The sequence below is a fragment of the Enterococcus sp. 2201sp1_2201st1_C11_2201SCRN_220225 genome (assembly GCF_040925905.1).
Taxonomy (GTDB): Bacteria; Bacillota; Bacilli; order Lactobacillales; family Enterococcaceae; genus Enterococcus_C; species Enterococcus_C asini_A.
In genome coordinates this window covers 15,881-99,265 of record NZ_JBCOJC010000005.1, presented here as the reverse complement: position 1 = coordinate 99,265, position 83,385 = coordinate 15,881, and the positions used below count along the sequence as shown (strand labels likewise).

The following is an 83,385-nucleotide window of genomic DNA, read 5'->3' as shown; positions in this document are numbered from 1 at the left end:
TCTTGGGCGTTGCTGATCTGAGCGAGAATTTCATCATTAATGGCTGAGCCAATGGTTTCAATGGTGTCCACCGGTAGAACTTCTTGGAGGCGGCGCGTATCATCTTTGCCTTCTACCACAATGATTTCTTCAACGGTAAAAGTTTCTCTGTTCTCTTTTAATAAGCTTGAGGTCATCTTATTATGAAAAGGTTTGTTTTCTTGTTGATGGTTGTGAGCTTTGGTAGTCCGTTTTTCTTTCATCTTATGCCTCCTCTTTTAAGTGAAAGAGTTTAAAGGCATTGCTGCGGGTAATGCGAGCCACATCTTGCGGGTCCATGTCCCGCAACTCAGCGATTTTTTCCACCACATAGCGGGTGTAGCCCGGCTCATTGCGCTTGCCGCGATAAGGCACTGGTGCCAAATAAGGAGCGTCGGTTTCCACTAACAAGCGCTCCAAAGGTACTCCCGTGGCAGCTTCTTGCACATCCAGCGCCTTTTTAAAAGTCACCACTCCAGAAAAGGACACGTGCATCCCTAAATCCAAGAAACGTTTCGCCCATTCCAAATCCCCGCTAAAACTGTGCATAATGCCTCCTTGCACCGGCGCTTTTTCCTCTTTTAAAATCCGGTAGGTGTCTTCTGTGGCATCTCGCATGTGAATGCTAATGGGCAAATGATGTTCTTTGGCAATGGCAATTTGGCGGCGAAAGACTTTTTCTTGCACGTCTTTTGGGTCTTCCATCCAGTAATAATCCAGCCCAATCTCCCCTAAAGCCACCACTTTAGCTGTGGTCAATTGCTCTTCTAGACGACTTTCAATTTCTTTGGTATAACTGCCGGCTTCTGTAGGGTGCCAGCCAATAATGCTGTACACTTCCGGAAATAGTTGATTCAATTCCAAACTTTTCGCAATCGTCGGCGTATCAAAGCCTACCACCGCCATTTCCGTTACCCCGAGTTCTTTGGCATTGGCTACAATCGTGGCTTCTTCTCCCGTAAATTGTTCCGCATTTAAATGGGTATGGGAATCAAAAATCTTCATTACAATACACTCCGTTCCATCTGGCCTGCGCGTTTCAGCAGGCGTCTTGTCCTTACTTTAGCACAAAAGGCGCATTTGGGACACAGAGGCGTACGAAAAGAACTGTTCCTGACGTGAGGACTTTTTCCAAAAAAGAAACCGACAACCTGAATTACGCTTAAACGGCCAAATCTGGTCCTTTCCTTGTTAATTAATTTTATCTTTTCTTAATCATTCCTCCATCTTAAGCCCGATTCCTAAATCCCTGTTAGCTTGTAAACTAAAGCTACCTATAATGGGAGGTGTTTTCATGAAGGATTTTTCCACCAACTATCCCCAGCTTGCGAGCTGGTTAACTACCCAAAAACAAAACAATCCAGATTACAAGGCACAAGGTCTCAGCCATTGGTTTCTGTTAATCGGCTTTGGCGTTATGACTGTAGCCCCGCTTTCTTGGCATTTCGCCTTAATCGCGGTTTTAATTCTCACCACCGCTTTAGCAAAAGGCCCCGGGATGTTTGTTTTCGGGATTTGCTACGCTGCTTTAGTCAGTCTCTTTCCGCCATTGGCCATTTTTTTAAGTGCTTTTTGTTTCTTTTTATCTTTGTGGCAACTGGGGCGAAACTGGATTTTTTATGCCTTTGCCGCCATTTATTTTGCCACGCCCTTTGCTTTAAAATTCTTTGGCTTAAATGAGGTTACGACTTGGTCTGGCGCCTTTTCATTGTTGCTTAGCCTCGTTGTTTGCCATTTTTCTTTAAACCACCTCTATCGTTTTTGGGACAGTCGCAGTCTCTTTTGGTCATTGTGGGCAGCTCCCTTTGATTGTCTGCTCTTTTTACTGCCAAAACGCTTTTCCAAACGGCTGGCTCCCGACGTAAAAGAAGCCCTCAGTTACGGCCAAAACTACCATCAAAACCGGGTTCGTCAAGGCAAATCACGTCTGTTTAAAAATCCTTTCCGCTAAGGGAACCTGTGTTCTTTTTAATCAATATAAATAACACACTCATAACTTTTTTTGTTTTTAAAAGCATTTGATAGCCTCTTAAGCTAGTTTTTCTTCTCTAACGAAGGATAACTATCAGATAATTCAATCAGGATTTTCCCCTTTTAGGGCGTGTTCTTTTTCAAAAAGAGCTCGCCTTTTTCCCTTTTATGAGGTATAATGTATTCACCAAAGAACAAGTGTTCGTATTATTTAAAAAACGACCTATTAGAAAAAATTCAGCAAAGTTTTTGCAATCATTTCGCAATAATCCACCCCAAAATGTAATCATTATTTTCTTCTCAGGTAGATTGCTTTTTACCTGTTGTTCTTATATGCTATTCAATAGTTGAAATGAAAAAGGAGGGCTTGTTTGTTGGCTTTCAAAATTATCATCGCACTCTTTGTGCTTTTACTTATCGCTGGCTTCTACGCATTTGTCATTGAGCCACGACGCTTATCCGAAAAGCACTACTTAATTCGTAAAAACAAAGAGCGGGTTTTAGATATTTCCGAAGCTTTTGAGATGTTTGAATTGGAAAGCGAAGTCCAAATCGCCCACATCAGTGATTTGCATTTTTCTCGCCTGTTCAAGCCCCATCGCTTGAAAAAAACATTAGCCGCCATTCGCGAAGCCAAACCAGATATGATTGTCTTCACTGGCGATTTGATTGACGACTACAAAAAATGGCCCACTCGCCAAACTGCTTCATTGATCAATACGTTAAAACAGCTTCAAGCTCCCTTAGGTAAAGTGGCCGTTTTAGGAAATCACGATTATAAAAGCGACGGTGCCGCCTTTGTGCAAGAAGTCTTGCAGTCTGCTGGTTTTACCGTCTTAGTCAATCAAGAACTCTTTGGCGCCAATGAAGAGTTTTCCATTAGTGTGGCTGGAATAGCCGACCCCAGCTCAGAAGATGCCCAATACTATTATGAAGCAACTTTGGCTGAATGGCAGTTGTTGCTTTTGCATCAGCCAGACTACATCAATCGCGTGAAAAACTTAGAGATGTACGATTTGGTTCTTTCCGGCCACAGTCACGGCGGACAAATTCGCCTACCGAAGTATTATCCTAAAACCACCGGGGCTAAGATTTACACTGACAGTCTCTATTTACCAAAAGAAAACACCTTGTTGTCTGTCAATACCGGCATTGGTACCACCCACTTGCCTCTGCGTTTTGGCGTGGCTCCAGAAGTGGTCTTCTACCATTTATCCAGTAAAACCGAGGCCTTTCCTGAAGAAGTCAATCCTTTTGATTTTAAAGCCATGATTAAAGAAGAAAAAGCCAAAGCCACTGCTGAAAAAATCACGACGAAAGGCAGTTTAGTACCTGTTCCTGTAGCTCATAAATCCCAGGGCGAATCAGAGAGTAAAATTGTGGACTTGTCTTTATTCCGCCGGCGCTATCAACAACGACCTAAAAAACGAACCGTCTCATAAGTTGCCCGAATCTTTCGGCCGCTTATGGGCGGTTTTTTTATAGCCTCGGCTTCCCAAATTCCTTGAACTTTTATCACCTTACTCCAATGCTACCTATCTAAGTCCTCGTGTTAAATCCTCTCTTTCAGCTATTCAACAAACAACTTTTGGATTACAATAAAGATAACAAGAAAAATAGAAAGAGAGCGGCCCATGACAAAGAGAGGCAATGAGCACAGATACTTTGAAAAAATGAGTACCGGCCTGAAAAATGAGCTTTTGGATACCATTGACCAAGGTGCCAATCCCTATTTGATGTACGCTTTGAGTATGTTAAATTACTTAGGTTTGCACCAAAATATCGCTCGAGACGCGGATTTAAACCATTTTATGCAGACGTTTCAATTCAGTGCCTACGATGATTTAATGGCGCCAAATGATCCAAACATCCAAGAAGAACGGGCTCAGTTTGCTGGAATGCTTTATGGGTTTTACTTGTGGCGTACTTCTAGGGGCAAAGCGTTGTGGCAATCTTTTTTAAAGTGGTTGCCGCTGGATTTGCGCAAGCGCCAACAGGTCGATCTCTGGGACAAAAAGGCCCATTTTAGCCTTTTTGAAGCCCAAGGTTTGGGATTTTCTTTAAAAGATTTATACAGCAATCAAGAATTTATCTTGCCCAGTCATTTATTGGAATTAGTGGATCCTTTACGGCCGAAAGAACGAGGAATCGCGTGGTTATTGCCCCTAAAAGACAGCTGGTTTCCCCTGTGCCTCTTACCTTTGGAGCTTTCTGATCAACAGTTGGCAAGCTTTAAGCAAAAAGACGTTAGCCAATGGGAGCAGTCTTTATTGCAAACGGGAGCGGATTATCTAGCGAAATGTAGTGATCTTCCGGACTTACCGGCAGAAGAAGAGGACTATATCGACCAAATCACCAAAGAATTTATGGCAGAAATCGATGACTTGTTTGAAGATTTTGCTGACTTTCCTTGCAAACACTCTGCTAAGACCAAAGGAAACTTTCCTTCTTTAGGTCTTACTGGCGGGCAATCGCCGGCAGAATTTGCTCAGCGATTATTGAAACAGGATGTAGCCTTTCGTGATTTCCCCCGCTTAGATTGCGTGACAGCTTTTGTCACCCAAGTGGTCACTACCTACCCTGAGCTGTTTTTTGCCAAACTAGATGGGACTTATTTTCTAGATGCTTTGCGGATGTTACTGACTAAACTCGATCCCTATTTTGAAGAGCAGATCAGTGACAACGGCGACACCACTTTTTTCTGGTACCTCTTTCTCACAGAACATTTTCCACAAGAAATCGCCAATTTAGCTCCTTATAAAGTGCCGATGACTTTTTGGCAAGAGGAGGACTAAATAGAGCGTACCTACTACAGAACATCGTTGCAGTAGGTACGCTTTTTTGTCATGGACTAAGAGCGTCTGACCAGTTTTATTTGGCAATTTTTTTGCATTACGATCTAATTAGCTACTAATAAAAAATGCCGGAATAGCTTGCTTCAATCAGGCTGTTCCGGCATTTGTTTTTTATTTTATTGTAACCCGATGGCCACGGCAATTACGATAAAGATCGTTCCCAAAATAAAGAAGAACCCTTGCATCTTAATTTGGAATTTCGCCCATTTGGCCCATTCAATGCGGGCAACCCCTAAGACCCCAATCAGACTCGCTGATACTGGTGTGAAAGCATCCACAAAACCGGCACCTAATTGGTAGGCTAGGACAGCGATTTGCCGAGAAACTCCCACAAGGTCAGCCAATGGCGCCATAATTGGCATGGTCAAGGCAGCTTGACCGGAGTTTGACGTAACCACTAAGTTGAATAAACTTTGGAAAATATACATCGCCCAAGCACCGATAATGGCAGGTACGCCGTTTAACAAGTTGCCGATGCTGTGTAAAATCGTGTTTAACGCAGAGGGCATGGTTGGCTCAGAACCACCTAAAACTAACAGGATTCCTTTGGCCATCCCCACCACAATGGCTGTTCCGGCTAAATCTGCCGCACCACTTTGGAAGGATTTGGCAATGTCATTAATCCCCATATCGTCTAGTTTGAAGATTACCGCAATCACCCCTGCGGCTAACCCCATCACAAAGAATTGAGAAGCGATTTCTGGGATATAATAGCCTTTTTGAGTTACGCCCCAAACAATCCAGATCAAAACCGCCAACATTTCCACTAAAATCAATTTATGCCCTAGTAAAAATGGCTTTTGTTCCTCCGCTGTCTTTTCAATGTGAGTGCGGAAATACTCATCTGAATCATAAACTTCTGATTTCAATGGATTTTTGCGAATCCGTTCTGCGTACAGACTCAAGTACAATGCGGACATTCCGGTAATCACAAACCACATGATCAAACGGAATGTGGCCCCAGATAACACCGGCACACCGGCGATTCCTTGGGCAACTGCCACTGAAAAAGGACTCATCCAGCTGGCCGCATTCCCCACTTGGCTGGCCACATAAGTCACCGTCACCGCCACAATGGAGTCATAGCCCAGCGCAATGACAAAAGGCACCATCACCATGGAGAAAGGAATCACTTCTTCAGCCATGCCAAAAGTTGCGCCCCCAAAAGAAAAGGCAAAGAACAACAAAGGAATCGCCAAACGTTCTAACCCCTTTGTCTTAGAAATAAAGGCATAAATCCCCGCATCAATGGCACCAGTGCGCATGATAATCCCAAACGCGCCCCCTACCACCAAAATCAATGCGGCAATCCCTACCGCAGAACCGTATTTATCGCCAGAAACCAAGCCTTCAAAGACAAAGTTTAAGAAACCAAAACCACCAAAGTCATCGGTTCCCCAGACTTTCGCTGTCTTATGCAGTTTTTCAGAAGTGTCGTAAATCTTTTTGCCGTACATGTCGTATAAAACATCGTCGGTTAAAGACAATTCATCCAATTGACTCTGGGAAAGATTGTCTTCTCCTTCTGCCAAGACCGCTTCTACATCTTCTTTGGCAATGCCCAACTCGTCTAATTCAGCGGTATCATTGGCCAAATCTTCCAGTTGCTCATAGACAAAGCCCTTGTCTAAGGCATAGTCATAGCGGAATGTATCCTGACGCAAAACGGTTCTGGTGCTGGTTTCTCCGTTGGCATCTTTGTATTCCACATCTTCTGTGCTAAACTTCCCCGCTGGCACCAGAAAAGTCAGCAGCCAAGCAAAAATAACCACTGCGAAGATAATCACATAAGTGTGCGGCGTCTTCATTTTGGTCAAATCGCGTTTTTTTGCATTTGTTGCCATCTTGTTCTTCCTTCCTTGTTGCGAAATAAAAACTCACTTCTGTTATTATACAAAAAAAGACATTGCATGAATATACAAAAGTGACATTTTTTTGAGAGAAATTCCGTTTTTTATGAGAATTATTCGTATCAATATTCAGAAAATTGTGGTTTTTATCATCGAGAAGCATCCTCATTGCTCCTTTCCCTCTCCTAGCTTTTCCGTTTTCCAAATCCCCCTTCGTTTGCGTTTTCATAGCTTTCGATTATAACAACTATTCAAAAGATTTATTTTTCAAATGTATGAAAAAGGCTTATACTTGTAAACGAAGGAGTGATACTTGATGAAACATTTTCTGAAAGCTGTACCGATTCCTATGTGTGGGTTAATTCTCGGTTTGGCTTCTCTTGGAAACTTGATGAAAGCTTTTCAATTTACCGCTGTGGGTAACGCCATGGGCATTGTAGCCGGCTGCTTAATGATTTTAATCCTTGCCCGTTTGTTTTTCTTACCATTACACAGCCTTAGTGATTTAAAAAATCCCATTGTGGCTTCCGTGGCTCCTACGTTTACCATGGCGCTAATGGTCTTATGCACCTATTTGACCATCACCCCAGGATTGACTGCAATTGCGACCATCATCTGGTTTGTCGCCGTGGTTGTCCATTATCTCTTGGTTTTTTATTTCACTTATAATTTTGTAATTAAGCCGCAAGTGGGCATTTCCCACGTCTTTCCTAGCTGGTTTATCGTCTTTGTAGGCATGGGAGTTGTGGCCGTGACCAGTCCTAGTTTTTCACTAGCAGTAGGTCAGCTGAACTTCTGGATTGCCTTAGTCTTTTATGTTTTGTTATTGCCGATTATTATTTACCGGGTTTTTGTGCATAAACAAATGCCAGAAGCAACCTTGCCCTTGATGACCATTGTGGCTGCGCCTGGTTCTCTTTGCCTCACCGGTTATTTAAAATCATTTACCGAACCAAACGCTACCTTGGCCATTGCATTATTGCTCGTTTCTCAAATTTTGTATTACGTAATGCTTTCAAAAATTACCCGTTTGCGCTTAAACTTTTATCCTAGTTTTGCCGCCTTTACTTTCCCGTTGGTAATTTCGGCCATTGCCATTACCACCTTTAACCAAGTCTTTGCTCCAGTCGGGACAATCGGCATCCTACTCAGCCTTTTGAGTATTTTTGAAACCATTGTGGCAACCGCCGCTGTCTTCTTTGTTCTCGCTCATTATCTGCACTTCTTGTACAAAGAAGCCCAAGGAATTCGCCACCACCAAGATACAAAAGAATTAGAAGTAGAAGAAGTGAATAAGTTTTAATTACTTTCAACAATAAAAACTCTCGGGACTAGTTCCGAGAGTTTTTATGTGTGCAGTTTTCCAATTGTCAGGATTGACAACAAACTATTTGTCCAACTACCGATTAAGTCTGTAAATAGACAATCAAGTCTTTTGTTTATCCTTTTATTTTGGCATTTTGAGCCAAGGCCAAAGCTCCTATCGTGCCAGCATTATCCCCTAACTTAGGTGTCACAATATATTCTTCCACAACCGGTGTATTCACATAATGATTCACCAGCTTGGCGAATTTTTCTTGTACTTTCTTTTTCATGTGGTCTTGCTTCATCACGCCACCACCGAAAATGATAATATCTGGCGCAAACATCAATGTCGTATTATAGGCACATTGGGCAATATAATCAGCCTCAATCTCCCAAACAGGATCGTCTGATGAAAGGTCTTGTCCTTTTGTTCCCGTGCGTTTTTCAATGGCTGGCCCCGCTGCCATTCCTTCTAAGCAATCATGATGGAAAGGACAGTTCCCTACAAAAGTATCCTCTGGGTGTCGTTTCACTAACATATGCCCCATTTCTGGATGACTGAATCCTTCAACAAAAACACCATTTTGTAAAGCGCCACCACCAATTCCCGTTCCCACAGTATAATAGACGATACTAGATAAGCCTTTTCCATTTCCAGAAACATACTCGCCATAACAAGCTGCATTAACATCTGTGGTCCAAGCAATTGGAACATCGAAATGTTTTTTTAAGGTGCCCACAAAATCAAAATTTTGCCAGGCTAATTTAGGGGTGGAAGTAATATAGCCGTAAGTTTCTGATTTACGATTCAGTTCAATGGGTCCAAAAGATCCTACTCCGATACTTTCCAATCGGTCTTGATATGGATTGAAAAAATCAATTACCTGTTTCATGGTTTTATCCGGGGTTGTGGTTGGGAAACTGGCTCTGTCTAAAATTTCTAGTTTGTTATTTCCAATGGCACAAACAAATTTAGTTCCACCGGCTTCGATTGATCCGTACATTTCTTAAATCACCTTCATTTTATCTAGGAAGTCGATCTTCTCTATCTAATAATTTTTTGAAAGTCTGGTGAGGCTCTTTCTGGTACCAATATGCTACTGATGAAATGTCATCTTGTCGTTCATAAAGCTTGATATCATCATTTCCTAAAGTTTGGAACGTCACACGTAAATCTTCCTTGAAACTGATAGGATCAGGTAAATGCCAGCGATATAAGCCGTGCATTGGTAACGCATCATCACCAAATCCATGAACTGGATTCGGATTGGGTTTCCCAGCACTAAAGAAATCCCTTGTGTGATCTCTTTTCGATTGGAAAGGATAGCCCATAAATAGTGTGTTGAAATTTTGGGCATAGGCTCTTTCCCCAAAATTCTTTTTATGAAATGCCCAAGCTCCCCCGAAATAATCTTCTGCACCTGTAGAAGTTATTGTAGGAAATTCTTGATCGCCATCTAAATAAAATTTAAATTCGCCTTCACCCCACCAATATCTCTCTAGTGCACACAAAGCAAAATAGGTTCCTACATAATAACCGGTTCCTTTTACTCCATCAAGTAAGGTGTAATCCTTCCCTTTAGTGGTAATAGCTTCACGATTCCATTTAGCATGAAAATACATTGCATCATCCGGGACTTCCGTTAATGCATAGTTGAATGTATAGAAAATATGCTTAATAAACTCAGGATGTTCATTGGTTAAAGTAATTTTAGCTTTTTTCCGAAAGGGCATTTCAAAATAACAATTCATTCCTGAAGTTGGATTTACTACAATTGGTAAAGAATTTACTTCACATCTTGTCCCAAAACCGTTACAGAAGAAGTCTCCCAATGGGCTTTCTACTGAAGGAGTCGCTTCATCATCCCAATAAATTCGCAAAACTAAATCACGTAAAACGAAACTTCCGGCAGTGGTTTTATCAGTAACTGTCATCCAGAAATGACGGATAATTCCTGGTCCTTCAATTTCTGCTAATGTGATTGTTTCTCCCGCATTTATTGGAACAGAAGGAGAGCCCTTTCTGCCAACACCTAAATGGCTAGCTGCCATCGCGGCTTTTCCTTTTTCACCATTTTTATTCTCTGGTGAAATCGTCCTACTCTCCTCTCCTCTATGGAGCCAAATATTATTTAAGTAATCCATTTTATTCATCCTCTATCGTTTCTTCACTTTTTTGGTCGTTCATATAAATAATTTGTTTTTGTGATTCTTCAACAATTGATGCAATGTCTAAATCTTCGTTTTGCAATTGTAATGTTATCGACATTGCCAAAGGAAGATTCATGCCAGCAATCACATGCACTCTATCAGAAATATAAGTGAAAAATTTCTGATTAACACTTCCGCCTGCCATATCAGTCAACACGATAACTTCATCTGTCGTATCTAGTAACTCATGAATTTTCTCATCGATGTCGTCTGTCCCTTCAACATAAGCACATAAGCTACTGATGGGATTTTCGATTCCCGTTAAAAAACCAAGTGTCTCTTTAAAACCTGCCGCTAGTGTTGAGTGACTAGCAATAACTAATTTTCTCATAATCAGAATCCTTTTCCTTTACGATAATATCCCAAACGCAGCCATAACCATTGCAAAAACAATGACCAGTAAAATCAAAATAGTCATGCTGACTTTTTTCTTGCTGAGTAAATAATACGCAGTAGCTGTGATGATCACAGGAATCAATGTTGGTAAAATTTTGTCCAACATCGGTTGAATCTCCATACTAACTTCCCCGAAAGAGAATTTAAGTGGCGTTGAAACACTGATCACAGAAGCAATCAATGAGCCTACAACAGTTAGCCCTAATACAGAGGCTGCTTCAGTTAAATAATTGATTTTTTCACCGTATTCAGTAACAATCTTCATTCCTTGTTTGTAGCCAAATTCGAAACCTCTCATGCGGAAAAAGAAAATGACCATGATTAAAGCAAACCATAAGAAAATTCCTACAGGATTATTTTCGAGAGCCATATAGGCTGCGATTGATCCCATAATAGTAGGAATCATAGTCATTAATAAGGAATCACCAATGCCAGCAATGGGTCCCATAGTCCCAACTTTAAAATCATTAATCGTATCTTTTGCGTCCAGCCCTTGTTTTTCTTCCATCGCAACGCAAGCGCCTAGAATAACTGATGCTAGCCAAGGTTGGGTATTATAATATTGGAAATGGTTATTTAGCGCTTCAGTATATTCATCATCATCTTTATACAATTTTCTCAAAATTGGTGACAACGCATATGCAACAGATGCACCTTGTTGTGTCTGATAATTAAAAGTACAAACTGACATCAACCAACGATAGTTTGCCTTTCTAAGATCCTTTTTCGTTACTTGGTACTTTTCATCCATTTTATTCATCCTCTCCAATAAATCCACCCTCTGAAGTAGCCGCAGAAGCAGTTATTTGTGCATCTTTTTCTGCTCGATGATATACATTAAATGCTAAAGCAAATCCTATGATTGCAGCTCCAATAATAGGAACTTTCAAAAATGCTGCTAAGAAAAAGCCAATTAATAAATAACTGATATATCTTCCTGTAGGCATAAAACGCAACAACATTGCGATACCTACAGCCGGTAACATCTTCCCAGCCAATGTTAAGCCATCCATAAACCATCCAGGTAAGACATCTAAAACATAATTTACAGCAGATTGTCCTAAAGTAACTGCAATAAACACTGGAATTGCAGCTGATAGGCCAAAGAAAATTGGCCCTAACCACAAGATTCCATTCATCTTCTTAAACTCTTGTTTATTTGCATATTCTTGTGATTTGCGGACAACAAAGCCGTTTAATATTTTAACAATTACATCTAATTGCACTCCTAACATTCCGACAGGCAAACCTATTGCTAACCCTGCTTCCACTCCTAATTGACTACCAAATGCAGTGGCAATAATCGCACAGGTTCCATAGTCTGGAACAGATGAACCCCCAAAACCAGCAACACCTAATGACATCAACTGAACAGTACCGCCTACAATTAAACCTGTTTTAATATCTCCCATTAGAATTCCTGTAAAAAAGCCCCAAAAAACGGCATAGTTTACAAAAATCATCGGAATACCGTAATAATCAATGTGCTTAATAAATGCTAAAATAGTTAGCATTGCAATTTGAAAAATAGTAAAATGCATTCTTTCTACTCCCCTATCCTAATTTTGATTGAATTTCTTGCGCCTTATCTGCTGGTACAAACTGTGTAACAATTTCCATACCATGTGCTAATAATTTTTTATAAGTGTCGATATTTTCCTCTGAAGCATAGGCTCTCGGGGACAACTGTAAGGCATTTTCTTTAATAACCGTTCCCCCAACAATTAATCGATCAATCATAATCCCATTCTCCACTAAATGAAGAATTGTTTCTGGTTCTTTTACAATAATGAATACTTTTTCATGATCGTATTTTCCCTTTTTAAAATTTGTAATTGCTGTTTCCTCCGTAATAATTGAAACTGCCATTCCTGCTGGCCGTGCTAAACGCATACTTGATTTTTTGATATCATCATTTGCTACAGAATCATCAATGACCATCACTCTATTGGCTTTTGACATAGGCGCCCACTGTGTAACAATAATTCCGTGTAACAGACGATTATCAATTCTTGACATAACAATACTCATAAATCTTCCTCCTTTACTTTTCATTTTTACAAAAGCAATTTTCGTGCCAAAAAAAAGAAGCTTGATTTATCAAGCTCTTTTTACATAATCATAAACATATTTGACTTCATGAATAGGAATGTCGACACTATAATAATGTTCTACGACACTGAAAGATTGTTTGAAGTATGTCTGGAAATTTTGAAATTCTTCATCAGTCTCAGTAAAATAAATTTCGTCTTCTAAATTGTTTTGTTTTACTAGACGTTCAATCAAACAGCTAATATGAACATATAATCCAAAACAGGTATTATTGTCCAAAGAGACTCCTAAATCATTCTGCAATATATAGATTGCATCTGAGACTTGCTCTAAGAGTTTCGTGGGATTCAATATGGTCAATTGCTCCATTAAATTGGTCAGACTAAAGTTTTTTAGAATGTTTTCATTCAAAATCTTCAATTCAGTATCATTAAAATGTCTATTTAATTGATTAGAAAATTTACTAATATTAATTCCCAAAATCATATCTTCAATAGAAAAGAATTCGACGTCCTCCAGATGGGGATTTAAAGTGCCCACAATAAAAAGAATATTATTTTCTTTACGAAGTTCATCTAAATAATTCTCATTCGCCAGAGAGTAATAATCACAGGTTTCTATTACAAGATCTGTATTTCCTGGAAAACTATTTTCAAGTATTTTCTTTAATTTAAAAGAGGTACCTAAGCCACTTGCGCAAGAACAAACAATCATATCTTTTTTTATAGCTGCTGACTCATAGAGGTAATCTACCTTTTGATTTTCTTTTACTTGATCAAGAATTTGCTTAAGGGGAACGTCTAGTAACAACTGATTTGCTACATCAACCGCCATTCTTGTGGATACATTATTTAATAATCCTAATCTTTTTTGTGAGTCTAGTTCTAGATTAGTATATATTTTCTCCAAAGACCCCATATCGACTAGCAATATAATTTCTTCAAAACCCGTGCATTCTTGTAGATATTTATTGATTTTATCTGCAATTTCACTACTCGAAGTCATTAATGGCATATCAATCGCATCAAAAATATAGCTACCAATCATCCTATTGGCTGTGCTCGCAATACAAGTGGCCGTTAAATCTCCATGAGCTAAAATCAACGCTAACCGCTTTTTTTGAAACTCTTTACTACACATTAGCTTAAATAGAATAACCAAAATAATTTTTTGAGTTTTTGTTAAATAGATATCTCCAATTTGAATGAATCTATTTACCAATTGGACTTCCTGACTGCAACTACTTTTAATATCATTGATAAACGATTGTAATTGGGTGTCAGAGATTAACTGATTTTGATGAATCCATGAATTCAAAAAAATGGCTGTTAATTGAAGATAATAATAGTCAAACTCTATCTGAAAATCCTTCTGCACCTCTTTGACATATTGCCTGAAGCGAACTTCTTGGTAGGTTGGAAAAGTGGAGGTTGGATTATGTTGAACATCAATATTTTTTTGTCTAAAATACCTATCATATTTTTCAAAAAGATCTTGCTCATCGTCATTTTCTAGCCAGATTTCATAGAGACGCTCGATAAGTTCATTAATATTAAATACTTCATCAGTCTTTTCTAAATCATCCATTTGAATATATTTTAATTCGTTCCGTTTTTTTAGAACCTTTATTCCGTTAAAGTTAACCCATTGTGGCAAGTGATACATTTGAATATAGAGTTCTTCTTGCTTATCAAGGGAAGCAAAAGCATTGGCACAAGTCAATTGAATTACATTTTTTAAATTACCAACATTTCCGCTAAAACGATAATTTAATAAGAAATCCAATAGTTGCTGAGATATCAATATTTTTCTTGCTAGTCGTTCTTCTTCTGATTTAAAAAATATCTTAATTAACTGTTTTCTTTCATAGAGTGAACGACTATCTAATGTAGGAAGTGTTAATTTTACAGGTATTCTTCTTAGTAAAGTAGATAATAATTTTTCTTCCGGTGGTTCTGATGTCGCAAAAATAATCCAACAACTTGATGAATACCAATTTTCGTTGTCTCCCATTCGATGGAATTTTCCCGTATCCATGAACTGAAACAGCTTTTCCTGACATTCATTACTTAATGCGTGGATTTCATCTAAAAATAAAACCCCATTATCTGCTAATTCTGCTAAACCTCTTCTTCCAGCTTCGGCACCAGTGTAAGCTCCTTTTACATGTCCAAAAAAGTTAGACAAAAAAAGTTCTGGATTGTTGGCATATTCACTACAATTTACCGAAATAAAAGAAGAATCATCTTCAATATAATGATTAACCATTAAATCTTTATATACGTAGTTTGCTAAATAACTCTTACCTGTGCCGGTCTCACCATGAAGTAAGATAGGCAAGCCATTAGGGGGATAATATATCGCTGCTTTTATTTGAGCAACTATATTTCTCAAGCTACCTCGACTTCCGACGACCTTTTCCAATCCAAAACTAAAAAAGCGATCATACCAATTTTCTGCTTCCTCCACTGAGCCGAAGATTGGTTGCCCTGTGATTTTTTCTGGCAAATAAAAGAATAGTACGGGACGAGAATTAATTTTTCCAATTTCCCCATTCTTTACAAATTCATTCAAATATTGAGAAACAATGTTACGGCTAACATTCAATTTCTCTGATATTTTTTGAGCAGTATTACTTTTCCAGTCTTGTTTACTATCAGAATTCTTTATAACATAATTAATGATTTGATCTTTCAATTCTTCCATTAACGGCACCTCTCGACACTAACGACGTTCTATCGACAGTATCTTATCACAATAATTACCAAATCAAAAGTATATTTTTAACTTTATCAAGTTACGTATCTTGCAAATATCATTTTTATAAAACAGTGATTACAAAATTTATCCAAGTATACATGATTATTTGAATTGTATTCAAAATATCTCCAATATAAATATCCCGGAGAAATCGCTACTTCCCCGGGTACTCTTTTTAGTAATTAATTAATTTATTTTTGACTCAAAATCTCAAAATTCAACGCTGCTCCTAACAAATTGGCATCATTTTGGAATTCGCAAGTGGTGACAGTAGGCATGATTTCAGCCACACCTTCTTCGGCTAACAGCTTGTACATGCGAGTGGACAATTCTTCTGCCAACTCAGGGCGAGCCGAAATCCCGCCACCTAAAATCACCGTATCAGGATCAATGGAAACTTGAATATTGTACAATCCTAAAGCGATTTGGTCATAGAGTTCTTTGACGATGAGATCTGCCACCGCATCCCCTGCTTCTTGTAAAGCAAAGAGGGCTTGTCCGTCAATTTCTTCGCCTTTAATTTGGCTGTAACGCTCGGCTGCTTTCACTGCTGTGCCCAATTGGCTCAGCGTTCTTTCCCCCCGAGGCTTCATCAAACCAAACTCGCCACCAAATAAATGACTGGCTTTATACAGCTTACGGTCGATGAAAATCGCTCCCCCAACCCCGGTGCCGATGACCACAAAAACCGCATTTTCCGCTTGGCGTCCGGCACCGATTTGGACTTCTGCAATGCCGGCGCAGTTGGCATCATTTTCAATGGTTACTGGCAAGCCAAAGCTTTCTGCTAACTCATCAAAAATCGGCCGATGGTGAATATAAGGCACCGCACTGATGCCGTCAATGCGGCGTTCTTCCACATTAACCGCTCCTGGAGCACTAAAAGCCACTCCTTCAATCTCAGAGCCAAAACTTTTCACCACTTTGGTCAGCTCTTTTTGCATTTCTTCATAGCTGGCCGGGGTTGGGAATTTGCTCGTCTGACTTAGCTGACCATCCCAAAGACCATATTTTACAAAAGAACCCCCAATATCAAAAACTGCTAGTTTCATCTAACTTCCTCCTTGAATAAGCCTAACGGGGCTTTTTAAATCGGTTTCACTACTCACGCTTATTATTGTATCATATGTCTATACATTTTAGGATATTAAAATAGGACGGGGAGAAAAAGCTCCCCGTCCTATTTTAAATTTATTCAATTTCTTTTACGCCTGTTCATAAATCCATTGCACCAATTCTTCCGTCTTCTCCCAACCGAGACAAGGATCGGTAATCGACTGGCCAAAGACCTTACCATCCGGCTCTTGACGACCGTCTTCCAAATAGCTTTCAATCATAAAGCCTCGGACATATTTGTGCAAGTCTTCATTGTAAGTCCGATTGGTCATGGTTTCTTTGACGATTCGCACTTGTTCTTGCCACTGTTTGCCGGAATTATCATGGTTGGTATCCACTACGATGAAAGGATTTTTGAAGTTGCCTTCTTGATAAAATTTCAACACTGCCAGCAAATCTTCGTAATGGTAGTTGGGCACGTTTTTGCCGGCTTCATTTAAAGCGCCGCGCAAGACCACGTGGGCCAACGGATTGGAGCTTGTTTCCACTTCGGCACCATTGTAGATGAATTCTTGTTTTTGTTGGGCGGCGTATAATGAATTAAACATGACCGAAAGATTGCCGCTGGTAGGATTTTTCATTCCCGTCGGCTGATCAATCCCCGACGCCACAAAACGGTGTTGTTGATCTTCCACCGAGCGGGCCCCCACTGCCACATAACTCACCAAATCTTCCACTAATTCCAAGTTTTCCGGGTAAAGCATCTCGTCTGCGGTGGTCAAGCCGGTTTCAGTGATCACCCGCGTATGAAGCTTACGTACCGCCATAATACCCCGAATCAAATTGGAGCCTTCCTCCATATTTTGCTGGTGCAACAGTCCTTTGTAGCCATCTCCATTGGTGCGCGGTTTATTGGTGTAAATCCGGGGAACCATGAAAATCTTGTCGGCCACTTTTTCTTGTAATTTCGCGAGTCGGCGAGCATATTCCATCACCGCTTCTTCATCGTGAGCCGAACAAGGTCCAATGACTAATAAAATCCGTTGATCCGCTCCGGTAATCACCGCCTCTAACTCTGCATCCCGTTGTGCTTTTTTGGCTGCCACTTCTGGCGCCAATTTGGTAACTGATTTCACCGTATCCGTATTGATTTTTTGACTAATTTTCTTAAAACTCATCTTTCATTCTCCTTTCAACCACAACCCATTTTTACAGCCACTTTCCAATAAAGACAAAAAAAGCCTCGTCCTCCCTTGGGAAAGGACGAAGCTGTCTGCTCGTGTTACCACCTTCATTCGTGTCGGGCTCACACCCAGACACCTCACTAGGTACAGACTTACTTCATTAATCATTGCGTCGTCGATACCCTGGCCGGTTAACGAAGGCACACCATCCGTCACCGCCTACTTACTTCAGCGGGAAGCTCAAAGAGGAATTCCACCAAGGACTACACGCGCCTCTCAACAACCGGCTACTTTCTGTCTTTTGTCCAATGTGTACTAGTTCTTATCTATGCTTTTACTTTGTTTTTTCATATGTTACGCTGTAGCATGAAAATTGTCAAGATTTTTCTGAATATTTAAGAATAACCTTATTAAGAGACATCTGAAGCCACTGTTTAAAGACTAAGACGTAAAAACAGATCAGCTCACACTAGTTTTAACAGCAAAATGTAAACCAGACTTGACATTCAGCTCATTCACAAGTAGACTAAAAATGTAAAGTCAACTAAACATTTCAGAGGTGAGTTTATGGCCATTCGCAATCACATTCGCACACTTCGCAAAGAACAAGGCTGGACCCAAGCTGATTTAGCCCAGCTGGTGCACGTTTCTCGGCAAACAATTATTTCCTTAGAAAAAGGTAGCTATGTTCCTTCCTTAGAGCTGGCTATGGATTTAGCTGCGATTTTCAAACTCCCCATTGAAACTATTTTTGAAAAAGAGGTGTAAGAACATGGAAGAAGTAAAGCGCACATCAATGATGCACATTTTGATTTTTTGGGTAATTGGCATTAGCTACTGGCTTTTGGACCATCTCTTTTTCCAAGAGATTTTCTCCACCGGCACAATGATTGCTAGCCTATTATTGCTTATTTGCCTACTGTTAACTTGTATCGCACTGTTGATTAAATCCTTTTTAACAGGCTGGCAAAATTATCGCAGTCACACTCCTCAGCCCCGTTTTTTCAATTTCTTATTTTCAGAAGCCTCCGTCTCTTTTGAAGATGAGCGCTCGCAAAAAATCAATATGCTAGCTTCTCAAAAATCCTATATCTATGCCGAAGCCTTCGTTTTCTTGCTGTTTTTAATTGGGGTAGTTACGGGGCAACGTCTGCTAAAGATCGAAACCGTGATTTTCTGTGGCTTAATTACCATTACATTGCGCCAGCTTGCTTACTATTTGATTTGGCGCAAAGAATACTTGAAATAAAAAAAACGAGGCCGGAATTTCTTCCGACCTCCTATTTTTTACCCCATAATATTATCATTTCGCACACTGCGACTCAGTTGTTGCAGGGCACCTTTTAGTGCTGCTTGTTCATCTTCCATTTGATGAGTATTGTCTTCAATGTGTTCCAATTTATTGCTGATTTCTTCTAATTTGTGCAAGGTTGCTTCCATAATTCCAACCATTTTTTCATCCATTGTCGTTTCCTCCTATTCAGCACTTTCACTAGTGATTGCTTCTTCTTCAATTTCAAAAGGTTTGCCACTATCTTTTTTATAAAACAAAGCGTAGACAATGGCACAGGCAACTGGCAAGACGGCAGCGACCAAATACATTTGTTGGAAGCTGATGTGATCTCGCAAAACACCAAAGATATAAGGACCAACCCCAAGACCTAAGTCAAGACCGACAAAGTATGTGGACAAGGCAATCCCAATCCGGTGTGGTTCACAAGTTTTCAAGCACACGGCTTGACCATTTGACATAAAAGTACCATAACCAAGTCCCACTAAAGCACCAGCTACTAATAAGACCCAGCTAGAATGCGTCACGCTTAAGACCAAAAGTCCCGCTGCCAAGAAGAAGTAACTTGGATACATGACGTAATTTTCTCCTTTGTCGTCAAAAATCCGACCAGACAATGGACGAGTCGCGGTGATCACCAAAGCGTAAACCACAAAGAAGAAACTTGCAGTGTCCACCAAGTGAATCACTTTAGCATAAGAAGATAAGAAAGAAAGAACTGTGGAATACGCCAAGCCCATCCAAAAAGCAATAAAGGTGATAAACAAAGCTTTCTTTTCAATGTAGCTGCTCAAACCTTTTGCCATTAAGGCTTTGCGGTGTTCTTCATTTAATTCAATATTTTTTACCGGGAAGACAAAACAAGCAATGGTAATGGCCAAAATCAATGCGATGGAAAAGCCGATAATGGCATAAAAGCTAGTCAGATTTAACAAAATCATCCCAATGAAAGGCCCAATGGCTGCGGCCAAACTAGTGGAAAGGCCGTAATAGTTAATCCCTTCCCCTTTTTTATTTTCTGGGATATAGGCGGTGACAATGGCGTTCGTCGCCGTGGAAACCGTCCCGTAAGCAACCCCATTTAAAAGCCGCACGATGTACATCACGGCAATGGAAGGCATGACCAGATAAGCCATGGTCGTGATGAGATAAAACAAAGCCCCGTAGCGCAATACCGCTTTTCGACCGTAGATTTCTAACTTTTTCCCCATGATCAGTCGGGCTAATAACGTCCCAATAATATAAATTCCTGATGCCAGGCCGGCTTGACTCAAGGTGGCGTTTAAGCTATCCTGGGCAATCACGGCGATAATCACCATCAGCAAGTAATACACTAAGTAGACGATGAAATTAATCACCGTGATGCTGATGAAATTTTTGTTAAACAACTTTTCTGGTTTTGCTGAAGCCTGAGTTTCCATAAAATTCCTCCTGAAATAAGTGCAATTGCAACCAACATTTCGTCATCTCTTTGACATGGGGATAGTTTAATGAAAATTTTCAGCAAAAAATAGCAAATTTGCTAATCACAAATATAAAAAACTAAAAACATTAACATTTGTTATTGCGTTTTGGTTTTTGAGAGGGTTTAATAAGGACAGCACTGTTTTCAGAAAAAATTTCTCGCCTTTCATTTGGCTCAATCACAAGGAGTTAGCACAATGGATCATCATGTTTTGCAAGAATATTTGACCGCCCATCAGTTTCCCATCATTAAAAAAAGTTATAAAAAATATTTAACCTATGAAGGTATTCAAGACAGCTATGTCTATATTTTGAAAAGTGGCGTGATAAAAACCAGTGTCATCTCAAAAGATGGTCGTCAGTTTAACCTGCGTTATATCAATCAACTGGAAATCGTCTCCTTATTAAAGGACGAATATTCCCAGTTTATCGACGCCCCCTTTAACATTCGTATCGAATCTCCCGAGGCGGAACTCTACCGCATCGACCGGGTGCAATTTTGGAAAGACATCAACCGCAGCATGGATTTACAGCTTTATGTGAAAGATTATTACCGTGTACGCCTGTTGAACAATATGAAAAAACTGCAACAAATGTTGATGAACGGGAAATTCGGCGCGGTCTGCACCCAGCTCTATGAATTTCAAGAGCTCTTCGGCGTACCTACAGAAGAGGGGATCTTGATTGACTTTGTGGTGACCAATGAGGAAATCGCCCGCTTTTGTGGCATCACCACCGCTTCTTCGGTCTCTCGCATGCTCCAACAACTGCGGGAAATGAAAGCCATTTGCATTGAAAACCACAAGATTTTAATCCGGGATTTGGAGAAAATCACCGATAATATTATTTTTTAGCTAGTCATGAAAAAACAGCACCAAAAGCAGAAGGTTCATCGCTTTTGGTGCTGTTTTGCTATTTAACTTCCTAACCTGTTTAGAGAAAATGAGTAAAAGTCATTCTCACTCGTCTTTTAATTCCGTTACTTGCTCTTACCAATCTTTTCCAAAAAGTTCTTCTGGTGTATCGCTTTTTTCCACTGAGGTATCGTGCAATTTACTCACCTTGCCTATCCCTCTTTATGCTGAGCAAAAAACTCTTGGGCAATGGTCACCGATTCCATGGCGTCTTTGGCATAGTAATCCGCTCCTACAAATTCTCGGTAGTCTTCGTTTAACACGGCGCCTCCCACCATAAAGCTACAGTCTAAACCAGTAGCTTTTACGGCAGCAATGGTTTTTTTCATATTTTGCACTGTAGTGGTCATCAAGGCCGATAATCCCGCAAGCTGAATCTTTTCTTGGCGAATGGTTGCCACCACAGTTTCAATCGGTACATCTTTGCCTAAATCCACCACTTCAAAGCCATAATTTTCCAGCATCATTTTGACGATGTTTTTGCCAATGTCGTGAATGTCTCCCGCCACAGTGGCAAGCAAAATACGCCCTTTTCCCTCTGTCTGACTTTCGTGAGCGGCCATATGGGTTTTTAGCACTTCTTGAGCCCCTTTGACGGCTTCAGCACTTTGCATCAACTGAGGCAAAAATAACGTACCGGCTTCAAATTTTTGACCCACTTCGTCTAAAGCCGGGATGAATTCTTCATTGACGATTTCCAAAGGGGTCTTATTTAGCAGTAGTTTTTGAGTTGTGGCAGGGGTTTCTTCTTTGCGTCCTTGTAAAATCAACTGGCGCAAACTTTCCCCAGCCGAATTTTTATCCTTTGGTGTCTTCGGCTTGCCATCTGCTGTTTCCTTTGGCAAAGCAAGCCCAAATTGCAAGTCTTGGCAGTGGGTAATATAGTCTTTGGCGTCTCGATCTTGTTGGTTAATCACCCGCAATGTGCGCACCGTGGCCATCATTTGCGCACTTGCCGGATTGAGAATGGGCGCAGACAATCCTGCTCCTGCGGCCGCGGCTAAAAAGGTGCTGTTTAATAACGGCCGGTTGGGCAAGCCAAAGGAAACATTGCTGATTCCAGCCACGGTTTGTACCCCTAGCTCTTTTAATAACTTCAAGGTTTCCAAGGTGACAGCCACTTGATCTTGTTGGGCCGAAGCCGTCAATACTAAAGGATCAATCAAAATATCCTCTTTGGCAATGCCGAAACTTGCGGCCGTCTCCACGATCCGCTGAGCCACCGCCAAACGTCCTTTTGCAGTCGGAGGAATCCCTCCTTCATCTAAGGCCAAGCCCAAAACCAAGGCACCGTATTTTTTGGCAATAGGAAAAATTTCCGCCATCACTTCAGGTTTGCCATTGACAGAATTAATCAAAGGCCGGCCATTATAAGTCCGCACCCCGGCCTCAATGGCTGCCACTGAGGAAGAATCGATTTGCAAAGGCACATTAATGACACTTTGCAGCGCCTCTACGACTTGTTTCATCATGGCCGCTTCGTCGATTTCCGGTAAACCCACATTCACATCTAAAATTTCGCCACCGTCATTGACTTGCTGAATGGCTTCTTTTAATAAATAGGCAAAATCCTTTTGACGAATCGCAGCTTGTAGGCGTTTTTTCCCCGTAGGATTCAGGCGTTCCCCGATAATCGTCAAGCGGTTGTCTAACATCACCGTCTCCACTCCAGAAGTTACGGCGGTTACTTTTTGCGTTTTTGGTGTTGCTGGCATACTACGATTCAATAAACTCCGCATTTCTCGAATAAATTCTGGCGTGGTACCACAACAGCCGCCAACTACCCGCACCCCTAGCGACAACATTTTTGCTACCGATTGACTGTATTCTGCCGCACTAAGGCGATAAACAGTTTGCCCCTCGACCATTTCCGGCAGTCCCGCATTGGCTTGCACGATTACCGGCACTTTGGCAAAACGGGTCACTTGCTCCACTAAAGGGAGTAATTCTGCTGGGCCCAGAGAACAGTTTAAGCCCACTGCCTCAGCTCCCAAAGCTTGTAAAGTTAATGTCGCGGTCACCGGATCACAGCCCACAAAAGTCCGTCCGTCTCCTTGATAGGTCATGGTGACAAAAATCGGCAAGTCAGTATTTTCCTTAATGGCCAGCATGGCAGCCTTGGTTTCCAATAAATCACTCATGGTTTCCAAAATCACCAAATCCGCCCCTGCAGCTTCTGCCAATTTGGCTTGTTGGGCAAAGAGGTCGTAAGCTTCTTCAAAACTCATGGTCCCTAAAGGTTGCAATAACGCCCCAATCGGTCCCATATCATAGGCCACAAAAGTAGCCCCACTGCTTTTTGCCAATCGAATGGCGGCCGTAATAATTTCCGGTAATTTCTCCGCGGGAATTTTATGGCCGTTAGCTTGAAAGGTATTGGCGGTGATGATGTCTGCCCCCGCCTTTACATAAGCTCGGTGAATCTCCGCTACAATCTCAGGATGAGTCACATTAAAATACTCCGGCTGCATCCCCGCTTCCAATCCTTTTTCTTGTAGCATCGTCCCCATGGCTCCGTCAATCAATAAAAATCCTTGGTGCAATGCTTCTTTTAGACTGCCCTTCATCTACGCTCCCCCTTTGCGAAACTCACAAAAATTTTGACACTGACTGCAACTACGAAACTTTGGCTTGGCATCTTTTGCATCGGTAAACAAGCCAATCACTGCCGTTACCGACTTTCTAGGAATCATCAAAAAATCCGCCGTTAGGGTAATGCCCAGTTTTTGATCTGCTTGCAAACTAGCCAAAAAAGCCGGTTGCAAACTTAAGGGCAAATCCCCATAGCCTGGAGAATAACGCTGATTTATGGCAAAGCCTAGCTCATCTGCGCTTTGGGCCATATCGGTTTGCGCCAAATCACAGACTTTTTCAATGTATTCCGTACACGCCGCATCCAAAACCAAAGCCCGGGTCAACTCCGTGATTTCATAACGGCGAATCACTTGCTCGATTTCTGTGCCCAAGGTAACGGCTAACAATGCCACGCCATCCGCTTTGGCTAAATAACGCCAAATATCCCGGCCAGTTAACACTAAATTCGTACCCAGCACTTTAATTTCTTGATTCGCTGTTTTCTCAATCTCAAAAAATTGATAGTGGTAGCGAGGGGTACTTTTGACTTGTACTTCCACCATGGCGTCTTCTACCAGTTCGTCGATTTCTGTGGTTAGCTCATGGCGGCGTTTATAGCCTAAATACCGCAAGACCTCCCGCTTTTCTAAAGGCAACAATTCCTTCAATGCCGCTCACCTCGCAAATAATCAAAGGTTTTTAAAGCAATTTCCGGACGATTCATCGTATACAAATGCACCCCGTCCACTCCATGGGCAATTAAATCACTCATTTGCTCCCAAGCATAGTCCAAACTAGCCTTTTGCAATTCCACTGGGTCTTCACCATAGCGATGAATCAGTTTAATCAATTTTGAAGGCAAAGAAGAGCCACACATAAAAATCATCTTTTGCACTTGGGCTTTGGACAAAATCGGCATAATCCCAGCAACAATCGGTTTGGTGACCCCCGCCTGGCCCGCTCCTTCTAGCATCCGATAAAAGCAGTCGTTATCAAAAAACAATTGAGAAATAAAAAAGTCCGCCCCCGCCTGTTCTTTTTCCAATAGATGTTGGTAGTTTTCCTGATCAATTGCTTGGCTAATATGCCCTTCTGGATAACAAGCGGCTCCCACTGAAAAGTGATCATCTGCTTTTATGGCCGCTACTAAATCCTTGGCATAGCAAAAATCTGGCACAGCTTCTCCCGTTTCAGGTAAATCCCCTCGCAGAGCTAAAACATTTTCCACATGGACTTTTTTCATCTCTTGTAAGATTTCAGCCACATCTTTTTGTCCGTTATTAACACAGGTCAAATGATGCAAAGGCTCAATTCCGTAGCGTTCTTTAATCGTCTTGGCAATTTTCAACGTCGCATTGCAGCCACCACTGCCCCCGGCTCCATAGGTAATGCTGACAAAATCTGGGGACAGCCCTTCAAGTTCTTGCAAAGTCTGATAGATCGTCTCTAAGCCGCTCTCTTTTTTAGGAGGAAAGACCTCCAAAGAAAGCACCGTTTTATTGGTTTGAAACAAGTCGCCAATCTTCACTCCCTCAACTCCTAACAAAGTTTTTCCCATTTTACCATGTTTTTCAATAAAAAAGGGTAATTTTCAGAAAATTCCGCCTTCCATCCCCTAAAGAGGTATGCTACAGTAAAGAAAAATTAAGAGCGCGACTAGCTGGGGGCAATTTAGAAGCCCCCCATGGATTTATGCCCCTTTTCTTAAAACGCTCTGGGAAACTCCCACCAACTTCAAACATTTTCTGAGGTGAACTTTGTGACCAAGTCAACTTTAACTGCCCGTCGGATCGCGTATTTAGCTTTACTTAGCGCAGCTTGCGTGGTAGGCCGGCTCTCCTTTACTTTTTTACCCAACGTGCAACCGATGACCGCCATTTTGCTATTGTTAACCTTATTATTGAGCCTACCTGAAGCACTTCTGGTAATGAGTATCTCATTAGTCGTTACCAACTTGTTTGTCGGCTTAGGTATTTGGACAGTGGGACAATTTTTAAGTTATTTAGGCATTATGCTGCTCTTTTGGCTTCTCGCTCGCCTGCCTTTATTTAAAACTCGTCTGTGGCTGCAAGCACTTTTAGCCGCGGCAATGGGCTTTTTATACGGATTTCTCTATTCGATTTTCAATTATTTTCTCTACGGCATGAGCATTTTCTGGCCTTATTGGCTCCAAGGACTCCCCTTTGACGCCCTACACGCCGGGGGCAATTTGGTGTTTTATCTCTTGTTATTTCCGGTATTTCAAAAATTGTTTAAACAGTTTTTGAAATAGACATAGAAAAATCCTGCACTTTCAATCAGGGAAAGTGCAGGATTTTTGGTTAGTTTGCTTGTGGAATCACTTTCTTCAACCGCTCTGAAGCTAGCAAAATCAACACGCCAAAAAACAATAAATACAAGGGATATAATGTAATGGACAAATACTCAACCACCACTCCAAACAATGGAGGCAAAAACGTCGTGCCTACATAGGCCGCAGCCATTTGGACGCCAATTACCGACTGAGAATTTTCCGCACCAAAGTTGTCTGGCGTAGCATGAATGATAGCCGGATAAATCGGTGCGCCGCCAAAACCAATAATCAACAAGCCCGCTAGCGCCAGTAAGTCAGTTTGGACTGGCAATATCACACAGATAATTCCTACTAATAAAATCCCCGTCCCCAGTCGCACCAGCTGACGATCCCCTAAATAATCCGCAAAAAAACCACTGAGAAAGCGCCCAAAAGTAATTCCCAAAAAGAAAAACGATGCAAAACGCGCAGCAATTTCTGGGTCCACTTGTCGGACTTGGACCAGATAAGTGCTAGCCCATAAGCCGGTGGTCTGTTCCAAAGCACAATAAGCCAAAAAGGTGAGTAATACATACTTAATCCCTTTTAAGCGAAAAACTTCCCCAAAGGACAGCTGTTTGCTAAGCGGGGTCCCTGCCTGACTTTTATCCTTGCCCATTTTCCATAATGGCAGACTGATAAAAAGGATTACCGTTAAAGCCAGTTGCAAGACACCTACTGCCCGATAGCCCCCTTGCCAACTTTGCTGGGTCAAATAATGGCCCATAATATATGGACTCACCGCTGCCCCCACACCCCAGCAGCAATGAAGCCAGCTCATATGCCGACTGGGATAATGGAGCGCCACATAAAGATTTAGCGAGGCATCCACCGCACCCGCTCCTAAGCCATAGGGAATTGCCCAAAGACAGAGCTGCCAAAATGAAAAACTGACAGAAAAGCCAAACAAAGCCAATGCTGTCAATAAAACGCTACAAGCCGTCACCAAACCGGCGCCAAATCTGCGAGTCAAGCGGTCTGACAAAAGACTAGAAACGATTGTACCAAACGAAATAATCATCGTCACTAAACCAGCGTACGATAGGGGCACTGCCAACTGGCCTTGCATGACCGGCCAAGCCGATCCCAACAAAGAATCCGGCAAGCCAAGACTAATAAAAGCCAAATAAATAATGATTAATAACAGAGAATACATGAAGAACTCCTTGATAAACTAGCCCATATATTGCTCGTGGGCTCCGTTTTTTTCTTTAAGTTTACCTTGTAACTAAAGAGAAAACTAGCTATAAAGCAAAATTCTTCCATTCTCTTAGCTGGGGTTAGTTTTGGGAATCAAAAAAAGAGGCGACAAGTTTCTGTCACCTCTTCTTACAGAATTACTATTTCCGCTCCAACACCCCAGCTACGGGCTCTTCATCAATAATCCCGGTCTGCTGCGCCTTTTCTTTCATACCAACTTTAAAAGCTAAGAAATAACTCCCCGCCAAAATTACGCCGCCACCGACGAAATTTCCCAACCAAACAAAGAGCATATTGGAAGCAAATTGGCTCCAAGTTACACCACCTGCTAAAATGCCGGCGATAATCAAGAACATATTGGCTACCACGTGCTGATAGCCGGCAATTACAAAGCCAGCCACTGGCAAAAAAGTACCGACAATTTTGCCGATAAAATCTTTGGCCGCCATATTCATATAGACCCCGGTACAGACCAAAATATTACAAGCAATCCCGGATAGGAAAGCTTGTAAAGGCGCATCGGCTACTCGACCTAGTGCCACGGCAATGGTCCGTTCCACAAAGGCTCCTTGTAAAGTGTTGGAAAAATAACCGAAGAAGACTGCCACTGCCGCAGCTCCCACAAAGTTAAAAATTGTGACCAAAAACATATTGCGCGCCCATTGTTTAAAGGTGATAGCTTTGGCGTACAAGGCCATGGTCACCGCTAGCATATTGCCTGTGACCAATTCTCCCCCGACTAATAACAAACAAATCAAACCAAAGGGAAACATTAAAGCTCCTAACAAATTGACCAATGTGCCCCATTCTTTCGGCATGGAACCCATGGTGCGAATCATAGCCACGCCGGCAAGACCGATAAAGACCCCTGCCATAATTGCCAAGATGGCAGTCGTTAAGGTGCTGTATTCCGCCTTTGCTTTACCACGCCTGATTGCTTCATCCACTAACTCTTTTGGTGATAGACTCATTTTACCCCTCTTCTCCATTCATTTGGCAAGAAAGTAAGGAACCACCTTACTTCATTGCCAGATTTACTTTTATTATCTTGATTTCATCAACTTTGGGGAAATTCTACATAGATTTCGTCGCCTTTCACTGTCACAGGAAAAACCGGCACTTGGCCTTCATCTGGTTCTTGGATTTTGCCATCCACTAAGGAAATCTTATAATCCCGCATAGGTTCATAGACATATTCTCCCGAAACCAAGCCTTCTAAAATCGGACCATTCGTTAAAGGACACTGATCAGCCAAGGCAAAAATGCGACCATCGCTGATTTCAAAGATGGCAATTTTTTGATTGTCAATGGTTACGGAGCGACCCACTTGTGGCATTAACTTACTTTTATTGGTTGCAAAAACTTTCATTAAATCCGCCCTCCCGTCACAAGGCTTTCCCGATTGTCCAATGTATACATTTTTTCTCGCAAGTCAGGACTCTTTACGACTTCGCCCCAAGTATCTTTCTGACCTTTAGCTTCCATGGCAAAACGCAGTGTTTCCCACAGACTTTTCCGTTTGTTTTCATCTAACAAGACGGTTTTCACATTGTCAAAGCCCATGCGTGCAAGCCATGGGGCAGTCCGTTCCCCGTAAATACCGGTTTCCCGATAGTATTGCAAGAAAGCACCGCACATATCCACCACTTCGGCTTCGGTTTCCACCGTGGTCAACAATTGGGCTTCTACTAATTCAGTACCGCCATTGCCGCCAATGTAAATTTGAAAGCCATTTTCCACACCGATAATGCCGAAGTCTTTCACCGCTGATTCCACACAACTTCTAGGACAACCTGACACACCCACTTTAAATTTATGAGGCGTGTCAATGTATTCAAAAGTTTCTTCCAGTTTCACGCCTAAGCCCATGGTATCTTGAGTGCCGAAACGACAGAAGCTCTTACCCACACAGGTTTTTACGGAACGGAAAACTTTTCCGTAGGCTTGGGCGGCCACCATGTCTAACTCTTCCCAAATCGCCGGTAAATCTTGTTTTTTGACACCGTAAAGGCCAATTCGCTGGGAACCGGTGACTTTCACTAGAGGCACTTGATACTTATCTGCCACCTTGGCAATTTGTAGCAATTGTTGGGGATTGGTTTGACCGCTCCGCATCCGGGGAATCACTGAGAAAGTGCCGTCTTTTTGAATATTGGCGTGCATTCGTTCATTAACCACTCGAGAAGTCCGTTCGTCTTCGTGTTCTGCTGGCCATGCTACATTTAAATAATAGTTAACTGCGGGCCGACATTTTGGACAGCCTTCAGGGTTGCGCCAATTTAAGGCTTCAAAGACTTCCTTAGTCGAGGTTAAGTGTTTTGCGTAAATCTGGGTCACCACTTGATCTCGGTTCAAATCCGTACAGCCACACATTCCCGTAGCTGCCGTTACGCTATCCCCCAGTTCCGCTTCTAAAAGCAGCTGAATATCTCCTTTACACTTGCCACAAGAAGTTCCGGCTTTTGTCACTTTGCCCACTTCTGCCACGCTGGTTAAGCCTTTTTCGCGGATGGCCCGCAAAATTTCTCCTTTTGAAACCCCGTTACAGCCACAGACGGTTTCTTCATCATCCCATTCCAACACGTCGCCACCGGCCGCGCCATCACAACCCGGTGCCGTCAAGACGGAAATACTTTGCAAGTCTTCAATGGTCGCGCCTTTTTTCATCATGTTGTAATAGCGGCTGCCTTCTTCTGTGTCACCGTATAACACAATGCCGACAATTTTATTGTCTTGTAAGAAGATTTTCTTGTATTTGCGGCTGGCACTATCAAAGGCCTCAATGGTATCTAAGCCTGCTGTTTGGGTCACATTGCCGGCAGAATACAAATCGGCACCGGAAACTTTCAATGAAGTAAAAGTGGTGGAGCCTTGATAAGGTTTAATGTCGGCTTGATGGGTCAAATTATCCGCCAAGATTTTTCCTTGTTCAAAAAGAGGCGCCACTAAGCCATAGCATTTGCCTTGATGCTCCACACATTCGCCAACACCGTAAATACCAGACACATTGGTTTCCATATAATCATTCACCACAATGCCTCGGTTTATTTCAATGCCACTGTCTTTAACTAGCTCTGTTGCTGGCCGAATCCCAATGGACATCACCACTAAATCCGTATCCAACGTGCTGTCGTCACTGAATTTCAAGCCAGTAACTCGGGTTTCCCCTAAGATTTCTTTGGTGGCGTGTTGCATTAAGAAATGTAAGCCTTGGTCTTCTAGTTCTTGTTGCAATAGTTTACCGGCGGTTTCGTCTAGCTGGGTTTCCATTAACCAATCAGCCAAATGGACCACAGTCACTTCCATGCCTTGGTCTTGCAAGCCTTTTGCCGCTTCCAATCCTAAGAGGCCGCCGCCGATCACCACGGCTTTTTTGTATTGGCTTGCGGCATTGACTAATTCTGCTGTGTCGTCAATGGTCCGAAATGCCACTACACCTTCTAAATCAGCTCCCGGAACGGGCAACATAAAGGGATTGGAACCCATGGCTAAAATTAATTTGTCATAGCCGATTGTTTGCCCTGAAGCCGTAGTAATGGTTTTACTTGCCACATCCAATTTTTGGGCAGGATCATGGTTGATTAATTCGATATTGTTTTCTGTGTACCAGTCTAAAGGATTGGTGATAATTTCTTCCACGGTCATCTTTTTTTGCAAAATATTGGACAACATAATTCGGTTATAGTTGGGGTATTCTTCTTTGCCGATAATGGTCACTTGATAGCGATCTGGGTCCCGCGCGATAACTTCTTCCACGGTCCGCACGCCGGCCATACCGTTGCCGATGACAACTAAACGTTCTTTCATATCTTTCACCTCATAGGATTTTTGCTACAGTGATTACCAAAAGTGGTTTGAAAAACATCGTTGAAAACTTCCAGAACCACTTGTTACCTTATTCACAATAACCAAAAATCTACGAAAAACCTATTAGGGGATTCCCTAGTATTGTGAAGAACCTAACGAGAATCGTTCTCGATTAGCAAAGAAAACGGTATCCAGCCTCGTGTCCTCCTTCTTTTCGAACCGAAGAATCCTAAGACCACAAAAAAACAAGCAACTTCCATTCCCAACATGGAAAGTTGCTTGTCTTTTCATCTTTAAAAGTCCACCAAATGATGCTTCAAACTATAAGACACCAAGTCTGCGTAGTTGTGAAGTTTAAGCTTTTTGTGAATATTGGCTTTGTGGACTTCCACGGTTTTCACGGAGATAAATAATTTTTCGGCAATTTTTTTATTGTTATAACCTAGTGCAATCAGTGGCAGGATTTCTTTTTCCCGCTTAGACAAACTCTCGTATAAAGAATCCCCATTTGAAGTTACTAGACTGCGCAATTGTTCTTCTTGGTAGCCGGCAAAGAACCGTTCCCCTTGAGATACTTTGCGAATCCCTGCCAATAATGTCTCTTCATGGGCACTTTTTAAAACAAAACCGTCTGCTCCGGCGGCCAAAGCTTCTCTGACATAGGTTTCGTCATCGTGCATGGTTAAGACGATGATTTTGATATCCGGGTGAACTTCTTTTAAGCGCCGAGTCGTCTGAAGGCCATTTTCTCCAGGAGGCATGGAAATATCCATGAGCAAAATATCCACCGGCAACTGTTCTGCCTTGAGAAAAACTTCATTGCCGTCTGCTGCATCCCCCACCACTTCCATATCCGGCTGCGCATTGAGCATAAACGCCAGCGCATTGCGAATCATGGCGTGATCATCCGCAATTAAAAGCTTCATCTCAAATCCCTCCTTTGAGTTGTGCCGATTTATCCTGGTCATAATCCACTCGCAGTAAAATCTCCGTGCCACTACCAAGACTGGTGTGAATGGACAGGCTTCCTCCTAGAGCGACAATTCGCTCTTTCATATTCACCAAGCCAAACCCTTGCTCCTTTTCCCCTAGAACAAAACCCGCCCCCTCATCTTGAATGGTAACGGCTAAGTACTCACGTTGATAATCCAAAGCCACCTTTACTTGGTTGACACCAGCGTACTTCAAAGCATTGGCTACCGCTTCTTGAACAACCCGGTAAATGGCAATTCGTTGGGCTTCAGACAATGGATTGGGACTGCCGTTTTGTTCCAATTTCACCTCAAAACCGGTCATTTCTTCCGTTCGTTGGGCAAATTGAACCAAGGCTGGTTGTAAGCCAAACTCATCTAAAGTCATGGGCCGCAACTCGCCGGCTAATTCCTTGACCTCTTGTAAAATCTCCGCAAAATGACGATCGATTTTTTGCATCTGCTCTTTTTGCTGGTCTTGGGGCATCCATTTAAGCCCCCTAGTTTCCAACATTAAGCTATAAATACTTTGGGCGATACCATCGTGGAGATCTTGGGCAATTTGTTTTCGTTCTTTTTCCCGCGCATCATTGAGATAGTCAAATAGGGAATGTTGACGATTGCTAGCATCACTTGTCTTTTGCGGGACAATTTGCAGCAATTGCTGGTTGCCGGCCGCTTGGGAATGCAAACTCCCCCAAAAATCATACAAATCTCCTTGCTTATCTTTTAACACAAAAGGAAAGCCCTTGGAGTCTACTTCCCCCACTGGACAATCCAAACAAACCGCCTTGGTACTGTGAAGCAAGCAGCCTTTTCCCCGGGCAATTTCTAGCACTTTGGCAAGGGTCAATTGATACTGACTTTCCAAGATGGAAGCGGCCTTTGTCTTTACCAAAACCTGATCCTGTTCATCTAAGAGCCACGCTGCTTCTTGAATTACCGCAAATAATTCGCCAGATAAATTCACCCTTCTCCCTCCTTTATCGCTAACAAGTCTGCCACTTCAGAACCAGCTTTTGTCAATTGGGCAACTTCTTCTGGGGAGAAATCCCGGGCCTTTTGATAGCCAATCATCAAAACTCCTATGACTTCTGGGCTAACACTTGCCCTAACTATGGGCGTCAAAACAGGTACCGCCAAGACTGAATCTAATTTTTCTGTGCGGGAAATGGGATAAGCGGCTAACTTTTCCGGTTGGGCTTGTAAGTTTTTCTCACTTTGCGGACGGGCGGTTTGCCAGACCAGCCCGGCAATGCCCCGGCCTACTCGCAATTTAATTTTTTCATGGGCCAAATCCGCCGGGCCTTGGGTATAGCGCCAACGAATTTCTTTTACTTCATCAAAAGGCGCAGTATTGACGGCCACCCCAATAAAATCACAACTCCATAATTTTTTTTCTTTTTTTAACCATGATTTTATATCAGCCACAAAAAAGACTCCCATCTCCTAAAATTTGTGCAAAATCACACAATATGGTTGCAAAATCCCCAACTCATCACTATTATAATAGCAGAAATCAGTGGAAGAACGAAACCAGAGGGTAGGCTCTTTTCTTCAAATCATTTGACCAGCCTGCCACTCTCAAAAAATAAGGAGCCCGCTTATGTCGCAAAAAAAACATGTGTCACTGCCGCAACTCGTCTTAATTATCACCACTACGGTCTATTCTTTTTCCAGTATGTCCACCGCTTTTTACATGATGGGCATCAAATCCTTGCCTTGGTTTTTAATCGCCGGTGGTTGTTACTTCATCCCCTATGCGCTAATCGTCGCCCAATACACCCGAAAATACGGCAACCGTTCTGGCACCGTATACGACTGGCTAAAAGATGCCCTCTCTCCAAAAGCGGCTTTTGTTACCGCCTTTTTGTGGTATTGCAGCTACTTTACTTGGATGGTCAGCCTCTTTATGAAATTGGTGATTCCCTTGTCCATTCTCCTCTTTGGCCGTGACATCACCGCAGAAGCTTCTTGGTTTGGCATTTCCACGCCTTGGCTAGTGGCAGGCTTTGCCATTTGCGCCGTGACCTTATTAACTTGGTTGATCAACCGCGGCTTTGGCACGATTTTACGCTTTTTGAAAGTCTCCAGTTTAGCCATGGTGGGACTCTTGCTGTTGTCTGCGGTGAGCAATTTTACCTTAGTCTTCGCCCACCCCACAGAAGTCTGGGCAAATATCCAGCAAGGTCTCCATGCTCCCAGCTTTTTTGAAGGCACAGGAGATCAGTTTTTCAGCCAACTGCCCTTCTTTATTTTTGCCATTACCGCTTTTGGTGGTTTGGATACAGTAGCGTCTTTATCTGACCGGACAAAAGACAGCCGCCGCCAGTTTCCAAAAGGCTTGATTTACAGCGGCGTAATTATTTTAGCCATTTACATCGGCGGGATTATTCTTTGGAGTGGTGCCAACGATTTAGGAACGCTGCGCCAAACCGATCAAATGCACTTGGGTAATTTAATGTACGGCTTAATGGGCTCTCTGGCAGGATCACTTAGTAAAACATTAGGACTTAGTGTGGCAGCCAGTGGCGTGGTTTATCAAATCTATATCCGCTACACCGCTTTTGTGCTCTTTACAGCTTATCTGGGTCTCTTGTCTTCCATTAGCTTCGGGCCTTTAAAAAGTTTGATTCAAGGAACACCCAAAAACCTTTGGCCCAAACAATTGACAAAACTGAACAATCAAGAGATGCCCTTTAAAGCCTTGCACTTACAAGCTGGGGTGATCATCTTAGTGATTTTAGCCGTGACGCTTAATACTCATGTGGCCGGCGAATTATTCAACCAATTGACCTATATGACCAATGTGGCGCGGGCTATGCCTTACTTTGTCGTCGCCGCAAGCTTTCCATTTTTCCTAAAAAAACGCATTGTAGCCGACCAAGAACTCTTTGTTAGCAATCGAAAGCTTAGTAATTTTCTATCCATGAGCGTTTGTGCTTGTATCATCTTTGCCATCGCTTTTCAAATTTGGGAACCTTTCTCTTTGGGACATTACAGCGATGCTTTGACTTTAATTATCGGGCCAATTGTCTTTAGCACAATCGCCGCCCTCTTGTATCGCCGGGGGGATGTTGCGGGGATGGGAGTGGAGTAAAGAAGCTGATTTAGTTAAGCTTCTTTATTGCATTAGAAACTAGTTATTGTTAAAAGTTCATAATTGCAATTTTCTCTTTAAAACATCCCCCTCTCATCTCCAAAGAATTATTTTTATTTTTTCATTTAAAAGCTTCTCCTTGAATTTGCCTCATCATTTTCGTATAATACACTTAACAGAACTCGACACGCCTCTCTTTGATGCGGACCAGGTCGAGTCATTTTTTATTTATAGGTGATTAAATGCCATCAAAACAACATCAGCTGCCACTTTCGGTTGAAGCACAAATAAAGAATCTTCAAGAGTTAAATCTGACTTTTAATGATTTGGATTTTGCCACATCCTTTTTAAATGACGTATCCTATTATCGCTTTATCAAAGCGTATAGCCTAGGTTTGAAACCTAGGAACGGGCAATATTATGATGGTGTGACCTTTGAGCAAATTGTTGAACTTTATTTATTTAATGCAAATTTTAGGCAGAAGCTATTCTGTCATATAGAAAAAATTGAAGTAAACCTCCGCACGAGGATAGCAAATCATTTTTCAGTCAAGTATGGTAGTCTCGCTTATCTTGATAGCCATTATTTCGTCAACGAGGACTACCATACCAGCTTCATTAAAACAATAGAAAAAGGAATTACTAGAAATAGGCGCTCTCCATTTGTTAAAAACTTTCAAGATAAATACGAGGACGGGAGTATCCCACTTTATGCTCTAGTGGAAATCATGAGCTTCGGTACCTTATCTAAATTTTTCAAAAATCTTTATCCTGTCGACAAGAGAGAAATTGCCATAAGTTTTAATACCTCTTTCAAGTTTCTCGAAAGTTGGATAGAAAGTATCGCCTACGTTCGTAATCTCTGTGCCCATTATGGTCGGCTCTATAACGCAATACTCACTAAAAAACCAATGCTATACAACGAATACCGCAAACTTGGTATTCGAAATGATCGTATTTTTGGTGTTATTTGTTGCCTAAAAGAAATCATTCCACAAGATGGTCACTGGAATGATTTCATCGAAGAAATAGAACAACTTCTCATCAAATATCCTCACGTAGATAAACGCACTATGGGCTTTCCAAATAATTGGAAAACAGTCTTGTTAAATTCAAAAGATCAAATTTGATAGACTTATGCAAAAATCGTCTCAAAAATTTCTGAGACGATTTCTTTCATATCTATTATTCTACTATGTATTCTCTCTAGGATTTCCTCAAAGCGACAGAGACAATATTATCTGGTGAAAATCCTAATTTTCCAGCACCTGACAGCTTGTTTTTCACTGTCAGGTGCTGAATTTTTTTCTAAACTAACGGTAAAACCTATTCCACTGCCTGTGCAACATCTTCTATCATCGCTTTCACAGATTCTAGTCCGCCGCCGGAAAGGTACCACACATCTGGTTGTAAGGAAATCACCTTACCGTTTTTGCCTGCATTGGTTTCTTTGACCAGTTCGTTTTCTGCTACTTGGTTTTGGCTATCGTCGCCACCGATTGCTTTGGTGCGGTCGATGACAAAGAGCACATCTGGATTTTTTTCCAAGACGTATTCATAAGAAACGCTTTGGCCGTGGGTAGAGGCTTCGATTTGTTCATCGGCTTGCGCAAAGCCAAAAGTATCATGGATGATCCCAAAGCGAGAACCAGCTCCAAAAGCGGAAAGTTGGCCTTCGTTGACCAAAACCACCAGCGCTTTTCCAGCATCCGCTGCCTTAGCTTTCAAATCAGTAATTTGCGTTTCCAGATCAGCAATCTGGTCTTGGGCTTTTTTTTCCTTACCAAAAATTGTTGCCAATGTATTGATATTTTCTTTGGTGGATTCCCAAGGTTTAGCGCCGTCCACCGCCAAATACAAAGTAGGGGCAATGGCACTTAGCTCTTCTTTAAAATCACTTTGGCGACCGGAAATCACAATCAAATCCGGTTGCAATTCATTGATTTTTTCCAAGTCTGGTTCTTTAATGCCCCCAGCGTTTTCCACATCACTGTAGCTAGCTAAGTATTCCGGCAAGTTTTCTGTGGGAGCGCCGATGACCGCATCCCCCACACCTAAAGCATCTAAGGTGTCCAGTGAGCCATTGTCAAAGACCACCACTTTTTTAGGCTTTGTGGGCACTTTTACCTCAGTACCTTCACTGTCTTTGACTATCACAGTGGCATTTTCACTGCTACTAGTATTGCTAGTACCACTGTCCTCTGTAGCGCCACCTGCACTCCCACAGGCGCTTAAAGTCATCGCCACTACCGCCAAAACTGTATATAAAACTTTCTTCATCATCTTCCTCCTGCATGTTTTTTAACTAAAATACATGCAAAATCGTTTTCCTTCGATTTCGCAAATTTTAATTTCCATATTATATAACCGATTCAACACCGAGCTTTGGATAATTTCTTCTGTGGGGCCTTGGGCAAAGAGCTTGCCTTCTTTCATGGCCACCACTTCATCTGCATAACTGGCAGCAAAGTTAATATCATGTAAGACGATTAAGACCGTCTTGCCATAATCAGCTACTAAACTGCGCAATGTTTGCATCATTTGGACTGCATAATTCATATCTAAGTTATTTAATGGTTCATCTAGCAAGATATAATCCGTATCTTGAGCCAAAATCATAGCGATATAGGCTCGTTGCAACTGTCCTCCAGAAAGAGTATCAATGGGCTGTTCCGCTAACTCTTCTAGCCCTAGAGCCAAGATGGCTTCCCGTACTTTGCTATTATCTTTTTCCGTCAAGCGTCCCTTTGAATAGGGGAAACGGCCAAAATTAATCAATTCTTGCACCGTAATATTCAAAGAGACGCCATTAGATTGTTTCAAAATCGCTAACTTTTTGGCTAATTCATTGGACTTCCAAGTTTTGACCTCACTGCCATCGAGGTAAATCTCCCCTCGATCTTTATCAATCAAGCGACTGGCAATGGATAACAATGTGCTTTTGCCAGCGCCATTGGGGCCGATAAAGGCAGTTAGTTTTTTAGGGGCAATGGCTAAGTCAACGTCTTGTACCACGGTTTTTTTGCCGTAACGCTTACTGACATCTTTGATTTCCATCATGGTTGTTTGCCCCTTTCTTTAATGATTTTCGTCACAAAATAAATGCCCCCGACAAATTCAATCACCACGCTTAATGTGGTGTTTAAGGCAAAAACTTGTTCCACTAAAAACTGGCCTCCTACTAAAAAGAGCAGGGCTAAAAGTGCCCCACCGATAAACAGCACCCGGTGTTCATAAGTGGCAAAGAGCTGGTAGCTGACATTAGCCACGATAAAGCCTAAAAAAGTCACCGGCCCCACTAATGCGGTAGCAATTGCTACGAGCATACTGATTACCACAAGAAGAACTAGTTGAAATGCCTCTACTTCAATGCCTAAATTCATTGCCTGATCACGTCCTAAATGCAAAACGTCTAACTTAGAAGCCCAGCGCCATAAAAGTAGTATCAATAAAAATCCTAAAATGGCCGCAATGCCCAGAAATTGACTATTTACATTGCCAAAACTTGCAAAGAGTTTTCCTTGCAAAAGGTCGTATTCGTTGGGATCCATGAGCACTTGCAAAAATGTGCTGATGCTACTGAAAAAAGTGCCCAAAATCATCCCTATCATTAACAGTAAAAATAAGTTGCGCCTTTTTAATAAACTGAAAGCTAGTGCTGTACTAAGCAATGTCACCACTAAAATAGTGCCTAAAAACTGCCAAATACTTTGTTGGCTGAGCATTTGTGCCCCTCCAAAGACGAAAAAAGACAGGGTTTGAATCAAGACATATAAAGAATCCAAGCCTAAAATATTCGGCGTCAAAAAGTGGTTTTCTGTCACCGTTTGAAAACTAATGGTGGCAAAACTGGTCATAATCCCCACTAAAGTGAAAGCCACTAGTTTTTTCCCACGGAGTTTTAAAGCAAACGCCCAGTTGCCATAGGTCTCATAGGTCAAAAAGAGCACCATCACCAATCCAGCCACCACAGCTAAACCGATTAGTACCCTTACATTGCGTTTTTTCATACTTGCTGTCTCCTTACCAAAAGAAAGATAAAGAGCACACTGCCTAGGGCTCCTACGATTACGCTTACCGGGATTTCATAAGGCGGAATCACCACCCGGGCCAAAATATCACAGGCAATTAAAAAGACGCTGCCTAGCCAAGCGGTCAATCCCAAAGTGTTTTTCATCTGATCGCCATAACGCAGCGAAACGAGATTCGGTACGATCACCCCGATAAAAGGCACGGTTCCTACCATAATTAGCACCAGACTGCTAGCCAAAGCCACTAAACCTAAGCCTAAATACTGCACCCGGCGATAGTTCAAACCGAGGTTTTGAGCCAAGTCCTCTCCCATGCCAGCCACTGTAAAGTGATAAGCAAAGTAATAAATCACGCCTAATAAAGGAACTGCCAGATACAAAAGCTCATAACTCCCCCGCATCACCGTGGCAAAATTGCCTTGTAACCAAGAAGACATATTTTGCACCAGCTCAAATTGATAAGCAAAAAAAGTAGCCATCGAGCCAATGATATTGCCAAACATAACCCCCACTAAAGGCACCATCATCTGATTTTTCCCCGGCAAAAAACGAGTCAGTTGTAAAAACAATAACGTGCCTAAAAACGCAAAGAGAAAAGCCACGCCAGAGCGCAATAACAAAGGTGCATCCGGTAAGAAGAGCATCACCACTAAAATTCCTAGACGCGCACTGTCCATAGTTCCTGCCGTCGTAGGGGAGACAAATTTATTTTGGGTCAACTGTTGCATCACCAAGCCACAGACACTTAAGGTACTGCCAGCTACGAGTAAACTTATTGTACGAGGCAAGCGGGTCGCAAAAAAAATCAACTGTTGCTCCCCTTTAAAAAAGAGTTGCCCATCCAAGTCTTTGACCCCAATAAATAACGAAAGAAAAATCACAAAGAATAAAATCGCCCCTTGGAGCACTTTTTTCATGGCTGTCCTCCTTTGTAATTGAGAATGATTATCAGTATCACCGTCTTAGTTTAGGCAAATCCCTGATAAAATGCAATCTTTTTTTGACGAGAATTGATGTTTTTTGTGAAATTCCTCATTTCCCCTTGGCTTGAAGCAAAAATAACCCCATACTAAAGAAAAACCCCTAAAAAAGGAGTTTTCCGATGAATAACAATTATTCCTATGAGCAAATCACTGCTACAAATCAAGCAGAAGCTTTTTTGATTTACTTGGCAAATGCTGATTATTTTGCCTTAACTAAAGAAATCCCGACGATGGAACAAATCCACGAAGATGCTCGTAGCTTACCAACAGGACTTGATCTTAGCCACAAGCATTTTTTATTAATTCGTCAAAATGAAATCCCGGTGGCGGTCTTAGATCTCCTCACAGACTATCCCAAAAAACAAGAAGCCTTTCTTGGGCTTTTGCTAGTAAAAGAAAAAGGTCGGGGTCACGGCCGCAAAATCGTCAGCAGACTAGAAGACCAACTGATGAAACAAGGCTACACCAAACTGATTTTAGCCGTGTTGCAAAACAATCAACCCGGTCTTATTTTTTGGCGAAAACTAGGCTTTCAAGAAAGCGGAAAAGGGACTTTTCCGCTAGACGCCACTAGCTACCCTGTATTGAAATTTGAAAAAGCGCTGAATTAAAGCAAAAGGAGCGTTTTAGCCACAGCCAAAACGCTCCTTTTCCAACATATGTCTCAATGATTTCTTACATCGCTGCCAAATTAAAGATCACTTTGTCCCCGTCTTTTAAGGTTACATCTTTGGCGCCTTCATTGACTTGTTCCTCATTTAGAGTAAACGTCCAATATTTTTGGGCTGGGGCATCTTGTTCTTTGCCTGCGATACTGGTAATAAAGCCATCTTCGTCTTTGATTTCAAAGTTTTCCTTCATGGCATCGTATAAACTAGTATCCTTAGCCACCGCGATTTCTTTGTTTTCAAATTCACTGCCATCTTCTTGTAAAATCACTGTAACGGCTACTTCATTTGCTGCAACGCTGGTACTAGCTGTAGTACTATCACTGGTATCATTTTGACTGCCACAAGCAGCTAACCCCACCATCACCAAGGCGGTAAAGATAACGCCCATGAACAACTTCAATTTTTTCATCATACTTCCTCTTTTCATTTTAGTCCTAAAAAAGACACTCCGAATAACTCAGAGTGCCTCCAGCAGCCATCTTCAAAGAAAAACCCAGCCTAGTCGTTCATTAAGAAAAATAGATGCCAGACAGCTCTCCCTGTTATCATGCCCAGTGCCAACTATCCTAGATATCCTGACTTCACTTCATCCTACACTCTCCTCTTCCCAAGTAAACTCAGTGAGTAATGAGATTTCGTCCATGTCACAGTAGAAAGGGACTGCCGAGGATTTGCACCTCGTTTCCTAAGACAGCTGTTTCTTATTTAGTTTTCTTTATTGTAACATAATCCCCTGATAATGAAAGTCTTATTGAGACTGCCAATCAGCTGGATAAGTCACATAAACAAACCGAGCATCCCCAGTGACGGAAAATTTGATTTGACTGCCTAAAGCTTGACAAAGGGTGGTTTTGCCGCAGCCCACTGCTCCCATTAAAATAATTTTTTTCATAGGCTTTCCTCCAAACCAAAAAAAGTGCCTAAAGAGACTATCTCCTTAGGCACCGTTACCTTTAAGTGCACACCCTTGTACACAGTATTTGTAATTTATTTTTACAATCATATGTTAGCTTGCAAAAAGTTACTTGTCAATGGTTTTAAAAAAGGAAAGAAGGATTCAATAATTCTATCGGCTAAAAAACTTACACTCGAAACTGCAATTCCTTTTTGCAAATTTTCTTTGTTCCTAGCTACTTTTCTCTCGTTAGTAGGCAAATTCTCTATCAGCTATCTTTCAAAAATCTCCTTGCCACTGAAACTCTTTCAAAGCCACCCGATTGCTAGGTGTAAATCCCACACCTTCAGCAATCAATAGTTCCGATTGTTCCTGCCAATTTGGAGCACATCTTCCTTGGCTATTGACCACTCGATGACAAGGGTAATTTCCGTAATACTTCGCTTGGCGCAAAACTTGCCCTACCAAGCGGGAATTTTGCGGATAACCAGCTAGTTCAGCAATTTGCCCATAGGTAGCAACTTTACCTGAAGGAATTTCTGCCACAATGGACAGCACTAAAAAAGCGAAATTCTCATCCATTTTTGCCATTCTATCACTCTCCAGTAATTTTATTAGAACTGAAAAATCATGAACTAGTCTCCTCATTTTACCACAGACTATCAATGGTTCTTCTACCAAAAATTTCTACTCAATGACCGACTAATCTCTGGGTCAAAATAAAAAACCCCACTCACTAAGAGCGGGGCGAATACTGATTGAACAGTATGAATTGCTTATTTGTTCAAAGCATCTTTAGCTGAATCAGCTAAAGCAGTGAAAGCTGCTGCATCGTTAACAGCAAGATCAGCTAACATTTTGCGGTTGATGTCGATTTCAGCTAATTTCAAGCCGTGCATCATTTTAGAGTAGCTAAGACCATTCATACGAGCTGCTGCGTTGATACGAGCAATCCACAATTTACGGAAGTCGCGTTTCTTTTGACGACGATCCCGGTATGCGTAGCTGTAAGATTTCATTACTTGTTCTTTAGCTGTTTTGAATAATGTATGTTTTGAGCCGTAGTAGCCTTTCGCTAACTTAAGCACTTTTTTACGACGTTGACGAGTTACGGTTCCACCTTTAACACGTGCCATGTTGAATTCCTCCTAGATTTAAATCAAATTGTATGTTGCTTTTAAGGGTGTCTTAACGCATTTGTGACAATTGTTGACGAATACGTTTGTAATCGCCAGCTGACACCATGCTTGCTTTACGCAATTGACGACGTTGTTTTTTGGTTTTGCCGTGGAAACGGTGACTAGTGAAGGCGCTGTGACGTTTCAATCCTCCGCCGCCAGTGCGTTTTACACGTTTTGCTAATCCGCGGTGTGTTTTTTGTTTTGGCATGACTAATTCCTCCTACATTTCATTGCATATGCATTCTGCACAGATCACTGAACAGCGCTGGCATTCTCAAATAAAAATCGTACGTGGGACAGTTTATTTATTATCGGCTTTTGGAGCCAATACGAGAAACATGCTACGACCGTCCATTTTGGGTTTTTGTTCCACTGTTGCCAAATCATTTGTTTCTTCGGCTAAGCGATCCAAGACCTTCTGACCAATCTCTTTATGGGTAATGGCACGACCTTTAAAACGGATGGAGGCTTTCACCTTATCCCCTTTTTCAAGGAATTTACGTGCATTCCGCAGTTTCGTATTAAAATCATTTACATCAATCGTTGGGCTTAAGCGAACTTCTTTGATGCTGATCACTTTTTGTTTCTTACGGGCTTCCCGATCCTTCTTTTGTTGTTCGAAGCGGTACTTCCCATAATCCATGATCCGGGCAACTGGTGGTTTTGCGTTAGGTGCCACTAATACTACGTCCAAGTTAGAGCGCTCTGCGATTGCTAGGGCTTCTGCTTTGGATTTTACACCTAATTGTTCACCGTTTTGATCGATCAAACGTAACTCACGTGCTCGAATGCCGTCGTTTACCATCATGTCCTTTGCTATGGTCATTCACCTCCAGGTATATTCAGAGAAACAAAAAAACGAGTTCGTATTCGAACTCGCACCCAAACTCACACTACACCTACGTAGTCTGAAACCTATCAGCCCGGCAAAATTCTTCACTCAGGCGAGAAGCGGGTGCTCCTTCTTTATTTCTCAACTTTTATAGTATACGAGATTTCGGAAATGATGTCAAGTTTTTTTCATGAAAAAAGCGGAAATTCATTTTTCCCCTTCCCAATAAAAATGCACATTGGCTTTGTCTGCTTGCTTGGTATGACGATAAATCAATGTATCCAAGCCGCCGATTTCAAAGCCCATCTTCAAATAAAAACGACAAGCCGCCAGATTATTGTCTTGGCCAATAGTCCAAATGCCGGCATAGCCTTTTTCTTTGGCTTTTTTTAGACCGAGGGCCAACATTTTTTCGGCAATTCCCTGTCCCCGATAAGCACTGACAACTTTTAAATCCGACAAATACAGATATTTCAACCAGTCGTCGGTAAAAATTGCTACGCCGACACAGTTTTTACCGTCAAAAGCACCTACTGCCGGCCCTTCCTTTAAAACTTTTTCAATCTCATAGTTTTCATCGGGAAAAGTTAGCTCTTTCACATCTTCTGGGCTAAAGCGTTCCTCAGTCGCATGCCAGCCGGTTTCATCATGGCTAACCTGTAAACGACCAAATAAAGAAAAAGCTTCATTAGGCAAGCGAACTGCTGCCTCATCTTTTTCTGTCAATAAGCGAATTTCAATCATGACGTCCCTCCTTTTTCTTACTATACCAAAACAAAGGCCAGACCAACAGCGGTCGGGCCTTTGTTTTCATATCATTTAGCGCCAATAAGCGGGCACTTTCGTCTGTTCATAGGCAGTAATCAAATCGGTATCTTGCAAGGTAATGCCAATTTCATCCAAGCCGTGAATCAGTTTGTCTTTCCATGTGCTGTCGATGTCAAAATGCCAGACCTCAGATTCTGTCCTCACTGCTTGAGCAGGTAAATCAATTGTAATTTTAACATCTGCCGGAAAAGCTGCTAAGGTGTCCCGGACTTCTTTAGGTAGTGCAATGGGCAATAAGCCATTTTTAGTGGCATTCATATAGAAGATATCGCTGAAACTCCCGGCAATTACAGCTTTAAATCCGTAATCCATCAAGGCCCAAGCCGCGTGTTCCCGAGAAGACCCCGAACCAAAGTTATCCCCGGAAATCAAAATTGTTGCTTCTTTATATTGGGGTTCGTTCAAGACAAAATCTGGATTAGCCGTGCGATCTGGCAAGTAGCGCCAATCGTCGAATAAAAACTCCCCAAAGCCTTTTTTATCCACTCGTTTCAAATAACTTTTAGGGATAATTTGATCCGTGTCCACATTGTCATTCATAAATGGCACAGTCTTTCCTTTATAAACGGTAAATGCCTTCATTTAAACGCCCTCCTTTACAAGTTCTCGCACATCTACAAAGCGGCCATACAAAGCCGCGGCGGCCGCCATAGCGGGGGAACAGAGATGAGTGCGAGAATTTTTCCCTTGGCGCCCCACAAAATTCCGATTGGAGGTGGAAGCACAGTGGACAAATTCCGGCACTTTATCGGGATTCATCCCCAAACACATGGAGCAGCCCGGTTCCCGCCATTCAAAACCGGCTGCTTGAAAGATTTGATCTAAGCCCAGTGCTTCGGCGGCTTTTTTCACCGGCCGAGATCCCGGTACCACAATTCCCGTCACACTGTCTTTAATCTTACGACCGGCAATAATCTTGGCCGCTTCTTGTAAATCCGACAGACGGCCATTGGTACAAGAGCCGATAAAGACGTATTCCACCGGGATATCACTAGGCTTTTGGCCGGGCATAAGTTCCATGTATTCATAGGCCAGCTCGTCATTATGGTCGGCAATAGCTGGAAAAGCGTCGTGGACTGCAACACCCATTTCCGGATTGGTCCCCCAAGTGACAAAAGGCGCTAGATTTCCAGCGTCCAAGGTCAACAACCGGTCAAATTCTGCATCTTCATCGGTGTATAGTGTCTGCCAGTCTGCCACAGCTGCTTGCCAATTTTTTGGAGCAAAGCGCCGATTCGCCACATAGTCAAATGTCTTTTGATCTGGGGCAATCATCCCCATTTTGGCGCCCCCTTCAATGGCCATGTTGCAAATGGTCATGCGCTCATCCATGCTCATGGCAGAAATCGTCTCTCCGAAAAATTCCACTCCATAGCCTACGCCAAAGTCCGTGCCGTATTTCGCAATCAATGCCAAAATCACGTCTTTGGCATAAACCCCCGGCTGCAATTTCCCGCTAATTTCAATGCCCATGCGTTTGGGTTTGCGTTGCCAAATCGTCTGGGTGGCAAAGACATGCTCCACTTCACTAGTGCCAATACCAAAAGCCAAAGCTCCAAATGCGCCATGGGTAGCGGTGTGGGAATCCCCACAGACAATGACTTTTCCCGGTTGGGTTAAGCCTACTTCTGGTCCTACCATATGCACAATGCCTTGATTTTGGGACCCATTGTCGCAAAGTTCTACGCCAAACTCAGCACAATTTTCCCGCAATGTGTCAATCTGCTTTTTGGCAATCACATCGGTAATATTATGAATATCCACTGTGGGCACATTGTGATCCATAGTGCCAAAGATTTTTTCAGGACAGCGCACCTTGCGTCCCGCTTCTCGCAATCCTTCAAAGGCTTGGGGCGAAGTCACCTCATGAATCAACATCAAATCCACATAGAGCAACTGGGCATCCCCATCGTCTCCTTTAATCACATGACGCTCCCAAACTTTGTCAAAAAGTGTTTTTCCCATTTTATTTCCTCCCCTATGCAAAACTTAGCGGCCCAAAGCCTCAATCACCGCTTGGGTAAATTCACTAGTCGTAGCCGAACCGCCTAAATCCCCGGTGACCATCCCTTCATTCATCACATGATACACCGCACTTTCAATCTGGTCGGCCAAGTCTTGTAAAGCAAAACTTTGCCGTAACATTAAGACCACTGACAAAATCATGGAAGCAGGATTGGCAATATTTTTTCCAGCAATATCTGGCGCTGAACCGTGAATCGGTTCGTATAAAGAAACTCCCGAATCAGAATGACTGGCACTGGGCAAGACTCCCAGCGTTCCCGGCAAGACCGAGGCCTCATCGCTTAAAATATCCCCAAATAAGTTTTCCGTTAAAATTACGTCAAATTCTGTAGGCTGTTGCACGATTTTCATGGCACAAGAATCCACTAATTGATGGCTCAAAGTGACTTCTGGATAGTCCAGTGCTACTTTTTCCACAGTTTTTCGCCACAGTTTACTAGTGGCTAATACATTGGCTTTGTCTACAGAAGTCACGTGTTTTTTTCGGGTCGAAGCGATATCAAAGGCGATTTTGGCAATCCGGGTAATTTCTGCTTCTGTGTAGCGACAAGTATCATAGGCTTCTGACACCCCAAACTCCCGGGGTTCCCCAAAGTAAATCCCACTGGTCAACTCCCGCACCACTACAAAATCCGTGCCTTGGACGATGGCTTCTTTGACAGGAGACAACGGCAATAAAGCATCCGGTACTGCAATGGGACGGATATTAGCAAAGAGATTCAACTCTTTGCGTAACGCTAACAGCCCTTGTTCTGGGGTTTGAGTGGCCTGTTCCCAAGGTGACCCTGCTGGCCCGCCAATCGCCCCTAACAAAATAGCATCGGCAGTTTTACAGGCAACTAATGTCTCCTGGGGCAAGCCTACTCCGGCCGCTTCAATGCCGGCGCCGCCAAAAGGTTTTTCGATAAATTCAAAAGTTTCCGGTGCTGCTGCTTCTAAAACAGCTAAAGCTGCTGTCATAATTTCTGGTCCAATGCCGTCACCAGCTAATACTACAATTTTTTTCTTCATTTTATTTTGCCTCCTTTTTCAAAAGGGAACTGGCCTGCACATACGCTTTTGCTGAAGCTTCTAGCACGTCAAAGTCCACCCCGATACCGTTAATTCGTCTACCGGTCTTAGGACATGCCACCGAGACATGAACTTCGGCTTGGGCATCTTCTCCGGCGGTCAACGCATTAATCTCGTAGTTTACCAGTTTCGGCTGTTGATCAAAAATTTGATCAATGGAATTGTAAATCGCTTGAATCGAACCGGCCCCAATGGCAGAAGCCTCCCGCGTTTGCCCTTCTTCTTCCACTGTCACAATCGCTCCTTGCCGGCCACAAGACACATATTGCAACTGCAGGCCAACAAGGCGTGCGCTCTCTTCTTCTGTGCGTACTTCATCTGCCATAAGGGCAATCAAATCTTGGTCGGTGATCTGTTTTTTCTTATCGGCTAAATCTTTAAAACGACGAAAAGCTGTCTTTAACCCTTCCTCCGACAAGTGATAGCCCAGCTCTTCTAGTTTGGTCACAAAAGCATGGCGTCCAGAAAGCTTGCCTAGTGGGAGGGCATTGTTTTTGACCCCTACTAATTGCGGGGTGATAATTTCGTAGGTTTCTGGATTTTTCAACACGCCATCTTGGTGAATCCCCGACTCATGGGCAAAGGCATTGGCCCCAATCACCGCTTTGTTTCGGGGTACCGCCACCCCAGAAAGACGAGCGACAATGTCAGAAGTCCGTTTACTTTCCGCTAACACAATCCCAGATTCTGCTTGGTAATAATTTTTGCGGATGTGTAAAGCCACTGCCACTTCTTCTAATGCTGTATTGCCCGCACGCTCCCCGATTCCATTTACCGTACCTTCCACCCGGTTGGCCCCATTTTCAATGGCAGCTAGCGCATTGGCGGTGGCCATGCCTAAGTCGTCGTGACAGTGAGAAGAAAAGATGATTTCCTCTTCCGACTGGATATTGCCGATTAAATAAGCAAAAAGGGCACCGTATTCAGTGGGATTGCTGTAGCCTACCGTGTCCGGAATATTGATAATTGTCGCCCCCGCATCAATGGCGGTTTGCACGGCTTTTAATAAGAAGCCCCGCTCCGTGCGCGTCGCATCTTCTGGCGAAAACTGAACTTTTTCAAAGCGTTCTTTCGCATAAGTCACATGCTCTTTAATGGAAGCCAATACTTCTGCTTCCGTCATTTTTAGTTTGTATTTCATATGCACAGGACTGGTGGCCAAAAAGACATGAACCTGGGGATACTTCGCCTCTTTTAGCGCTTCATAAACCCGATCAATATCTTTTTTCTGGCAACGAGCCAGGCCGGCTACCGTCATTTTCGTAGCCGCTTGTCCAATGGCTTTCACCGCTTCAAAATCCCCCGGCGAAGCAATAGGAAAACCTGCTTCGATGGTATCAATCCCCCATTTTTCCAACTGTAAGGCGATTTGCACCTTTTCTTTGGTGTTAAAGTTAACCCCTGGCGTCTGCTCCCCATCCCGCAAGGTCGTATCAAAAAATTGAATCTTCCGCATACATTTCTCCCCCTTTAAAAAAACCGACTCCCCAATTTTACTTTCCCGATAAAAAAGTATAAAAAAAGCACTCCACAAAGGTTTTTTCCTTTATGCAATGCGAATAGGACTCTTCTTTTTGATTGTACCAAAAGAGTCCAAGTTTATAATAATAATAAGCCAAAAATAGCTGCGTTATCCTTCATTTTCATCACCTGTTTGTCCGTTGTCGGTTTCTCGTTAGTACAAAAATACCGAAATTCTTCCCCAATGTCAACTGTTTTTACGGAATTTTCTGAATATTCTAGAGTGGACGGCAGAAAAGTACCGGTTATTTTTTGCAAAATGACAGCAAAAACAGAACGTTTTGACCGTTTTTTAGAAGGTTGCAATACAGATGCGGTGGCATATTCTTTCTTAACTACCGAATCTATCTCTAATACCGACTTTTTCAACAAACAACAACACTCTGCATCAGAAAAAAAGCGCCGAAAACGCCACAGGTATTTAACGACTTTCGGATCATCTCGGTGAGTAAAAAATAACTCCCGGACTTCTTTACGGTAAAGGGCTACCGATACTTTTTTCACATTTGGACAGAGTAGTGCCACCACATTGATCAAGCGCAAATAGCTCAAAAAGACTGCTGGCCGACAGGTTTCGCTGTAATAATATTTTTTCAAACGCCGCGCTGTGGTCTCAGGTTTAAAATAGGCGATTTGATTAAACGTCACAATCATCAGTACTCCCCCTCAGTCAAAAGTATAGCTTTGAATCAAGCTTCGCTAATCGTAAATACGCATTTACTCCTTTTTTCTATCTTGAATGCTAAAAATAACCCTTTTAGCAAAGCCCTTCATGGTACACTGGAGGTAATTATTTTCCAAAAGAAAGGACTAATCCGATGAAAAAGCAAAAAATCAGCCCGCCCCAACTAGGGGAACTGAAACCCCAGGATTTTTTCTTAGATGATGAAGCGCTGTATCAAGACGGTTTCCTAAAAGACAGCGACCAAAGTTACACCACTTGCCACAATCTAATTATCCAAGAATCCCAGTTGAAAAATATCCAACTAGTAAACAGTCGCCTGGAACGATTCCAAGCTGCAAATGTAATTTTTGACAAATGCGACCTTTCCAATTGCGAGCTTTTAGGCGCTAGTTTCCATCAAGTGGAATTTCGTCAATGCAAACTTACCGGTGCGAACTTTGCCGAAAGCTATTTGCGAGATTGTCGCTTTGTGGACTGTCTGGCCGATTACGCCTCATTTTCCAACAGCAATCTGAAAAATGTGGCTTTTAACGACTGCCGCTTAAAGGAAACAGACTTTTACGACTTGACTTGGAAAGCGTTGGAACTTAATGGCTGTGAACTAACCCGTAGCAATTGGCTCCATACCACATTAAACAATCTGAACCTTTCTAGCTGTGATTTCGAAGCCATTTCGATTTCCCCGGAACAACTCCGAGGTCTTGTGGTCAATCCTGCTCAAGCTTTGATCATTGCCGCTGGACTGGGGTTGGTAATTGAATAATGCCTCAACCTATTAAAAAGGAAGGGTGACAAAAGTTGGGTCACCGTCCTACGAACCGAACAATACCAAACGTGAGACGCAAGCAAAAGAAGGGTATCTTCCATTAAAAATCATTGGAAGATACCCTTCTTTTCATTGCTAAAAATCTTAAACGCTGCCTAACCTTGATTTCATCAAGCTAAGGCAGCGTAATTCGCTTTTTCTCTTTTCACGTATGGTAATGTTCTCTCTTCGGACTAAGACACAAAAATTGTCACGATTTTTTATCATCCGAATCTTTTTTATCAATAAAAATTAAATGTTCGTTGTTTATCATTTAGGGAATACTTATATCACGGTCCCTTTTTTATTTTATCCGCCGCCACATAGCCACGAGCATCCACACCGCCAAAATCAAACTAATCAACATGGCAATGGCCGCCCCAAATGTAGAATCAGAAAAAGGCAATGGCACATTCATGCCAAAAAAGCCGGTAACGATGGTAGGTACGGTCAAAAGCAACGACCACACCGTTAAAAATTTCATAGTATCGTTTAGATTGTTGTTCAACAAATTGTTATAGGTACCAGAAAGCTGCTCCAAAATTTGTGAGGCCAGCTGGGTCATTTCCATGGCCTGATTGGCTTCAATCAACGCGTCTTCCAGCTGTTCTTTTTCCGTATCATTTAATAAGCGATGCATCCGTTGAATCCCCATCTGCTGCAAAAGAACCGCATTTTGCTTGGTGGCGGTCAACAAATAAATTAAGCCAATATCCAAGTCACTCATGGCAATCAAGTTTTTATTGGTGGTACGCTCTCGCAATTTGGCGTTTAAGCGCGTGCGCTCATTGTTCACTTCTTCAATCAGCGGATAAAAGGCACTGCTGATTAAAAACAAAGTGTGAAATAACAAACTATAGGGACTTTGCCCGGGATTATGATGAAGTAATTTTTCAATCATTTCATTGACGTAATTCGTTTCTTGATTAGTAAAAGTAAAGATACTTCCCTTTTTTAAAATAAACGCCATGGGACTGGTTTCATAGTGATTTTCCACTTTTTGCTTTTGAGGCACATTGAAAATCACCAACACCGCCTCGGTTTCGCTATCATACTCCACCCGGGCTCGTTCATGGGTATCCAAGGAATACAGCACCATTTCATCAGAAAGGTGATACTTTTCCTGCAAAGCCTCAATTCGCGTCATGTCCCGCTCATCCACTTGAATCCAGGTGCTCTTGCCTTCATTAAAACTACGCATTTTTTCCACTTGCCCACTCCTTTGCCCAAAGTTCGTTATACTCAGTGTACCAGAAGGCGGAAAAAAATGCCCCAGCTACCTTCACTGGAGAAGTTTTTTAATAAACAGCCATCCCCCATCCTCTTCTGTCAAATAAGTAAAGCCGAGAGATACTAATAAATCAATCGAAGGCTGATTTTCCGGCATAACTCCTGCTTTCACCAGGGTTGCCCCTTGGGTTGTCAACCATTTCAAAACACCACTGGCCACTTCTCTGGCTAGACCTTGTCGGGCAAAATCTGGATGAATCGTATACCCCAACCAATACTCACTCCCGGCTTTTTGCAAATAGACATCTCCAATGAGTAAATCCCTCGTTTTGTCCGCAATGGCAAACTGCTGGCCTTCTTCCAATTTTCTTGAAGTGAATAAAAAAGCCTCGTACTCTTCTTTACTCAGGCCCTTAAAGCCTTGATACTGCATCCATTCCAGATTGTTGCGATAGGCCATAAAACGCTCCAAATCTTTTTCTTGAAAAAAACGTATTTGACAGCGTGGTGTTTGAAAATTCATAGGTCACCTCTTTGTTTCAGACTTTGTGTCCTCACTTTACATTTTCTTTTTATTCTAGCAAAAACCCCCGCCTTCACCAAGACGGGGGGTGTGTTATTCTTTTACGCCACCGGACTACCTTGGCGCATTTCAGCTAATTTTTCATCAATCAGCTTCAAGACTTCTTCTGCGGCTTTTTCATCTTCCACAAAGTTTAACAAATCGCCGTTGATTTGGATTTTAGGACTTTCATTGTAGGCCTCAAACCAAGCGTCGTAGCGACTGTTTAATTCCTTATAGTAATCATACAATGAAGGATCGTAGTCCAATTGTTCAAAAGGACGGCCCCGTTTTTCAATACGGGCTAACATGGTTTCAAAGGAGACTTTGATATGTACCAACAGATCCGGGTGCTTTTTGTAGGCGGCATAAGGCAATTCTTCCAACATATTGGCTAAAAGTTCATCATAGACTTTGACTTCGGTTTCTGTTGCCCGACCTAGGTCAGCATTTAAATGAAACAACAAAGAATCCTCGTAAATTGAGCGATCTAACACATTGTCTTCATTTTGTAGGGCTTGTTTAATGCTATCAAAACGCTTGTTCAAAAAGTAAATTTGTAATAAAAACGCATATTTATTAGGATCCGCGTAAAACAATGGCAAGACTTCATTGTTGTCCACCGATTCATAAAAGGCTTCACTGCCCAGATGATTTGCAATCATTTCCGTTAAACTTGATTTTCCCGCACCAATCGTGCCCGCTAATACGATCACACTCATTGCCTCCAACTCTCATTTCATTCAAAATAATTTTTTCAATCTGTTTCTCGCAACACTATACTCCAGAAATCAGAAGACCGTCAACTAAAATCAATGCCACTATTTTTCACTTTTTCCAATAAAGTATTAAGAAATCGAGAGAATCGCCATTTCTTTATCCGAAACGGTTAACGTACTCTAGAATTTCTAGTAGAATAGGAAGGCAGAAGTTTCCAAAAGGTAATTTTTATTCTTCAAAAAGTTGCCTTTTGGAAACACTTGAGCCTAAAAAATAAGAAACGAGGTGTTTGTTGTGCAGGTCATTGCCACTGGAGTTGCTAGTGGAAAAATCATCTTAATGGGAGAACATGCCGTAGTCTATGGGAAACCAGCCATTGCTATGCCCTTTGCGGCGACCAAAATTACCGCCACCATGCAACAAGCCTCACAGGATTTTTTAACATCCAACTATTATAGCGGGAGCTTAGCACAAGCCCCCGCTAACTTAATGAACTTGCAACACTTAATCAGCCAGTTGCGCAAAGACTTTGCGGCGCCTTTTGTGGACTGCCAAATTACCAGCACCATCCCCGCCGAACGCGGCATGGGTTCCAGTGCAGCGGTAGCAGTGGCAGTTACCCGGGCTTTTTTGGCTTGGCAAGAAATTCCCGAAACCCAAGAGCTGCTATTGAAATACGTCAACTCCTCTGAAGAAATCGCCCATGGCAACCCTAGTGGCATTGATGCGGCGGCAACTAGCGGCAACCAGCCGATTTTTTTCCAAAAAGATCGGCCTTTAGAACCCTTTGAATTAAATCTCACCGGCGCTTTAATCGTAGCCGACACTGGCGTGAAAGGCAAAACCCGGGATACAGTGGCAGACGTAGCCACTTTACTCCACCTACAACCGGAAAAAACCCGCTCCGCCATTGATAAGTTAGGAACGTTAACGAAATCCGCTCGTCTGGCCATTAGCAATAATCAGCCGGCAGTCTTAGGGCAACTGATGAATCAGGCCCAAACGGTTTTACAACAGCTTTCGGTCAGCGATGCCAGCTTGGATCATTTGGTACAAGTGACCCGCCACAATGGCGCACTAGGCGCGAAATTAACCGGTGGCGGTCGTGGTGGCTGTATGATTGCTTTAGCCCGTGATTTCACACAGGCAAAAATCATCGCCAATCAATTAGAAAATGAAGGAGCCAAGGCGACTTGGATCCAAGAATTAGGAGTTTGTCAGTATGTATAAAGGAAGTGCCCGGGCCTATACCAATATCGCCTTGATCAAATACTGGGGGAAGAAAAATGAAGAGCTGATTCTGCCGATGAATAATAGCCTCTCCCTAACCTTAGATGCGTTTTACACGGAAACCAGTGTCTGTTTTGATCCTGAACAAAAAGAAGACCGCTTTTTCTTAGACGGTCAACTACAAGACCCCAAGGCTACCAAAAAAATTAGTCACTTTTTAGATTTAGTTCGCAACCTTGCCGATAAAAACTGGCATGCTACAGTGGAAAGTCGCAACTTTGTCCCCACTGCAGCGGGACTAGCTTCTTCTGCCAGTGGTTTGGCAGCGTTGGCTGCTGCCAGTAATGAAGCATTGGCATTAGGCCTAGATGAGCAAGGACTTTCCCGTCTAGCGCGGCGGGGCTCTGGTTCGGCTTGTCGCAGTATTTTTCCGGGCTTTGTGGAGTGGGAACAAGGATCTGACGATGAAACGAGTTTTGCCAAACAAATTCCTTCTGCCAATTGGGAACAGGATTTGGCCATGCTCTTTGTCTTGATTAACGACCAGCAAAAAGATGTCTCCAGCCGTGATGGCATGCGCCGCACTGTGGCGACTTCTAGCTTTTATCCTGGTTGGCTTGAAAGCGTCCCTGAAGATTTAGCCCAAGCAAAAATTGCCATTGCGACTCAAAATTTCACTCGTCTAGGGGAAGTCACCGAAGCCAATGGGTTGAAAATGCACGCTACCACCCTAGCTGCCACACCCCCCTTTACTTATTGGTCTCCAGATAGTCTTGTGGCCATGAACTTAGTACGGCAATTGCGCAAAGAAGGTTTGGAATGCTATTTCACCATGGACGCAGGACCAAACGTTAAAGTCCTTTGCCAGAAAAAAGACGAAGCAGCTCTTAAAGCGGCCTTTAGCCAACACTTTGCCCCTGAGCGCTTGATTTTAGCCCATGCCGGCTTTGGCACCCAAGTTCTTTAATTAAATGAAAGCAACACAACACAGGCTTTGCCTAAATGTAAGGAGTTTCGCTCATGTATGAAGTATCCGTCCCGGGAAAACTATTTATTGCCGGGGAATATGCCGTGGTGGAAGCCGGTCATCCGGCAATTATCGTCGCGGTGGATCAATTTATTACCATTACCATCGCCACTGCTAAAAAAAATGGCAGCATTCAGTCCGAACAATACAGTGAACTGCCCATTCGTTGGACTCGCCGGAACAATCAACTGGTTCTCGACGTACGGGACAATCCTTTCCATTATATTTTAGCCGCCATTCACTTGACGGAAAGCTACGCCCAAGAACAAGGATGCGACCTTTCTTTTTATGATTTGAAAGTCACCAGTGAATTGGACAATTCCAGCGGGCGCAAATACGGTCTGGGCTCAAGTGGTGCCGTAACGGTGGCTACAGTGAAAGCTTTGAACGCTTTTTACCACTTACAGATGGACCAAATGACCATCTTTAAACTCTCGGCATTAGCCCATTTACAAGTGCAAGGCAATGGTTCTTGTGGGGATATTGCAGCTAGTTGTTTTGGAGGCTGGATTGCTTTTTCCACCTTTGATCCCACTTGGGTCAAAGATGCCCAAGAAAAAATGTCTCTAACAGAGCTTTTAGCCACACCTTGGCCTTATTTAATGATTGAACCACTAACCGTGCCAAAAAACGTGCGCTTGTTAATCGGCTGGACCGGTAGCCCTGCTTCCACCAGTGATTTGGTAGATCAAGTCCACGAATCCAGAGACTTGAGAGAACAGGCCTACCAAAAATTTCTCGCCGACAGTAAAGACTGCGTGGAGCGTTTGATTACAGCTTTTCAAGAACAAGACGTCCCTCAAATTAAAAAGATGATTACCTTAAATCGTTCTCTTTTAAACGGCTTAAGCCAATTTACCGATGTAGTAATCGAAACCCCAGCTTTAAAAACCATGTGCGACTTAGCAGAACACTTTAACGGCGCTGCCAAATCCTCTGGTGCCGGTGGCGGGGATTGCGGCATTGTGATTGTGGACCAAAAAACCGGCATTTTGCCTTTGATGAGTTCTTGGGAAAAAGCGGAAATCACTCCTTTGCCCCTCCACGTTTATCACTATTCCAGAGCCACAAAAAACTAGCAGGAGGACTTTATGAATCGCAAAGATGAACACGCAGCCTTAGCCATGGATTTTTATCAAGAAAAAAGCAATGACTTTGACTTGATTCGCATCGTTCATGATTGTTTTCCTGAGATGAAAGTTGCCGATACGACCCTTGCTGTTGAACTCTTAAACCAAGAGTTCCCCCGGCCTTTTTTCATCAATGCCATGACCGGTGGCAGCCAAAAAACCAAAGAATACAACCGCCAATTGGCAGAAGTGGCCAAAGAATGCAATTTGATGATGGCCACAGGTTCTGTCAGTGCGGCTTTAAAAGACCCCAGTGTAGCCGATAGTTTCACCATTGTGCGCAAAGTTAATCCCACAGGTTTTATCACAAGTAATCTCGGTGCAGGTACCACCTTGGATCAAGCGCAGCGAGCAGTGGATTTACTTTCAGCCAATGCCTTACAAATCCACCTCAATGTGGCCCAAGAATTGGTCATGCCAGAAGGAGATCGGGATTTTTCCCAATGGCTCAGTAAAATCGAAACCATCGTCCGTCATTTGCCTGTACCCGTCATCGTCAAAGAAGTGGGCTTTGGCATGTCTCGCAAAATGGTGCAACAGTTAGTGGACTGTGGCGTCACTGCCATTGACATTAGCGGTCGTGGCGGTACCAGCTTTACTAAAATCGAAAATGCCCGCCGCCCCCAACAAGAGCTGAGTTATCTATCAGATTTTGGACAAAGTACCCCGGAAGCTTTATTGGAAGCTTTAGAAGTGCCCCAAATTTTTGACTTGATTGCTTCTGGCGGCATTCAAAATGCTTATGATATTTATAAATCTCTAGTTTTAGGCGCGAAAAGCTGTGGGATTTCTGGCAAAATGCTCCACACGGTAATCCACGGTGGCGTTGAAGCCGGCATTCAACTGGTCCAAGACTGGTCAAATGAATTGCGCCTGTTAATGACATTAACCGGGCAAAAAAATCTAAAAGACTTGCGCCACGTGCCGGTGGTCTTTTCCGGCAGCCTTTTGGAATGGTGCATAAACCGCGAGATTGATAGTAAAAAATACAGTATGCGGTAAATAATTGTTGAAATTCCGGTGTCCTCGACGCTAGATTGCCATTGTTTATCATAAACCCACTCATAAACCAAAAGCTCCCACCGCTTCTCAAGTCATTCTTGAAGGTCGGCGGGGGCTTTTTTGTCCTTTCTTTTCCCCTGTTTTTTCGTTATGATAAGGTCGTGCATTTAAAATCGAGGCAACTCGGACTGGTTCGGAAACTTCCCAGAATAAAAAACTAAGTATCTCTAAAAAGGAGGTTAGAAAAAATGCAAAAAGTAATCATTGATTGCGATCCGGGAATTGATGATGTGCTGGCTTTGGAGTACGCTTTGCGCTCACCAGAACTAGAAGTCGTCGCCATCACCGTAGTGGCCGGCAATGTCCCTGTACATCTTGGGGTAGACAATGCTTTTAAAGTTTTGGAACGCTGTAATCGTTTAGATGTTCCCGTTTACGTCGGTGCCAGCCAACCATTGAAAAAGCCCTTTGTCTCCGCTCAAGATACCCACGGAGAAGACGGATTAGGCGAATCGGGGATTGCAAGACGTTCTACCGTCTCCCCTCAATCTCAGACAGCTTCTGAGTTTTTACAGGAGTATTTTGCCACCACTAAAGACACCGGGGTAATCGCATTAGGGCCATTGACCAACATCGCCTTGGCCTTAGCAAAAGACAGCAGGTGGGGGCAAAACATAACCCGTTTTGTCACCATGGGCGGCACTTACAAAAGTCATGGCAACTGTTCGCCGGTAGCTGAATTTAACTACTGGTGTGATCCCGACGCTGCGGCCTTGGTTTACCAAACCTTGCCCTGTCAAATCGAAATGGTCGTCCTTGATGTCACTCGCAAAATCGTCTTCACGCCAAACATCTTGGAATACACCAAACGGATGAACCCTGAGTGTTTTGCCTATTTACAGAAAATCACCCGCTTTTACTTTGATTTTCATTGGCAATACGAGCATATCTTGGGCTGTGTGATTAACGATCCTTTGGCGGTGGCCTATTATATTGATCCTGGGCTATGCCAAGGCTTTGAAAGCTATGTAGCGGTGGAAACTAAAGGCATCAGCATCGGCCAAACCCTAGTTGATCGCTATGATTTTTGGCAAAAAAAAGCCAATGCGAAGATTTTAGACACCGTGGATTCACGGAAATTTTTTGAACTGTTTTTGACCGTCATCTTAAATGCACCAGAAGCCATTATCGCTTCTGACCTACAAAATTTAAGATTAGGATGACTAAAATGAAACTACAAACACGACAACTGACTTTTATGGCTATGGCCTTAGTCTTAAACATTGTCATGGGAAATCTGGCCTTATTATTGCGCCTGCCCATTTACTTAGACACCATTGGTACGCTTTTAGCTGCCACATTATTTGGGCCTGTAGCTGGTATCATCGTGGGACTGTTGAGCGCTTTGATCACGGGGGTCACTGCTGATTTATTTTCTCTTTACTATGCCCCCGTTCAACTTTGTATAGGCGGTGTAGCCGGCCTTTTGCTCTACCAAAAGAAAATCGGCTGGTCACTCCCTTTTAAAGCCTTTTTGATTACACTACCGGGAACCATTGTGGCTTCTTTCATCACCGTCTCGCTCTTTGGAGGCATCACCTCCTCTGGCTCCAGTATTATCGTTCAGTTTCTATACGGCTTTGGGGTAAATCAAACCCTCAGCGTCTTTTTGGTGCAAATCATCACCGATTACGCCGACAAATTAGTCAGCCTACTGTTGGTTTTCACCCTATTGAAGTTATTAAACAAAGCCCCCGTTGATTACAAACGGACATGATTGAATCAAAAAAACAGGCAATCCAAGGTGTGACATAAATCATTTCAAAGTGATAAATAGCGAAATGCTACTACACTCCTCAAGGAAATAGATAATAAAAAAATATTTGCGACAATCGTTGTGTCTTAGTCCAGAGAACGAGCAGTACCATACGTTTAAAGAGAAAAAGTGAATTACACTGACTTAGCTTGATGAAATCAAGGTTAGTCAGTGTTTGAAATTTTTAACGATGAAAAGACAAGCAACTTCCCATGATTTTTAATGGGAGTTGCTTGTCTTTTGCTCGTGGCTCACGTTTGGTATTGTTCAGTTCGGAGGACGGTAACATGGCTACTTGCCTGTTTTTTTACATATGAAAGGTTTTGCCCAATAGTTCCACCGGAGTGTTGCGGCGACTTGTACCAAACTCTTTGCGCAACGTTACCAAACTCAAATCCACAAAACCTAATTTGTGGTACAAATACAAAGCTTCCCGATTTCGAGGTACCACATCGAGGCACAAAGCCTCAGCAGAACTTTCTTTTTTCAACCAGTCTTCCACTAAATATATGGCTTGTGTGCCCAACCCTTGACGACGAAAATCCGGTGCAATATACAGCTCTTCTAGCCAAGGTACTTGTGGGCCACGAAACACCAAGCGTACAAACCCCACTGGAGTGTTCCCTTGATACAAAATAAAGAGGCAACTTTTTTCTTCTTGCCATTTTCCCAAAATTTCTTTAGCCTCCGCTACATACGCTGGTGAAGGCTCTTTTTGCTCCGAAAGAATCAACGCTTCATGAAAACTAAAAAAGTCCCCAATCCACAAAAACAGCTCCGGTTCTTCCTGATAAGCTTGTAATTTCAACTGCTCCATGTTTGCCTCCGTTAGTCACGCCCAAAGAATTTCTGGAAAAAACCTTTTTTCTCACTCTTTTCACGGACTAGTTTTTCATTGTCTTCAGGAGCTTTCAAAACCAACTGCACTTCTTCTTCCAAACGCAGAAGATTATTCATTTCAATCATGCCTTTAAGACTAGAAATCATTCGGCGCAGGTCACTTTCCTTTAAGCCAAAACTGGCCTCTGCCTCTTCTATCCCGGAATCGGACTGCAATTCTTGAATCACATTGCCAATTTGCCCCACTTGATCTCGTAGCAGCTGCATCAAGCTTACTTCCCCAGACACTTCTGGAAGTTTTCCTGGGACTAAATAGGTCACAATGGCTAAACCATTGGCATAATCCCGAAGATCATTGACCTTTTCTTGATATTCTTCCTTGCCATACTTTCCATCTTGCTCCATTTGTCGGGCAAATTCTTTTAATAAGGCTTGAGAATTGCTCAAAACCTGAATCGTCTCTGTTAATCGTGCCATGATAGCGCCTCCTTGTACTAGTTCTATCTTATCATAAGCAGTCCTTACTTATACTATATATAGGGCATTTTGCGAAACAAATAAAAGCCGGATTCTAACATCAGTATGCCAAACCAAAAACCCCCGCTCACAGCTGCTAAGAAGCAGTGAGCGGGGGTTTTACTGGGTGCTTATAAATGTTACCGAGACTTACGCTTTTGCGTTGTAAGAGTCGATGATGATGCCTTTTAATTCAGAGATTAAAGGTTCTTTCGGATTAGCAGTTGTACATTGGTCTTCATAAGCCAATTCAGCCATACGATCTACTGTTGTATCCAATACTTGTTTGGTTACACCTTGAGCTTTCAAGTTCATTTCGATACCGACTTTATGACCTAATTCGTAAACAGCAGTTGCCAAAGCTTCTACTAATTCTGCAGTAGTTTCGCCTTTTAGACCTAAGAACTTCGCGATATCAGCGTAGTCTGTGTCAGCCCGGAAGTAGTCATATTTAGGGAACATTGCATGTTTTTGAGGGTCTTTTGCATTGTAACGGATTACGTGTGGCAAAAGAATCGCGTTGGTACGTCCGTGAGGGATTCCGTATTCCCCACCGATTTTGTGTGCGATGGAGTGGGAAATTCCCAAGAAGGCATTGGCAAAGGCCATACCCGCCATAGTAGACGCATTGTGCATTTTTTCCCGTGATTCAGGGTCGCCCACTGCTACAGATTTTTCCAAGTAGTCAAAGACTAATTTGATTGCTTGCAAGCTCAAACCACGAGTGTAGTCAGAAGCCATTACAGATACGTAAGATTCGATGGCGTGAGTCAAAACGTCCATCCCAGTATCAGCAGTAACACTAGCTGGTACAGATAATACGAATTGAGGGTCAACAATCGCTACGTCTGGTGTCAATGCGTAGTCAGCCAATGGGTATTTCACGTGAGTGTCGCTGTCAGTGATTACCGCAAATGGTGTTACTTCAGAACCAGTACCAGAAGTAGTTGGGATACATACGAACTGTGTTTTCACTGCTTTGTCAATCTTGTAAGTCCGTTTGCGGATATCCAAGAATTTTTGTTTTGCGCCGAAGAAGGAAGTATCTGGGTGCTCATAGAACATCCACATGCCTTTGGCCGCATCCATTGCAGAACCGCCACCAAGAGCGATGATTGTGTCAGGCTCAAAATCAACCATAACTTTCGTACCAGCGTAAACTGTGTTTGTAGATGGGTTTGGTTCTACATCAGAGAAGATTTCGATTTTCACATCGTTTTTACGACGTTGCAAGACTTCCCGTACTGTGTCCGCATAACCAAATTGCACCATACCTGGGTCGCAGACGATCATTACTCGTTCTACGTTTTCCATTTTTTCCAAGTACAACAAGGAGTTCTTTTCAAAGTAAATCTTAGAAGGTAATTTAAACCATTGCATATTGTTTCTCCGTTTCGCGATAGTCTTAACGTTGATCAAATTGATCGCCGATACGTTCTTAGATACAGAGTTGTGACCGTATGAACCACAGCCCAATGTTAAGGAAGGAATCATTTCGTTGTAGATGTTCCCGATTCCGCCTTCCGCAGATGGTGAATTTACCAAGATCCGGCAAGCTTTCATTTTCAAGCCGTATTGTAATTGCAAGTCTTCATCTTCTGTGTGGATTACTGCTGTATGGCCTAAACCGCCAAGTTCCAACATACCCAATGCCAATGCAAAGCCTTCTTCATGGCTGTTTGATTTCATCATTGCCAAGACTGGGGATAATTTTTCCCGAGATAATGGGAAGTCCGCGCCCACGCCGTCTAGTTCAGCAATTAACATCTTCGTGCCTTCAGGAACTTTGATGCCTGCAAGTTTTGCAATATCCATAGCAGAATGACCAACGATTTTTGCGTTCACGGCATATTTGCCTTCGTTCATCACTGCGTCTTCTAATTTAGACAATTCGTTTTTCTTCACTACGTAACATTGATGAGCTTCAAATTCAGCTTTCACTTCGTCGTAGATTTCTTTATCCACGATAACCCCTTGTTCGGAAGCACAGATCATGCCGTTATCGAAAGTTTTAGAAACGATCACATCGTTAACTGCTCGTTTGATTTTCGCAGTTTTTTCGATGTAAGCAGGTACGTTACCAGCCCCAACCCCTAATGCAGGTTTCCCTGTAGAGTATGCTGATTTCACCATGCCAGGACCACCAGTTGCCAAGACGATTGCCACACCTGGGTGGTTCATTAATTTTTGGGTTGCTTCAATAGAAGAGTTTTCTTTTTCAATCCATTGAATACAGTTTTCAGGAGCACCAGCGGCAATCGCTGCATCCCGAACAATTTTCGCAGCTTCCACAGAACATGCTTGTGCAGATGGGTGGAAGGAGAAGATTACAGAGTTTGCAGTCTTCAATGAGATCATTGCTTTAAAGATGGTTGTTGAAGTTGGGTTCGTTGTTGGTACTACCGCAGCAACCACCCCAACTGGTCCTGCAACTTCGATCAAACCTTTTTGTTTGTCTTCGCCGATAACGCCGATTGTTTTATCATGTTTAATGGAGTTCCAGATGTATTCAGAAGCGTACATGTTTTTGATAGCTTTGTCTTCCACAATCCCCCGGCCAGTTTCTTCTACGGCCATTTTTGCTAAAGGCATGTGTTTGTCTAAGGCTGCCATTGCCATTTCGTGCACGATATGGTCCACTTGTTCTTGCGTAAAGTTTTCCATTTGTTTTGCAGCTACATTCGCTTTTGCTGCTAAGTCGTCGATTACCGTATCAACGTCGATGATTTCTACTTCTTTTTCCAATGTCTTAGCCATTGTCATCCTCCTATATTGCGGATCATTTTGTTTGTTAATCATTTCACATACAGAATGATACACGAAAGTCAGAAGCTTGTAAATAGTTTTTGTGATTTTTTTCACAGTTTTTTTGAAGAAATTTTTTTCATGCAAAAAAGTCAATAGAGATAAAGCTTACAGTCAAAACAAAGAAAGCCTTTCCATCCTTTTCAAAAGTAGAAAGACTTTTTTTAAAGTTTTTTTCAAGAGCAAATAAAATGTGAAGTCCTTCTCAATCAAAACAAGTCAGAGAAATCTTCCAACTCGCTTAACTCTTCTTGATGAGTCCGAATCTGAATTTGTTGGTAGTCAAAAAAATCATAAACCACAACAAGGCGTAAGAGACGTCGCTTTTCTGCCTTTTTTGTCACTTTTTTCTTAGACCACAACCACTGACAATACTCCCACAGTTCTCTTTTGGTGATTTGTTCATAGCCTTGTTGGTGAAACTCCTGCAGTTTTTCATTGAGCGGTTTGCCGTAATACCATTTTTCCCACCATTTCATCATTGACACTCCTTTTTCTAAGCAAAATTGATCAGTGTCTAGGTAAAGAAAAATCCTGCAAAGCTGCAGGATTAGTCTTTGTTTTCAGTTGTGTCTGGTGTTTCAACCGGTTCAGTTGGTTCGACAACTTTTTCAACTGGTGTTTCTTCCACTTCAGTTACTGTATCGTCATTATAAACTGCAGTACCTGGTGTTACGGATTTAATAGCCGCTTTGTCATACTCCAAGAAAATGCCTTCACAGTCAATCACCACTGTTTTGTCGTTGACCTCAGACAAGACACCGTGTAAGCCACCAATGGTTACCACATTGTCCCCAGCTTTCATGGCGTTTAATGTGTTTTGGCGTTCTTGTTGTTGTTTCTTAGTGGAGCGAGACATGAAAAACCACATCGCCGCTAAGACAATAATTGGCAGTATCAATGTTCCCATAGATCCCATAGATATGTTCACCTCGATTTTTTTAATTCAGTCTTTGAAAACCTTCAAAGGACGTACAAAATATACTATAACAAACTTAAGCGCTTTTCACTACGGTTTTTCCTTAAGATTAAAAACTTTTGGCGTTTTCTTTATTAAAGCCATATTCTTCAAAGAAGGCTTGGCGGAACTCTAAAAGATTATCATCCATAATCGCTTGACGGACTTGTTTCATCAAATTTAACAAGAAATACAAATTGTGATAAGAAGTCAACCGAATGCCAAATGTCTCGTCACATTTAATCAAATGACGAATATAAGCGCGGCTGTAATTTTTACAAGTGTAGCAGTCACATTTTTCATCAATTGGTCGGAAATCGTGGGCATACTTGGCATTTTTCACCACAAGCCGGCCTTGAGAAGTCATACAAGTGCCGTTTCTAGCAATACGGGTAGGCAGCACACAGTCAAACATATCCACTCCCCGAATCACGCCGTCAATTAAAGAATCCGCAGCCCCCACGCCCATTAAGTAACGAGGTTTGTTTTCCGGAATCCAGGGTGTAGTGAATTCTAAAACCCGATTCATTTCAGATTTTGGTTCTCCTACAGACAAGCCCCCAATGGAATACCCAGGAAAGTCCATGGCTACCAAGTCTTTGGCGCTTTGTTTGCGTAAATCTTCAAAGCCCGCTCCTTGGATAATCCCAAACAAACCTTGGCGATCTGGATTGGCATGAGCTTCTAAGCCTCGATGCGCCCAACGACTGGTGCGTTCCACGGATTTTTTCACATAATCATAGCTTTCATCAAAAGGTGGGCACTCATCAAAACTCATCATAATATCAGAGCCCAATTTATTTTGGATTTGAATGGCTTTTTCCGGTGACAAGAACAATGGCGCACCATTTAGATGATTCTTAAAGTGCACTCCTTCTTCTTCGATATTGCGCATATCTGCTAAAGAAAAGACTTGGAAACCGCCGGAATCGGTTAAGATTGGTTGATCCCAGTTCATAAACTTGTGCAAGCCACCTGCTTCTGCCACCAGATCTTCTCCGGGCCGTAACCACAGGTGATAAGTGTTACTTAAAATAACTCCAGCGCCCATTTCTTTCAATTCTTCTGGCGACATGGTTTTAACCGTAGCTAACGTGCCCACGGGCATAAACATCGGAGTAGGAAATGTCCCATGGGGCGTGATTAACTCCCCTAAGCGCGCTCCGGTGTGTTTTTCTTTTTTTATTAAACGATACTGAATTGCCGGTTGTGTCATTTTGATCCTACTTTCTCTTTTAGTAACAACAGCCTAAGCCTTGCTTCAACTCACCTATGATAATAGTTGGTCTAAAAAAAGTAAAGCGCCCACAATCCTTCTTAAGAAAATACCAAAGGGACAAGGCTACTCGATTATTCTTTTTCGCATATCTTCGTAAAAAGTTTGTTTCAAAAGACGAGGGAGACTCGATTTGCTATACTGAGAGCAAGACAATCAAAATGTTAGGGTGATTGTTATATTTAGAAGGGAGAAAAGTATGAAAAGTAGAAAAGAACTAAAACAAGAGGCCAAAGATGCCTTAAGAGGGCGTTGGGGGAGTGCCATGGTGATGAATATTGTCCCTGGCTTACTCATTATGATTATTGTTTGGATAGTAATTGTTTTGGTGTCATTACCTTTAATGGCCAATACCGTGATAAGTGAAACGGTTGTGAATAATTCCAGCGGGGAAATGGATTTAGCTACAGCTTTAGCAATGATTCCTTCTCTAGGGGGCACTACTTTAGTCAGTCTAGTAGCCGGCTTGGTTGGCATTGTGATTCAAAGCGGCATCAACTTCACGTACTTAGATGCCATTCGCGGACGCAAGGAAGAACCATATCGCGTGGCCGATGCCTTTCGCTGTTTCCGTTCTCCTTATCTTTTAGGCTTAATCGTGATTTTTATTCTAGTTTCCATTTTTAGCTATCTGTGGGCTTTATTATTAGTGATTCCCGGTATTATTAAAAGCTATTCCTATGCTCAAAGTTATTTTATCTATTACGATATTTATGAAGGTACTGGGGAAAAGCCGGATGCTTTGGAATGCATTACTGCTAGCCGGCGTTTAATGGACGGTTACAAATGGCAACTCTTTGTACTAGACTTAAGCTTTATTGGCTGGGGCATTTTGGCCAGCATTACGGTAATTGGTTTATTGTGGTTTATCCCTTATTATTACACCACCAGAGCTGCTTTTTATAACGCACTACCTGATGAAGCAGTGACTTTTTAAAGTATTCAAAAGGCCGGAGCACAACGCTCCGGCCTTATTTTTTATGCTCACGCTTCCTCTTCCGGAGAGAAATGGAACTTGATCATCTCATTGATGAAAATCGGTACAATGGAAAGGATTGCCACTAGCAGCCAATGATTTAAGCTAATGGACACCAGATTAAATAACTCTTGTGTTATTGGCAACAAGGCCACTGCCGTGGTGATTAAAATGGCCAAAACTGCCATTTCAAACAACGATTTATTCGAAGCTAAGCGGACTTGAAAAATAGAGCGACTGCTACGAACATTAAAGACATGTAAAATAGAAGAATAAGCCAACACGAGAAAAGCCACCGTTTGCCCTACTTCTGGACTGGCTGCTACCCAATGACTGATGGTTTCGCCAAAACGGCCTAAGTAATAGCCAAAGAGAGTCACGAAAGTAAAGCTGGCTGCATTAATGGCGATTTTCTTGCCTAGCCCTCGAGCAAAGATACTCTCATGAGCAGGAATCGGTGCTTCTTCCATAATTCCTGCTTCGGCTGGTTCTCGGCCTAGCGCAAAACCAGGCAAGCCATCTGCAATTACATTAACAAAGAGCAATTGCACGGCTGTAAAAGGTGAGCCCCAACCTAGGAGCATGGCAATCACGACGATAAAAATCTCGGAAATATTACAACTTAACAGGAAATTCACCGCTTTGCGCACATTTTGATAGACCGTACGCCCTTGGGCTACTGCATCCACAATGGTAGCAAAATTATCATCCGTTAAAATCATATCTGCCGCACCTTGGGCTACGTCTGTTCCGGTGATCCCCATGGCGCAACCCACATCACTGGCTTTTAAGGCCGGAGCATCATTGACCCCATCTCCAGTCATGGCCACTACGGCTCCTGTGCGCTGCCAAGATTTCACGATCCGAATTTTATCTTCTGGCGTCACCCGCGCATAGACCCGCAGTTTCTTCACTTTTTGATCCAATTCTTCGTCACTCATTTTTTGCAATTGCGCACCAGTTAACGCTTGTTTTTGATTGGTCAAAATCCCCAACTCTTTGGCAATGGCACTGGCGGTGACCACATGATCACCGGTGATCATCACGGTGGTAATCCCTGCTCGTTTTGCCTTGGCAATGGCTCCTTTACTTTCTGGCCGTGGAGGGTCAATCATGCCAATTAATCCTAAGAGTTGCAAGTCTTGTTCCAAATATTCTGAGGTCATTTCACTAGGCTTTTCCTCAAAAATCCGGTAGCCTACTGCAATTACCCGTAAAGCTCGTTTACCGAAACGATCGTTGACGATGGTGGCTTTTTCCAGATCCCCATAGTGAAATTTCGGTAATAAAACATCAAAAGCGCCCTTGGTGACGGATAAGTATTTTTTGCCTTTTTTATGCACCGTAGTCATCATTTTCCGCTGTGAATCAAAGGGAATTTCGCCGATTCTGGGGTATTCTTCGTCTAATTCTTTTTTGGTGTGGTAACTTTCTTCCACCGCCCGGACAATGGCCCGCTCAGTTGGGTTGCCTTGGTAGTCTTTTTCCCCGTCTTCGTCTTTTGTGACCAAAACATCGGTACACAAAGTAGCGATTTTCAAAACTTCCATGGCTTCGTCTGTCATCTGGTCTTCCACATCTGTCACCACATCGCCATGAGACCACACCCGACGCACCCGCATTTTATTTTGGGTCAACGTTCCGGTCTTATCAGAACAAATGACACTAGCTGTGCCTAGCGTTTCCACTGCTGGCAAACGACGAATAATGGCGTTTTTCTTAGCCATTTTTTGTACACCATAGGCTAAAGTCAACGTGACAATCACCATTAAGGTTTCGGGCACAGCAGCAACGGCTAGAGAAACCGCAGTTAAAAACATATCCAAAAGTTCTTCATTTTGCAGATAGCCTAAGAAAAAGACAAAAGCTGCCGCAGCGAGGGCGATTATGCTGATTCGTTTGCCCAATTGATCCAGCCGTTTTTGCATCGGCGTAGTTTGCGGTCCAGTGCTACCAAGGAGACCGGCAATTTTCCCCATTTCCGTCTCCATCCCTGTGGCGGTAACAATCCCGCGACCACGACCATTGACCACTGTACAGCCTTTAAAGACCATATTAAGCTGATCTCCTAAAGGTAGGTCACCCTCTGCTACAAAATTGGCCTCTTTTTCTACTGCTTCACTCTCCCCGGTTAAGGCAGACTCCTCAATTCGCATTTGGGAAGTTTGAATTAACCGAGCATCCGCGGGAATCATCGCCCCATTTTCTAAGACTAAAAGATCCCCTACTACCAACTCTTCTGCATTGATTTCCACTTGCTGGCCGTCTCTGATTACAAGAGCCGTCTGTTTGTTCATGTCTTGCAAGGCTTCTAACGCCTTTTCCGCATTGCCTTCTTGGTAAATGGCTAAAAAGGAATTAATCACAACAATGGCAATAATTAACAGTCCTTCAAAATAATCCCCGTGATTGGTGGCAATCGCTGTATAAAAGGAAATCGCCGCGGCTACTAATAAAACAATGGTAGTAAAATCCATGAGACTGTGTAAAATTTTCTTGGCTAGTGAATCCTTCTTTGCTTCTTCAAAACGATTGGGACCATTTTCCTTGAAGCGCTTGGCTGCTGTGGCCTGATTCAGCCCTTGATCAGGGTCAGTAGCCAGCGCCTCTACTACTGTGGGAATCGTCTTTTTGTATTCATCCATCTGCATTCCTCCATTATATTTTTTTGATTAAAGCTACTTTAACTATAACATGGATTTTTTTAATTCATCAAATAATTGACTATATTTTCATAATTTTGAAAAAAATTCACAGTTTAATTAAATTTACAAAAGATAACCAAATCTATTGAAAGCGATTCCAATTCATGCTATACTATGTGTGTAAGGAAGGATAGAATTTGTTGGAAAGGAGATCTCGAGAAGATAAGAAAAGTAAACAAGTATAAAAAGTTGTTCGACGTACAAGATTCACCTAGATTTATATGTGCGGGGTAAGCCTTACAAATAGTGAATGCGTATCATAAGGTTGCACAAAGCATTACAGACAACACGGAAACAATTTACAAAAGATACGTAACCAAGTAACACATTAGTATACCGAAACAAGTTCCACATGATTTTAGAGTAGAAAATGTAGTGAAGACAAAGTTTTTTGTTTATGACAAGAGATTTCTTACGTTGCATGTATAATCTGTCAACTAACCCTTTTCAACAAATCCTTCCATTAAATAAGGACGGGCTTTCGAGAGCCCGTCCTATTTTTGTGTGTCTTACACTGCCCCTTCTCTTTCAAGTAGGCCCCTTTATCCAGAACGTTGAAGTAATAGCGTGATGATAAAAAAAGTTGGCCTTACCTTCTGTTTCATTGCACTTAAGCAATTCACCGAAAGTCAGACCAACCAAATTACAAACTCGAAAAGCTATTTCACAAACATGGCATCGCCAAAGCTAAAGAAGCGGTAACCTTCTTCAATGGCGTGATGGTATGCCGCCAGCACTTGATCACGTCCGGCAAAGGCAGACACCAACATCACCAAAGTGGATTTTGGCAAGTGAAAGTTGGTTGAAAAAGCATCCACTACTTTAAACGTATAACCAGGGGTAATAAAGATATCCGTCCAGCCACTATCGGCTTTGATTTCACCGTTAAATTTTGTGCCGATGGTTTCCAATGTGCGAATGGAAGTGGTTCCTACGGCAACAATCCGTCCGCCTCCTTCTTTTACTTTCCGAAGTTTTCCAGCAGCTTCTTCGGTGAGACGGTAAAATTCACTGTGCATTTGATGGTCGGCAATATTGTCCACACTAACCGGGCGGAATGTGCCTAAGCCTACGTGTAACGTGAGATACACCAATTCCACACCTTTTGCTTGAATTTTTTCCAAAAGTTCTTTTGTAAAGTGGAGTCCCGCAGTAGGTGCTGCGGCGGAGCCATTTTCTTTGGCATAAACGGTTTGGTAGCGGTCAGGATCTTCTAGGCGCTCTTTGATATACGGTGGCAAAGGCATTTCCCCTAACGATTCCAATATTTCTAAAAAGATTCCTTCATAGCTAAAAGTGATAATCCGGCCTCCGTGTTCCAATTCTTCTTCCACTACTGCTTGTAAACGCCCATCTCCAAATGAAATCTTCGTACCGACTTTGGCTCGTTTCGCAGGTTTAATCAAGGTTTCCCACGTGTCTCCTTTGGTATTGGTCAAAAGCAAGACTTCCAAATGACCGCCCGTATCAGGTTTTTCTCCATACAAACGAGCAGGCAGCACTCGAGTATCATTCATCACCAAAGCATCCCCGGGGTTTAATTCTTCTAAAATATCGCTAAAGTGTTTGTCCTCCACACTCCCTGTTTTGTGATCTAAGACCAACAAGCGGGATGCACTGCGATCAGCTAATGGGGTTTGGGCAATGAGTTCTTCTGGTAAGTCAAAATCAAAATCTTCTGTTGTTAACATTTCCGTCACTCTTTTCTCTGCATTGTCTTGGCTATTTTAGCACGTTTTCTCGCCTTTATCGACAAAGGGCATTTTAGCGACGTGCAATTCCTTTGATTTCTGTGAAAACTATGAGAACAATTTTGAAGACTTTAAATAGAATTCCCCAAAAGTCGCCACAAGGTTTTCAGGACAAGGACGGAAGCTTTTATAAAAAATGGCTATTTTCTGCAAATTACCAATCAATTTTCTTTTTAATATTAGAAAGCCCTTTGAAGAAAAGGCGGTAGATTTGCGGATATAAGAAATTTTTGTCACACTAATAATGCGAGGTTGTGGATTTTTGACGATTTTTACACTTTTTTCAAAAATTCCTCAAACAACCCTACAGGAAAACTGAACAGAAAGAGGCGAATTCAATTGATCGAATTTCAAGAAGTAACGAAAATCTACAAAGGCGGAAAAATGGCCGTAGAAGATGTGAATCTGTCTTTTGACAAGGGGGAATTCATCTGTTTTATCGGCACATCAGGTTCTGGCAAAACCACTTGCATGCGCATGATTAACCGAATGAATGAACCCACCAAAGGCAAAATTCTCATTGATGACCAAGATATTCAAGCATTAAATCCCGTGGAATTACGGCGTAAAATCGGCTACGTCATTCAAAATATCGGACTGATTCCCCACATGACCATTCGAGAAAACATCACTTTAGTGCAACGCTTGCTAAAAGTAGATGAAAACAAGCGGAATCAAACAGCGGAAAAAATGATTGATTTAGTGGAACTGCCTCGTGAAATGCTTGACCGCTACCCTAGTGAGCTTTCTGGCGGGCAACAACAACGAATTGGTGTGGTGCGAGCCCTTGCTGCGGACCAAGACATCATTTTAATGGATGAACCCTTTGGCGCACTGGATCCCATCACAAGAGATGCACTGCAAGATTTAGTAAAAGATTTGCAAGAACGTCTCGGCAAAACCATTATTTTTGTAACCCATGATATGGACGAAGCATTGAAATTGGCCAATCGCATTGTAATCATGAGCCACGGCAAAGTGATTCAATTCGATACGCCGGAAAATATTTTGCACCATCCGGCCAATGAATTTGTGGAAGAGTTGATTGGTGAAGAACGCTTATTGCAAGCGAAGCCTGATACAACCCGCGTAGGCGAAGTCATGTTAAGCCACGCCATCACCATCACTCCTGAGAAATCCTTGCGAGAAGCCATTAAACTCATGCGGGAAAAACGAGTGGATACCTTATTGGTGACAGATGACAGTCAAGTCTTAAAAGGCTTTATCGACGTGGAAACCATGGACAAAATGCGAGGGAAAGCTACCAGTGTAGGGGATATTTTAAACACCGAAGTCTTTCATGTAAATCAAAATACCCAATTGCGCCACGTGCTGCAACGAATCTTGAAACGGGGATTGAAGTATGTCCCTGTGGTAGATGACCAAAAGCGAGTGGTGGGGATTTTGACCAGAGCTTCTTTAGTGGACATTGTTTACGATGTGCTTTGGGGCGATGAGCAAACCATTAGCGAGGCCGTGGAATCAGCGAAAGAGGGTGCTTAAAAATGAGCAACTTTTTCAATCAATACGGCAGTCAGATGCTTTCTAAAAGCGCCGAACACTTGTATATTTCCATTATCGCTTTGGTAATTGGCATTTTAATAGCGGTGCCTTTAGGAATTGTCTTAACCCGCACACCCAAAATCGCCAATGTGGTCATCAGTATTACCAGTGCTTTGCAGACAGTACCTTCATTGGCCCTACTCGCTTTGATGATTCCTTTTTTCGGGGTGGGAAAACTGCCAGCGATTATCGCGTTGTTTATCTATTCTTTACTCCCGATTTTGCGCAACACTTATATTGGAATGAAAAATGTCGATGCCAATTATCGCGATGTGGCAAAAGGCATGGGCATGACCAATTTTGAGTCCATTCGCATGGTAGAACTGCCCCTAGCCTTGCCTACGATTATGGCGGGGATTCGTCTGGCCGCAGTCTATGTGATTGCCTGGGCTACATTGGCTTCTTATATTGGCGCTGGCGGTTTGGGAGATTTAATCTTCTCTGGTTTAAACAACTACCAGCCTCCATTGATTTTTGCCGGGACGATTCCGGTAACGATTTTGGCTTTAGCTGCCGACTTTTTCTTAGGGATTTTGGAAAAACGACTAACCCCGAGAACGACAAAGGAGGCCAATTAAATGAAACGCAAACTAAGTAGTTTACTCTTGCTTCTGGTCAGTCTGTTGACATTGGCCAGCTGCTCCTTACCAGGACTTGCCACAGCCACTAGTGACAATACCATCGCCATCACCGGGGGGATCACCTCTGAAGCTCAGATTCTCGCTTCTTTGGTGGCGGAAATGATCGAACACGATACCGATAAAGAAACCACGATTATTAACAATCTCGCTACCACTACGATTAATCATCAAGCGATGATGCAAGGTGATGCCCAAGTGTCAGCAGCCCGCTACACAGGAACTGACTTGACTACCACCCTTAACTTAGAACCGACAAAAGACCCTGAGGAAGCTTTTAAGATTGTCAAAAGAGAATTTGCCAGTCGCTTTGACCAAACGTACATGCCTTCTTACGGTTTTGACAACACGTATATCTTCCTAGTGCGAAAAGACACTGCCGAAAAATACAACTTGAAGACCGTCAGTGATTTAGCTGATCATGCCGGCGAATTAGTAGCCGGTGTGGATACTGCTTGGATTACCCGAGAAGGCGATGGGTATGAAGGCTTTAAAGAAGAATATGGCTTTAGTTTCGAGAGTATCTTACCGATGCAAATCGGCTTAGTCTATGATGCGGTAGCTGCTGGGAAAATGGATATCGTCTTAGGCTATTCCACCGACGGACGGATTGCTAGTTACGATTTGGTCATGTTAGAAGATGACCGTCACTTCTTCCCGCCTTATGATGCGGCAGCGGTGATTAGTAACGGTTTATTAAAAGAGTCCCCCGAAGTTAAAGATGCCATTGCCAAATTAGCCGGCAAAATTGACACAGAACAAATGCAAAAACTAAACTATGAAGCCGACAATAACTTGGTGGAACCGAGCATTGTTGCTCAAAGCTTTTTAGCTGACCACAACTATTTCGAAAAGGAGGAATAAGCCATGGACTTACAAGAGTTGAATTTACTGCAACAGTTTTTCTATTATTATCAACAAAACGGCAGCTATGTCTTTAGCCAATTTCTCCGGCATTTTCTGATTTCGATTTACGGAGTGGCTTTTGCGGCCATCATTGCGATTCCATTAGGGATTTGGATCAGTCGTCACCACAAACTGGCAGACTGGGTCATTCGCATAGCCAATATTATCCAAACGGTGCCTTCTCTGGCCATGATTTCCATTTTGATGATTGGCATGGGACTCGGCGTCAATGTGGTGATTACCACGGTCTTTCTGTATTCTCTGTTGCCGATTATTAAAAATACCTATACCGGGATGAACCAAGTAGACAAAGATATTCTCGATGTGGGCAAAGGCATGGGGATGACTGCTTGGCAACGATTGTACATGATTGAACTACCTCTTTCTGTATCGGTGATTATGGCAGGTATTCGTAATGCTCTCGTTGTCGCCATTGGAATTACCGCTATTGGCGCTTTTGTAGGCGCTGGTGGCTTAGGTGATATCATTATTCGCGGCACCAACGCTACAGATGGCGCTTCGATTATCCTTGCCGGAGCATTGCCCACAGCCTTAATGGCAATTATTACCGACTGGCTCTTAGGCTTAATCGAACGCCGACTAGATCCCGCTAGCAAGACTTCTGCTTAATAAAATGAGCGGTGAAACTGTGTCTTTCAGATTAAGAGCAAATAAACAAAAGAGCGAGAGAGGACTGTAATGCCCTCTTTCGCTCTTTTTGATTTGTATGAAAAACCTGTTGCTATTTGTAGATCCTTTGGTTTTAGTCAATTACTATCCTATTTGTTTCCCCCATTTTTACTACAGTGCTAGTCCTCTCTTTTAGCCAAACTCACCAATTGTTTCAAGACAATTGCCACTCCATTATGATTATTGTCCGCCGTAATAAAATCCGCTTTATTACGAGCCGCTACTGAGCCATTAGCCATAGCAATCCCCATACCGGCAGCACCAATCATTCCGGCATCATTGTCATGATCTCCAATGGCCATCGTATTGGAGAGAGGCACTTGATAGTATTCTGCCAATTTTTCCAATGCCAAAGCTTTGGAGATTTTTTTATGGGTGAATTCTAAATAGTTTTCCTTGGAACGATAACTGCTAGACTCCAATAAAACAATCTTACTTAAAGAGTTTTCTAACGTGGCGATTTCCTCGTTTGTCGCAATAAACAATACTTTATGAATCTCTGGCTCTTGAGCTAAAAAGCGATTCAACTCCACTTCTTCGGCTTTCATGCCCGTGATTTTTTCTTCTGCGATAACCCATTGATTTCGCTTTGGTACCACCCATTTTTCCCCAGCATAAATATTAATTGCCACGTGAGGATAACTATGAAATGCCCGTAAAATTACTTTTTTTGCTTCCACCAAATCTACTGGCAAACTAAAAAAAGGCTTTTTTGCTTGGTAATCACTAATATAGGCCCCATTATAAGCTGCCAAGGGTGTTTTTAACCCCAATTCCTCCTGAATTTTCGTCATGCCCAAAGGTGATCTGGCCGATGTTAAGACAAAGGGAATTTCTTGGGCGCACACTTCAGCCATAACCCCTTTCAATTCTGGGGTTACTTCATGATTTGTATTTAATAGCGTACCGTCAATGTCGCTGAGAATTAAACGAATAATCGGCTTAGTCATTTGATACCCTCCTTTACGTAGTACTCACTTTTTATCCTAGCAGATTTCTAATAAAAAAGCGCCTCCCCCTATTTGGGAAAGCGCAATTTTGCAAAGAATTAATGGAAGAAATGACTCTCTTTGGAAACTTTGTCCAAACGTTTCGTCAAGACTTCAACTTTTGGAAATACCAAGACGCCAATTACCCCAAAGCCAACAAACAGGGCAATCATAATCAAGATATTCGGCCAAGCGTTAGGCCAATAAATGCCTCCAGCAGACTCTCGCAATAAATCCACCGCATGGGTAAAAGGCAACAGCGGATTAATGGCTTGGAAGAACTTGCCAGAAACTTGAATCGGATAGTTCCCCCCGCCACCGGAAATGGACAGCACCAAGATGATAATGGCGATCCCTTTCCCGATATTGCCAAATAAGGCAGCTAGGACATAGACAATCATCATAAAGGCTAAGCCCACGATTAAAGCAAAGAGCACCGCATAAACCGGTTCGCGCACATCCACACCGAGTAAGAAGTAATTTCCTAGAGAAACTACTAGAGATTGAGCGACTGCCATGGTCAAGAAAGTCAGCATCCGCGCCACAAAAGTTTCTCGCTTGCTATATTTTTCTTTGTCTTTTCCTTCTAAGAAATACTCCGTGCTAGCCACACTGGACAATAACAAAGCCCCTACCCAGAGACAAAGCGCCGTGTAAAATGGCGTGCTGGCAGAGCCATTATTTTCAATGGGGTACATTTGAGTGGTGTCTAATTCCACTGGATTGGTAAAGAAATCACTTTCTGCATTGGCATCAGCTTTTAAAAGTTTGATGATTTCCCCAAGGTCGACTTCACCTTCACCTTTGCGAATGGCTTCTGCCGCTTTATGGATCCCGTCTTTTAAAAGGGGCCAATCATTTTGAATCAAATCTGCGGCCATGGACAGACCAGCTTCTAATTGAGGCATTTTTTCGTCTACCATATCCATGGTTTGACTGATTTCTTTTTCAATCCCCGGCCAGTCGTTTTGTAAGAAATCACTGGCTAAGGCTAATTTATTCTTTAACTCAGGCAAGTCGTTATTGTACAAGTCCGCTCCTTTGTTAATGCCCTCAACAATTTCATTCATGTGACCGTTTAATAAAAGATTGGCATCATGAACTTCTTGTTTAATCGCTGGCATTTGTTGCTGGTATTTTTCTAATAAGCTCACCGCATTGGCTACCGTTTTAGAAGTATTATTCAGCAAGCTGGTAAAATCAATGGCTTGGGCTTTGCCAATGGCACTTTGGGCATCTTTCATGGTAGTGATGGCTAGTTCTAAGCCTTTGGTGATGTCTGTGGCAATATCGTCTACATTAATCGCGCTAAGAGCAGCATTGATTTGGTTAGCAAAATCTTCCACGGCCCCTAATGCTGTAGTGGCACCACTAATATCTCCTGCTTGAATAGCTGCATTTAAGTTATTCACCCGAGTTTGCAACCCTTGAATCAAAACTTTTACATTTTCCAATTGGCTGACAATATTTTGCAAATTCGTTTCCGTGTCATAGTTAGGCAAGTCTTTTATGAAGTTTTGCAAGTTTCCTACATTGGTAGCTTTTTCCCCGAGACGGTCAGCAATTCCCGTTAAAGTAGCACCTAATGACGCTTTTTCTTCATCGGTTAATTGATTGTCTTCTAGTGCCGTGCTTACTTCTGAAGCCGCCGAAGAAACAAATTCATTAATCGTAGTTAAGTCATTGATGACGGTTTTAACTGTGGTGGTAATCGCCGGCAATGTGGTTTCCAATTGCTCTGCGGCGGCTTGCATTTGAGCGGCAAACTCTTTGGCATTAGCTCCCATACTCTCCACATCCGGCAAAATCTTTTGCACCGCAGCGATGATTTCTAAGCCTTGTTTGGCTTCTGAAATTCCTTCGTTCATGGTCTTTTCGATTTGTTCAAAATCACTATCCACTTCGGCCAACTGAGCGCCGGCACTTTGAATTTCAGGAATCTTTTCTTGTAAAGTTAAGATGATTTTAGCTTGTTTTTCCAATTCCGGCATCTTGTCATTTAAGGCAATCACTTTTTGCCCCATGGCGTCCACTTCTGGCAAATAGGCACTGAAGCTTTCCGCTTTTTTCAGTTTTTCTTTGATTTCTGGCATTTTGTCATTTAATTCTAGAATTTGATTGGCATAGCCTTCGATTTCTGCCGCATTTTCATCGGTGGTTAAAATCAAATTTTTGACTTTGTTAATGCTCACCAGATTGCTATCAATGTCATAGCCCACTTCATTCATCACTTTGATGACTGTGGAGCTAGCAGTCTTAATGAAATTTTCGGTAATCTGTTCTTGAAGACTGCTGGCACCCTTGTCTGTAATCTTTGGCGCAATGGCATTGATTTTTTCATTGATGTAATATTCGATTTTCGGCTTTTGAATCGTTCCAGACATAAAGCTTAACAAATCATCCGAAAAGTTCTTTGGTAAATAAATCCCCGCATAATACTTCCCAGAACGGACACCTGTAACTAAATCCTTTTTCGAATCCACAAACCGCCAGCCTAGCTGTTTATTATCTTTTAAAGTATCCAGCACTTGATCGCCAATATTTAGTTCTTTGTCTTGGAAACTAGCCCCGGCATCATTGCTGTAAACCGCAATAGGCAATTCTCCTGTATTGCCGTAAGGATCCCACAAAGCTTTGATATTAAACCAAGCATATAAGGAAGGCAAAATCATCAGTGCCACAATCAAGAAGACCGCCACGGGACTTTTGGCGATGCGTTTCCAGTCTAATTTATACAGTTCAAAAACATGCTTGATTTTTTTCATCGTTCTCATCCTTTATTTATAATGGCAATGCTCACCTGAAGCGAGCGATTCTTTCATCATGTAACTCTAGCACGAAACAAAAGCCGCTACTATCAAAAAGCCGAGCACCTGCGTTAGATTCGGACAAATTGAAAAATCTGTCAAAATTGGAAACTCTTTCAAAAAATTTAGAGACTTCCCAGCTTAATATTTACTTTAAATTTAGCATGGAAGATAGCAGAAAGATAATGATTCGCTCACGCTTTTTACAGTTGGGCGGTCTTCTTAAAAGCAAACAAATCGCTCTCATTTCCAAGATTTGTTATGCTAGGAAAAAAGGAGGCGTAATGATGGAAACCTTTGAAGATTATTTAGCTACCGTACCTGAAGAACAAGTTCCTCGTTTTCAAGAAATCTTTAGTTGGGTGGAAGAGCAGTTTCCCACTTTAAAACGCAGAGTCGCTTGGAACCAACCGATGTATACCGATCACGGTACTTTTATCATCGGCTTTAGTAGTGCCAAAAAACACCTGTCAGTCGCACCGGAGACTGCGGGGATGGAAAAATTTAAAGAGGCTTTCGAAACAGTTGGCTACAATCCTAGTAACAAGATTTTTCGCATTCCTTGGAATAAACCGATTGACTGGGATTTATTGCATGAAGTGATTGCCTTTAATATTCAAGACAAAGCCGGTTACGATAAGTTTTGGCGCTAACTGCAAGAAAGAGGACAGGAGTTGCCCATTCAGGCGAATCTTGTCCTCTTTTTTATAGTTCTTTGACACTGATAAACTGCTGCATCAAATTTTGCAAAGCATCGGTTAAGCGCTCAGGATCTTCTTCGTAGCTTAAAGAAATCACCGGCGTTTCGTAATTATCATAAAGACTAATCGGCGTTAGGACATTTCCCTCTTCTTTTAAAATAATCCGCGGGTGATAGATCGCCTCTCCGCAAACACCGCCTTTAAGAATGGACAGCTCGTATTGCCCGGCTTCTTTTTGGCGCAAACGATAGTAATTGCCTTCGATAAATTCCTTTTCGCCAAAATTTTCTTTAATGACTTGCCATTGACCTTGACCCATGTTTTCCTTCTTTCTACAGCTCGTAAAAACTGTCTGCTTCTTCTTCAAAAAGAAAATTTGAAATTCTTTTGCTTGCTTGAGGATAGACTTCTTTTCCTGATAATAAAGATTTTTCGTCCACTTGCTTTAAATATTCCCGAGAACGTCGCCGCTGAATCCGGATAATCATACTATTTAGCCGGCCCCAATCTGCTTGAGAGATAAAATTATCAATCAGTAACAAGTTCTCATCTTGGTAATTTTCAATGGGATTGTTGGCTAAAACAATATCATATTTGTGGAATTGTTCCAAGTCTTCCTTATGGGTAAATAACACAAGCCCCAAGTAAACATCCACACTAACTTTATCAAATAATTGACTTTTAATTAAATCTTTTAGCATCTTGCCATGTTTGGCCCCGCGATCACTGACCACTAATAAGTTAACCTGTTGGCGCAATGCTTCCAAACGCAAAGGCAAGTCCTGCCACTCAGCAACTAATGTACATAAAATATCCGCTTCTCTCGTTTCCACCCAAGGAAAATTACATTCCTTTTCAATTTCTTGCAAATTCACGGTGACTAATTTGGAAAAGATGGGATACAAAGTGCGGATTTCCCGCGCAGGCACTTTATTTTCATGGCGTAAAATAACACGATCATAAGGATAAATCGTATAAGTCAAATACCAGTGCATCATCCGCTGACCGATTTTTTTGCGATCTTCTGAAGGCAATGGAAACTCCACCGCCCGCTCCAATTTGTCTAAAAACCGATCAATGGCTAGTTTGATCCGTATCTCTTGTTGGGGATTGGCCCAGTTGTAAAACTCATAAAAAACGCCGTGGCTAACTTCCCGCACCCAGCCATCCACCAGTTGATAGCTAGTATTTGCCAATAATTGCCGAACATATTTTCCAGAAATCGTAATTAGCTGTTCGATGATATCTTCTGGTTCTTCGTAAATCTCCTCGCTTAATAAAAAGCCTTGGGTTGCCCGAATACAAGTTACCATGAACAAATAAGCGTGTTGCAAAATTTGCCGATTATCCAACAGTACATCAAAATCTGTGGAAGTCCGCAGAAGAAAACAAAACATTTCTTGTTCATCTGTCTCAAAAGGCCACTCAGCCCCACCATAGGCTTCTTCAAAATAGCTTTCATAAAACAAGCGTACCCAACGCTCATCTTCGGCTACTAAGCAAAAGGGTTTTCGTTGCAAGGTCAACCCGTGGCGCGCCAAAGCCTTCGTCAACTGGCGAATCATGCGATAAAAAGAAGTCTCACTTACGTACAATTCCTTTATCCAATAATCCGCATCTTGCGTGGGCTCGAAAAAAATCCGCTCAATAAATTGAAACTCCGTGGATTCTTTCAATACTTGTTGGTAAACATTTTTAATTTTATTGGTTTGACCTCCCCGAATCATCAAACCTTTCCGCTTAGAAAAATCAATTTGGACATACTCTTCCCATTCTTCATTGATGATTTCCAAATCCTTCATCAATGTCTTGTCTGTACAATCCAACAACTGTACCAGCTGATCTACCGCCACCCAAGTATTCAAATGGGCCAGACATTCGATCAAATGTAAACGCCTTTGAATCGTTTTACTCAATAGTGCACGCATAGGATCACTCCCCTTGTGATTTCAACTCCTACTCTGGTCACCTGATGTATTTTCCCCCATTATTCTGCAACTTCTATCTGTAACACTCCCTATTTTAAAATTAGCTGAAACCGATTAAAAGGTCAAGAATATTTTCTGGAGATAACTCCATTGTCTACGCTAATCACAAGAAAAAATTTCTGGCTAGTTAGTAAAAAAGAACCGGCCAAAAATACCTTTCAATCTTTCAATTGAAAAGACTTTTGACCGATTTTTTCGATGTCTTTTTAACTCATTCCTATAAAAATACCAATCACAAAAGGAATCAACCAAATGGACCAAACCAAAATACTAAATTTATGAAAGTTTTCTTGGGAATGACGCTTCTTTTTAATCAAAATGACTGTGGCCCACAACGCATGAAAGGCCATCAGCAATAAGGCAATCAACCCTGTAACGCCATGGAGATTGAAGGCAAATTGCCCACCTGAGATACGACTCATAATACTGGTACCCGTGCTATCAAAAAGAAAACCCAGCCAAAAGATTACAGCATGCCAAGGCAACAAAATCCCCTTTTTCCGCTCCGCAAAGACCCCAACGGTATAACAAGTCAAGGCCAGTACCATAGAAATAATCGCAAATAATAACAATGATGACATTTAGTTTTCCTCAATTTCTTTCAAATATTTTTTCCTAATTCCAAGTAAAAATAACAACAAACAAATTGCTACTCCACCATGAGAAAGCCCCGCTATACCTGACAAGGACGCATTCAACGCATTTCCTAAAGTCACATCTTCCACGGTGACAATGCCTCGAATAAGCATGGTTAAAATCATTACCAGTAAAGAAATGTTGTATGTCACAAACAGTTTATTGAAGTTTTTGGGCCGTTCCTTTTTAAAAACAAAAGCTAACAACAGCAAGACCCCGGTTCCTAAAATTAATAGGTGGGTGTGCAGAACCCCTAGAGAAGTTTGGCCGGAGAAATCATACATTTTCGTAAACTCTCGATAGAAAATTCCTGCTACCATGGCTAAAATAAAATAAAGCACAGCACTATTCATGACTTTTTTCATTTGTTTTCCTTCTTTCTTTAAAATATTTTTGTAAAAACAACAAGCCCGCTAAAGACAAAGCCGCCCCTAACCCAGTATAAAAAAAGGCGATAAAAGAGGCCGGCAACAAGTGCCACCGGCGAATACTTATTCCACCAGTGATCATTACCGCCATAATCACAAAGGCTTTTCCATCAAAAAAACGCCAAAAATACTGTTTTTCTCCATAGCCCAGTATTCTTGCTTGATGTTTTTGAGTCAACGGTCCAAAAACCAGCAACCAAAATAGGAAAAACACTAGGATACTAAGGAGTAAACTCCCCCAATTTAGCTGATTTTGATAAGCTTCGAGACCAATTTTCAAGACATTTCCCCCTACCACTAACCAGACAATGCCGGCAAATAGGAGGAGTGTTTTCTGGTTAACCATTATGCACCTCCAACTTGAACCGTGTTCATATTAGTCTAAAAAATTAATACAACGCGTTTTCCACAAATTTTAATAAACTTTCTGACCGCTTTTCACTCACCATTACCGATAAAAACAGCTCAAAACAATATTCTACAAATTCTTCTGGAGTCAATTCCTCGCCGAAAACGCCTTTGCGGATAGCAGAATCATTCTGCAAAGTAACTAGCAAGCTCTCTTTAATATGATCCCAGTAATTTGCCATCAACTTTTTACCCATTTGTTCGTTTTCCAACGACATGACCAAAGCATGCTCGGTAAAAAAGTGGGG

At 42.3% G+C, this 83,385-nt stretch carries 81 protein-coding genes, 2 pseudogenes, 2 riboswitches and 1 other annotated feature; of the genes and pseudogenes, 24 read left to right on the top strand and 59 right to left on the bottom strand.

Going from position 1 to position 83,385, the window contains the following annotated elements:
• Together AB5754_RS02770 and AB5754_RS02765 are read right to left on the bottom strand one after the other, a co-directional pair.
• Positions 1-242, bottom strand: a pseudogene (locus AB5754_RS02770) (ribonuclease M5); the annotation flags it as partial.
• Between the two features lies 1 nt (position 243).
• Entirely contained in the window at positions 244-1,023 is a 780-nt protein-coding gene (locus AB5754_RS02765; protein ID WP_311834369.1) for a TatD family hydrolase, read from the bottom strand.
• Positions 1,024-1,312: 289 nt separating this feature from the next.
• Here AB5754_RS02765 and AB5754_RS02760 point away from each other — a divergent pair, with 289 nt between their 5' ends.
• The 3 genes from AB5754_RS02760 to AB5754_RS02750 all read left to right on the top strand — a co-directional run bounded on the left by AB5754_RS02760 (position 1,313) and on the right by AB5754_RS02750 (position 4,784).
• Positions 1,313-1,969: a hypothetical protein gene (locus AB5754_RS02760; RefSeq protein WP_368250617.1), complete on the top strand. Its 657-nt coding sequence runs from the start codon at positions 1,313-1,315 to the stop codon at positions 1,967-1,969.
• A 391-nt stretch (positions 1,970-2,360) separates the two neighbouring features.
• Complete coding sequence (locus AB5754_RS02755; protein WP_311834371.1) at positions 2,361-3,431, top strand: metallophosphoesterase; 1,071 nt, start codon at positions 2,361-2,363, stop codon at positions 3,429-3,431.
• Positions 3,432-3,623: 192 nt separating this feature from the next.
• Positions 3,624-4,784: a hypothetical protein gene (locus tag AB5754_RS02750; protein WP_368250615.1), complete on the top strand. Its 1,161-nt coding sequence runs from the start codon at positions 3,624-3,626 to the stop codon at positions 4,782-4,784.
• Between the two features lie 176 nt (positions 4,785-4,960).
• Here AB5754_RS02750 and yfcC read toward each other — a convergent pair whose 3' ends face one another.
• The gene (yfcC, locus tag AB5754_RS02745; RefSeq protein WP_311834373.1) at positions 4,961-6,688 is read right to left on the bottom strand and encodes a putative basic amino acid antiporter YfcC; all 1,728 of its coding nucleotides are present in this window, start codon (positions 6,686-6,688) and stop codon (positions 4,961-4,963) included.
• Between the two features lie 322 nt (positions 6,689-7,010).
• Between yfcC and AB5754_RS02740 the strand changes: the two genes are divergently transcribed.
• Entirely contained in the window at positions 7,011-7,997 is a 987-nt protein-coding gene (locus AB5754_RS02740; protein ID WP_368251764.1) for a TDT family transporter, read from the top strand.
• A 136-nt stretch (positions 7,998-8,133) separates the two neighbouring features.
• Here the strand turns inward: AB5754_RS02740 and scrK are convergent, their stop codons facing one another.
• The 9 genes from scrK to AB5754_RS02695 all read right to left on the bottom strand — a co-directional run bounded on the left by scrK (position 8,134) and on the right by AB5754_RS02695 (position 17,652).
• Complete coding sequence (gene scrK, locus AB5754_RS02735; RefSeq protein WP_368251765.1) at positions 8,134-9,003, bottom strand: fructokinase ScrK; 870 nt, start codon at positions 9,001-9,003, stop codon at positions 8,134-8,136.
• 19 nt (positions 9,004-9,022) lie between these two features.
• Positions 9,023-10,144: a glycoside hydrolase family 172 protein gene (locus AB5754_RS02730; protein ID WP_368251766.1), complete on the bottom strand. Its 1,122-nt coding sequence runs from the start codon at positions 10,142-10,144 to the stop codon at positions 9,023-9,025.
• A 1-nt stretch (position 10,145) separates the two neighbouring features.
• Positions 10,146-10,541, bottom strand: coding sequence for a PTS sugar transporter subunit IIA (locus AB5754_RS02725; protein ID WP_368251767.1), 396 nt, complete (start codon positions 10,539-10,541; stop codon positions 10,146-10,148).
• Between the two features lie 18 nt (positions 10,542-10,559).
• Entirely contained in the window at positions 10,560-11,357 is a 798-nt protein-coding gene (locus tag AB5754_RS02720; RefSeq protein WP_368259453.1) for a PTS system mannose/fructose/sorbose family transporter subunit IID, read from the bottom strand.
• Between the two features lies 1 nt (position 11,358).
• Entirely contained in the window at positions 11,359-12,147 is a 789-nt protein-coding gene (locus AB5754_RS02715; RefSeq protein ID WP_349734953.1) for a PTS sugar transporter subunit IIC, read from the bottom strand.
• A 13-nt stretch (positions 12,148-12,160) separates the two neighbouring features.
• On the bottom strand, positions 12,161-12,637 hold the full coding sequence (locus tag AB5754_RS02710) for a PTS sugar transporter subunit IIB (protein WP_349734955.1): 477 nt from the start codon (positions 12,635-12,637) through the stop codon (positions 12,161-12,163).
• Positions 12,638-12,706: 69 nt separating this feature from the next.
• Positions 12,707-15,364, bottom strand: a complete 2,658-nt coding sequence (locus AB5754_RS02705) for a sigma 54-interacting transcriptional regulator (RefSeq protein ID WP_368251769.1) — start codon at positions 15,362-15,364, stop codon at positions 12,707-12,709.
• 245 nt (positions 15,365-15,609) lie between these two features.
• A complete protein-coding gene (locus AB5754_RS02700; RefSeq protein WP_368251770.1) occupies positions 15,610-16,470 on the bottom strand; it encodes an ROK family protein in 861 nt (286 codons plus the stop codon).
• 153 nt (positions 16,471-16,623) lie between these two features.
• Positions 16,624-17,652, bottom strand: a complete 1,029-nt coding sequence (locus AB5754_RS02695) for a 3-deoxy-7-phosphoheptulonate synthase (protein ID WP_368251771.1) — start codon at positions 17,650-17,652, stop codon at positions 16,624-16,626.
• Positions 17,653-18,231: 579 nt separating this feature from the next.
• Between AB5754_RS02695 and AB5754_RS02690 the strand changes: the two genes are divergently transcribed.
• On the top strand, positions 18,232-18,426 hold the full coding sequence (locus AB5754_RS02690; RefSeq protein ID WP_368251804.1) for a helix-turn-helix transcriptional regulator: 195 nt from the start codon (positions 18,232-18,234) through the stop codon (positions 18,424-18,426).
• A 4-nt stretch (positions 18,427-18,430) separates the two neighbouring features.
• The gene (locus AB5754_RS02685) at positions 18,431-18,907 is read left to right on the top strand and encodes a hypothetical protein (RefSeq protein WP_368251772.1); all 477 of its coding nucleotides are present in this window, start codon (positions 18,431-18,433) and stop codon (positions 18,905-18,907) included.
• Between the two features lie 38 nt (positions 18,908-18,945).
• On the opposite strand, the gene AB5754_RS02680 is transcribed toward AB5754_RS02685, so the two are convergent.
• Complete coding sequence (locus AB5754_RS02680; RefSeq protein WP_311834378.1) at positions 18,946-19,122, bottom strand: hypothetical protein; 177 nt, start codon at positions 19,120-19,122, stop codon at positions 18,946-18,948.
• A 12-nt stretch (positions 19,123-19,134) separates the two neighbouring features.
• Positions 19,135-20,370, bottom strand: a complete 1,236-nt coding sequence (locus tag AB5754_RS02675; protein ID WP_311834379.1) for an MFS transporter — start codon at positions 20,368-20,370, stop codon at positions 19,135-19,137.
• 240 nt (positions 20,371-20,610) lie between these two features.
• Here AB5754_RS02675 and AB5754_RS02670 point away from each other — a divergent pair, with 240 nt between their 5' ends.
• Positions 20,611-21,267: a Crp/Fnr family transcriptional regulator gene (locus AB5754_RS02670; protein ID WP_368251773.1), complete on the top strand. Its 657-nt coding sequence runs from the start codon at positions 20,611-20,613 to the stop codon at positions 21,265-21,267.
• Between the two features lie 212 nt (positions 21,268-21,479).
• Here AB5754_RS02670 and AB5754_RS02665 read toward each other — a convergent pair whose 3' ends face one another.
• The 3 genes from AB5754_RS02665 to AB5754_RS02655 are packed head-to-tail and all read right to left on the bottom strand — an operon-like array spanning position 21,480 to position 25,429.
• Positions 21,480-23,894, bottom strand: coding sequence for a homocysteine S-methyltransferase family protein (locus tag AB5754_RS02665; protein WP_368251774.1), 2,415 nt, complete (start codon positions 23,892-23,894; stop codon positions 21,480-21,482).
• Positions 23,895-24,569, bottom strand: coding sequence for a vitamin B12 dependent-methionine synthase activation domain-containing protein (locus tag AB5754_RS02660; protein WP_311834382.1), 675 nt, complete (start codon positions 24,567-24,569; stop codon positions 23,895-23,897).
• The gene (locus tag AB5754_RS02655) at positions 24,566-25,429 is read right to left on the bottom strand and encodes a methylenetetrahydrofolate reductase (protein WP_368251775.1); all 864 of its coding nucleotides are present in this window, start codon (positions 25,427-25,429) and stop codon (positions 24,566-24,568) included. Before AB5754_RS02655 ends, AB5754_RS02660 begins: the two co-directional genes overlap by 4 nt.
• A gap of 231 nt (positions 25,430-25,660) precedes the next feature.
• Between AB5754_RS02655 and AB5754_RS02650 the strand changes: the two genes are divergently transcribed.
• Positions 25,661-26,173, top strand: coding sequence for an ECF transporter S component (locus tag AB5754_RS02650; protein WP_368251776.1), 513 nt, complete (start codon positions 25,661-25,663; stop codon positions 26,171-26,173).
• Between the two features lie 49 nt (positions 26,174-26,222).
• Here the strand turns inward: AB5754_RS02650 and AB5754_RS02645 are convergent, their stop codons facing one another.
• The 7 genes from AB5754_RS02645 to AB5754_RS02615 form a co-directional block, all read right to left on the bottom strand.
• Positions 26,223-27,389, bottom strand: a complete 1,167-nt coding sequence (locus AB5754_RS02645) for a sugar MFS transporter (RefSeq protein WP_368251777.1) — start codon at positions 27,387-27,389, stop codon at positions 26,223-26,225.
• Between the two features lie 184 nt (positions 27,390-27,573).
• Positions 27,574-28,404, bottom strand: coding sequence for a formate/nitrite transporter family protein (locus AB5754_RS02640; RefSeq protein WP_368251778.1), 831 nt, complete (start codon positions 28,402-28,404; stop codon positions 27,574-27,576).
• An 86-nt stretch (positions 28,405-28,490) separates the two neighbouring features.
• Positions 28,491-28,802, bottom strand: a complete 312-nt coding sequence (locus AB5754_RS02635; RefSeq protein WP_368251779.1) for a nitrite reductase (NAD(P)H) small subunit — start codon at positions 28,800-28,802, stop codon at positions 28,491-28,493.
• Positions 28,802-31,240, bottom strand: a complete 2,439-nt coding sequence (gene nirB, locus AB5754_RS02630; RefSeq protein ID WP_368251780.1) for a nitrite reductase large subunit NirB — start codon at positions 31,238-31,240, stop codon at positions 28,802-28,804. The genes AB5754_RS02635 and nirB overlap by 1 nt, the downstream gene beginning before the upstream one ends.
• A gap of 293 nt (positions 31,241-31,533) precedes the next feature.
• Positions 31,534-32,166: a response regulator gene (locus AB5754_RS02625; protein WP_368251781.1), complete on the bottom strand. Its 633-nt coding sequence runs from the start codon at positions 32,164-32,166 to the stop codon at positions 31,534-31,536.
• A gap of 1 nt (position 32,167) precedes the next feature.
• Positions 32,168-33,181, bottom strand: a complete 1,014-nt coding sequence (locus AB5754_RS02620) for a sensor histidine kinase (protein ID WP_368251782.1) — start codon at positions 33,179-33,181, stop codon at positions 32,168-32,170.
• Positions 33,178-33,642 (bottom strand): GAF domain-containing protein, encoded by a 465-nt coding sequence (locus tag AB5754_RS02615; RefSeq protein WP_368251784.1) that lies wholly within the window; start codon positions 33,640-33,642, stop codon positions 33,178-33,180. Before AB5754_RS02615 ends, AB5754_RS02620 begins: the two co-directional genes overlap by 4 nt.
• Positions 33,643-33,817: 175 nt before the next feature.
• Between AB5754_RS02615 and AB5754_RS02610 the strand changes: the two genes are divergently transcribed.
• On the top strand, positions 33,818-35,311 hold the full coding sequence (locus tag AB5754_RS02610; RefSeq protein ID WP_368251785.1) for an amino acid permease: 1,494 nt from the start codon (positions 33,818-33,820) through the stop codon (positions 35,309-35,311).
• Positions 35,312-35,553: 242 nt separating this feature from the next.
• Positions 35,554-36,441 carry an Abi family protein gene (locus AB5754_RS02605; RefSeq protein ID WP_368251786.1) on the top strand — a complete coding sequence of 296 codons (888 nt, stop codon included), beginning with the start codon at positions 35,554-35,556 and terminating at the stop codon, positions 36,439-36,441.
• 196 nt (positions 36,442-36,637) lie between these two features.
• Here AB5754_RS02605 and AB5754_RS02600 read toward each other — a convergent pair whose 3' ends face one another.
• The 4 genes from AB5754_RS02600 to AB5754_RS02585 are packed head-to-tail and all read right to left on the bottom strand — an operon-like array spanning position 36,638 to position 40,259.
• A complete protein-coding gene (locus AB5754_RS02600; protein ID WP_368251787.1) occupies positions 36,638-37,591 on the bottom strand; it encodes a siderophore ABC transporter substrate-binding protein in 954 nt (317 codons plus the stop codon).
• A 21-nt stretch (positions 37,592-37,612) separates the two neighbouring features.
• Positions 37,613-38,371 (bottom strand): ABC transporter ATP-binding protein, encoded by a 759-nt coding sequence (locus AB5754_RS02595; RefSeq protein ID WP_368251788.1) that lies wholly within the window; start codon positions 38,369-38,371, stop codon positions 37,613-37,615.
• Complete coding sequence (locus tag AB5754_RS02590) at positions 38,368-39,321, bottom strand: iron chelate uptake ABC transporter family permease subunit (RefSeq protein ID WP_368251789.1); 954 nt, start codon at positions 39,319-39,321, stop codon at positions 38,368-38,370. The genes AB5754_RS02595 and AB5754_RS02590 overlap by 4 nt, the downstream gene beginning before the upstream one ends.
• Positions 39,318-40,259, bottom strand: coding sequence for an ABC transporter permease (locus tag AB5754_RS02585; RefSeq protein ID WP_368251790.1), 942 nt, complete (start codon positions 40,257-40,259; stop codon positions 39,318-39,320). The genes AB5754_RS02590 and AB5754_RS02585 overlap by 4 nt, the downstream gene beginning before the upstream one ends.
• 185 nt (positions 40,260-40,444) lie before the next feature.
• On the opposite strand from AB5754_RS02585, the gene AB5754_RS02580 reads away from it, so the two are divergent.
• Positions 40,445-40,936 carry a GNAT family N-acetyltransferase gene (locus AB5754_RS02580; RefSeq protein ID WP_368251791.1) on the top strand — a complete coding sequence of 164 codons (492 nt, stop codon included), beginning with the start codon at positions 40,445-40,447 and terminating at the stop codon, positions 40,934-40,936.
• A 64-nt stretch (positions 40,937-41,000) separates the two neighbouring features.
• On the opposite strand, the gene AB5754_RS02575 is transcribed toward AB5754_RS02580, so the two are convergent.
• From AB5754_RS02575 to AB5754_RS02520, 12 genes are all read right to left on the bottom strand, one after another.
• On the bottom strand, positions 41,001-41,405 hold the full coding sequence (locus AB5754_RS02575; RefSeq protein WP_368251793.1) for a DUF4430 domain-containing protein: 405 nt from the start codon (positions 41,403-41,405) through the stop codon (positions 41,001-41,003).
• Between the two features lie 142 nt (positions 41,406-41,547).
• A riboswitch (cobalamin riboswitch) is annotated at positions 41,548-41,720 on the bottom strand.
• 24 nt (positions 41,721-41,744) lie between these two features.
• Positions 41,745-41,888, bottom strand: a complete 144-nt coding sequence (locus tag AB5754_RS02570; protein ID WP_368251794.1) for a EutP/PduV family microcompartment system protein — start codon at positions 41,886-41,888, stop codon at positions 41,745-41,747.
• 282 nt (positions 41,889-42,170) lie between these two features.
• On the bottom strand, positions 42,171-42,482 hold the full coding sequence (locus tag AB5754_RS02565) for an MGMT family protein (RefSeq protein WP_368251795.1): 312 nt from the start codon (positions 42,480-42,482) through the stop codon (positions 42,171-42,173).
• Between the two features lie 185 nt (positions 42,483-42,667).
• Complete coding sequence (gene rplT / locus AB5754_RS02560; protein WP_368251796.1) at positions 42,668-43,027, bottom strand: 50S ribosomal protein L20; 360 nt, start codon at positions 43,025-43,027, stop codon at positions 42,668-42,670.
• 52 nt (positions 43,028-43,079) lie between these two features.
• The gene (gene rpmI, locus AB5754_RS02555) at positions 43,080-43,280 is read right to left on the bottom strand and encodes a 50S ribosomal protein L35 (protein ID WP_010754488.1); all 201 of its coding nucleotides are present in this window, start codon (positions 43,278-43,280) and stop codon (positions 43,080-43,082) included.
• 93 nt (positions 43,281-43,373) lie between these two features.
• On the bottom strand, positions 43,374-43,898 hold the full coding sequence (infC, locus tag AB5754_RS02550; RefSeq protein WP_311834418.1) for a translation initiation factor IF-3: 525 nt from the start codon (positions 43,896-43,898) through the stop codon (positions 43,374-43,376).
• Positions 43,899-43,916: 18 nt separating this feature from the next.
• Positions 43,917-44,045, bottom strand: a sequence feature (ribosomal protein L20 leader region).
• 66 nt (positions 44,046-44,111) lie between these two features.
• On the bottom strand, positions 44,112-44,648 hold the full coding sequence (locus AB5754_RS02545) for a GNAT family N-acetyltransferase (RefSeq protein ID WP_368251797.1): 537 nt from the start codon (positions 44,646-44,648) through the stop codon (positions 44,112-44,114).
• A 75-nt stretch (positions 44,649-44,723) separates the two neighbouring features.
• The gene (gene leuD / locus AB5754_RS02540) at positions 44,724-45,314 is read right to left on the bottom strand and encodes a 3-isopropylmalate dehydratase small subunit (RefSeq protein ID WP_368251798.1); all 591 of its coding nucleotides are present in this window, start codon (positions 45,312-45,314) and stop codon (positions 44,724-44,726) included.
• Positions 45,315-46,697 carry a 3-isopropylmalate dehydratase large subunit gene (leuC, locus tag AB5754_RS02535; protein WP_368251799.1) on the bottom strand — a complete coding sequence of 461 codons (1,383 nt, stop codon included), beginning with the start codon at positions 46,695-46,697 and terminating at the stop codon, positions 45,315-45,317.
• Positions 46,698-46,721: 24 nt separating this feature from the next.
• A complete protein-coding gene (gene leuB / locus AB5754_RS02530; RefSeq protein ID WP_368251800.1) occupies positions 46,722-47,768 on the bottom strand; it encodes a 3-isopropylmalate dehydrogenase in 1,047 nt (348 codons plus the stop codon).
• A 1-nt stretch (position 47,769) separates the two neighbouring features.
• Positions 47,770-49,284, bottom strand: a complete 1,515-nt coding sequence (locus AB5754_RS02525; RefSeq protein WP_368251801.1) for a 2-isopropylmalate synthase — start codon at positions 49,282-49,284, stop codon at positions 47,770-47,772.
• Between the two features lie 143 nt (positions 49,285-49,427).
• Complete coding sequence (locus tag AB5754_RS02520; protein WP_368251802.1) at positions 49,428-50,003, bottom strand: hypothetical protein; 576 nt, start codon at positions 50,001-50,003, stop codon at positions 49,428-49,430.
• Between the two features lie 164 nt (positions 50,004-50,167).
• On the opposite strand from AB5754_RS02520, the gene AB5754_RS02515 reads away from it, so the two are divergent.
• The gene (locus AB5754_RS02515; RefSeq protein WP_368251803.1) at positions 50,168-50,797 is read left to right on the top strand and encodes a pentapeptide repeat-containing protein; all 630 of its coding nucleotides are present in this window, start codon (positions 50,168-50,170) and stop codon (positions 50,795-50,797) included.
• A 346-nt stretch (positions 50,798-51,143) separates the two neighbouring features.
• On the opposite strand, the gene AB5754_RS02510 is transcribed toward AB5754_RS02515, so the two are convergent.
• From AB5754_RS02510 to AB5754_RS02500, 3 genes are all read right to left on the bottom strand, one after another.
• Entirely contained in the window at positions 51,144-52,040 is an 897-nt protein-coding gene (locus AB5754_RS02510; RefSeq protein ID WP_311834435.1) for a magnesium transporter CorA family protein, read from the bottom strand.
• 81 nt (positions 52,041-52,121) lie between these two features.
• Entirely contained in the window at positions 52,122-52,592 is a 471-nt protein-coding gene (locus AB5754_RS02505) for a GNAT family N-acetyltransferase (protein ID WP_368251687.1), read from the bottom strand.
• A gap of 101 nt (positions 52,593-52,693) precedes the next feature.
• Positions 52,694-53,353: a deoxynucleoside kinase gene (locus AB5754_RS02500; RefSeq protein WP_368251686.1), complete on the bottom strand. Its 660-nt coding sequence runs from the start codon at positions 53,351-53,353 to the stop codon at positions 52,694-52,696.
• Positions 53,354-53,645: 292 nt separating this feature from the next.
• On the opposite strand from AB5754_RS02500, the gene mvk reads away from it, so the two are divergent.
• From mvk to AB5754_RS02470, 6 genes are all read left to right on the top strand, one after another.
• Positions 53,646-54,581: a mevalonate kinase gene (mvk, locus tag AB5754_RS02495; RefSeq protein WP_368251685.1), complete on the top strand. Its 936-nt coding sequence runs from the start codon at positions 53,646-53,648 to the stop codon at positions 54,579-54,581.
• On the top strand, positions 54,574-55,548 hold the full coding sequence (mvaD, locus tag AB5754_RS02490) for a diphosphomevalonate decarboxylase (RefSeq protein ID WP_368251684.1): 975 nt from the start codon (positions 54,574-54,576) through the stop codon (positions 55,546-55,548). The genes mvk and mvaD overlap by 8 nt, the downstream gene beginning before the upstream one ends.
• A 53-nt stretch (positions 55,549-55,601) precedes the next feature.
• Positions 55,602-56,687 (top strand): phosphomevalonate kinase, encoded by a 1,086-nt coding sequence (locus tag AB5754_RS02485; protein ID WP_368251683.1) that lies wholly within the window; start codon positions 55,602-55,604, stop codon positions 56,685-56,687.
• Positions 56,688-56,699: 12 nt separating this feature from the next.
• Positions 56,700-57,740: a type 2 isopentenyl-diphosphate Delta-isomerase gene (fni, locus tag AB5754_RS02480; protein ID WP_368251682.1), complete on the top strand. Its 1,041-nt coding sequence runs from the start codon at positions 56,700-56,702 to the stop codon at positions 57,738-57,740.
• A gap of 182 nt (positions 57,741-57,922) precedes the next feature.
• Positions 57,923-57,967, top strand: a riboswitch (PreQ1 riboswitch).
• Between the two features lie 21 nt (positions 57,968-57,988).
• Positions 57,989-58,963: a nucleoside hydrolase gene (locus AB5754_RS02475; protein WP_368251681.1), complete on the top strand. Its 975-nt coding sequence runs from the start codon at positions 57,989-57,991 to the stop codon at positions 58,961-58,963.
• The gene (locus tag AB5754_RS02470) at positions 58,960-59,517 is read left to right on the top strand and encodes an ECF transporter S component (protein ID WP_368251680.1); all 558 of its coding nucleotides are present in this window, start codon (positions 58,960-58,962) and stop codon (positions 59,515-59,517) included. Before AB5754_RS02475 ends, AB5754_RS02470 begins: the two co-directional genes overlap by 4 nt.
• 346 nt (positions 59,518-59,863) lie before the next feature.
• Here the strand turns inward: AB5754_RS02470 and AB5754_RS02465 are convergent, their stop codons facing one another.
• The 6 genes from AB5754_RS02465 to tgt all read right to left on the bottom strand — a co-directional run bounded on the left by AB5754_RS02465 (position 59,864) and on the right by tgt (position 65,891).
• Positions 59,864-60,373 carry a GNAT family N-acetyltransferase gene (locus AB5754_RS02465; RefSeq protein WP_368251679.1) on the bottom strand — a complete coding sequence of 170 codons (510 nt, stop codon included), beginning with the start codon at positions 60,371-60,373 and terminating at the stop codon, positions 59,864-59,866.
• A gap of 11 nt (positions 60,374-60,384) precedes the next feature.
• Positions 60,385-60,873 (bottom strand): hypothetical protein, encoded by a 489-nt coding sequence (locus tag AB5754_RS02460; protein WP_368251678.1) that lies wholly within the window; start codon positions 60,871-60,873, stop codon positions 60,385-60,387.
• A gap of 189 nt (positions 60,874-61,062) precedes the next feature.
• Positions 61,063-63,669, bottom strand: a complete 2,607-nt coding sequence (gene adhE / locus AB5754_RS02455; RefSeq protein WP_368251677.1) for a bifunctional acetaldehyde-CoA/alcohol dehydrogenase — start codon at positions 63,667-63,669, stop codon at positions 61,063-61,065.
• A 257-nt stretch (positions 63,670-63,926) separates the two neighbouring features.
• A complete protein-coding gene (locus AB5754_RS02450; RefSeq protein ID WP_368251676.1) occupies positions 63,927-64,196 on the bottom strand; it encodes a post-transcriptional regulator in 270 nt (89 codons plus the stop codon).
• Positions 64,197-64,267: 71 nt separating this feature from the next.
• A complete protein-coding gene (gene yajC / locus AB5754_RS02445; protein WP_311834096.1) occupies positions 64,268-64,627 on the bottom strand; it encodes a preprotein translocase subunit YajC in 360 nt (119 codons plus the stop codon).
• A 118-nt stretch (positions 64,628-64,745) separates the two neighbouring features.
• The gene (gene tgt / locus AB5754_RS02440) at positions 64,746-65,891 is read right to left on the bottom strand and encodes a tRNA guanosine(34) transglycosylase Tgt (protein ID WP_311834075.1); all 1,146 of its coding nucleotides are present in this window, start codon (positions 65,889-65,891) and stop codon (positions 64,746-64,748) included.
• A 259-nt stretch (positions 65,892-66,150) separates the two neighbouring features.
• Here tgt and AB5754_RS02435 point away from each other — a divergent pair, with 259 nt between their 5' ends.
• Positions 66,151-66,888: a DUF975 family protein gene (locus AB5754_RS02435; RefSeq protein WP_311834074.1), complete on the top strand. Its 738-nt coding sequence runs from the start codon at positions 66,151-66,153 to the stop codon at positions 66,886-66,888.
• Between the two features lie 47 nt (positions 66,889-66,935).
• Here the strand turns inward: AB5754_RS02435 and AB5754_RS02430 are convergent, their stop codons facing one another.
• Both AB5754_RS02430 and queA read right to left on the bottom strand, forming a co-directional pair.
• Positions 66,936-69,572, bottom strand: a complete 2,637-nt coding sequence (locus AB5754_RS02430; protein WP_368251675.1) for a calcium-translocating P-type ATPase, PMCA-type — start codon at positions 69,570-69,572, stop codon at positions 66,936-66,938.
• A 719-nt stretch (positions 69,573-70,291) separates the two neighbouring features.
• Complete coding sequence (gene queA, locus AB5754_RS02425) at positions 70,292-71,323, bottom strand: tRNA preQ1(34) S-adenosylmethionine ribosyltransferase-isomerase QueA (protein WP_368251674.1); 1,032 nt, start codon at positions 71,321-71,323, stop codon at positions 70,292-70,294.
• Positions 71,324-71,767: 444 nt separating this feature from the next.
• On the opposite strand from queA, the gene AB5754_RS02420 reads away from it, so the two are divergent.
• From AB5754_RS02420 to AB5754_RS02405, 4 genes are read left to right on the top strand one after another with little or no spacing between them, the layout of a single operon-like run.
• Positions 71,768-72,886 carry a betaine/proline/choline family ABC transporter ATP-binding protein gene (locus tag AB5754_RS02420; RefSeq protein WP_311834095.1) on the top strand — a complete coding sequence of 373 codons (1,119 nt, stop codon included), beginning with the start codon at positions 71,768-71,770 and terminating at the stop codon, positions 72,884-72,886.
• 2 nt (positions 72,887-72,888) lie between these two features.
• Positions 72,889-73,524: an ABC transporter permease gene (locus AB5754_RS02415; RefSeq protein WP_311834071.1), complete on the top strand. Its 636-nt coding sequence runs from the start codon at positions 72,889-72,891 to the stop codon at positions 73,522-73,524.
• A complete protein-coding gene (locus tag AB5754_RS02410; RefSeq protein ID WP_368251673.1) occupies positions 73,525-74,448 on the top strand; it encodes an osmoprotectant ABC transporter substrate-binding protein in 924 nt (307 codons plus the stop codon).
• Positions 74,449-74,451: 3 nt separating this feature from the next.
• Positions 74,452-75,120 carry an ABC transporter permease gene (locus AB5754_RS02405; protein ID WP_368251672.1) on the top strand — a complete coding sequence of 223 codons (669 nt, stop codon included), beginning with the start codon at positions 74,452-74,454 and terminating at the stop codon, positions 75,118-75,120.
• A gap of 179 nt (positions 75,121-75,299) precedes the next feature.
• On the opposite strand, the gene AB5754_RS02400 is transcribed toward AB5754_RS02405, so the two are convergent.
• Both AB5754_RS02400 and AB5754_RS02395 read right to left on the bottom strand, forming a co-directional pair.
• Entirely contained in the window at positions 75,300-76,130 is an 831-nt protein-coding gene (locus AB5754_RS02400) for a Cof-type HAD-IIB family hydrolase (protein ID WP_311834068.1), read from the bottom strand.
• 98 nt (positions 76,131-76,228) lie between these two features.
• Positions 76,229-78,934 carry a YhgE/Pip family protein gene (locus AB5754_RS02395; RefSeq protein WP_368251671.1) on the bottom strand — a complete coding sequence of 902 codons (2,706 nt, stop codon included), beginning with the start codon at positions 78,932-78,934 and terminating at the stop codon, positions 76,229-76,231.
• 329 nt (positions 78,935-79,263) lie between these two features.
• On the opposite strand from AB5754_RS02395, the gene AB5754_RS02390 reads away from it, so the two are divergent.
• Positions 79,264-79,629: an iron chaperone gene (locus AB5754_RS02390; protein WP_368251670.1), complete on the top strand. Its 366-nt coding sequence runs from the start codon at positions 79,264-79,266 to the stop codon at positions 79,627-79,629.
• A gap of 52 nt (positions 79,630-79,681) precedes the next feature.
• Here the strand turns inward: AB5754_RS02390 and AB5754_RS02385 are convergent, their stop codons facing one another.
• From AB5754_RS02385 to AB5754_RS02360, 6 genes and pseudogenes are all read right to left on the bottom strand, one after another.
• Positions 79,682-79,996: a hypothetical protein gene (locus AB5754_RS02385; protein ID WP_368251669.1), complete on the bottom strand. Its 315-nt coding sequence runs from the start codon at positions 79,994-79,996 to the stop codon at positions 79,682-79,684.
• A gap of 13 nt (positions 79,997-80,009) precedes the next feature.
• Complete coding sequence (locus tag AB5754_RS02380; protein ID WP_368251668.1) at positions 80,010-81,605, bottom strand: helix-turn-helix domain-containing protein; 1,596 nt, start codon at positions 81,603-81,605, stop codon at positions 80,010-80,012.
• 266 nt (positions 81,606-81,871) lie between these two features.
• Positions 81,872-82,246, bottom strand: coding sequence for an HsmA family protein (locus tag AB5754_RS02375; RefSeq protein ID WP_311834063.1), 375 nt, complete (start codon positions 82,244-82,246; stop codon positions 81,872-81,874).
• Positions 82,247-82,666 carry a DUF2871 domain-containing protein gene (locus AB5754_RS02370; RefSeq protein ID WP_368251667.1) on the bottom strand — a complete coding sequence of 140 codons (420 nt, stop codon included), beginning with the start codon at positions 82,664-82,666 and terminating at the stop codon, positions 82,247-82,249. It abuts the gene before it with no gap.
• Positions 82,647-83,075 (bottom strand): hypothetical protein, encoded by a 429-nt coding sequence (locus AB5754_RS02365; RefSeq protein WP_368251666.1) that lies wholly within the window; start codon positions 83,073-83,075, stop codon positions 82,647-82,649. Before AB5754_RS02365 ends, AB5754_RS02370 begins: the two co-directional genes overlap by 20 nt.
• Before the next feature lie 43 nt (positions 83,076-83,118).
• A pseudogene (locus tag AB5754_RS02360) lies at positions 83,119-83,385 on the bottom strand (TetR/AcrR family transcriptional regulator); the annotation flags it as partial.

Bases quoted from the DNA above. Each gene is read 5' to 3' on its own strand.
- AB5754_RS02670 (WP_368251773.1), top strand. From the start codon at position 20,611: ATGGATCATCATGTTTTGCAAGAATATTTGACCGCCCATCAGTTTCCC.
- AB5754_RS02705 (WP_368251769.1), bottom strand. From the start codon at position 15,364: ATGGAAGAATTGAAAGATCAAATCATTAATTATGTTATAAAGAATTCT.
- AB5754_RS02385 (WP_368251669.1), bottom strand. From the start codon at position 79,996: ATGGGTCAAGGTCAATGGCAAGTCATTAAAGAAAATTTTGGCGAAAAG.
- AB5754_RS02695 (WP_368251771.1), bottom strand. From the start codon at position 17,652: ATGAGTTTTAAGAAAATTAGTCAAAAAATCAATACGGATACGGTGAAA.
- AB5754_RS02760 (WP_368250617.1), top strand. From the start codon at position 1,313: ATGAAGGATTTTTCCACCAACTATCCCCAGCTTGCGAGCTGGTTAACT.
- AB5754_RS02675 (WP_311834379.1), bottom strand. From the start codon at position 20,370: ATGGAAACTCAGGCTTCAGCAAAACCAGAAAAGTTGTTTAACAAAAAT.
- AB5754_RS02505 (WP_368251687.1), bottom strand. From the start codon at position 52,592: ATGAATTTTCAAACACCACGCTGTCAAATACGTTTTTTTCAAGAAAAA.
- AB5754_RS02700 (WP_368251770.1), bottom strand. From the start codon at position 16,470: ATGAAACTAGCAGTTTTTGATATTGGGGGTTCTTTTGTAAAATATGGT.
- AB5754_RS02375 (WP_311834063.1), bottom strand. From the start codon at position 82,246: ATGTCATCATTGTTATTATTTGCGATTATTTCTATGGTACTGGCCTTG.
- AB5754_RS02595 (WP_368251788.1), bottom strand. From the start codon at position 38,371: ATGATGGAAATCAAAGATGTCAGTAAGCGTTACGGCAAAAAAACCGTG.
- fni (WP_368251682.1), top strand. From the start codon at position 56,700: ATGAATCGCAAAGATGAACACGCAGCCTTAGCCATGGATTTTTATCAA.
- AB5754_RS02405 (WP_368251672.1), top strand. From the start codon at position 74,452: ATGGACTTACAAGAGTTGAATTTACTGCAACAGTTTTTCTATTATTAT.
- AB5754_RS02600 (WP_368251787.1), bottom strand. From the start codon at position 37,591: ATGAAGAAAGTTTTATATACAGTTTTGGCGGTAGTGGCGATGACTTTA.
- nirB (WP_368251780.1), bottom strand. From the start codon at position 31,240: ATGAAAGAACGTTTAGTTGTCATCGGCAACGGTATGGCCGGCGTGCGG.
- AB5754_RS02500 (WP_368251686.1), bottom strand. From the start codon at position 53,353: ATGAGTGTGATCGTATTAGCGGGCACGATTGGTGCGGGAAAATCAAGT.
- AB5754_RS02740 (WP_368251764.1), top strand. From the start codon at position 7,011: ATGAAACATTTTCTGAAAGCTGTACCGATTCCTATGTGTGGGTTAATT.
- leuD (WP_368251798.1), bottom strand. From the start codon at position 45,314: ATGAAGGCATTTACCGTTTATAAAGGAAAGACTGTGCCATTTATGAAT.
- AB5754_RS02470 (WP_368251680.1), top strand. From the start codon at position 58,960: ATGACTAAAATGAAACTACAAACACGACAACTGACTTTTATGGCTATG.
- AB5754_RS02400 (WP_311834068.1), bottom strand. From the start codon at position 76,130: ATGACTAAGCCGATTATTCGTTTAATTCTCAGCGACATTGACGGTACG.
- AB5754_RS02415 (WP_311834071.1), top strand. From the start codon at position 72,889: ATGAGCAACTTTTTCAATCAATACGGCAGTCAGATGCTTTCTAAAAGC.
- AB5754_RS02645 (WP_368251777.1), bottom strand. From the start codon at position 27,389: ATGTATTCTCTGTTATTAATCATTATTTATTTGGCTTTTATTAGTCTT.
- AB5754_RS02420 (WP_311834095.1), top strand. From the start codon at position 71,768: ATGGCCGTAGAAGATGTGAATCTGTCTTTTGACAAGGGGGAATTCATC.
- infC (WP_311834418.1), bottom strand. From the start codon at position 43,898: ATGACCATAGCAAAGGACATGATGGTAAACGACGGCATTCGAGCACGT.
- AB5754_RS02635 (WP_368251779.1), bottom strand. From the start codon at position 28,802: ATGAAAGTTTTTGCAACCAATAAAAGTAAGTTAATGCCACAAGTGGGT.
- AB5754_RS02640 (WP_368251778.1), bottom strand. From the start codon at position 28,404: ATGAGTCTATCACCAAAAGAGTTAGTGGATGAAGCAATCAGGCGTGGT.
- AB5754_RS02510 (WP_311834435.1), bottom strand. From the start codon at position 52,040: ATGCGTAGTTTTAATGAAGGCAAGAGCACCTGGATTCAAGTGGATGAG.
- leuB (WP_368251800.1), bottom strand. From the start codon at position 47,768: ATGAAGAAAAAAATTGTAGTATTAGCTGGTGACGGCATTGGACCAGAA.
- AB5754_RS02715 (WP_349734953.1), bottom strand. From the start codon at position 12,147: ATGCATTTTACTATTTTTCAAATTGCAATGCTAACTATTTTAGCATTT.
- AB5754_RS02730 (WP_368251766.1), bottom strand. From the start codon at position 10,144: ATGGATTACTTAAATAATATTTGGCTCCATAGAGGAGAGGAGAGTAGG.
- AB5754_RS02605 (WP_368251786.1), top strand. From the start codon at position 35,554: ATGCCATCAAAACAACATCAGCTGCCACTTTCGGTTGAAGCACAAATA.
- scrK (WP_368251765.1), bottom strand. From the start codon at position 9,003: ATGTACGGATCAATCGAAGCCGGTGGAACTAAATTTGTTTGTGCCATT.
- AB5754_RS02380 (WP_368251668.1), bottom strand. From the start codon at position 81,605: ATGCGTGCACTATTGAGTAAAACGATTCAAAGGCGTTTACATTTGATC.
- AB5754_RS02710 (WP_349734955.1), bottom strand. From the start codon at position 12,637: ATGAGTATTGTTATGTCAAGAATTGATAATCGTCTGTTACACGGAATT.
- AB5754_RS02395 (WP_368251671.1), bottom strand. From the start codon at position 78,934: ATGAAAAAAATCAAGCATGTTTTTGAACTGTATAAATTAGACTGGAAA.
- AB5754_RS02765 (WP_311834369.1), bottom strand. From the start codon at position 1,023: ATGAAGATTTTTGATTCCCATACCCATTTAAATGCGGAACAATTTACG.
- AB5754_RS02580 (WP_368251791.1), top strand. From the start codon at position 40,445: ATGAATAACAATTATTCCTATGAGCAAATCACTGCTACAAATCAAGCA.
- AB5754_RS02410 (WP_368251673.1), top strand. From the start codon at position 73,525: ATGAAACGCAAACTAAGTAGTTTACTCTTGCTTCTGGTCAGTCTGTTG.
- queA (WP_368251674.1), bottom strand. From the start codon at position 71,323: ATGTTAACAACAGAAGATTTTGATTTTGACTTACCAGAAGAACTCATT.
- AB5754_RS02725 (WP_368251767.1), bottom strand. From the start codon at position 10,541: ATGAGAAAATTAGTTATTGCTAGTCACTCAACACTAGCGGCAGGTTTT.
- AB5754_RS02525 (WP_368251801.1), bottom strand. From the start codon at position 49,284: ATGCGGAAGATTCAATTTTTTGATACGACCTTGCGGGATGGGGAGCAG.
- yajC (WP_311834096.1), bottom strand. From the start codon at position 64,627: ATGGGAACATTGATACTGCCAATTATTGTCTTAGCGGCGATGTGGTTT.
- AB5754_RS02460 (WP_368251678.1), bottom strand. From the start codon at position 60,873: ATGGCACGATTAACAGAGACGATTCAGGTTTTGAGCAATTCTCAAGCC.
- AB5754_RS02365 (WP_368251666.1), bottom strand. From the start codon at position 83,075: ATGGTTAACCAGAAAACACTCCTCCTATTTGCCGGCATTGTCTGGTTA.
- rplT (WP_368251796.1), bottom strand. From the start codon at position 43,027: ATGGCACGTGTTAAAGGTGGAACCGTAACTCGTCAACGTCGTAAAAAA.
- AB5754_RS02570 (WP_368251794.1), bottom strand. From the start codon at position 41,888: ATGAAAAAAATTATTTTAATGGGAGCAGTGGGCTGCGGCAAAACCACC.
- rpmI (WP_010754488.1), bottom strand. From the start codon at position 43,280: ATGCCAAAACAAAAAACACACCGCGGATTAGCAAAACGTGTAAAACGC.
- AB5754_RS02665 (WP_368251774.1), bottom strand. From the start codon at position 23,894: ATGAAGGGCAGTCTAAAAGAAGCATTGCACCAAGGATTTTTATTGATT.
- AB5754_RS02575 (WP_368251793.1), bottom strand. From the start codon at position 41,405: ATGAAAAAATTGAAGTTGTTCATGGGCGTTATCTTTACCGCCTTGGTG.
- yfcC (WP_311834373.1), bottom strand. From the start codon at position 6,688: ATGGCAACAAATGCAAAAAAACGCGATTTGACCAAAATGAAGACGCCG.
- AB5754_RS02430 (WP_368251675.1), bottom strand. From the start codon at position 69,572: ATGGATGAATACAAAAAGACGATTCCCACAGTAGTAGAGGCGCTGGCT.
- AB5754_RS02680 (WP_311834378.1), bottom strand. From the start codon at position 19,122: ATGGATGAAAAAATGGTTGGAATTATGGAAGCAACCTTGCACAAATTA.
- AB5754_RS02520 (WP_368251802.1), bottom strand. From the start codon at position 50,003: ATGATTGTGACGTTTAATCAAATCGCCTATTTTAAACCTGAGACCACA.
- AB5754_RS02585 (WP_368251790.1), bottom strand. From the start codon at position 40,259: ATGAAAAAAGTGCTCCAAGGGGCGATTTTATTCTTTGTGATTTTTCTT.
- AB5754_RS02370 (WP_368251667.1), bottom strand. From the start codon at position 82,666: ATGAAAAAAGTCATGAATAGTGCTGTGCTTTATTTTATTTTAGCCATG.
- AB5754_RS02435 (WP_311834074.1), top strand. From the start codon at position 66,151: ATGAAAAGTAGAAAAGAACTAAAACAAGAGGCCAAAGATGCCTTAAGA.
- AB5754_RS02485 (WP_368251683.1), top strand. From the start codon at position 55,602: ATGTATGAAGTATCCGTCCCGGGAAAACTATTTATTGCCGGGGAATAT.
- AB5754_RS02475 (WP_368251681.1), top strand. From the start codon at position 57,989: ATGCAAAAAGTAATCATTGATTGCGATCCGGGAATTGATGATGTGCTG.
- AB5754_RS02610 (WP_368251785.1), top strand. From the start codon at position 33,818: ATGTCGCAAAAAAAACATGTGTCACTGCCGCAACTCGTCTTAATTATC.
- AB5754_RS02465 (WP_368251679.1), bottom strand. From the start codon at position 60,373: ATGGAGCAGTTGAAATTACAAGCTTATCAGGAAGAACCGGAGCTGTTT.
- leuC (WP_368251799.1), bottom strand. From the start codon at position 46,697: ATGGGAAAAACACTTTTTGACAAAGTTTGGGAGCGTCATGTGATTAAA.
- AB5754_RS02390 (WP_368251670.1), top strand. From the start codon at position 79,264: ATGGAAACCTTTGAAGATTATTTAGCTACCGTACCTGAAGAACAAGTT.
- AB5754_RS02685 (WP_368251772.1), top strand. From the start codon at position 18,431: ATGGAAGAAGTAAAGCGCACATCAATGATGCACATTTTGATTTTTTGG.
- AB5754_RS02515 (WP_368251803.1), top strand. From the start codon at position 50,168: ATGAAAAAGCAAAAAATCAGCCCGCCCCAACTAGGGGAACTGAAACCC.
- mvaD (WP_368251684.1), top strand. From the start codon at position 54,574: ATGTATAAAGGAAGTGCCCGGGCCTATACCAATATCGCCTTGATCAAA.
- AB5754_RS02720 (WP_368259453.1), bottom strand. From the start codon at position 11,357: ATGGATGAAAAGTACCAAGTAACGAAAAAGGATCTTAGAAAGGCAAAC.
- AB5754_RS02545 (WP_368251797.1), bottom strand. From the start codon at position 44,648: ATGATTGAAATTCGCTTATTGACAGAAAAAGATGAGGCAGCAGTTCGC.
- AB5754_RS02590 (WP_368251789.1), bottom strand. From the start codon at position 39,321: ATGAAAAAACGCAATGTAAGGGTACTAATCGGTTTAGCTGTGGTGGCT.
- AB5754_RS02450 (WP_368251676.1), bottom strand. From the start codon at position 64,196: ATGAAATGGTGGGAAAAATGGTATTACGGCAAACCGCTCAATGAAAAA.
- AB5754_RS02565 (WP_368251795.1), bottom strand. From the start codon at position 42,482: ATGGCAAAAATGGATGAGAATTTCGCTTTTTTAGTGCTGTCCATTGTG.
- tgt (WP_311834075.1), bottom strand. From the start codon at position 65,891: ATGACACAACCGGCAATTCAGTATCGTTTAATAAAAAAAGAAAAACAC.
- AB5754_RS02625 (WP_368251781.1), bottom strand. From the start codon at position 32,166: ATGAAGCTTTTAATTGCGGATGATCACGCCATGATTCGCAATGCGCTG.
- adhE (WP_368251677.1), bottom strand. From the start codon at position 63,669: ATGGCTAAGACATTGGAAAAAGAAGTAGAAATCATCGACGTTGATACG.
- AB5754_RS02750 (WP_368250615.1), top strand. From the start codon at position 3,624: ATGACAAAGAGAGGCAATGAGCACAGATACTTTGAAAAAATGAGTACC.